Source organism: Kiritimatiellaceae bacterium (assembly GCA_013141415.1).
In the GTDB taxonomy this organism is placed as follows: domain Bacteria; phylum Verrucomicrobiota; class Kiritimatiellia; order Kiritimatiellales; family Tichowtungiaceae; genus Tichowtungia.
In genome coordinates this window covers 1-113,642 of record JABFQY010000001.1, presented here as the reverse complement: position 1 = coordinate 113,642, position 113,642 = coordinate 1, and the positions used below count along the sequence as shown (strand labels likewise).

General features: G+C 54.9%; 112 protein-coding genes and 2 tRNA genes. 41 read left to right on the top strand and 73 right to left on the bottom strand.

Annotated features, from left to right (window positions below; all coding sequences use genetic code 11):
- Positions 1-29 precede the first annotated feature (29 nt).
- From HOO88_00570 to HOO88_00550, 5 genes are read right to left on the bottom strand one after another with little or no spacing between them, the layout of a single operon-like run.
- Positions 30-431 (bottom strand): hypothetical protein, encoded by a 402-nt coding sequence (locus tag HOO88_00570; protein NOU35261.1) that lies wholly within the window; start codon positions 429-431, stop codon positions 30-32.
- Between the two features lies 1 nt (position 432).
- On the bottom strand, positions 433-972 hold the full coding sequence (locus HOO88_00565) for a hypothetical protein (GenBank protein NOU35260.1): 540 nt from the start codon (positions 970-972) through the stop codon (positions 433-435).
- A 22-nt stretch (positions 973-994) separates the two neighbouring features.
- On the bottom strand, positions 995-1,180 hold the full coding sequence (locus HOO88_00560; GenBank protein ID NOU35259.1) for an ATPase: 186 nt from the start codon (positions 1,178-1,180) through the stop codon (positions 995-997).
- 16 nt (positions 1,181-1,196) lie between these two features.
- Positions 1,197-2,195, bottom strand: a complete 999-nt coding sequence (locus HOO88_00555; GenBank protein ID NOU35258.1) for a F0F1 ATP synthase subunit A — start codon at positions 2,193-2,195, stop codon at positions 1,197-1,199.
- 3 nt (positions 2,196-2,198) lie between these two features.
- On the bottom strand, positions 2,199-2,663 hold the full coding sequence (locus HOO88_00550; protein NOU35257.1) for a PTS sugar transporter subunit IIA: 465 nt from the start codon (positions 2,661-2,663) through the stop codon (positions 2,199-2,201).
- A 254-nt stretch (positions 2,664-2,917) separates the two neighbouring features.
- On the opposite strand from HOO88_00550, the gene HOO88_00545 reads away from it, so the two are divergent.
- From HOO88_00545 to polA, 3 genes are all read left to right on the top strand, one after another.
- Positions 2,918-3,364, top strand: a complete 447-nt coding sequence (locus tag HOO88_00545; protein NOU35256.1) for a PTS sugar transporter subunit IIA — start codon at positions 2,918-2,920, stop codon at positions 3,362-3,364.
- A 173-nt stretch (positions 3,365-3,537) separates the two neighbouring features.
- Positions 3,538-5,418, top strand: coding sequence for a potassium transporter Kup (locus tag HOO88_00540; GenBank protein ID NOU35255.1), 1,881 nt, complete (start codon positions 3,538-3,540; stop codon positions 5,416-5,418).
- Between the two features lie 62 nt (positions 5,419-5,480).
- Positions 5,481-8,288, top strand: coding sequence for a DNA polymerase I (gene polA / locus HOO88_00535; protein ID NOU35254.1), 2,808 nt, complete (start codon positions 5,481-5,483; stop codon positions 8,286-8,288).
- Between the two features lie 15 nt (positions 8,289-8,303).
- On the opposite strand, the gene HOO88_00530 is transcribed toward polA, so the two are convergent.
- Positions 8,304-9,182 carry a hypothetical protein gene (locus HOO88_00530; protein NOU35253.1) on the bottom strand — a complete coding sequence of 293 codons (879 nt, stop codon included), beginning with the start codon at positions 9,180-9,182 and terminating at the stop codon, positions 8,304-8,306.
- Between the two features lie 98 nt (positions 9,183-9,280).
- On the opposite strand from HOO88_00530, the gene HOO88_00525 reads away from it, so the two are divergent.
- The 3 genes from HOO88_00525 (at position 9,281) to HOO88_00515 (ending at position 10,920) form a co-directional block, all read left to right on the top strand.
- Positions 9,281-9,955: a hypothetical protein gene (locus HOO88_00525; GenBank protein ID NOU35252.1), complete on the top strand. Its 675-nt coding sequence runs from the start codon at positions 9,281-9,283 to the stop codon at positions 9,953-9,955.
- An 80-nt stretch (positions 9,956-10,035) separates the two neighbouring features.
- The gene (locus HOO88_00520) at positions 10,036-10,239 is read left to right on the top strand and encodes a hypothetical protein (GenBank protein ID NOU35251.1); all 204 of its coding nucleotides are present in this window, start codon (positions 10,036-10,038) and stop codon (positions 10,237-10,239) included.
- Positions 10,240-10,278: 39 nt separating this feature from the next.
- Positions 10,279-10,920: an HAD family phosphatase gene (locus HOO88_00515; protein NOU35250.1), complete on the top strand. Its 642-nt coding sequence runs from the start codon at positions 10,279-10,281 to the stop codon at positions 10,918-10,920.
- A gap of 11 nt (positions 10,921-10,931) precedes the next feature.
- On the opposite strand, the gene HOO88_00510 is transcribed toward HOO88_00515, so the two are convergent.
- The 5 genes from HOO88_00510 to HOO88_00490 all read right to left on the bottom strand — a co-directional run bounded on the left by HOO88_00510 (position 10,932) and on the right by HOO88_00490 (position 15,362).
- A complete protein-coding gene (locus HOO88_00510; GenBank protein NOU35249.1) occupies positions 10,932-11,366 on the bottom strand; it encodes a 3D domain-containing protein in 435 nt (144 codons plus the stop codon).
- A gap of 89 nt (positions 11,367-11,455) precedes the next feature.
- The gene (locus HOO88_00505) at positions 11,456-12,616 is read right to left on the bottom strand and encodes an acyl-CoA dehydrogenase (protein NOU35248.1); all 1,161 of its coding nucleotides are present in this window, start codon (positions 12,614-12,616) and stop codon (positions 11,456-11,458) included.
- A 30-nt stretch (positions 12,617-12,646) separates the two neighbouring features.
- On the bottom strand, positions 12,647-13,567 hold the full coding sequence (gene trxB, locus HOO88_00500) for a thioredoxin-disulfide reductase (protein ID NOU35247.1): 921 nt from the start codon (positions 13,565-13,567) through the stop codon (positions 12,647-12,649).
- Between the two features lie 14 nt (positions 13,568-13,581).
- On the bottom strand, positions 13,582-14,580 hold the full coding sequence (locus HOO88_00495) for an electron transfer flavoprotein subunit alpha/FixB family protein (protein NOU35246.1): 999 nt from the start codon (positions 14,578-14,580) through the stop codon (positions 13,582-13,584).
- Complete coding sequence (locus tag HOO88_00490; GenBank protein ID NOU35245.1) at positions 14,577-15,362, bottom strand: electron transfer flavoprotein subunit beta/FixA family protein; 786 nt, start codon at positions 15,360-15,362, stop codon at positions 14,577-14,579. Before HOO88_00490 ends, HOO88_00495 begins: the two co-directional genes overlap by 4 nt.
- A 154-nt stretch (positions 15,363-15,516) precedes the next feature.
- Here HOO88_00490 and HOO88_00485 point away from each other — a divergent pair, with 154 nt between their 5' ends.
- Positions 15,517-16,137, top strand: a complete 621-nt coding sequence (locus HOO88_00485; protein NOU35244.1) for a hypothetical protein — start codon at positions 15,517-15,519, stop codon at positions 16,135-16,137.
- Positions 16,138-16,151: 14 nt separating this feature from the next.
- Positions 16,152-16,400: a hypothetical protein gene (locus HOO88_00480; protein ID NOU35243.1), complete on the top strand. Its 249-nt coding sequence runs from the start codon at positions 16,152-16,154 to the stop codon at positions 16,398-16,400.
- Positions 16,401-16,488: 88 nt separating this feature from the next.
- Here HOO88_00480 and HOO88_00475 read toward each other — a convergent pair whose 3' ends face one another.
- Together HOO88_00475 and hisC are read right to left on the bottom strand one after the other, a co-directional pair.
- Entirely contained in the window at positions 16,489-16,677 is a 189-nt protein-coding gene (locus tag HOO88_00475) for a hypothetical protein (GenBank protein NOU35242.1), read from the bottom strand.
- A gap of 69 nt (positions 16,678-16,746) precedes the next feature.
- Positions 16,747-17,793 (bottom strand): histidinol-phosphate transaminase, encoded by a 1,047-nt coding sequence (gene hisC, locus HOO88_00470; GenBank protein ID NOU35241.1) that lies wholly within the window; start codon positions 17,791-17,793, stop codon positions 16,747-16,749.
- Positions 17,794-17,960: 167 nt separating this feature from the next.
- Between hisC and HOO88_00465 the strand changes: the two genes are divergently transcribed.
- The 9 genes from HOO88_00465 (at position 17,961) to trxA (ending at position 26,814) form a co-directional block, all read left to right on the top strand.
- Positions 17,961-19,418, top strand: a complete 1,458-nt coding sequence (locus HOO88_00465; GenBank protein NOU35240.1) for a sulfatase — start codon at positions 17,961-17,963, stop codon at positions 19,416-19,418.
- An 11-nt stretch (positions 19,419-19,429) separates the two neighbouring features.
- The gene (locus HOO88_00460) at positions 19,430-20,230 is read left to right on the top strand and encodes a class I SAM-dependent methyltransferase (protein NOU35239.1); all 801 of its coding nucleotides are present in this window, start codon (positions 19,430-19,432) and stop codon (positions 20,228-20,230) included.
- 99 nt (positions 20,231-20,329) lie between these two features.
- Positions 20,330-20,569 (top strand): hypothetical protein, encoded by a 240-nt coding sequence (locus HOO88_00455; protein NOU35238.1) that lies wholly within the window; start codon positions 20,330-20,332, stop codon positions 20,567-20,569.
- A gap of 123 nt (positions 20,570-20,692) precedes the next feature.
- Positions 20,693-23,095, top strand: coding sequence for a DNA translocase FtsK (locus HOO88_00450; GenBank protein NOU35237.1), 2,403 nt, complete (start codon positions 20,693-20,695; stop codon positions 23,093-23,095).
- A gap of 5 nt (positions 23,096-23,100) precedes the next feature.
- On the top strand, positions 23,101-23,706 hold the full coding sequence (locus HOO88_00445) for a hypothetical protein (protein NOU35236.1): 606 nt from the start codon (positions 23,101-23,103) through the stop codon (positions 23,704-23,706).
- On the top strand, positions 23,703-24,266 hold the full coding sequence (gene pgsA / locus HOO88_00440; GenBank protein ID NOU35235.1) for a CDP-diacylglycerol--glycerol-3-phosphate 3-phosphatidyltransferase: 564 nt from the start codon (positions 23,703-23,705) through the stop codon (positions 24,264-24,266). The genes HOO88_00445 and pgsA overlap by 4 nt, the downstream gene beginning before the upstream one ends.
- Before the next feature lie 38 nt (positions 24,267-24,304).
- A complete protein-coding gene (locus HOO88_00435) occupies positions 24,305-25,267 on the top strand; it encodes a hypothetical protein (GenBank protein NOU35234.1) in 963 nt (320 codons plus the stop codon).
- A 68-nt stretch (positions 25,268-25,335) separates the two neighbouring features.
- Positions 25,336-26,436 carry a redox-regulated ATPase YchF gene (gene ychF, locus HOO88_00430; GenBank protein ID NOU35233.1) on the top strand — a complete coding sequence of 367 codons (1,101 nt, stop codon included), beginning with the start codon at positions 25,336-25,338 and terminating at the stop codon, positions 26,434-26,436.
- Positions 26,437-26,499: 63 nt separating this feature from the next.
- The gene (gene trxA, locus HOO88_00425) at positions 26,500-26,814 is read left to right on the top strand and encodes a thioredoxin (GenBank protein ID NOU35232.1); all 315 of its coding nucleotides are present in this window, start codon (positions 26,500-26,502) and stop codon (positions 26,812-26,814) included.
- A gap of 4 nt (positions 26,815-26,818) precedes the next feature.
- Here trxA and HOO88_00420 read toward each other — a convergent pair whose 3' ends face one another.
- The 3 genes from HOO88_00420 to HOO88_00410 all read right to left on the bottom strand — a co-directional run bounded on the left by HOO88_00420 (position 26,819) and on the right by HOO88_00410 (position 29,209).
- Positions 26,819-27,595: an HD domain-containing protein gene (locus tag HOO88_00420; GenBank protein NOU35231.1), complete on the bottom strand. Its 777-nt coding sequence runs from the start codon at positions 27,593-27,595 to the stop codon at positions 26,819-26,821.
- A 5-nt stretch (positions 27,596-27,600) separates the two neighbouring features.
- Positions 27,601-28,146 (bottom strand): DUF2065 family protein, encoded by a 546-nt coding sequence (locus HOO88_00415; GenBank protein ID NOU35230.1) that lies wholly within the window; start codon positions 28,144-28,146, stop codon positions 27,601-27,603.
- A 112-nt stretch (positions 28,147-28,258) separates the two neighbouring features.
- Positions 28,259-29,209 (bottom strand): ketose-bisphosphate aldolase, encoded by a 951-nt coding sequence (locus HOO88_00410; protein ID NOU35229.1) that lies wholly within the window; start codon positions 29,207-29,209, stop codon positions 28,259-28,261.
- A 130-nt stretch (positions 29,210-29,339) separates the two neighbouring features.
- Here HOO88_00410 and HOO88_00405 point away from each other — a divergent pair, with 130 nt between their 5' ends.
- Positions 29,340-29,900 (top strand): hypothetical protein, encoded by a 561-nt coding sequence (locus HOO88_00405; protein ID NOU35228.1) that lies wholly within the window; start codon positions 29,340-29,342, stop codon positions 29,898-29,900.
- Here HOO88_00405 and mutL read toward each other — a convergent pair.
- Both mutL and HOO88_00395 read right to left on the bottom strand, forming a co-directional pair.
- The gene (gene mutL, locus HOO88_00400; GenBank protein NOU35227.1) at positions 29,897-31,666 is read right to left on the bottom strand and encodes a DNA mismatch repair endonuclease MutL; all 1,770 of its coding nucleotides are present in this window, start codon (positions 31,664-31,666) and stop codon (positions 29,897-29,899) included. The genes HOO88_00405 and mutL overlap by 4 nt on opposite strands.
- 37 nt (positions 31,667-31,703) lie before the next feature.
- A complete protein-coding gene (locus HOO88_00395; protein ID NOU35226.1) occupies positions 31,704-33,107 on the bottom strand; it encodes a S8 family serine peptidase in 1,404 nt (467 codons plus the stop codon).
- Between HOO88_00395 and HOO88_00390 the strand changes: the two genes are divergently transcribed.
- Positions 33,106-34,116 (top strand): hypothetical protein, encoded by a 1,011-nt coding sequence (locus HOO88_00390; GenBank protein ID NOU35225.1) that lies wholly within the window; start codon positions 33,106-33,108, stop codon positions 34,114-34,116. The genes HOO88_00395 and HOO88_00390 overlap by 2 nt on opposite strands.
- On the opposite strand, the gene HOO88_00385 is transcribed toward HOO88_00390, so the two are convergent.
- The 4 genes from HOO88_00385 to folP are packed head-to-tail and all read right to left on the bottom strand — an operon-like array spanning position 34,113 to position 37,638.
- On the bottom strand, positions 34,113-34,985 hold the full coding sequence (locus tag HOO88_00385) for a tetratricopeptide repeat protein (GenBank protein ID NOU35224.1): 873 nt from the start codon (positions 34,983-34,985) through the stop codon (positions 34,113-34,115). The genes HOO88_00390 and HOO88_00385 overlap by 4 nt on opposite strands.
- 7 nt (positions 34,986-34,992) lie before the next feature.
- Positions 34,993-35,967, bottom strand: coding sequence for a hypothetical protein (locus tag HOO88_00380; protein NOU35223.1), 975 nt, complete (start codon positions 35,965-35,967; stop codon positions 34,993-34,995).
- On the bottom strand, positions 35,960-36,781 hold the full coding sequence (locus tag HOO88_00375; protein NOU35222.1) for a TIGR00159 family protein: 822 nt from the start codon (positions 36,779-36,781) through the stop codon (positions 35,960-35,962). The genes HOO88_00380 and HOO88_00375 overlap by 8 nt, the downstream gene beginning before the upstream one ends.
- Positions 36,778-37,638 carry a dihydropteroate synthase gene (gene folP, locus HOO88_00370; GenBank protein NOU35221.1) on the bottom strand — a complete coding sequence of 287 codons (861 nt, stop codon included), beginning with the start codon at positions 37,636-37,638 and terminating at the stop codon, positions 36,778-36,780. The genes HOO88_00375 and folP overlap by 4 nt, the downstream gene beginning before the upstream one ends.
- Before the next feature lie 101 nt (positions 37,639-37,739).
- Here folP and HOO88_00365 point away from each other — a divergent pair, with 101 nt between their 5' ends.
- Entirely contained in the window at positions 37,740-38,216 is a 477-nt protein-coding gene (locus HOO88_00365) for a hypothetical protein (protein ID NOU35220.1), read from the top strand.
- A 114-nt stretch (positions 38,217-38,330) separates the two neighbouring features.
- Entirely contained in the window at positions 38,331-41,888 is a 3,558-nt protein-coding gene (locus tag HOO88_00360; protein NOU35219.1) for a DNA polymerase III subunit alpha, read from the top strand.
- Between the two features lie 17 nt (positions 41,889-41,905).
- On the opposite strand, the gene nagB is transcribed toward HOO88_00360, so the two are convergent.
- The 3 genes from nagB to HOO88_00345 are packed head-to-tail and all read right to left on the bottom strand — an operon-like array spanning position 41,906 to position 44,970.
- Positions 41,906-42,688, bottom strand: a complete 783-nt coding sequence (gene nagB / locus HOO88_00355) for a glucosamine-6-phosphate deaminase (protein NOU35218.1) — start codon at positions 42,686-42,688, stop codon at positions 41,906-41,908.
- Between the two features lie 27 nt (positions 42,689-42,715).
- Positions 42,716-43,561, bottom strand: a complete 846-nt coding sequence (locus tag HOO88_00350; GenBank protein NOU35217.1) for a PIG-L family deacetylase — start codon at positions 43,559-43,561, stop codon at positions 42,716-42,718.
- Positions 43,558-44,970, bottom strand: coding sequence for an ROK family protein (locus tag HOO88_00345; GenBank protein ID NOU35216.1), 1,413 nt, complete (start codon positions 44,968-44,970; stop codon positions 43,558-43,560). The genes HOO88_00350 and HOO88_00345 overlap by 4 nt, the downstream gene beginning before the upstream one ends.
- 113 nt (positions 44,971-45,083) lie before the next feature.
- On the opposite strand from HOO88_00345, the gene HOO88_00340 reads away from it, so the two are divergent.
- The 4 genes from HOO88_00340 to HOO88_00325 all read left to right on the top strand — a co-directional run bounded on the left by HOO88_00340 (position 45,084) and on the right by HOO88_00325 (position 47,916).
- Complete coding sequence (locus HOO88_00340) at positions 45,084-45,935, top strand: helix-turn-helix transcriptional regulator (protein NOU35215.1); 852 nt, start codon at positions 45,084-45,086, stop codon at positions 45,933-45,935.
- Between the two features lie 53 nt (positions 45,936-45,988).
- Entirely contained in the window at positions 45,989-46,897 is a 909-nt protein-coding gene (locus HOO88_00335) for a hypothetical protein (protein ID NOU35214.1), read from the top strand.
- Positions 46,894-47,307: a GNAT family N-acetyltransferase gene (locus HOO88_00330; GenBank protein ID NOU35213.1), complete on the top strand. Its 414-nt coding sequence runs from the start codon at positions 46,894-46,896 to the stop codon at positions 47,305-47,307. The genes HOO88_00335 and HOO88_00330 overlap by 4 nt, the downstream gene beginning before the upstream one ends.
- Before the next feature lie 237 nt (positions 47,308-47,544).
- Positions 47,545-47,916, top strand: coding sequence for a pyridoxamine 5'-phosphate oxidase family protein (locus HOO88_00325; protein ID NOU35212.1), 372 nt, complete (start codon positions 47,545-47,547; stop codon positions 47,914-47,916).
- A gap of 26 nt (positions 47,917-47,942) precedes the next feature.
- On the opposite strand, the gene mnmA is transcribed toward HOO88_00325, so the two are convergent.
- The gene (mnmA, locus tag HOO88_00320) at positions 47,943-49,016 is read right to left on the bottom strand and encodes a tRNA 2-thiouridine(34) synthase MnmA (GenBank protein NOU35211.1); all 1,074 of its coding nucleotides are present in this window, start codon (positions 49,014-49,016) and stop codon (positions 47,943-47,945) included.
- A 186-nt stretch (positions 49,017-49,202) separates the two neighbouring features.
- Here mnmA and HOO88_00315 point away from each other — a divergent pair, with 186 nt between their 5' ends.
- Positions 49,203-50,339, top strand: coding sequence for a carbohydrate kinase family protein (locus HOO88_00315; GenBank protein ID NOU35210.1), 1,137 nt, complete (start codon positions 49,203-49,205; stop codon positions 50,337-50,339).
- Between the two features lie 3 nt (positions 50,340-50,342).
- On the opposite strand, the gene HOO88_00310 is transcribed toward HOO88_00315, so the two are convergent.
- The 3 genes from HOO88_00310 to HOO88_00300 all read right to left on the bottom strand — a co-directional run bounded on the left by HOO88_00310 (position 50,343) and on the right by HOO88_00300 (position 50,989).
- A tRNA-Thr gene (locus tag HOO88_00310) sits at positions 50,343-50,417 on the bottom strand.
- 48 nt (positions 50,418-50,465) lie between these two features.
- Positions 50,466-50,720 carry a hypothetical protein gene (locus HOO88_00305; GenBank protein ID NOU35209.1) on the bottom strand — a complete coding sequence of 85 codons (255 nt, stop codon included), beginning with the start codon at positions 50,718-50,720 and terminating at the stop codon, positions 50,466-50,468.
- A gap of 193 nt (positions 50,721-50,913) precedes the next feature.
- Positions 50,914-50,989: transfer RNA gene (locus HOO88_00300), tRNA-Asp, on the bottom strand.
- Between the two features lie 184 nt (positions 50,990-51,173).
- Here HOO88_00300 and HOO88_00295 point away from each other — a divergent pair.
- The 4 genes from HOO88_00295 to rny all read left to right on the top strand — a co-directional run bounded on the left by HOO88_00295 (position 51,174) and on the right by rny (position 57,421).
- On the top strand, positions 51,174-53,888 hold the full coding sequence (locus HOO88_00295) for a hypothetical protein (protein ID NOU35208.1): 2,715 nt from the start codon (positions 51,174-51,176) through the stop codon (positions 53,886-53,888).
- 37 nt (positions 53,889-53,925) lie between these two features.
- Positions 53,926-55,242: a replication-associated recombination protein A gene (locus tag HOO88_00290; GenBank protein NOU35207.1), complete on the top strand. Its 1,317-nt coding sequence runs from the start codon at positions 53,926-53,928 to the stop codon at positions 55,240-55,242.
- Positions 55,239-55,784: a 5-formyltetrahydrofolate cyclo-ligase gene (locus HOO88_00285; GenBank protein NOU35206.1), complete on the top strand. Its 546-nt coding sequence runs from the start codon at positions 55,239-55,241 to the stop codon at positions 55,782-55,784. Before HOO88_00290 ends, HOO88_00285 begins: the two co-directional genes overlap by 4 nt.
- 95 nt (positions 55,785-55,879) lie before the next feature.
- Positions 55,880-57,421 (top strand): ribonuclease Y, encoded by a 1,542-nt coding sequence (gene rny, locus HOO88_00280; protein NOU35205.1) that lies wholly within the window; start codon positions 55,880-55,882, stop codon positions 57,419-57,421.
- A 5-nt stretch (positions 57,422-57,426) separates the two neighbouring features.
- Here the strand turns inward: rny and HOO88_00275 are convergent, their stop codons facing one another.
- The 7 genes from HOO88_00275 to mutY form a co-directional block, all read right to left on the bottom strand.
- Positions 57,427-57,792, bottom strand: coding sequence for a YraN family protein (locus HOO88_00275; GenBank protein ID NOU35204.1), 366 nt, complete (start codon positions 57,790-57,792; stop codon positions 57,427-57,429).
- A gap of 38 nt (positions 57,793-57,830) precedes the next feature.
- The gene (locus HOO88_00270; protein NOU35203.1) at positions 57,831-58,475 is read right to left on the bottom strand and encodes a ribonuclease HII; all 645 of its coding nucleotides are present in this window, start codon (positions 58,473-58,475) and stop codon (positions 57,831-57,833) included.
- A 6-nt stretch (positions 58,476-58,481) separates the two neighbouring features.
- Positions 58,482-58,829, bottom strand: coding sequence for a 50S ribosomal protein L19 (gene rplS, locus HOO88_00265; protein ID NOU35202.1), 348 nt, complete (start codon positions 58,827-58,829; stop codon positions 58,482-58,484).
- 64 nt (positions 58,830-58,893) lie between these two features.
- Positions 58,894-59,592, bottom strand: coding sequence for a tRNA (guanosine(37)-N1)-methyltransferase TrmD (trmD, locus tag HOO88_00260; GenBank protein NOU35201.1), 699 nt, complete (start codon positions 59,590-59,592; stop codon positions 58,894-58,896).
- A gap of 48 nt (positions 59,593-59,640) precedes the next feature.
- On the bottom strand, positions 59,641-59,871 hold the full coding sequence (locus HOO88_00255; protein NOU35200.1) for a KH domain-containing protein: 231 nt from the start codon (positions 59,869-59,871) through the stop codon (positions 59,641-59,643).
- A 2-nt stretch (positions 59,872-59,873) separates the two neighbouring features.
- Positions 59,874-60,182 (bottom strand): 30S ribosomal protein S16, encoded by a 309-nt coding sequence (rpsP, locus tag HOO88_00250; protein NOU35199.1) that lies wholly within the window; start codon positions 60,180-60,182, stop codon positions 59,874-59,876.
- 81 nt (positions 60,183-60,263) lie between these two features.
- The gene (gene mutY, locus HOO88_00245) at positions 60,264-61,397 is read right to left on the bottom strand and encodes an A/G-specific adenine glycosylase (protein NOU35198.1); all 1,134 of its coding nucleotides are present in this window, start codon (positions 61,395-61,397) and stop codon (positions 60,264-60,266) included.
- A 40-nt stretch (positions 61,398-61,437) separates the two neighbouring features.
- On the opposite strand from mutY, the gene HOO88_00240 reads away from it, so the two are divergent.
- The 3 genes from HOO88_00240 to HOO88_00230 are packed head-to-tail and all read left to right on the top strand — an operon-like array spanning position 61,438 to position 63,296.
- Positions 61,438-61,956 (top strand): ferritin, encoded by a 519-nt coding sequence (locus tag HOO88_00240; protein ID NOU35197.1) that lies wholly within the window; start codon positions 61,438-61,440, stop codon positions 61,954-61,956.
- 15 nt (positions 61,957-61,971) lie between these two features.
- Positions 61,972-62,973 (top strand): hypothetical protein, encoded by a 1,002-nt coding sequence (locus HOO88_00235; GenBank protein ID NOU35196.1) that lies wholly within the window; start codon positions 61,972-61,974, stop codon positions 62,971-62,973.
- The gene (locus HOO88_00230; protein NOU35195.1) at positions 62,973-63,296 is read left to right on the top strand and encodes a hypothetical protein; all 324 of its coding nucleotides are present in this window, start codon (positions 62,973-62,975) and stop codon (positions 63,294-63,296) included. Before HOO88_00235 ends, HOO88_00230 begins: the two co-directional genes overlap by 1 nt.
- On the opposite strand, the gene HOO88_00225 is transcribed toward HOO88_00230, so the two are convergent.
- Positions 63,290-64,297 (bottom strand): potassium channel protein, encoded by a 1,008-nt coding sequence (locus tag HOO88_00225; GenBank protein ID NOU35194.1) that lies wholly within the window; start codon positions 64,295-64,297, stop codon positions 63,290-63,292. The two genes, HOO88_00230 and HOO88_00225, sit on opposite strands and share 7 nt — an antisense overlap.
- A 66-nt stretch (positions 64,298-64,363) precedes the next feature.
- Between HOO88_00225 and HOO88_00220 the strand changes: the two genes are divergently transcribed.
- Positions 64,364-65,362 carry an N-acetylmuramoyl-L-alanine amidase gene (locus HOO88_00220; GenBank protein ID NOU35193.1) on the top strand — a complete coding sequence of 333 codons (999 nt, stop codon included), beginning with the start codon at positions 64,364-64,366 and terminating at the stop codon, positions 65,360-65,362.
- Positions 65,363-65,393: 31 nt separating this feature from the next.
- Here the strand turns inward: HOO88_00220 and HOO88_00215 are convergent, their stop codons facing one another.
- Positions 65,394-65,618 carry a hypothetical protein gene (locus HOO88_00215; protein ID NOU35192.1) on the bottom strand — a complete coding sequence of 75 codons (225 nt, stop codon included), beginning with the start codon at positions 65,616-65,618 and terminating at the stop codon, positions 65,394-65,396.
- A gap of 181 nt (positions 65,619-65,799) precedes the next feature.
- On the opposite strand from HOO88_00215, the gene HOO88_00210 reads away from it, so the two are divergent.
- On the top strand, positions 65,800-66,975 hold the full coding sequence (locus HOO88_00210) for a PD-(D/E)XK nuclease family protein (GenBank protein ID NOU35191.1): 1,176 nt from the start codon (positions 65,800-65,802) through the stop codon (positions 66,973-66,975).
- Positions 66,976-67,393: 418 nt separating this feature from the next.
- Here the strand turns inward: HOO88_00210 and HOO88_00205 are convergent, their stop codons facing one another.
- The 3 genes from HOO88_00205 to HOO88_00195 form a co-directional block, all read right to left on the bottom strand.
- Positions 67,394-67,723, bottom strand: coding sequence for a hypothetical protein (locus HOO88_00205; GenBank protein NOU35190.1), 330 nt, complete (start codon positions 67,721-67,723; stop codon positions 67,394-67,396).
- A 57-nt stretch (positions 67,724-67,780) separates the two neighbouring features.
- Positions 67,781-68,299 carry a hypothetical protein gene (locus HOO88_00200; GenBank protein NOU35189.1) on the bottom strand — a complete coding sequence of 173 codons (519 nt, stop codon included), beginning with the start codon at positions 68,297-68,299 and terminating at the stop codon, positions 67,781-67,783.
- A gap of 109 nt (positions 68,300-68,408) precedes the next feature.
- Positions 68,409-69,053 carry a hypothetical protein gene (locus HOO88_00195; GenBank protein NOU35188.1) on the bottom strand — a complete coding sequence of 215 codons (645 nt, stop codon included), beginning with the start codon at positions 69,051-69,053 and terminating at the stop codon, positions 68,409-68,411.
- A gap of 283 nt (positions 69,054-69,336) precedes the next feature.
- Here HOO88_00195 and HOO88_00190 point away from each other — a divergent pair, with 283 nt between their 5' ends.
- A complete protein-coding gene (locus HOO88_00190; GenBank protein NOU35187.1) occupies positions 69,337-70,494 on the top strand; it encodes an ATP-binding protein in 1,158 nt (385 codons plus the stop codon).
- Positions 70,491-71,468: a WYL domain-containing protein gene (locus tag HOO88_00185; protein ID NOU35186.1), complete on the top strand. Its 978-nt coding sequence runs from the start codon at positions 70,491-70,493 to the stop codon at positions 71,466-71,468. Before HOO88_00190 ends, HOO88_00185 begins: the two co-directional genes overlap by 4 nt.
- Before the next feature lie 41 nt (positions 71,469-71,509).
- Here the strand turns inward: HOO88_00185 and HOO88_00180 are convergent, their stop codons facing one another.
- Complete coding sequence (locus HOO88_00180) at positions 71,510-74,743, bottom strand: UvrD-helicase domain-containing protein (GenBank protein NOU35185.1); 3,234 nt, start codon at positions 74,741-74,743, stop codon at positions 71,510-71,512.
- A 264-nt stretch (positions 74,744-75,007) separates the two neighbouring features.
- Here HOO88_00180 and HOO88_00175 point away from each other — a divergent pair, with 264 nt between their 5' ends.
- The 4 genes from HOO88_00175 (at position 75,008) to HOO88_00160 (ending at position 78,427) form a co-directional block, all read left to right on the top strand.
- Positions 75,008-76,234 (top strand): MFS transporter, encoded by a 1,227-nt coding sequence (locus HOO88_00175; protein ID NOU35184.1) that lies wholly within the window; start codon positions 75,008-75,010, stop codon positions 76,232-76,234.
- A gap of 77 nt (positions 76,235-76,311) precedes the next feature.
- Positions 76,312-76,545 (top strand): addiction module protein, encoded by a 234-nt coding sequence (locus HOO88_00170; protein NOU35183.1) that lies wholly within the window; start codon positions 76,312-76,314, stop codon positions 76,543-76,545.
- The gene (locus HOO88_00165) at positions 76,542-76,829 is read left to right on the top strand and encodes a type II toxin-antitoxin system RelE/ParE family toxin (GenBank protein NOU35182.1); all 288 of its coding nucleotides are present in this window, start codon (positions 76,542-76,544) and stop codon (positions 76,827-76,829) included. The genes HOO88_00170 and HOO88_00165 overlap by 4 nt, the downstream gene beginning before the upstream one ends.
- A gap of 32 nt (positions 76,830-76,861) precedes the next feature.
- Positions 76,862-78,427, top strand: coding sequence for a D-aminoacylase (locus tag HOO88_00160; GenBank protein NOU35181.1), 1,566 nt, complete (start codon positions 76,862-76,864; stop codon positions 78,425-78,427).
- 53 nt (positions 78,428-78,480) lie between these two features.
- Here the strand turns inward: HOO88_00160 and HOO88_00155 are convergent, their stop codons facing one another.
- The 31 genes from HOO88_00155 to HOO88_00005 form a co-directional block, all read right to left on the bottom strand.
- Positions 78,481-79,290 carry a prepilin peptidase gene (locus HOO88_00155; GenBank protein ID NOU35180.1) on the bottom strand — a complete coding sequence of 270 codons (810 nt, stop codon included), beginning with the start codon at positions 79,288-79,290 and terminating at the stop codon, positions 78,481-78,483.
- Positions 79,287-80,129, bottom strand: coding sequence for a shikimate dehydrogenase (aroE, locus tag HOO88_00150; protein ID NOU35179.1), 843 nt, complete (start codon positions 80,127-80,129; stop codon positions 79,287-79,289). Before aroE ends, HOO88_00155 begins: the two co-directional genes overlap by 4 nt.
- Positions 80,126-81,811, bottom strand: a complete 1,686-nt coding sequence (locus HOO88_00145) for a 2-isopropylmalate synthase (GenBank protein NOU35178.1) — start codon at positions 81,809-81,811, stop codon at positions 80,126-80,128. Before HOO88_00145 ends, aroE begins: the two co-directional genes overlap by 4 nt.
- Positions 81,812-82,023: 212 nt before the next feature.
- Positions 82,024-82,821: an exosortase-associated EpsI family protein gene (locus HOO88_00140; GenBank protein NOU35177.1), complete on the bottom strand. Its 798-nt coding sequence runs from the start codon at positions 82,819-82,821 to the stop codon at positions 82,024-82,026.
- Complete coding sequence (gene xrt, locus HOO88_00135) at positions 82,791-83,768, bottom strand: exosortase (protein ID NOU35176.1); 978 nt, start codon at positions 83,766-83,768, stop codon at positions 82,791-82,793. The genes HOO88_00140 and xrt overlap by 31 nt, the downstream gene beginning before the upstream one ends.
- A gap of 55 nt (positions 83,769-83,823) precedes the next feature.
- The gene (locus HOO88_00130) at positions 83,824-85,521 is read right to left on the bottom strand and encodes a hypothetical protein (protein ID NOU35175.1); all 1,698 of its coding nucleotides are present in this window, start codon (positions 85,519-85,521) and stop codon (positions 83,824-83,826) included.
- Positions 85,518-86,492, bottom strand: coding sequence for an NAD-dependent epimerase/dehydratase family protein (locus HOO88_00125; GenBank protein ID NOU35174.1), 975 nt, complete (start codon positions 86,490-86,492; stop codon positions 85,518-85,520). The genes HOO88_00130 and HOO88_00125 overlap by 4 nt, the downstream gene beginning before the upstream one ends.
- Complete coding sequence (locus HOO88_00120; protein ID NOU35173.1) at positions 86,489-87,595, bottom strand: glycosyltransferase family 4 protein; 1,107 nt, start codon at positions 87,593-87,595, stop codon at positions 86,489-86,491. The genes HOO88_00125 and HOO88_00120 overlap by 4 nt, the downstream gene beginning before the upstream one ends.
- Positions 87,588-88,499: a glycosyltransferase gene (locus tag HOO88_00115; protein ID NOU35172.1), complete on the bottom strand. Its 912-nt coding sequence runs from the start codon at positions 88,497-88,499 to the stop codon at positions 87,588-87,590. The genes HOO88_00120 and HOO88_00115 overlap by 8 nt, the downstream gene beginning before the upstream one ends.
- The gene (locus HOO88_00110) at positions 88,496-89,008 is read right to left on the bottom strand and encodes a hypothetical protein (protein NOU35171.1); all 513 of its coding nucleotides are present in this window, start codon (positions 89,006-89,008) and stop codon (positions 88,496-88,498) included. The genes HOO88_00115 and HOO88_00110 overlap by 4 nt, the downstream gene beginning before the upstream one ends.
- Before the next feature lie 113 nt (positions 89,009-89,121).
- Complete coding sequence (locus tag HOO88_00105; GenBank protein NOU35170.1) at positions 89,122-89,511, bottom strand: four helix bundle protein; 390 nt, start codon at positions 89,509-89,511, stop codon at positions 89,122-89,124.
- Positions 89,486-90,895, bottom strand: coding sequence for a hypothetical protein (locus HOO88_00100; protein NOU35169.1), 1,410 nt, complete (start codon positions 90,893-90,895; stop codon positions 89,486-89,488). The genes HOO88_00105 and HOO88_00100 overlap by 26 nt, the downstream gene beginning before the upstream one ends.
- Positions 90,896-91,000: 105 nt before the next feature.
- Positions 91,001-91,381 carry a four helix bundle protein gene (locus HOO88_00095; protein NOU35168.1) on the bottom strand — a complete coding sequence of 127 codons (381 nt, stop codon included), beginning with the start codon at positions 91,379-91,381 and terminating at the stop codon, positions 91,001-91,003.
- 149 nt (positions 91,382-91,530) lie between these two features.
- Entirely contained in the window at positions 91,531-92,964 is a 1,434-nt protein-coding gene (locus HOO88_00090) for an exopolysaccharide biosynthesis polyprenyl glycosylphosphotransferase (GenBank protein ID NOU35167.1), read from the bottom strand.
- Positions 92,965-93,044: 80 nt separating this feature from the next.
- A complete protein-coding gene (locus tag HOO88_00085) occupies positions 93,045-94,751 on the bottom strand; it encodes a WecB/TagA/CpsF family glycosyltransferase (protein NOU35166.1) in 1,707 nt (568 codons plus the stop codon).
- Entirely contained in the window at positions 94,741-96,009 is a 1,269-nt protein-coding gene (locus HOO88_00080) for a hypothetical protein (protein ID NOU35165.1), read from the bottom strand. The genes HOO88_00085 and HOO88_00080 overlap by 11 nt, the downstream gene beginning before the upstream one ends.
- Before the next feature lie 71 nt (positions 96,010-96,080).
- Complete coding sequence (locus tag HOO88_00075; protein NOU35164.1) at positions 96,081-97,319, bottom strand: DUF1972 domain-containing protein; 1,239 nt, start codon at positions 97,317-97,319, stop codon at positions 96,081-96,083.
- Between the two features lie 33 nt (positions 97,320-97,352).
- Positions 97,353-98,462, bottom strand: a complete 1,110-nt coding sequence (locus tag HOO88_00070) for a glycosyltransferase (protein ID NOU35163.1) — start codon at positions 98,460-98,462, stop codon at positions 97,353-97,355.
- A 329-nt stretch (positions 98,463-98,791) separates the two neighbouring features.
- Positions 98,792-99,553 (bottom strand): acyltransferase, encoded by a 762-nt coding sequence (locus tag HOO88_00065; GenBank protein NOU35162.1) that lies wholly within the window; start codon positions 99,551-99,553, stop codon positions 98,792-98,794.
- Complete coding sequence (locus HOO88_00060; protein ID NOU35161.1) at positions 99,546-100,838, bottom strand: glycosyltransferase; 1,293 nt, start codon at positions 100,836-100,838, stop codon at positions 99,546-99,548. Before HOO88_00060 ends, HOO88_00065 begins: the two co-directional genes overlap by 8 nt.
- A gap of 33 nt (positions 100,839-100,871) precedes the next feature.
- Entirely contained in the window at positions 100,872-102,335 is a 1,464-nt protein-coding gene (locus HOO88_00055) for a phosphotransferase (GenBank protein NOU35160.1), read from the bottom strand.
- Between the two features lie 37 nt (positions 102,336-102,372).
- Positions 102,373-103,704 (bottom strand): hypothetical protein, encoded by a 1,332-nt coding sequence (locus HOO88_00050; GenBank protein NOU35159.1) that lies wholly within the window; start codon positions 103,702-103,704, stop codon positions 102,373-102,375.
- Positions 103,705-103,770: 66 nt separating this feature from the next.
- The gene (locus HOO88_00045) at positions 103,771-104,640 is read right to left on the bottom strand and encodes a glycosyltransferase (GenBank protein ID NOU35158.1); all 870 of its coding nucleotides are present in this window, start codon (positions 104,638-104,640) and stop codon (positions 103,771-103,773) included.
- 12 nt (positions 104,641-104,652) lie between these two features.
- Positions 104,653-105,111 carry a serine acetyltransferase gene (locus HOO88_00040; GenBank protein NOU35157.1) on the bottom strand — a complete coding sequence of 153 codons (459 nt, stop codon included), beginning with the start codon at positions 105,109-105,111 and terminating at the stop codon, positions 104,653-104,655.
- Positions 105,112-105,146: 35 nt separating this feature from the next.
- The gene (locus tag HOO88_00035; GenBank protein NOU35156.1) at positions 105,147-105,770 is read right to left on the bottom strand and encodes an acyltransferase; all 624 of its coding nucleotides are present in this window, start codon (positions 105,768-105,770) and stop codon (positions 105,147-105,149) included.
- A complete protein-coding gene (locus tag HOO88_00030) occupies positions 105,767-107,347 on the bottom strand; it encodes an O-antigen ligase family protein (GenBank protein ID NOU35155.1) in 1,581 nt (526 codons plus the stop codon). The genes HOO88_00035 and HOO88_00030 overlap by 4 nt, the downstream gene beginning before the upstream one ends.
- A gap of 41 nt (positions 107,348-107,388) precedes the next feature.
- A complete protein-coding gene (locus HOO88_00025) occupies positions 107,389-108,549 on the bottom strand; it encodes a glycosyltransferase (protein ID NOU35154.1) in 1,161 nt (386 codons plus the stop codon).
- A 3-nt stretch (positions 108,550-108,552) separates the two neighbouring features.
- On the bottom strand, positions 108,553-109,749 hold the full coding sequence (locus HOO88_00020) for a glycosyltransferase (GenBank protein NOU35153.1): 1,197 nt from the start codon (positions 109,747-109,749) through the stop codon (positions 108,553-108,555).
- Positions 109,739-111,208, bottom strand: coding sequence for a lipopolysaccharide biosynthesis protein (locus tag HOO88_00015; GenBank protein NOU35152.1), 1,470 nt, complete (start codon positions 111,206-111,208; stop codon positions 109,739-109,741). Before HOO88_00015 ends, HOO88_00020 begins: the two co-directional genes overlap by 11 nt.
- Before the next feature lie 214 nt (positions 111,209-111,422).
- Positions 111,423-112,673 (bottom strand): glycosyltransferase family 4 protein, encoded by a 1,251-nt coding sequence (locus HOO88_00010; protein ID NOU35151.1) that lies wholly within the window; start codon positions 112,671-112,673, stop codon positions 111,423-111,425.
- A 27-nt stretch (positions 112,674-112,700) separates the two neighbouring features.
- Entirely contained in the window at positions 112,701-113,444 is a 744-nt protein-coding gene (locus HOO88_00005; GenBank protein ID NOU35150.1) for a hypothetical protein, read from the bottom strand.
- Positions 113,445-113,642: the final 198 nt, after the last annotated feature.

Here is a 113,642-nt window from a genome sequence, read left to right as displayed (position 1 = left end):
GCGTTAACCAGCCTTTCCGTCCGAAAAATTCATTTTCCCAATAACTTGTCCTGCAATATTTCCAATTGCCGCGCAATGGTCAGATCCGTTACCTGATATCCTTGCTCAACTCTCAACCCGCCGATGACGGCAGGATCAACCGAAAAACTGACCCCGGCTTTCACCGATTCTGTTTTGCGAAACATCCCTGAAAGCTGTTCCTGCTGCGGAGTCGAAAGCCGGGCCGCACTGGTGATGCCGACTCGGTTCGTACGGATGTAAACTTCCAGCCGTTGCACGAAGCACCTCAAAACGGCTTCGGCGTCGCGCCCGTCGCGCTGCTTCACAGCCTGAACCGCCTCCCGGATACGGTTCGCATCGGGAGTGCCGTTGACGGAAACGGATTGCCACAGAAGGCGGGCGTTTCGGCGGTTCTGACGGGTGAGCTTCATATTATTCCTGCGAAGACGCGGCAATCTCATGAATCGCCGACTGCACCAGCCGATCCTGATCGGCGGCGGTCAAATTCATTTGCGCCAGCTTCGCGGTCAGATTCACAACCATCGTTGCGATTTCGGCTTTGAGTTCTGTTTTCAGGCGCGCCTGATCAAGCTGAGCATCCTCGCGCGCTTTCGCCAGCATCTCATTACCGAGCAGTTCGCAGCGGATTTTTTCCTGACTCAGCAGTTCGGCCACGTTGGCTTTGGCTTCGGACACAACTTTTTCGGCATGTTCCTGCGCTTTGTGCAGCACCTCTTTACGCGCCTCCTCGACGGCCTGAAGTTCGCGCCGCGCCCGCTCATTGTTGGCGACCGCCTCATCGGCCTCTCTCTGCCGATCCGCCACCGTTTTCATCACGGTCTTGAATACAAACTTATTCAAAATCCATGCGATGATCAGAAACGCGACGGCCTGAGAGATGAAGTCATACCAGTTGACGCCGAATTTCAGAAGGGGGTTTTCGATGACAGCCAGTATCAACAATGTACTCATGATGCTCCGTCTGCCCTGCGGCCTACTTCAGGAAAATTGCGTAAAACACGCAGGCTTCGGCAAAGGCAATCGCCAGAATCGCCTGTACCATAACTTTCGTGCTCGCTCCGGGGTTCCGACCGACCGCAGAGACCGCGCCATAACCGATCCACCCTACAGCCAACGCGGCACCAGCTGCCGCAATACCGATATGCATTGATGGGTCCATATTTTATCTCCTTTTCTTACTGTTGTTGTGCATCCGAAACAATCTCCTGCTCCGGATGATTCTCTTCGCCCTCGTGACTGCAAATTAACATAACAAAAACAGCACAAAGAAGGGTGAAAACAAAGGCCTGAATCAGCCCGACCAGCACTTCCATCAGATAAAACGGAACCGGCAGCAACCAGCCGAGCGCAGGAATTTTATGTAGCATGGTTTCCAGCATGACTTCTCCGGCAAAAATATTGCCGTACAACCGAAGCGCCAGTGAAAACGGACGGATAATAATAGAAAACACTTCCAGAAATCCGACCGCCAGAAACACAATCGCCATGACAAAGTACATGATGCCCTTCAGCCCGCCCTTGGGCGCAAAAATGTGTTTTAAGATGCCGACCGGCCCGTTTTCTTTCCACGCCCAGATAAACCAGAACAGGAAAAACAATGCGCCCAGTGCCAGCGTCGTGTTGAGATCGGCGTTAACTCCGCGAAACAGCGGTTGAGTCACCTTGAACATATGCTCCGTCGCGTGTCCCCAGCCGATGCTTCCAATGCCTGGAAACAATCCCAGCCAGTTGGAGCAGAGAATAAAAATGAAAAAGGAGCCCAGCAGCCAGAAGGTTTTCCGCGCCAGCTTTTCCCCCATAATGTCCGCCAGAAATCCGTGCAGGAAAATCACCAGCGATTCGACCGCGCCGGTAAACATGGTTTGGTGTCCGACCCGTACCTGTTGACGAAACCTCAGGGAGACACCGATCAAAATAAACGCGGCCAGCCAGCCGGTAAGCATCGAGTTGGTAACCGGCACACTGGCGACAGTGAAAACTACCGGCGCGCTGGCGGGCAGATGTTCTTCGGTCGGTACGTCCGCAGAAACCGGATGCTCCGCGGCGGCTTCCGGTACGCTTGCGACAGACAAATCGGTAATTCCAAACAGAAATGTAATGAGGAGCGCACACATCCAGCGGCCCGCCGGGGTTAACCCGTTACGAAGAGGCCGAATGGATAATCTGTTTTGCATGGTTCAAATGCCCGTGTCCGTCATGATCCTGAAGATGGTCTCCGCATCCTTTGCCGTTAGAATTTTTTTACGGTTGGTTTCCGACTGCAACAGTCGTCCGATTTCCGCCAGACAGCGAACATGAGGACCGGCCTGTGTCACCGAGGAAAGAATCAGTATGATGATTTTTGAAGGCTGGCCGTCGGCACTTTTGAAATCAATGCCCTTCTGCTTTATTCCGACCGCCACCAGCAGCTTGTCAATCGAGGCGGATTTCCCGTGAGGAACAGCGATGCCGTTTTCCAGGCTGGTGCTCATCTTTTGTTCGCGGTCCATCACGACCTGCACAACATCTTCCATATTGCGCAGACGATGCTTTGCGTGAATCAGTCCGACCAGTTCGCGAATGGCCTCATCCCGGCCGGTCGCATTTAACTCCACCCGGATGCAGGCGGGATCCAGTCCGCTCTTTAAAATTTCGTTTGCCATAGCTGTCCTGTCGGAAAAAGCACGGTGTACACGGCGAATTCATGAGCCTTTCGCTGGCTCCATCCTCTCGAAAAAATAAAAAATCACGGTGGGTTTATACCAACAGCTATTGCGCGTCAATTGGTTTCTAATTATAAGTGGGCCATGATTTTACGTTCCATTCAAAACCCTGCCGCTTTTATCCTGATTTTTCATTGACCGTCTGCGGCTGGAGAGCAGAATGAATCGCATCTTTGCATCGGAGAACTCTAAACATGGATCTAAAAAAGATTTTTACAAACGATTCAGTCCTGCCGGAGCTAAAGGCTGATACCAAGCGGGGCATCGTCGAAGAGATGGTCGGCTTCATGGTCGCGGCAGGAAAAATCACTAACCACACCGAGGCGGTAAAAGCCGTTCTGGCCCGCGAAGAAAAAATGTCCACCGGCATGCAGAACGGGATAGCCATTCCTCACGGCAAAACAGATGCGGTCGATCAGCTGGTCGCCGCCATTGGAATTCACCGGACGGGCGTCAGCTTTGCTGCCATGGACGGCAAACCTTCTCGTATTTTCATCCTGACGCTGTCTCCCGAAAACCGCGCCGGACCGCATATTCAGTTTCTCGCAGAAATCAGCAGACGGTTAAGCCGTCCCGAATTGCGCGGAAACCTTTTGAACGCGGCCTCCGCTGACGAAATCCTCGACGTGCTGACGGTTTAAAAAACCTGCCGTCAACAACCATGAAACGGAGGAGCGTTCTGCCTCTCCGGAATCTCGCCGGATCAAGACGAAACGCCTCAGGCGCGGTCGGCTGTCATGAAATTTACATTCCCTTGCACACCGGCTTTTGATACACAGGCTTTCTTTTATCCGCTATTCAGAAAAGCAAAACCATGCAAACAGTCGAAATGAGCCGCCGGAAAAGTGCCAGCCTGATCGTGTGTGCTCTGGGCGTCGTGTTCGGAGACATCGGCACCAGCCCGTTGTACGCCTTGCGCGAATGTTTCCATGGCACCCACGGGCTGGCTCCCACCGCGCCGAATATCCTCGGTGTCCTCTCTCTCGTCATTTGGACCCTGATTCTGATCGTCTGTCTGAAGTATGTAACCTTCGTCCTGCGGGCCGACAACCACGGCGAAGGCGGTATTCTGGCACTGTTCGCTCTCACCCGCGCCGACGAAGCCAATCGCGGAAAACGCCGCACCATTCTGGTCATGACCGGACTTCTGGGCGCCAGCCTGCTCTACGGCGACGGCATCATCACCCCCTGCATCACCGTGCTGGGCGCGGTGGAAGGTCTGAATGTTGCCACGCCGTTTTTCGAACCGTGGATTGTTCCTCTAAGCTTAGTCATTCTGTTCGCCATATTTGCCGTTCAACGCGCAGGGACCGGAAAAGTCGGCGGAGTCTTCGGCCCGGTCATGCTGGTCTGGTTCGTCGCCATCGCCCTGCTCGGGTTGCGCGGCATTATAATGGCACCTGAAGTTCTGGCCGCGCTCTCGCCGTGGCACGGCATCACCTTTCTTCTGCACAGCGGCAAAATCGGCTTCATCGTGATGGGCGCGGTATTCCTGACTGTAACCGGCGCGGAAGCGCTCTACGCCGACCTCGGCCACTTCGGCCCGCGCCCCATCCGGCTGGGCTGGTTCTTCGTCGCATTCCCGGCGCTGGTTCTGAACTACTTCGGACAAGGCGCGCTGATCCTGAAACAGCCGGAAGCTCTGGCGAATCCATTCTACATGCTCGCTCCGGGCTGGGCTCTTTATCCGCTCGTCGCACTGGCCGCCGCCGCTTCCGTCATCGCCTCGCAGGCTCTTATTTCCGGCGCGTTCTCTCTCACGATGCAGGCGATCCAGATGGGCTATCTGCCCCGCATGGAAATCCGCCACACCTCATATGAACAGCGCGGACAGGTTTACCTGCCGACAATCAACAACTTCCTTCTCATCTGCTGCCTCGCACTGGTGCTCGGCTTCCGTTCGTCCAGCAATCTGGCCTCGGCCTACGGCATTGCCGTCACCCTGACCATGATCGCCACCACCGTCCTGTTCTTCATCGTCGCCCGGAAACGCTGGGGCTGGAATGTTCTGGCCGCAGGTACGCTCTGTGCCGGTCTGCTCACGATTGAGATTTTATTCTTTGCCGCCAACGCGCTGAAAATCTGGCGCGGCGGATGGCTCCCGCTGGTGGTCGCTGCCGGCTTTATGGCCGTCATGACCACCTGGCGGACAGGCCGCCGCATTCTCAGCCGTCACATGAAAGAACGGCTGCTTCCGCTGGAAAGCTTCCTTGATGACTTAAGCCTCGGCCACGCCGTACGCGTCCCCGGCACGGCCGTTTATATGTCCGGCAATGTCCTCGGCACGCCGCTGGCCCTGCTCCACAACTTTAAACTCAACCGCTCGGTGCATGAACGCGTCGTCCTGCTCACCATCCTCGTCGCCGAAGAACCGTTCGTGAATCCCGCCGAACGCGTACAGGTTGAAACGCTCACCAACGGGTTCCACCGCGCAACCGCCCGCTACGGGTTCATGGAAAAGGCCGCCATTAACGAAATCTTCGCCTGCTGCCGCGACCTGGGTCTCGACCTCCATCCCAACGCCTGCACCTTCGTCCTCAGCCGCGAAACACTGGTCGTCACATCGGCCAAAGGAATGGCCCAGTGGAGAAAGCGCCTTCTCTCCCTCATGTCCCGTAACGCTCAGTCGGCAACCGCTTTCTTCGGCCTGCCCGCCAACCGCGTCGTCGAAATGGGCATGCAGATCGAACTGTGAGTCCGGCTCCCAATGGTTGGTTAAATTCTTCCAACCTCTGAGAAATTGACTACACTCCCCGCATGAGCAAAAAGTTATTTCTCCTCGACGGCATGGCGCTGGTTTACCGGTCCTACTTCGCCTTCATGCGCAACCCGATGATCAATTCGAAGGGCCGTAATGTTTCCGCCGTCTTCGGTTTCCTGAACACGCTGCTCGAACTGATCGAAAAGCAGAGCCCGACGCACATCGCCGTCGCCTTCGATGTCTCCGGCCCGACGTTCCGACACGATAAGTTTCCCGAATACAAAGCGCAGCGCGAGGAAACGCCGGAAGAAATCCGCGCCGCCGTTCCCTGCATTCAGGAATTTCTCAAAGCGTTCAACATTCCGATCGTCACCGCGCAAGGATTTGAAGCCGACGATCTGATCGGCACGCTCGCCCGGCTTGCCGAAAAGGAAGGCTTCGATACTTACATGGTCACGCCGGACAAAGATTTCACCCAGCTCGTCGACGCGCATACTTTCGTTTACAAGCCCGCCAAAAGCGGACTGCCGCCGGAAATCATGGGCGTTCCCGAAGTGCTCAAATATTGGGAGATCGAACGCATCGATCAGGTCACCGATATTCTCGGCCTCGCGGGCGACGCCGCCGACAATATTCCCGGCGTGCCGGGCGTCGGCCCGAAGACCGCGCAGAAATTGATCGCGCAGTACGGCTCTATCGAGAATTTGCTCAAGCACACAGAAGAGCTGAAGGGCAAGTTAAAGGAAAACCTCGAAGCCAACAAGGAGCGCGCCCTACTCTGCAAATGGCTCGTCACCATCAAAACTGATTCGCCGCTCGACTATTCACCCGATCAACTTATCCGCGGCAAACTCGACGAGGAAAAGCTCGCCGCGCTTTTTTCCGAATTTGAATTCTCCTCTTTCTCCAAACGGCTCTTTGGGAAACCCGCCGCACCGGTTGCACCCGTCGCCTCCTATGCCCCGCCGCCGCCCAAAGGCGGACAAGGCGATCTATTTTCTTTTGCGGCGGCCAAAGCGCCAGCGGCTCCGGCTGAAGAAGCCGCGCCGGCTTATAAAACCATCGACGACGTGAAGCACACCTACCACGCCGTCCAAACTCTGGAAGAGCGCAAGGCGCTGGTTGCCAAGCTGGGTGAAGCGACACGCTTCTGCTTCGACACCGAAACCACCGGACTTGATCCGCGTGAAGCGCGGCTCGTCGGAATTTCCTTTTCCGTTAAACCGCATGAAGCGTGGTTTGTTGTCCTGCCCCCGAGCGATGAAGAACTAACCCGGGCACTGGTGCCCTTCAAGCCGCTTTTCGAAGACGAGGCCATTGAAAAGACCGGCCACAATCTAAAGTTCGATATCGCCATGCTACGTGCCGCCGGAATCGAAGTGCGCGGAAAACTTTTTGATACGATGCTCGCGCATTACCTGCTCGATCCCGACCAACGCCACGCGCTCGACAAGCTGGCCGGAACTCACCTCGGCTACGCGCCGGTTCCGATCACCGCGCTGATCGGCGAAAAAAAGAGTGAGCAGATTTCCATGGCCGACGTAGCGGTCGAAAAGATCGTTGACTACGCCTGCGAAGACGCCGACGTCACCATCCAGCTCCGCCAGATTCTCGAACCGCAGCTTGAGAAACGGAAACTCACCAACGTCTTTGACGCCATTGAGTGTCCGCTGATTCCGGTGCTGGTTGAAATGGAAGCCAACGGCATCGCGCTCGATACCGCCGCGCTCAAAGAAATTTCCGGACGGCTCGCCGGCGAAATCGCCGGTTATGAAAAGAAGGTTTACGAACTGGCCGGTCACGAGTTTAATCTCAACTCGCCGAAGCAGCTCGGCGAAGTGCTCTTCGACGAACTGAAACTGGCCGACAAACCTAAGAAAACCAAAACCGGGCAATACACCACCAACGAAGAAGTGCTCGACCAGCTGGCGACCGAACATGAAATCGCCCGCGTCCTGCTCGACTACCGCGAAGCGACCAAACTCAAAAGCACCTACGTCGATGCGCTGCCGGAATTCATTTCCAAAAAAACCGGCCGCATTCACACCTCGTTCAGTCAGGCCGTCACCACCACTGGACGGCTGGCATCGAGCGACCCGAACATTCAGAACATTCCTGTCCGCACCGAACAGGGACAGGAAATCCGCCGCGCTTTTGTGGCCGGTTCGAAAGATTTCACTTTGCTCGCCGCCGACTATTCACAGATCGAACTGCGCATCATGGCGCACCTCAGCGGCGACCAGCACATGAAAGCCGCTTTTGTCAGCGGCGAAGATATTCACACCGCCACCGCCGCGCGCGTCTTCGGCGTTGCGCTCGCCGACGTTACGTCCGACATGCGCCGCAAAGCCAAGATGGTCAACTTTGGCATCATCTACGGTATCTCCGCCTTCGGCCTCGCCCAGCGGCTGCGCATTCCGCGCAAAGAGGCGGCGGACATTATCGAAAGCTATTTCAAACAATATCCGGCGGTCAAAGCCTGCATGGACGGCATCATCGAAACCGCGCGCAACAAAGGCTACGTCGAAACCATCGCCGGACGGCGTCGCCACATCCGCGACATCAACACTGCCAACGGCACCGTCCGTGCCGCCGCCGAGCGCTACGCCATCAACGCGCCGATCCAAGGCTCCGCCGCCGACATGATTAAAATCGCCATGATCCGCATCCACGACCTGCTGAAACAAAAGAACGCCAAGACCAAACTCCTGCTCCAGGTGCACGACGAACTCGTCTTTGAACTGCACAAAGACGAACACGCCCTCATCGAAGAAATCCGCGAGCTGATGAGTTCCGCTTTGCCGTTATCCGTCCCCGTCGTCGTCGACTGCGGCACCGGCAACAACTGGCTTGAGGCGCATTAGGAGAGGGAGAAAGCTTTAGTTCATTTCCTTCAACAGCCGGTCGAGCATACCGCCGTTGGTGACATACGGCGTCCAAAGTTTATCCGCGTTCTGAATGACAAAGCGGTTGCGCTGTTCAGCGGCAATCAAATCGCCGGAACGATCCGTCATTTCGAGAATCAGCATTCGATTCTCTTCCAATGCGGCCAATACGTCAGGATGCATCGCGCCATCCAGCCCCCATGCAGGACAATAGATGATTCTGGCACGGCGCATGAGCAGCGCTTCTAAAATTTTCTGTTCCGGCGGCGAGTGGAATCCGCCCAGATAAACTTCTGCCTCGGGAATGTGTGCGACAGGCGGCGCATTGCGTGAGCAAAGAACGCCGATCTTCTCCGCGTTCCAAAGCGCTGGATTACCCATACCGCGTAATCCGTTGCCGAAGTTCTGAATGCACTTCCACGGATTCATGCGGATATATCGCCGGATATTTTCGGCGGCTTCGGGCGTGCGGACGATTCGTTCATAATAGTTCCGGTGCCAGATTTTTCCCGGAAACGGCGGGTATAATCCCGCGCGCACCAATTGAATCATTTCATGCACCACCCGCGATTTAAATGCGCCAATCACATCGCCAAGGGAGCGGGCAGGCACGGGGCCAGCCCCTGCGGGAATGCGAATCAATGCATGAAAATGATCGGGCATGATGGCGTACGGGCACCCCTCGTGGGTGCTCCCGGCGGCCGATTCCCATTCCCGCGCGACCATTTCCCGGATTATTTCCGCGGCGAAAATATTTCCCGCATCCCGATGCGCGCACAACGTGACGAAATACAGACCGCCGCCGGCATAATCATGCCCTTTTAACCGGATTGACCGCCGATGATGCTTTGCCGGATCAAAATTCCCTGCCATGAAAATTCTTTATCAGATTTAAAAATTGCCGCCAAGCAAATGTTCGCCCGCGGCTAGTGTTGACACCGGTTCGGCATTCAAACTATGAAATGCCGGTCATGAAACTGTTATTGCTCATCCTGTTCGCGGCACTGGCGCTGTTTTTTTATTACCGGATATTGAAGACTCCGCCAGCGGCATCGGCTTCAGCAATCCGCGTGGCGTGTGTCGGCGACAGCATTACCTATGGCGCGCGGATTTCAAACCGCGAGGCAAAGTGCTATCCGGCGCAGTTAGGCGTGATGCTGGGAACCAATTATTCCGTACGGAATTTCGGCGTGAATGGCGCGACACTTTTGAAGCACGGTGATATTCCGTACTGGCAGACGCGCGCCTTCACGGCGGCGCTGGCTTTCAAGCCGGAGATTGTGGTGATCAATCTCGGTGCCAACGATGCGTCGCCGTACAACTGGATTTATAAATATGAATTTGTGAAAGACTACACGGAGCTGATCCGGAGCTTCCAGACCAACGGATGCAAAACCATCTGGATCTGCTATCCGGCGCCAACGTATCCCGGCCCGTACGACTTCACCGACCCGATTGTCGTCAATGAGATCATTCCGATGATTAACGAGATCGCACGGCAAACCGGCGCAAAGATTATTGATCTGTACCGTCCGCTGAGCGGCAAAGCTGAACTTTTCCCGGATACGGTGCATCCGAACGCCGAAGGGGCGCGGCTGATGGCCGAGGCGGTCTTCACCGCGATTAATCCGCCGCCGGGAAACTGAGCGTAGATGCGACGCCCTCGTCGCATTCTAACAAAATAAAACGCGACGAGGGCGTCGCGTCTACGCTAGACTTCGCCGCTATGAGAAAGAAACCACTGATTCTCGAAGAACTGATCATCTGGCTGCGCGGACGGTTCACGCTGACTGACGAGGAAAAGACGTGGATCCTAATGATCCTCGTCATTTGCTGGGTCGGACTGGCCGCACGCTACTTCTACCTGAAAAACCAGAAGCCGCCGGAACCGGCGATACCAACACAACAAAAAGAAGTCCTTAGACCTTAGACTTTTGACCTTAGACTTTCGACCGGCTATAGTCTTCCCATGATTTCAGCAATAATTTTTGATTTCGACGGCATCATCGTGGATTCCGAGCGGCTTCACTGGGCGGCGTTCGACAAGGTACTGGCACCGCTCGGTAAAACGATTTCTTGGCCCGACTACTTCAAAACCTATATCGGCTTTGATGACCGCGATACCTTCCGCCACGCGTTCCCTGGACTTGGCAAACCCGAGCTGGGCCAATTGATTTCCAAAAAAGCCGCCGCGTTTCAGGACCTACTGGAAAGCGATGGCGCGGCCGCCCTGCCCGGCTCGGTCGATCTGATTAAACACCTGTCGGGAAATATTCCGCTGGCAATCTGCTCCGGCGCGCTCCGCGCCGACATTATCCCAATCCTCGGGAGCCTCGGAATTGAAAATGCGTTCGACATCATCGTCACGGCCGACGATACACACATCAGTAAGCCCGATCCTGCGCCGTATAAACTGGCGATGAAAAAACTCGGCGTAACAAGCGGGCTGGCAATTGAAGACACACCGGCCGGAATCTCCTCCGCCAACGGTGCCGGACTGAAAGTTCTCGCCGTCACCAACAGCTATCCGGCGGAAGCCCTCACGATGGCCGACGCCGTCGTCGCTTCGCTCGAAAGCCTCACGCTCGAAAAGCTGAATGAGTTAATGTAGACGCGGTGTCATCAGTCGCGCGGATACCAGACTTTGACTTTTTTCGTCTGCGCGCCCCAGTTGTCGGCGCAGCGATGCTGACGGAAGTAGAGATCGAGTTCTCGCCGATTGATGCCGCCGCCGACATCTTCGGCGATTCCCCAGCCGTACCCGGGAATATAAAATTTCGTGCCGGGCGGAAAAACTTTCGGATCCACTGCGACAGCTCCCGGCCGAACCATCCCGCCGGAAGCGTTCTGTCCGACAATCTTCACTTTCCCGTTCCGCGAAGGAAGTCCGAACCAGTTGAAGCGCCATCCGCTGCATTTCATGCAGGCACAGTAGCCGGTGGTCTTGACGGTAATGACCGCATCCGGTTTCCGTAGCGGCGGAAAAACCCAATGACAGTTCACCAGCATCAGCAGAATCAGGATGCCTGTCGCCCAGTAAATGATCCGCCGTTTCATGCGGGCACTCTAATCGGAAACGCCCGCCACAAAAACAAAAAAGCCGCCCCGTTTCCGAGGCGGTTTTCGTTTCTAATATTTGGAAGCTTTTAGCGGGCTCTGGAGGCGTACTCTTTGATGAGTGCCGCGCCGATGACGTCGCGCTGAATCTGGTTGGTGCCTTCGTAGATCTGGAGGATCTTGGCGTCGCGCATCATCTTTTCAGCCGGATATTCCTTCATGAAGCCGTAGCCGCCGAGAACCTGCAAGGCGTCGGTGGTGACGGACATGGCGACATCGCCGGCGTAGCATTTGCACATGGCGGAGATTTTCGAGACATCCTTTTCTCCGCCGTCAATGGTGTTACAGGCGACGTAGGTGATGGCGCGGGCGGTTTCAACTTTCATGGCCATGTCGGCGAGCATCCACTGCAAGCCCTGGTTGGCGATGATCGGTTTGCCGAACTGATGACGGACGCGGGCGTAGTCAACGGCCATGTCGAGCGCACCCTGAGCCAGACCGACACCCTGTGCGGCAATGCCGGGCCGGGAAATGTCGAACGTCTTCATGGCGAGCAGGAAGCCCATGCCTTCTTTGGCGATGAGATTTTCCGCCGGGACTTCGCAGTCCTGGAAGATCAGCTCGCGGGTGGCGGAAGCGCGGATGCCGAGCTTGTCTTCTTTTTTACCGAAGGTGAAACCGGGCGTGCCTTTTTCAACAATAAAGCAGGAAACGCCGCGGGCGCCTTTGGCTTTATTGGTGACAGCCAGAATGGTGTAGGTGTCGGCTTCGCCGCCGTTGGTGATCCACTGCTTGGTGCCGTTGAGGATATATTTGTCACCCTTCTTGACAGCCGTGGTGGCGATACCACCTGCGTCGGAACCGGCGTTCGGTTCAGTCAAACCGAAGGCGGCCCATTTTTCGCCGCTGGCGAGCGGGGAAAGATATTTTTTCTTCTGCTCTTCGGAACCGCCGATGATGATCGGGTCGGCGCCGAGGGCGTTGGCGGCGTAGGAAACGGAAACGCCGATGCAATATTTGCTGAGGGTTTCGACGGCGACGCAGAAACCGAGGTGGCCGACGCCCATGCCTCCGTATGCTTCGTCGATGTAAAGGCCCATCATGTCCATCTGCGCCAGCTCTTTGAGCAGGTCGGTGGGGAAAATGCCTTTTTCGTCGAGCTCGGCGCGTACCGGCACGATGCGTTCTTTACCGAATTCGTCGAGCATGGCCCGGATTTCAAGCTGCTCTTCGGTCAGTCCATAATTGATTTCGCCCATACTGTTCTCCTTGGTTGATTCTTATTCCATGCTTCCTAAATAACGCTCTGCTTCCAGCGCAGACATACAGCCCGAACCGGCCGCGGAAACCGCCTGACGATAAACCGGATCCTGCACGTCGCCCGCCGCAAATACACCGTCGATGTTGGTGCGGGTGTTTTTTGTGATCAGATAACCGGCATGATCCATATCGAGCTGTCCGGCGAACGCTTTCGTGTTCGGCTTATGACCGATGGCAACAAACAATCCGGTGACGGACAGTTCGGAAAGCGCGCCGGTTTTGACGTTACGGATTTTCAATCCGGTTACTTCGTTTTTGGAAACATCGAGCACCTCTTCGACCACGGAATCCCAAACCACTTCGATTTTCGGATGCGCAAGCAGACGGTCGACCATAATTTTAGAAGCGCGGAACTGGTCGCGACGGTGAATGACGGTAACCTTCGATGCGAAGTGAGTCAGGAATAGCGCGTCTTCCATGGCGGTGTCGCCGCCGCCGACCACGGCGACCGGTACGTTGCGGTAAAATGCGCCATCGCAGACGGCGCAACCGGAAACGCCGCGGCCCATCAGCTTTTGTTCAGACTCGATGCCGAGATACTGCGCGCTCGCGCCGGTGGCGATGATAATGGTTTTGGCTTCAATCTTTTCGCCGTCACTCAGCGTAATTGTATGGGGCAGGCAGGTCAGACAGGAAGAAACCACTTCGCCGGGTTTAAACCGCGCGCCGAAACGCTCAGCCTGCTTGCGGGTGAGATCCATCAGTTCCGAACCGGAAATCCCTTCCGGAAAGCCGGGATAGTTTTCAATCTCGGTCGTCGTCGTGAGCTGACCGCCGGGCTGAAAGCCTTCGATCACCAGCGGATTTAGGTTGGCGCGCGCCGTGTAAATCGCGGCGGTATAACCGGCAGGCCCCGTTCCGATGATGACGATATTTTCCAAAGTCTGGAACCTTCCTAGCTTCTCAGCGCGTTAATCTGCCTGGTAAATTCCGGCACGATTTTGTGCAGGTCGCCGACCAGGCCGAAGTCGGCCACGTCGAAAATCGGCGCGTCCGGGTCTTTATTGATGGCGATAATCAAATCCGCGCTCTGCATACCGGCCAGATGCTGAATGGCACCGGAAATACCGCAGGCGATGTAAACCAGCGGGCAAACCGTTTTACCGGTCTGGCCGACCTGATGATGGTGGGAAATCCAGCCGGCATCGACGGTCGCGCGCGAAGCGCCGACTGCGCCGCCGAGAGCGTTCGCCAGTCCTTCGATTACCTTAAAGTTTTCGGGCGAGCCGACGCCGCGTCCGCCGGAAACGATATATTCGGCGGCTTTGAGGTCAACGGTGTTCACTTCTTCCACAACGCTCTCGATACGCTTCATGCGCTCTTTGACGCCGGAAAGATCGATTTTCACAGCGACGATTTCGCCGGTTTCATTTTCGCTGACGCGCTCTTTTTTGAACACGTTGGAACGGACGGTGGACATCTGCGGGCGGTGATCCGGGCAGATGATGGTGGCCATAATGTTGCCGCCGAAAGCCGGGCGCGTCTGAAGCAGGCACTGGCGTTCGGTGTCAAAGTCGAGCTCGGTGCAGTCGGCAGTGAGTCCGGCCCAGCCCATAACGGCGACGGTCGGGGCGAGACTGCGTCCGATGGTGCTGGCGCCGTAGAGAACGATCTCCGGATTCTGCGCCTTGATCAGGTCGGCCATGACTTTGGAGAAATAGTCGTTCTGGTAGGTTTCCAGTCTGGGGTCTTCGACGTTGTAGATTTTCTTCGCGCCGTAGTTGAACAGCTCCTGCTGCATCGGCTTGCCGTTGGCGGAGGCGAGCACCGCGCAAAGGGTGAAGCCCGATTTGGCCGCCAGCTTGCGCCCTTCGGAGAGCAGTTCGAAAACCACGCCAGCCAGCTTGCCGTTTTCCTGTTCCGCGTAAACCCAGATTTCCTTGTTGGTGCTCATAGGACTTTCTTCTCCCGCAATTTGAAAATGAGTTCTTTGACCATGTCCGCAGGCTCGCCGGAAAGGATTTCCTTATTGAGCTTCACCGGCGGCGCAAAAACCTTATTCACCTTGGTCGGCGAACCGGCCAGACCGATTTTGCCTTCTTCGGGCTGAAGCTGTTCAACGCCCCAAACCGGAATCTCGGCTTTTTTGGCAGCCATCTTTTTCTTCAGCGACGGCATTCGCAGCGAATTGGCTTCTTTAACGACCGTCAGCGCGGCCGGTTTTTCAACATCCCAGACGTTGTAACCGTGGTCGGTCACTTGCTGAACGCGGAAGCCGTTGTCGATCACTTCGCAGGATTTGGCGTAGGTGATCATCGGTACGCCGTAGAAGTGCGCCACGCCGGGACCGACCTGCGCGGTATCGCCATCGATCGCCTGCTTGCCGAAGAGAATCAGATCAACCGGCTCGGTCAGCTTCTTGAGCGCCAGCGTGATTGTATAGGAGGTGGCCCAGGTGTCGGCACCGCCGAACTTGCGGTCGGAAATCAGAATCGCTTCGTCCGCGCCGTGCGAAAGCGCCGTGCGCAACGCTTCTTCAGCCTGCGGCGGACCCATGGAAATGACGGTGATTTTCCCGCCGTGCTTGTCCTTGAGCTGAAGCGCCATTTCCAGCGCGTTTTCGTCAAAGGGATTAATGATGCTCGGCACTCCGGCGCGGTTGAGACGGTTCGTCTCGCGGTCGATTGTGACCTTATCCGAGTCCGGCACCTGCTTGATACAAACCACAATATGCATAGCCATTCCTTTCCGTGGGAAAAATAGGCATCGGTTATAAGGATACAGCCCCGCTATCTCAAGCCGAAACACCCGATTTATCGGTTGCCGCCCTTCCGCGAATGCTTTATTTTGACGGCTCCTGAATATCTGGAACCGCTGGAAAAGTTACACTATGAAAAAAATACTGTTTTTCACCGTCTTCACCGGCGCAACCGTTCTCCTGACCGGCTGCTCCACCACCAAACCCGCCCGCACTCCGGCACCTGAACCGGTCGTGACATCCGCGCTACCGGAACAAACCAATGCGCCATCCGTTCAATCTCCGCTTCCCGGCGAAATGCAAACGCTGGCAGTCGGAATGGTTGAAGCCGGAGGACTGGCGGCGGTCGGAATCGGCGAATCCAAGAGCCTCGAACTGGCGCTCAATAAAGCCAAGGTGAGCGGGCGCAGAGAACTGGCCCGGATGCTGACCGCCCGTTTCGACGTACTTGAGAAAGCCTTCTCCGCAGAAACCAACATACCGTTCGAATCGTTGATCCTGTCCGGATTCAACACCGCCGAAAAAGCGATCATCGGCCAGCAGATCGCCGGCAGCGTGGCGCAGACGCTGAAATATGAAACCACCGGCGACACCTTCACCGCCTACGCCATCATGGTCATCGACCCTAAAGTAATCGCCGACCAGCTCTCCAAAGAAAAAGACCTCTATACCCGCCTCCAGACCACCCAAGCCTTCGGCGCGCTGGATAAAGAGATCAAATCCTTCGCCGCTCTCAAAGCCGCACAGAAATAACTAAAGATATCTATATGAAAAAAATACTTCTGTTTATCGTGGTCGCTATGACCGGCATTGCCGCGAGCGCTGGCAACAACAGCTGGACTAAAGAAGCATGGCTCGCCCACAAAAAAGACGAGTGTGAAAAAGCTGGCAAACCCTACAATGAAGCGATGTATGCCGCAGGGTTTGAACGACGAGATGTAAATAAAGACGGCATCATGACCATCGAAGAGCTGAGGCCCCAGTCAACCGTACCACCCCCCGCCGAGAAAAAATAAGTCCGGCTTAATTGCCGGTTATTACAAAAACCTCCGCCGTCATGGCGGGGGTTTTTTCATATAAATAAAGAACCCGGATTTTAAACCTTCAGCAGTCGCGGCAAAACGCGGCGGCGGAACGGTCGTAAAGAGCTTCGCCATTTTTCGAAAAGAAACAGCCGGGAATCTGTCCTTTGGCACGGTGATGCGCCACGCATTCGCAGCAAAGTCCCTTTTTCGCGCAACCGGCAGTGCAGGTGCAGTCCGCCAGATTCTTTTCTTTGTTCGGACAGGTCATTTTCAACTCCTTTAGTCCGCCCTCACGGCGGGCGGCTACAGCGTTGTAGCCGCGACCCGAGGTCGCGGACTACTTACCGAGAATTTCTTCCAGATTTTCAATCAGGGTCATGATCTGCTCGTTCGTGCCGACCGTAATGCGCAGGCAGTCTTTGGTGCGCGGGCCGTCAAACCAGCGGACAAAGATGTTGCGGTTGCGCAATTCTTCGAAAATTTTCTTCGCGGGAAGGTTTGGCGGCTTCGCCCAGACAAAGTTGGTTTCCGACGGATAAACCTTAAAGCCCAGCGCCTTCAGTTCGTCGGTGAGGAGTCCGCGCGTTCCTTTGACGGCGGCGGTAATCGCCGCCATGGTTTCTTCGTCGAGCAGCGCAACGCGCGCCAGCTCCTGAGTCAGGCGGCTGACGTTGTAGGAATCTTTGATTTTGTGCAACGCGTCGATCAGCGGTTTCGCGCCGACGCAATAGCCGAAGCGGATGCCAGCCAGCGCGTAGGATTTAGAAAGCGTCCGCGCCACGATCACGTTGTCGTATTTCGTCGCAAACTCCATGCAACTTTCGCGGGCGAAGTCCACGTAGGCTTCGTCGATCACCACCACGCCGGGGAAATTTTTGATGAACGCCTCAACCTTGGCTTTCGGAAACAGCATGCCGGTCGGCGCGTTGGGGTTGGTCAAAAAGAAAACCGACGCTTCGTAGCCTTTCGGCATCTTCCACTCAAAGTTTTCGTCCAGCGCCACCGGCTTCACGGCAATTTCTTCAATCTGCGCCAGCACCGGATAAAGCGAATAGGACGGATCAAAATAGCCGACTGAGCCGTCGCGCTCGCAGAATGCGCGGATGCAAAGGGCCAGAATTTCGTCCGATCCGTTTCCGGCAAAGGTATTCGCAAGGCCGACTTCGTGCTTTTCGGCAATCACTTTACGAACTTCGGCACAAAGCGGATCGGGATATTTCGCCAGCTCAACAACGTCGATCTCGTTGAGGATGTCGCGGACTTCCGGCGAGCAGAGCCACGGATTTTCGTTCGTGTTCAGCTTGATAACGCCCTCGCCCTTCGGCTGTTCCCCCGGAACATAGCCGCTCATCGCTTCTACAGATTTTCGAATCAAATTTTTCATATCGCTTCCGGTGTCTGGAATTTTCAGGCGGGCAGTGCAACGCATTTCGTGCGCAAAGTCAACGTCCGGATGGGCGGCCGCCGCAGGCGGCAGGAAGCCGGGCTCGAAATAAAATTGAACTGCCGATGGAAAATCGTACGCTCCATCCCCGAAACCGGTGATTAATTATGACAGCAAAGAAAACACGCCCGAATATTCTGTTTGCCCTCGCGGATGATGCGTCGCACTTCAGCGTCTATGGCCATCGCTTTGTCAAAACGCCGCACTTCGACCGAGTCGCAAAAGAAGGCGTTCTTTTAACCGGCATGTTCACCACCAATCCGAAAAGCGCGCCGTCGCGGGCCTCAATGCTCACCGGCATGCACACCTGGCAGCTCAAAGAGGCCTGCACACACTGGTGCGTTTTCCCGGGTGCCGAAGAGTTCGCGGTCTATCCGGATCTGCTGGAAGAAGCCGGATATCTCGTCGGCTTCACCGGTAAAGGCTGGGGGCCGGGCGACTGGAAGCGCAGAGGCCGCCCGCGGAATCCGGCTGGAACGGAATATAATGAACGCACCCTGACTCCGCCGGAAGGCTCCCTGATTGCCAACTGCGACTATACAGCCAACTTCCAGGATTTTCTGGATAAACGCACCGACGGTCAGCCGTTCTGTTTCTGGTACGGCGGAAGAGAACCGCACCGGCACTACAATCCGGGCGAAGGAATGCGTCATGGGAAAAAGATGGAAGAGGTTGACACGGTTCCGCCGTACTGGCCCGACGAAGACGTTGTCCGGAAGGACATGCTCGACTACGCCTTCGAAACCGAATGGTTTGATAAACATCTGGGAACCATGCTGAAAATCCTCGAAGATCGCGGCGAACTCGAGAACACGCTGGTGATCGTTACGTCCGACAACGGCTGTCCTTTCCCGCGCGTCAAAGGGCAAATGTACGATGACGATTTCCGCATGCCTTTCGCCGCCATGTGGCCGGGAACGATTGCCGCCGGACGCACCGTGAACGATCTGGCCAGCTTCATTGATCTGGCCCCGACGTTTCTGGAACTGGCTGGAATTGCTGTTCCGCCCAAACTGCCGGGCAAATCTCTGACCGATATTTTCTACAGCAAGGCCGACGGCACGGTGACCGCTGAACGCAACCGCGCTTACATGGGCCGCGAACGCCACGACATGGGCCGCGAAAACGATGTCGGTTATCCGGTACGCTGCGTCCGTACTTCGCAATATCTCTACATACGGAATTTTGCGCCCGACCGCTGGCCGGCAGGCAATCCGGAAACCGGTTTCACCGACTACGACAGCTCGCCGGTGAAAGACTGCATTCTTGAACAGCATGAACACGGGAAAGATTTTTACTACAACCCCTCCTTCGCGAAACGTCCGGCGGAAGAGTTGTATGATATTCCCAACGATCCCTACTGCATGAAAAATCTGGCCGCCGACCCGGCGTTCGCCGCAACAAAAGCCGAACTCTGGAATGATCTGCAGGCCAAACTGAAAGAAACCGGCGACCCGCGCATTTCCGGTGAAGGCGACATTTTCGAGACCTACGAGTACACCGGTGGCACAACACACTCCTGGAAAAATTACGTCAACGGCACCTGGAAGAAGCAGGACTATTAAAAAGCGGGCGAATGCAATTTAACGGCAACAGTGATCAAAGCAGCGCGCGCTACTGGGACGACCTCGCGGCGCTCTACCAAAAAGAGACACGCATCTCGACAGACGATTTTCATTACGGTCCGCTCTTGCCGGGCGACTCCGTTCTCCGCCTTTTACCTGATGTCCGCAGCCTGCGGTCTCTCGAGATAGGTTGCGGTGCAGGACAGAATTCCATCTTTCTGGCCAAACAAGGTGCCGACTGTCTTGCCATCGATATTTCGGAAAAACAACTGGCATGCGGGCGCAAACTCGCCGCCAAGGAAAAGGTCGCCGTCGATTTCCGGTGCGTTTCAATGGACGCGATGGGTGATTTGGGCCGATTTGATCTAATCCACTCGACTTACGCCCTTCCGTTCTCCGCCGATCCGCAAAAAGTAATTGCCGACGCCGCCGCGATGCTTAAGCCCGGCGGAACGTTTCTGCTGATAACCGGTCATCCGCTGTACGCCGGCGAGTGGCTCGACATCGGCGACGGCGAAGACGGCGTTTTTCTGCCGGACTATTTCCACCCCGAACCGGATGTCCGCATGTCACTCGACGATCAAACGATGAGCGCCGCCCGCTACTGGCCGGTTTCAACCGTCACCGAATGGCTTCACGCCGCCGGACTGACCATTGACCGGTTGCTGGAACCTGCGCCGATGCCGATTTCAGAAATGAGCGAGGCTGAAATCCGTGCGAAAGTTCCGTATGAAAGCGACGACTGGCGCGCGCTTTACCCTCAGCTGGCCCGCGTTCCCGTAGTGCTGATTACGAAGTGCTCCCTCTTATAGTTTTGACTTTAGGCTGAATTCGCGTCATCTTTGTCCCGCATGATGGGCTCCGATGGAGGGGTTCTTGTTTAGGGTCAAATATATCAAGGGGAGAGCAAAATGAAGAAATTACTTCTGTTTATCGCAATCGCTATGATCGGTGTTGTCGCAAGCGCGGCCGACCAGACTAAAGAACAATTCCTTGCCGAGAGAAAAGCCGCCGTCGAAAAGGCTGGCAAACCTTTCAATGAAAAAACGGCAGCAGCAGCCTTTGACAAAAAAGATATAAACAAGGACGGCGTTCTGTCCGCTGAAGAACTGAAGCCGAAGCCGGCAGCACCGAAAAAAGACGCAAAATAAACCAAACGTTGATTTGGTTGCCTCAAAAGCCCCGCCTTCCCGGCGGGGTTTTTTCATATATAAGCCTCAGATAAATATAATTTCGGTATTCAAAATCAAATTTCTGCGGCTATACTCGCCGAAATGGCAAAACAATCTGAAACAGTCCGTTCTCCGAAGCGCGAAGCGATCGGTGTCATTCTTCTGGCGCTCTGTCTGCTCAGCTTCCTTTGTGTGTTTTCATTCAACGCCGAGGATATCGGCTTCCTGCATGACCCGCCGGCATCACCGCCGCACAATCTGGTCGGCCCGCTGGGCGCGTGGTTTGCGTTCATCGGATTTCTGCTTTTCGGCGTCGGCGGCTATCTGGTGCCGTTCGTTCTTCTGACGGGCGGACTGATGATGACATTCCGCTCCTACGAACGCGGATGGCCGGTCTGGGCCTGGCTAACTGCCGGACTGGTTTCTCTTTCGAGCTTCTTTGAATATCAGCCCGTTCTTTGGAAAGGACTGAAGGAGCTTCTCAACGTGGGCAGTCCCGGCGGGCTGGTCGGACAGCTTCTGGCAATCCGTACACTGGGTCGGCTGATCAACCACACCGGTGCCGGAATTATTTTCATCACGGTTTTCATTCTCGCAATTCTTCAGCTGACCGGCATGCATCCTTTCACTCCGTTCATTTTCCTTTGGGGAAAAATTAAAGAACTCCGCGCCCGCCGCAAAGAGGCGCGCGCCGCCACACCGAAACCAAGATTCAGCCGCGAGGCAAAACCTGCGGAGGAAAAAGAGAAGAAACCTCTTCTGAAACTGAAGCCCGCGCCAGACGCCAGCGAACTGTTTACGCCGCCTGCCGCCCCGGCACCGAAAGCGGAAGCCAAGCCGGATAAAGCAGATCCGCCGAAACCTGCCAAAGCGAAACCGGTCGCTCCGCCACCTGCCGACGAGCTGGCTAATGTTTCTGTGAATATCGCGCCGGGCCGCGACGAATCGGGCTATCAACTCCCGCCGCTTACCATTCTCGACGAGCTGCCTTCGCTGGAGGCTCGCACGTCCACCGAAAACACAGAGGAAAAGGCTAAGATTCTTCAGGCGACTCTCGAGGAATTCCGCGTGGATGGAACCGTCACGCACGTCGAAACCGGCCCGACGGTTACGTCCTACGAAATCACTCCGGCTCCCGGCGTGCGGGTTGAAGCCATCGCCGGCCTTGAAAAAAATATTGCGCTGGCGCTCCGCGCTCAAAGCATCCGCATTCAGGCGCCGATTCCCGGAAAAGGCGCTGTCGGCATCGAAGTGCCAAACACGAAAGGCACGTCGGTTTATCTCCGCGAGCTGGTCGAAAGCCCCGCTTTCCATAACCCGGAAATCGCATTGCCGCTCGCACTCGGCAAAGACGTCAGCGGCCGTATGGTCGTCGGCGACCTTTCCGCCATGCCGCATATGCTGATCGCCGGGGCCACCGGCGCAGGCAAAACGGTCTGTATGAATTCACTGCTGACCGGCCTGCTCCTGTCACGCACGCCGGAACAGCTCCGGTTGATTCTGATCGACCCGAAGACGTTTGAATTTCAGGCTTATGAAAACCTCAAGCACCTCGTCGTACCGATTATCACCGACGCCAAAAAGGTGACGCTCGGTCTGCGCTGGGCTATTAAGGAAATGGAAAAGCGCTACGCCCTCTTCAAAAAAGTGAAGGTGCGCGATATCAAAGGCTTCAACACCCGACCGATCGAAAAACAGACCGACCTGTTCGGTGCCGCCATTGAAGAAGATCCCGACCAGCCGAAAGATCTGGTTCCGGCCAAGCTGCCCTATATCGTAATCGTGGTGGACGAACTGGCCGAATTGATGAGCGTCGCCCAGCAGGAAATCGAGCCGTGCATCGTGCGTCTCGCTCAGCTTTCCCGCGCCGCCGGCATTCATATGATTCTCGCCACACAGCGTCCGTCCGTCAACGTCATCACCGGCACGATTAAGGCCAACATTCCGGGCCGTATCGCTTTTCAGGTCGCACAAGGCAACGACAGCCGCACGATTCTTGATACCGTCGGCGCAGAAAAACTGCTCGGCAAAGGCGATATGCTCTACCTGCCGCCGGGCAAAAATAAACCGGTTCGCCTGCAGGGGACCTGGACCAGCGACGGTGAAATGCACCGCGTCACCGACTTTATCCGCACTCAAGGCTCGCCGGAGTTCATCACGGAGATCAAGCAGAAGATCGAAAGTACCCGGCCGGAACTTCCGGAGATGAACGAAAGCGATGACCTTCTCGAAGCCGCCATGGAAGTACTCCGCAGCACCAAGCGCGCTTCAACCTCCTCACTCCAGCGCCGCCTGAAAATCGGCTATAACCGCGCCGCAAGCCTGATGGATATGCTTGAAGAAAAAGGTGTCATCGGTCCGCCGACGGAAACCGGCCCGCGCGATATTTTGATCGACCTCGATGGCGAAATCCCCGAACACAGCGGTCATGGCGAACCTCTTTCCGAAGCGGAAGCTTCTCAGGAATTTAACGGTGACGACGAGGAGCATAAACCGGAGGAATAACCGCCATGGCAACACTCGGACAAAAGTTAAAGGCCGCGCGCGAGGCAAAAGGTGTCAGTGAACACGATGCCGGCATCGCGACGAAGATCCTAACCAAGATGATTGCCGCCATGGAGGCCGACGACTTCTCTCTCATGGCCGCGCCGACTTATGCCAAGGGGTTTATCCGGATTTACGCCGGATATCTCGGACTGAACCCGGATCCGCTCATTGAAGAATACATCACACGGCATGCCCCAAAACCGAAGCCGCTGATTGATGAAGAAAGCCAGCTCGAAAAAAACAGACAACGCTCTTCTGCATTTTCGTTCAAACTCAAATGGCTTCCCGCAAAACTCAATCCGCTGGTGTGGCTAAGCGCCCCCTTCAAAAAGTTTTTGCCGGGCCTGAAGCCTTATGTGGCAAAAGATATCCGCGCACTCGCCATCGGAATTGCGGGGCTGATCATATTGATTATTCTGATCGTCAGCGTCTCCAGCTGTGTACGCCGCCATCTTGCGGCAAAGCCCGCCGTGCCCGTTGTACAAACTAAAGCGGCCCGCAAACTCCTCGATGAACCCCTGCCCGATCTTTACCTTGTCGAGCCCGGTAAAATTGAAAGTTCACGATGAAACTGCCCAACATCCTCACCACCAGCCGTTTTGTTCTGGCCGCCGTTTTTATGGTGTGTCTAAGCGCCTCTTTCCCCGGCGCGCCGATTGCCGCCGTGTTCTTTTTCGGCATTGCTGCACTCACCGACGCACTCGACGGGCACCTCGCCCGCAAAGTGTACGGCTGCTCCGCCTTCGGGACGCTGATGGATCCGCTGGCCGACAAAGTCCTCACCGCCGCCGCCTTCATCGGCTTCGTTGAGCTCGGAATTATGCCGGCATGGATGGTCACGCTCATCCTTTCCCGCGAAATGATGGTGACCGGCCTGCGCCTGCTGGCCATCGATAAAGGCCTCGTCCTCGCCGCCAGCGTCTGGGGAAAACAGAAAACCATTTGGCAAATGGTTTATATCAGCACCGTGCTGCTGGCTCTTGCCGCCAACTCGATTGTTTCGTGGAGTTTTCTGGAAAGCGATTCATTCCAGCTGATCATGCTGTGGATGGCCGGAGTGGTCACTGCGCTGACCGTCTGGAGCGGCATTGTTTACTTCCGCGAAAACCGGTCGCTCTTCAGTAATTGAATTGAAAAAGCGAACCAGCCCTGTAACCTCTCCACCCTATGTCATCCGTACGCGAAGAAAGCTGGCAGATCAAACGACGTTCCGACCTCTGCGCCGGAACCCATGAGCCGTTTTCCGATAAAGAAGAGATCATGACCCGTCTGCTTTTTCAGGACGGCGAATACGTCCGCGAAGACTACCGCCTCGCCTGGTGGAATGAAACCCAACCCGACCACGGCCTCAGCGCGTGGAAAAGCATTTTCCGCATTCCGCCGCCGCCGACTGAAGTAATGAAAAAAGAGAACGCGGAAACGCTTCTGCGCAACATGGTCGCCAAGGAAGACGCCGATGACACCAACGCCATCTACATTCTCGCCGTCATGCTTGAGCGCAAAAAGATTCTGATCGAAAAGGATGTTCAGGTTCGCGCCGACCAAACCAAGGTTCGCGTTTACGAACACAAGACGACCGGCGAAACATTTCTGGTTGTTGATCCTGAACTGAAACTTGCCGAAATCGAAAAGGTGCAGGAAGCGGTCGTCGGCCTGCTTGGCGGCAAACCGCCGAAAACCGAAACGGTCTATCACTTCGAGGCGATACTGCATGCGCTGATCGAAAAACACGAAAAGCTCCTCTTCCCGAAACGGCCAATCGGCGGTGACGAAGGCATTAAGCAAAAACTGGCCGCCTCCTTCTTCGCGCTGCTGGCCGGAAAAAAGAACCCTTACTGGGAAGAATCGAGCAAGGTGTTCAACCGCTTCGAGGATTCCGAAGTCTGGAGTCCCGTTATCGCGGGCTACCGCGATCTGATCGAACGCATTCCTCAGGAAGTCCGTTTTCTTGGAATGGAAAAACCGGCAGTCACCAAACAGCTCGAAGCGCTGGCCATCAAAGAGCCGAAAGAGATCAGCGAACAGGAAGTCCTCGCCGCCTTCGCTTCGGATGCTCCGCGCGTCACCGAACTGCGCGAAAAAGTTCTCGAAGCTGTTCGCGCTGCCACGGCCTACGTTTCCGCGCAATAAACGCTCTGTTTTTTGTGGTCATGGCGTGCTTTTGCGGCTAACTTCCACGGCTTTTACGGAGTAAATCTATGAGTTTGAGCATTGGTATTCTGGGTCTGCCGAACGTCGGAAAGTCGACAATTTTCAACGCGCTGACGCGCGCGCAAAACGCGGAGGCCGCCAACTATCCTTTCTGCACGATTGAGCCGAACAAGGCGATTGTTCCGGTTCCCGATCCGCGCGTAAATAAACTGGCAACGCTGGCCAACCCGAAAAAGGTGGTTTATGCCACGGTCGATTTCGTCGATATCGCCGGTCTGGTGAAAGGCGCGAGCCGCGGCGAAGGTCTCGGCAATAAATTTCTGGCCAACGTCCGCGAGACCGACGCCCTGCTCCATGTCATCCGCTGCTTTGAAGATGAAAATGTGGTGCATGTGGACGGTTCTGTCGATCCGCTGCGCGATATCGAAGTGATCGAAACCGAGCTGATTCTGTCCGATTACCAAACCGTGGAGGCCCGCGTCCAGCGGATGGAAAAACTGGCCCGCAACGATAAGAAGCTGGCAGAGCAACTGGCGGCAGTAAAACGCCTGATGGCCCATCTCGGCGAAGGCAAACCGGCGGTCAGTTTTCCGGAGCATGATACCGATGACATCAAGGCGTTTCTGAAAGAGTCGCCGTTGCTGACCGATAAGAAAATCATCTACTGCGCCAACGTGGACGAGGCCGGTATGGCCGAAGACAACGAGTGGGTGAAAGCCGTCCGCGCCTACGCCGACTCCAAGGGCGCCGACACCGTGAAAATCTGCGCGAAGATGGAAGAGGATTTGATCGGCATGGACGAAGCCGAAGCGGCGGAATTTCTCAAGGAGTACAACGTAACCGAAAGCGGCCTCGACCAGATTGCCCGTACCGGTTACCACACGCTCGGACTCATCAGCTACCTCACCGCCGGGCCGAAGGAAGTTCATGCGTGGACGATTCACCGCGGCTGGAAAGCCCCGGCGTCGGCAGGCGTGATTCATACTGACTTTGAGCGCGGCTTCATTCGCGCGCAGGTGATTTCCTATAACGACTACATCACCTACGGCGGCGAAACCGGCTGCCGCGAAAAGGGGCTGATGCGCACCGAAGGCAAAGATTACGTCGTGCAGGACGGCGACGTCATCGAATTCCTCTTCAATGTCTAACTCCCCACTTGTTCCGGCGATACCCAACCTGTATAGTCGGAATTGTAAAAAAGGAGAACTCCCATGTCTGATCAGGTAAAAGAACTTAACGCCGCTAATTTCACAAACACCGTTGCTTCCGGAACCGTACTGGTCGATTTCTGGGCTCCGTGGTGCGGCCCATGCAAAATGCAGGCCCCGATTCTCGATAAAGTTTCTGCCAAAGTCGGCGACAAAGCCGTCATTGCCAAAGTGAATGTGGATGAAAGTCCGGCGCTGGCCGCACAGTTCGGCGTACGCTCCATTCCGACGCTGATCCTTTTCAAAAACGGACAGAAAGTCCGCGACTTCATCGGCGTCCAGCAGGAAGCCGCGCTCGTCGAAATCCTGACGGCGTAAAGCGTCAAACCTTGCCGAGAAATTCAGAGGTTTTGTCAAAGCAGCGCAATAAGCGGTCGTTTTTGACCGGCATCACATCAATGAACTTGTCGAGAATGCCGCGCTCGCGAACCAGCCGTTTGGTTGACGCGTAGCTCAGGTCGTGGATCCAGCTGAGCTGAAGAACAAAACGGTCGGACATGCTTTTCATACAGCGGTAATCGATTTTTTCTCCGCGCTCGAACTGCTCCAGTACCGCCGGGGTCGGCGGGCTGTTGAAATCAATATTCATGATGATTTCCGGATGATCGTGGATATGTCCGGTTTTAATGGAATCCCAGCAGATAAAAAAGATATCGAGCCGGTCGGCGTCGCGGATCAGCCGCAAATGTTTTTCCTCGTGCGCAGTCAGCGAAGACGGCAAATCCTTTTTGTTGTGGTACTGCACGGAATGTAAAATCAGGGCTCGAGGTTCGGCGGCAACGCCTTCGAGCAGGTTTTCTTTTCCCAAGGTCTGGACGCCCAGCTCGCCATGATCCACGGTGTCGGCGTCGGAAAATGAGCGGTACTGTTTAAACTGCGGAAAGCGCGCGACGTCGTGAAAAAGTCCAACCGCTTCCGCCAAACAAACTTCTTCTTCCGGCCAGTTCATGCCGGTGGCGATGGTGCGGGCATCGGCGGCGACGCGAATGGTATGTTCCAGTTTGAGTTGATGCATCGGATGGAGCTGGCCATCCGTGCGGTAACGGTCAACGTAGATTCTAAAACGGCCGGTCAGCTGGCTGAGAAGTTCCGGAGTCATAGCGTTCAGTAAACCAGCAGAGCCAAAGCGATCAGTCCGAGGCCGACCGCCGCTTTAATCGCGCCGGTGATCCGTACCGCGTTATCGCCGGAGCCGGTAAGCTTGACGGCAATCCGGCGGAACCACCACGGCGAAAGCAGGAAGGTAAGTCCGAGCAGAATCCAGAGATAGGCAAAGGTCGTGACAATCAGCCGCCAGTCCGACGGATGCCAGCGCGCGGCATCCAGCACCGGCCCGGCGACCAGCAGCAGAAATCCGCCGAGGGCACGAGGAGAAAGCAGCTCGTCGAGATATTTGACGCACAGGAAAATCGCAATCGGCGTCATCCAGTAGAGGTGAACTTTCCAGGCATCGAACATGCCGAGGTGCATCAGCGAAAGTTCATAAGCGGCCCAGATCAGATCGATGGCAGCCAGAATGCGCCCCGGCCATACGCTGCGCGGGAAAGCCGCCACGCCAGCGCGGATTCGTGCCGGCGACAGCAGAGAAATTGTTCCGCCGGTCAGAGCCAGCAGACCGATCAATAAGGCGGCGATAGAAAGTTCAGACATCCGGATTCTCCCAAAAGTTAAACGGCGGGCAGTTTGCCCGATCCCGTTCATTCCTGAAAACAAAAAACGCCCCGGAAATTCCGGGGCGTTTTCGCAACAGTCATGAGACTGTTTATTTTTTGAGGCTGGCGCGAATGCTGTCGAGCTGTCCGGCGCTGCCAAGAACGGTGTTCTTGTGGGCGATGTACTTGGCGTATTCGGCCATGAACACTTTACCCGGGGGACGCAGGTCGAAGTTTTCAGGATTCTTCATGAACTCTTCACGGTGAACGCGGCACCAGACCAAGCGACCATCGGTGTCGATGTTGATCTTGGTTACGCCGAGTTTTGCGGCAGGTAGGAATTGCTTTTCGTCGACGCCTTTAGCACCAGCCATCTTGCCGCCAGCGGCGTTGATGCGGGCGACTTCGTCCTGCGGAACCGAGCTGGAACCGTGCATGACGAGCGGGAAGCCCGGCAGACGTTTCTGAATTTCTTCGAGAACGTCAAAGTGCAGACCCTGCGAGCCGCTGAATTTGAACGCGCCGTGCGAGGTGCCGATGGCGCAGGCCAGCGAGTCAACGCCGGAGCGCTGAACAAATTCTTTCGCCTGTTCAGGATTGGTCAGTTTGGCGTCGGCTTCGCTGACGGAAACGTGTTCTTCGACGCCGCCGAGCTGGCCGAGTTCGGCTTCAACCACAAGGCCTTTAGCGTGAGCGGCATCTGCGACGCGCTTGCAGATGGCGATGTTTTCGTCGAACGACTCATGGCTGGCGTCAATCATGACGGAGCTGTAGAAACCGCTTTCGATACAGTCCATACAGGTTTTTTCGTCGCCGTGGTCGAGATGCACCGCGAAGATGGCATCCGGGAAAATTTCATCCGCCGCGCGCAGCATGGCTTCGAGCATGCGTTTGTCGGTGTAGGAACGGGCGCCTTTGGAAAGCTGCACGATAAACGGAGCTTTGCTTTCCATACAGCCGCGGAACAGACCCATTACCTGTTCGGCGTTGTTGATGTTATAAGCGCCGATGGCGTATTTGCCATAGGCATGCTTGAACAGTTCTTTTGTCGTTACGATCATTGGTTTCTCCTCGTTGGTATGTTCCGGTTAAATTGAGGGCGCATTGTAACGAAGGAGCCTCCGATTGCCACCCTAAACTGCGGGTTTTTCAGGGATTGCCGCAGTAAAGCCAGCCTGTTATCTTACGCGCATGAGCGCCGACCCGTTCCATCTTAACCGGCCCGTTCACCTCGCCCGCCGCGATGTGTTTTATGGAAAAGCCGTTGAGCGCGTCCGGAGGCTTTCATTACAGAAACTGCCTGCCGAGCAGAGTCAAACCGCCGAACAGGCGCTTTATCTGCTCCGCGAAGCCCGCCGCCATGCCGAAGCGGCGAACCGCTCGGAAAAAACATCCGTACAAAGCCGGCTGTTTGTGGGTTTTATGGACACCGTGGTTGATAATACCCAGTCCATTGGCCGCATGCTCCGCCGCCAGATCGGCGTGAATGCCGCCGACAATCCGCTTGATCAGTTCCTGAACTCCGGCGATACCGGCGCAAAAATGAGCGGACACTACCGCCGCTGTGCAGCGCACATTCTTAAAGGTCTGCTTCTGATTCTGCAGCAGGCGGAAAAACCGTTTCGGGAACTTCAGCAGACCAGCCTTGCAAAAATGACCGTCATTGATAAAGCCCGTTACGAAAAAGCGTACCGCCATTTCGACGAACAGGCCGACGGCGAGGCGGAAAAAGCCGCCGAGTTTCCGGATTAAGACCGTCCGAACTTGCGGTTGAGTTCGGTGAAGCTGGTGAAAATCAACGTTGGACGTCCATGCGGACAGGTGTACGGCATTTCCGTTTTCGCCAAATCTTCCACCAGCCGTTCAATCGCCGCAGTCGAAAGCGGGTCTTTCGCTTTAACCGACGTACGGCAGGCGGCCTGTGCCACCGTTTCGCGCAAAGCCTCGCGCGTCGCCCGCGATGTCGCACCGGTTTTTTCCATCGCCCGCGCAATACCGCTGAGAATCACAATCGGCGAGCCGCTCTGCAGGTGAACCGGAAGCGCATCGACGATAAAGGTATCCTGTCCGAAGTCCGAAATTCCGAATCCCATTTCGTCGAGAACCGGCAAATGACGGCGCAGTGCTTCGGCATCCGCTGGCATCAGTTCAATTGCCTCCGGTGTCAGCAGTCCCTGCCGCAGCGGCTTTCCGGCGGTGAGATCGTGCATGAATTTTTCAAACAGCACCCGCTCATGCGCCGCCTGCGGATCCATCAGCACAATGCCCTCTTCCGTTTCGAGCACGGCATACATTCCTCCTGCCTGCCCCAGCACGCGGCACCATTTCCAGGGGGAAGAGGAGCTTGAGGACGGAGGACGGACGACGGAGGACAGAGGGTTGGTATTCCTGCTTGGATTCTCCGTCTTCTGTTCTCTGTCTTCTGTCCTCTGATTTTTAATATCCAGTTCATGCTGCTTATGAACTGCCGGCGCGGGGCGCGGGGCCTCAAACTTGAATGCCGGTTCGCGCCGTTCGGCTTCCGGCGCTTCCAGTGCCAGCGCTTTCTGCACCGCCGCGATCACTGCATCGCGTACCACAGCAGGATGCCGGAAGCGCACTTCCTTTTTTGCCGGATGCACATTTACGTCCACCAGCGCAGGCGGCACGGTGATAAAAATAAACGCCGATGGATACCGTCCGCGTGCCAGCACAGCGTGATAGGCTTCGTTCAGCGCATGATAAATCACCGGCGCGGAAGCCGGGCGGCCATTGATGAAGACATACTGATCGGAACGATCCGATCTTCCGGTCTGCGGCAGTCCGGCAAAGCCGGAAATTTTCACCTCATCCGTCGCGAAATCGAGCTGGCGCAGATGGCTTAGAAACGACGAGCTGTATAGCGCGGTGATGCGGTCGGCCAACGATGAGCCGCCGGGCAGATTATAGACTTCGCGCCCGTCGGAATTGAACGTGAGTCCGGTTTCCGGATGCGCCAGCGCATAGACCGCAAAAAGCTGGCGGATTTGCGCCAGCTCGGTCGCTTCGGTGCGCAGAAATTTGCGCCGCGCCGGGACGTTGAAAAAAAGATTACGGATCTCAAACCGTGTGCCGGGCGGACAGCCGGCATCGAGCACGTCCTGAAGCTTTCCGCCGCTGATCAGGATTTGTGTACCGCTGAGTTCTGCGGCGGGCCGCGTAATCAGCGTAAAGCGTGACACGGCGGCGATGGACGAAAGCGCCTCGCCGCGGAACCCAAGAGTTGAAACCGCTTCCACTTCTTCGGCGGTGCGGATTTTACTGGTCGCGTGGCGCTCAATGGAAAGCAACGCGTCGTCGCGGTTCATGCCGGAGCCGTTATCGGAAACGGCAATCAGCTGACTTCCGCCCTGTACGACCTCTACATCCACCTGCGTCGCACCGGCATCGATCGCATTTTCGACCAGCTCCTTCATCACCGAAGCGGGCCGCTCGATCACCTCTCCCGCCGCGATCTTATTGATCACATGATCCGGAAGCATCTGGATGTGCTGATTCATCGACAGAACATTAACTGCGTTTCCAAAGTTTGGAAACTTATTTGGCGAGGAGCTGTTTAACGGCGGATTCGGTGAGCAAGCCGGTCGGCCCGGCGGCTTTTTTAAGCGCGGCGACGGTATCGACGGCGGAGACGCCGGGATGATTTTTCATGTAGAGCGCGGCAATGTGTGAAACGCAGGCGGTGGCGACGGAGGTTCCTTGCGATCCGCCGGCCGATCCGGGCGCAATCAAATCAACAAAGTCGCCGCGGTTGGAATAGTCGGCGAGTTTGTCGCCGTTCGACGCGGCGACACCGGTGACACCGGGATAGGCCGCCGGATACATTGGCCGGCCGGTGTTTTCATTGCCGACGGCGGCAAACACCGGATGGCCTTGCGAGATCGCGTACTCCACGGCGGATTCAACAAACCGGCTCGGCGTTTCAGAACCCCAGCTGAGACTGATCGGGCCGGAGCTGTTTTTTACGGCGTAGGTCATGGCGTTCATCAGGGTGAAGGAGTCAGCCAGACCGTCGTCGGCAAAGGCTTTGACTGCGACAACAGAAACGCCTTCGCCGACCGGAGTGTTGTATGGATCAAGCAGTCCGGCGGCGAGCCGCGCCATGAGTGTGCCGTGGCCGACGGCATCCGTGATGAGTTTCAAATCGGGTCGGGTTGCGTCGAAAGCGCTGATGACGGCGCGGTTCAGGTTGTCGTCGGGCGCAAGGCCGGAGTCGAGAACCGCAACGGCAATCGGGCCGCCGCCGGAAGGCGCGTTCCACTGCGCCGGAATGCCCGGCGCCCCGCCTTCTGCGGGCAGAAGTTTGGGCAGGTCATAAACATAGTTAGGTTCGGCAAGCGCGATAGTTGGTTCGTTGCCAAGCTGAGCGACGAGATCAAGGACATTGGCCCCTTCGGGCAAAAGAATGCGGTAGATGCCTAAGTCTGTATTGGCGGAGATAACCGTGCCGCCGGTGCGGGCAAGAAAGGCGCGCAGATTTTCGATGGAAGCGCCCGCACCAAACCCAACCAGAATTTCGCGGGCCATGAAGCGGAATTTCCCGTCAAAAGAAGTTTCGATCCGCCGCTGACCGCGCAGCGGCTGCACCGATCCGGCGAACCCTTTGCGGAATACGCGGATGCCGGTAAGACGGGTCTGGTCGCCGAGCGGGCCGGATTCGCGCCGCCAATCCAGCAAGTAATCATACGGCGAAAGGAGTTCGCCAAGAACGATTTCGATGTCGGCGGCGCGGCAGGAACCGGAAATGTTTTTCTGTGCCGCAGGGTCAATCTGTACGTCGATACCCGCAACGGCGAACCGTTCGAGAAGTTGCGGGAGCGGCTCATCCTGAGCGGTGAGCCAAAGACGGTTCTGGTCGAGCCGGAATTCCAGAACTGCGGCCTTTGGACAAAGCGTGCAGATCAAAAAGGTTAACAGAACCATCGGCAGAACAGTACGCATGAACGGCAAGGTAGCAGGAACGCGGCAGGATGGCAATCGGCTCGCCGGTGGTGCGGTTGACGAGACGGGCAATGAGGCGTATTATTTAATGGTTATGAAGCCTCTGATTTACAAACTTTTAGCTTTGGTGCTCGTGCTGGCCGGAGCCGGTATCCCGGTTGCGGCGGAAGATCTGGACGCGGCGCTTGCGGCACAGAAAAAAAAGGCGCAGAGACGGGTTTATTCGGACAGCGCGCTGGTGGAGGATCACAATCTCTCTGTACCGAAAACTGAGACGGAAGAGGATCGGCAGCTCGATAAAAAGCTGAAGGAAATGGAGGATAAGGCGAACGTTGCAGTCTCTTTGCCAAATCCGGACTCACCTCACCGTACGGCCCCCGCACCGGTTCGTTCCGTCAAAGATAAAAACTGGCTGGCTACGGCGGTAATGGGTGACAGCACTTCGTTCGTTTCGCAAGCCGAGTCAACAGACGACGACTGGATCGCCCGGGAAGCGGCTCGCCAAAAAACCAAGGATGACACAGCGAAAGAAGATGCGCTGGTTCAGAAGCTTCTGCACGAGAAAACACAGTCGCGACCGCAAAACACTACGCCGGAACTGGAGCGCCTGAAGCAATACCAGCTTGACCCGAAAAAGTTTAATGCCGGCAAAGAGCCAACGCCGGCAGGTCCTTCATACATGCTTCCGCAAAGCGGAACGCCCGATCCGATGGCGGCAATCCGCCCGACACCGAAAAAGGAGAATCCGCCACCGCTGTTTTCTCCGCAAGCCGCGAAGGCTCCCCTGCCGGCGGCTCAAACTCCGCTCAACCCGCTCCGGAATCCGCTGAACAGCCCGATGGTCGGCTCGCCATCACGCAGTGTTTCGCCCGGGGTTTCATCCAGACCGATCGAATCGGAGATGCCGTTGACTCCGTTGCAAATGATCAAGAAGTCGTCGCCGATCAATCGGCAAGATCCGTTCGCGATCGATCCTATGCCGAAACTTAAAACCAGCATCTGGGATTAGGGCCGGGCATCCGGATCAAGCTTCAAAAGCATTTTATACGACTCTGCCGCACGTCGGATTTTGGCGCGCTGTGTTTCATACGAGCTGATTTCTTCTTTTGTCGCACTCTTTTGCGATCGGAGAATCTCCATGGCGCACTCAGAGGCCCGCAGGGCTTTGTCGTATTCGCCAGACACGTAATAGGCTTCCGCAAGGGTGTTCCACAAGTCTGAGGAATAAGGAGCGATCAGGATGGCTTCGCGTGCGTGGCGGAGCGCCAACTTCCCGTTTTTTATCTTGCCGCCAGTGGCGTAAATCCAGGACAGGTTATTATGGAGCATCGGATTATCCGGAAAGGCTTTTGACAGCCTCGTTAACAGCATAACCGACTCCTCATAGCGCTCCATCTGAACATAAAGCATACTCAGCCGGAAAAAAAGATCTGGATTGCCGGGATCCGTTTGCAGCGCGCGCACATAGGCCTGCTCGGCCTGTTTGTATTCTCCCTCGCTGGCATATTGTACGCCGGCATCCATTAAAAAAGAAACCCGGGAGGCTTTTACCTGATCCGTCTGAGGTTCTGTTGCGATCTGCACCTCGGCATTCGTTGTCTCTGTATATCCACCGGTGATCAGCGGGCCGGAACTCTGCGCAGAACCCGGCGCAGCCAGCTGGGCCTGCGTGGAAGCAACCTCTCCATACGCATCGGCAGCCAGCGGTGTGGGCCCTTGCAGAACGCCCTTTGCCGCCGCCGACCCGGCGCTTACCCCGGCGTTAGTTTTCGCTTCATACACGCGGATTGCCAATGGTGAAGGCCCCTGCGGCGCGTTTTGCGCCGTTGCGGAAGCCGCCAGTAGAATTGCCGTTAAAATCAGTAGAAGGTGTTGCATAAGTTTTTCACATTTTCCTGACGGTCACCTGCACCGTCGCCGGTTCAATTTTTTCAATCTGCAGATCGGACGGCAGGTCAACCCTCACCGGAACTTCATAGTTTGCCGGGTCGGTCAGTTCCGTACAATCAATGTATGTATAAACATCGCGCGCATTCAACTCGGCAATCCGTTGCGGGCTTCCGCGCAGCGTCACCGCCACTTTTTCGGGCCGGATTTTCACCGCCCGGGCATCATCCGAAGCCAGCATCGGGCGCACAGGACTGTTCTCGATCCGCCGGGACGCCACCCGTTCAACCAGCGACACCTCCGCCGCAACGCGCTCCGGATAAACCGTCCACGGCTGACCGTTCGAGGCAATCTCCACATGTGTTTTGAATGAGCCGTGACATCCGTCGAGACTGACTGGAACCGTCCGCACCTGATCCATATCTCTCAGCAGCCGTTCGGCTCCGCGCACCTTAACCGAAGCAGGCGAACAGACCGCCTGTTCCATTTGAACGCCTTTCGGCAAGTCGCCTTCCAGCACAACTTTCACCGGCAGCACCCGTTCCGCTTCGCGGTCAATGGTAACCGTTACGTCAGGCGGATCAAACTGAACCGCATGCGCCCGTGATGGCGCCTTCACATAACGCGGCGAAATTTTGACGGTTTGACGCAACCGGGCGGTATCTCCTGAGAGATCGATTTTCACCGCCACCTGATCGCTGCTGATAAAACGAATATCATCGCGCGAACCGCGGAACCGGATGTTAACTGTATCGGCCGATTGATCAAAAACCGCCCGGCCTTCCCCCGCCGTGACAGTGATCGGAACGTTCGCCACCATCACCTCGAAACTGGTGTTTTCGCGAACAGCCTGCCAAACCGCGAACGCCAGCAAAAGACAGAACAGCTTCATCAGCCAGTTGCGGCTCATCATCTGCCGGATGCGGGCCGGGCGGAACGAATGAATCAACCCTCTTGCGGCCTGCTTAATCATTCGAGGCCTCCTCGAACATAAATCCAGCCTGCCCGCCGTCTTCGCCGAACCCGTTGGCCTCGCGGCTAAGAAACGAAGTCAGCATCCGGCGCAGACGCGGCCCGTCGAAGCCGCGCTCAAGGCGTCCGTTATACGCCACCGAAATGATTCCGGTCTCTTCCGAAACCACGATCACCATCGTGTCGGTTTCCTCCGTCAGGCCGATGGCCGCGCGGTGACGCGTGCCGAGATCGCTGGTCAGATCATCGGTCTGCGTCAGCGGAAAAACGCAGCCCGCCGCCGCAATGCGGTCTTCGCTGATGATGACGCCGCCGTCGTGCAGTGATGTTCCGGGATAAAAAATGGAAGTCAGCAGCTCTACACTCACCTCGCTGTTCATGGCGGTGCCTGTGTTTTGAATCGTCTTGGTTTCTACTTCGCGTTCGATCGCAATCAGCGCGCCGGTTCTTCGGGAAGCCAGCAGAAGGACGGCGTCCGTTACCGGATCGGCCAGCGCGCCGCGGGCCTTGCCGACCATAAACTTACCCTGCCGCCCAAGCCGTGCCAGAGCGCGGCGGATTTCCGGCTGGAAAATCACGATCATCGCAAGCGCCAGATAAACCATCAGCTTCTGCAGCAGCCAGTTGAGAATCAGCAGATTGGTGAATTTGGTAATCACCATCAGGAAGCCGAAAATGATGGCCAGCCCGGTCAGAATGGCGGCGCCGCGCGTGCCGCGGAAAAACTTCACCAGAAAATAGAAAGCGGCTGCGAGAATCAGAATCTCGACCACTCCGGTCAGCCCGGGATTTTCTATGCTGTGCAGCCAGTTCATTTGCGTTTTTCCTGAGCACGCAGTCTATCCATAAGCCTCGCGGCATCGCAAGATTCCTTTACATCATGCACCCGCAAAATATGCGCGCCGTGCAAAATTGAAAAGCCCGCCACCGCCAGCGACCCGGCCAGCCGGTCATCTGGATTTTTGCCGGTCAAACGTCCAATAAACCCCTTGCGGCTCGCGCCGATCAGCACCGGACAGCCCGAAGCCGCCAGCGCCGGAATCCCGTTCAGCAGCGCCAGATTATGCTCATCCGTCTTCCCAAAGCCAATCCCCGGATCGAGCGCAATCTGTTCCGGTGCAATCCCCCGCGAAACGGCGAACGCCGTCCGTTCTTCGAGAAAGTTCCGGACATCGAAAACTACATCGTCGTAGCGCGGATCGTTTTGCATCGTTTCCGGTGTCCCGAGCATGTGCATCAGAACCAGCCCCGCGCCGGACTCGGCCGCGACAGCCGCCATACCGGAATCGGACAGCGCCGAAATATCGTTGATAATGTCGGCACCGGCGGCGACAGCCGCACGGGCAACTTCGGCTTTGCGCGTATCGATCGAAATCAGCGCGTCCGTTTTCTCGCGCAGTTTTTTAATCACCGGAACCGTCCGCGCAATTTCTTCCAGCGCTTGAACCGGCGTGGCTCCCGGACGGGTCGATTCGCCGCCGATATCAATGATGTCGGCGCCCTCTTCGACCATTTGCAGTCCGCGCACCACAGCCTTTTCTAAAGCCAGAAACTTTCCGCCGTCCGAAAACGAATCCGGCGTCGCGTTCAGAATGCCCATAATCAGCGTTCTCTGCCCGCAGACGACCTCCCGTCCGCGACACCGCCATATGATTTTACCGTTTCCAGACATTGGAAAAATCGTAGGCCTTTTTGCCGCTGATTGGAACCCGTTTATTCGCCTGACAAACCTGCGCCCCCGGCTTACTGTCGGATAACCTCAGGAGGAATCTTATGTTTACACCGGAACATCTGCATGTTGCCTTGAATCACGTCGCGCTGATCGGGCTGGCCGTCGCTATCATTCCGCTGGCCATCGCCCTGTTCCGCAAAGATCGCGGCGCACTGCTTTCCGGTTTGCTGATCGTCCTGATTTACGGACTCAGCATTCCGGTTGTCATGGAAACCGGCGACGGAGCAACAGCGCGGCTGATGTCCGGCGACGCCGGAGTTCAGCTGGACGGCGTTTCGATGACGTTCCTGAAAGAACACGAAGAGCGGGCCGATGTTGCCTCCGCTTCTGTTTACGTCGCTTTGTCATTCGCAGTAATTGGATTGCTGACCATGCGGTTTGCGCCGAAACATCAGTACAACGTTGCGGCGCTGGTGCTGGTCGCCTGCATCGTCTGTACCGCCCTGCTGGTCTGGACCGCCGAAGCGGGCGGACAAATCCGCCATCCCGAATTCCGCTCGGCGCCCGCCATGCCGTAAAATTTTTCCTGTCGTTTTTGCAAGGGTTGGAAGGGTTTAAGGGAAAAGTTCCGGCGGTTGGAAACTTCGGTCTTTTTCCGGCGGGCGGGATCGGTAATATGGGCGCCCTGACCCATGAAAACCATACCGTTCTGCCATCTTCATTTTCACACGGAATACAGCCTGCTCGACAGCTCGTGCAAGGTGGCGGATGCCGTGGCGACGGCCAAGGAGCTGGGTCAGGAGCATCTGGCGATTACCGACCACGGCGTACTCTACGGCGTGATCGATTTCTACAAGCAGGCGCAGAAGGCGGGCATTAAGCCGATCATCGGCTGCGAGGTGTACATTGCCCGCAACGGCATGGACGAGAAGACATCGCAAGCCGACAACCTGCACCTCGTTCTGCTGGCGGAGGACAACGAAGGCTACAACAATCTGATGCATCTGGTTTCGTTCGGCCATCTGGAAGGATTTTATTACAAGCCACGCATCGATAAGAAACTTCTGCGGCAGTACAGCAAAGGACTGATCGGTCTGTCGGCCTGTCTAAAAGGCGAAATTGCAGAAGCCTGCGCCGAAGGTGCCGTTGATAAGGCCGTGGCGCTGGCGAAGGAATATTCTGAAATTCTCGGGCCGAACAATTTCTTTCTGGAAATTCAGGATCACGGCATTCCGGAACAGAAAACGGCCAATCGGCATATCGTCGAAGTGGCAAAGCGCACCGGCCTGCCGCTGGTGGCGACCAACGACGTGCATTACATCAAGAAGGAACACCGCGACGCGCACGACGTTCTGATCTGTCTCCAGCACGGCAATCTGGTGAGCGATCCGAACCGGATGAGTTATTCCGGCAGCGAGTTTTACATGAAGAGCGGCGCGGAGATGGAGCGGCTTTTCCCGAACCAGCCGGAAGCACTGGCCAATACCGTTGAAATCGCCCGCCGCTGCAACGTCGAGCTGGTCGATAAAAACAAGCCGCTCCACTTTCCGACGTTCGCAGTTCCGCCGGAATATAAGAGCCAGAAGGATTACCTGATGGCCATCGGCAAAGCCGGATTGAAAACGCTTTATCCGATCGACGACTTTGACAATCCGAAAACTGATATCGAAAAACAGGTATCCGAACGGTTCAACTATGAAGTCGGCATCATCGAGAAGACCGGCTTCATCAACTATTTCCTCGTCGTGCAGGACTTCATTGCCTACGCGAAAAGTCAGAACATTCCGGTCGGGCCGGGCCGCGGTTCCGGCGCAGGCAGTATGCTGGCCTACGCGCTGGGCATCACCGCGCTCGATCCGCTGCACTACAATCTGATTTTCGAGCGCTTCCTCAATCCCGACCGTATTTCGCCGCCGGACTTTGATATCGACTTCTGTCAGGCGCGCCGCAGCGAGGTGATCGAATACGTCAAAGACAAGTACGGCCGCGAAAACGTCGCGCAGATTATCACCTTCGGAACGCTCGGCGCCAAAACCGTCATCCGCGACATCGGCCGCGTACTGGCTCTGCCGCTTCAGGAGTGCGACAAGCTCGCCAAGATGGTTCCGGAAACGCCCGGCGCGACACTGGCCAAGGCGCTGGAGGAAAATCCCGATTTCAAACGCGCGACCAAGCAGGATCCGGTAGCGCAGGAAATCATGAAGTACGCGCTGATTCTGGAAGGCCTGCCGCGCCATACCGGCACGCACGCCGCCGGTGTCGTTATCGGCGAAAAGCCGCTGATCGATATTCTTCCGCTCTCGCGGGATAAAGACAAACAGGTGATCACCCAGTTTGAAATGAAGCCGATGGAAGACATCGGCCTGCTGAAGATGGACTTTCTCGGGCTGAAAACGCTGACGGTTATTCAGGAGGCGGTTGAATATATCCGCACCAACCACGGCGTCACGCTGGACATCAACAAACTTCCGCTCGACGACAGAAAAACCTACGACCTGCTCAACCGCGGCGACACGATCGGTGTATTTCAGGTTGAAAGTGCGGGGATGCGCGACACGCTGCGCAAGATCGGCCTCGACCGCGTCGAAGACCTGATCGCCATGATCGCGCTCTACCGTCCGGGTCCGATGCAATTCATCGACGAATTTATCAACCGCAAGCACGGCAAGGTGAAAATTCAGTATGACCATCCGCTGCTCGAACCGGTGCTGAAAGAAACCTACGGCATTATCGTCTATCAGGAACAGATTCAGCAGGCGGCCAACAAGCTGGCCGGCTTCTCGCTCGGCGAAGGCGACATTCTGCGCCGCGCGATGGGGAAAAAAGATAAAGCCGTCATGGCGACCCAGCGCGAAAATTTTATCGCGGGCTGTAAAAAGACCAACGATATTGACCGCAAGCTGGGCGAAAAACTCTGGGACATGATCGAGAAGTTCGCGGAGTACGGTTTCAATAAATCGCACAGCGCGGCATACGGCATCATTTCCTACCAGACGGCGTGGCTGAAGGCCAACTACCCCGAAGAATTCATGGCCGCCCTGCTTTCAAGTGAAATGGGCACGCCCGACAAGCTGGCTTTCCTGCTGGCCGAGGCGCGCGAAATGGGACTCAACGTCCGCGCACCGAGCGTCAACGAAGGGCTGGCACGGTTCCGTCCCGAAAAAGGGACGGTTCACTTCGGTCTGGCAGGCGTGAAAAATGTCGGCGCCGGTGCGGTTGAATCGCTGGTGAAAGAACGTGAAACCAAAGGCCCGTACACTGGTTTGATGAATTTCTGTTCTCGCATGGATTCGCGCGAAGTGAACCGCAAGACGCTGGAAAGTTTGATCAAATGCGGAGCTTTCGACTTTTGCCATAAGCCGCGCAGCCGTCTGTTCGCCGGTATCGAAATGGCGATGGGCCGTGCGCAAAGCGCACAGAAAGATAAGCTGAGCGGCCAGCGCTCGCTTTTTGATATGTTCAGCGGCAGCGGCCCCGCACAGGACAGCGATGACGATCTGCCTGCCATCGAGCCGTGGCCCGACAGCGAAATGCTTTCGGCGGAAAAAGAACTGATCGGCTTTTACATTTCCGGCCATCCGCTCTCTGTGCACGAATGGACGCTGAAAACCTTCGCGCTTCAGAAAATCGGTGAACTCGCCGACGTGCTGGTCGCCGCCGGAACCGATGAGCCAAAGGCATTCGTGCGCGTCGGCGGACTGGTGGACAAATACAAAAAAGTTTTCACCAAACCGAAATCGCCGGACGACAGCCCGAAACCGTACGCCCGCTTCCGGCTCGAAGGACTCGAAGCCGCCGTCAATGCCGTCGTCTGGTCCAGCGAGTTTCCGCAATTTGAAAAACTGCTCGAAGACGGCGCACCGCTGATGGCGACCGGAAAGATCACCCGCGACTTCCGCGATGAATTGGAAATTCAGGTGTCGGAACTTTTTCCGCTGGCCTCCGCGCCCGGGCTGTTCGCCGAGAAGGTCAGCCTGCATCTGCCGGAAACGGCGCTGAGTCAGGAAAAGCTTCAGGCCATCAAAAAAATCGCGGCGACACATCCCGGCCCAACGCCGCTGAATATTTGCGTACTGCTCGATTCCGGCGAAAAGATTTTTATTAAAGCGGACCGTGCTTCACAGGTGACCGCCTCGCCGGAACTGGTGCAGAATCTCGAACACCTGCTCGGCGAAGACGCCGTTTATGTCGGCGCGCGCTCCCAGCCGTTCCTGCGCGAACCGCCCCGGCGCAGATGGCCGAAGAAATAATTCCTAACCGGCTCACCTCAATAGCACTGCCATTCCGGTTTATTACCGTACACCCATTTATAGTAGTCGGCCTTCTTCAGTTTGGATGCGGCGGCTTCGTCGAGAATAATCCGCGCGTCGCGATGAAACTGAAGAATCGTTGCCGGAACCATCGCGGACACCGGCCCTTCCACCAGCGCCGCCACGGCGTCGGCTTTGTTTTCGCCAAAGGCCAGCAGCAGACAGGTGCGGGCTTCCATGATGGATCCGAGCCCCATCGTGATGACATGGCGCGGCACTTCCTCGCCCGGCTTAAAGAAACGCCGGTTATCTTTCACGGTCTGCTCATCCAGCGTCTTGATGCGGGTGTGCGAGGCGAACGACGAGGTCGGCTCGTTAAAGCCAAGGTGACCGTCCGAGCCGATTCCCAGCACCTGAAGATCGATTCCGCCCGCATCGCGGATCGACTTTTCGTACGCCGCACAATATTCGGCGAGATTTTTTGTCAGGCCGTCGGGAATATGGATATTCGTTTCCGGCACGTTGATTCCGTCGAACAGATTTCCCTTCATGAAGCGGTGGTATGAAGCGTGGTGATCAGCCGAAAGTCCGACATATTCATCGAGGTTGAACGTCGTGACCTTGCTGAAATCGAGCCCTTGCTCTTTGTGCCACCGGATCATTTCACGATAGAGCTGAACCGGCGTACTGCCGGTTGCCAGCCCAAGCACAGCCGCCGGTTTATACCGCACCAGCTTCGCCACGATCCGTCCGCCGACCGCGCTGCCCTCTTCCGCCGTTTTCTGAATAATGATTTCCATATGTTCCTTTCCGACGCGTTACATGTGCTAACCGATCTTCGCCAAAAAATCCTTAATCATAACCGTCTTTCCGGTTACGCGGGATTCCTCGGCGACATTTTCTCCGCACGGCAGATTCCGCCCGCCTTCGTAAAAATCTTTCTGCGCGCCACGTGTCCATCTGGACACATGATACAGCGTCGCAAACGTAAACTCCGGCGCATCGCCGCCCTGTGTGCCGACCAGCTCGCTGCCGCGCCGCACATTGTCCTGCATCCACGCCGGAAGCGACAGGTGATACGGATTACGCTTCACTTCCTCGGCATGGAAGGAGGTGGCGGCGATCAGATCGGCGACGGTTTGTGCGTCCGCTTCCACCATCAGATTCGGATGTTCCATGGCGCTCCAGAATTCGGTCTCCACCACCGTGCAGGAAAAATCATCCTCCATCTGCCGGAGCGCATCCATCACGAGAACGTGCGTGGAAATGTGCCGGACGTTCTGATCTTTGGCGTGCGGCATAAAAATAATTTCCGGACGGAACTTTTTCAGAATGCGCACCGCATCGACGACACCCAGCGGCTGAAAATTTTCCGCTCCATGAAAAACCGTCCAGCCGAGATAGGCGCAGGCGTCGGTCAGCTCTTTGGCGCGGCCCGCGCGGCGTTCGACCTTGCTGCCGAACGTGACCGGAATATTGATGATCTGTTTTCCGGCTTCGCGCATCAGGCGCAGCGGAAGCAGACCGGTAATGCACTCGTCGTCCGGGTGCGGAGAAAAAAGCAGAACCTTCGACGTCGATTTGACCGGTTCCGTTTTGCCGGACGCGGAAATCGGTTTGGCATCGGCAACACCGGCTTTGATGCTCTCAACAAAATGCAGATATGGATTCACTTCCGGCCTCCGATCTCTGGAAGACTGGCGGCCGCGACCGCCTGGCCGTGCCGCTTCTCTTTTTCATTCGGTGTAACAATTTCAATCCGTTGATCCAATCCGTTGAAGACGGCGGAGAGCACTTCGTTGGCTTTGGCGATGATGATGCCGCCTCCAATGCCGCTGGTGACGCGGCCAAGCAGCAGCACGTTCCGGATTTCGTAGAACCCGGCGTAGTGCGCAATGGCGTATCCAAGACAGGTGCCGATCGTGGAGTAAATTTTTTCCGCCCGCGCGTCGCCCATCGCCATCAGCTTTTGCACTTCGACCAGCTGTTCCGGAAACGGCATCCCGGCGGGAAAAGAAAGTCCGGCGCGCGGCGCGAGCCGGGCAACGGCCTGCTGCGAAAAATACTGCACGCCGCAACCGAGATCGCCCGACCACTCATCGGCGGGCGCATCGGTGCGGTAATCAACCGGCGCGAACGCGAGTTCATTAAGCCAGGAGGTGATGCCGCCGTCCGGCGTCACATAACCGGCCGCCAGACTGGTGCCCATTGAAATGCCGAGCACTGCGTTTTCGTTCATCGCCATCGATCCGGCCAGCGCGGTGACTTCGCCGTCGTTGACTACCTCGAACGGAATACCGCCCCAGCGTTCCTTGAGATCGAAAAATATGCGACGGATTTTTGATTCGAAGTCGGACGATGAAATTCCGCGGAACAGCGAAGCCGCGCGGACTTCGTTATTCACATACACTCCCGCCGCACTGCCGCCAATGGCATCAACTCGCGGCAGGTGCAATGCGGCGCGCTGAAGCGTGTCGCTAATGCCTTCGATGTGATAATCCGGGTCGCTTTCGAAATAGGGATTCCATTCGACCTCTTCGGAAAAAACCACCTTGCCGTCGATCAGCGCGGCGCACTTGCGGTCGGAGCCGCCGAGGTCGAAGCCGATGCGGCATCCGTCGAAATGACGCCCCAGCGCCGCCATCTGTTCGTTGGGTTCCGGAAGTTCATCCGCGGAGCAGGCCAGAATTTTCAGCGGCTGGAGATAGACCTTCCCGCCGAAAAATTCGCAATCGAAATGCCGCGCGCCGTTCGGCGAATAAAGAGCCGCGAGTTTTCCGGCGATGGCCGGACAGCCGGAAATCAGAACTTGGCTGCCGCCGCGCTGCCACAGCAGAAATTTTAAAATGCGTTCGAGGTAGCGCAGGGTGAGAGATTCATTTTCCGCCGAAAGCGGCAGGATGCGGGTGTTGAATACCGAACAGGTTTTATCGGGACAAACCAGCGCCAGCGTCACCTCAACCGGCGCCACCGAAAAATTCACACGCTCCTGATAGACCCGGTTCCATAAAACCGCCGGGACGAAATCGGGATCGAGTTCCGGCTTAACTGGTACATCAACGTTCATTAGGGATTTCCTCATTGGCGCGGTAAGGATGGCTCACCGGCGAAAGAGCATAAACATTAATAATTTACCAATATCATCTGTTTTTTAACGATATTGACTTTTCAGCCCGCGACGGCAATCCTGCCGGAATGAACAACGCGCTACTGCAAATACCGGATCCGGCCGATTATTTCAAAGGCGCCGGACACCATCCGCTCCCGGTTCCCGCCAATGTGCTGCTGTTTGTACGGACGACAAAAAACAAACTCCAGGAGGAGGCTCTGCAGAGCCGCTCCCACCACCGCTTCGTGCTCATCTTTAATCTGGCGACCGAAGGCCGTGTGCACATCGACCATCTGGAGCTGCACGTTAAACCCGGACAGTCGCTGCTCATTCTGCCCTACCAGTTCCACCACTTCAGCCTGCTGGCTTCCGCAAAACTAAAATGGCTTTTCTGCACCTTTGAACTGACACCACACACCTTTCTGGAGCCGCTGCGGAACCGCGTGGTGGATACCGGCGAACCGACGCAGCAGTCGCTGAAAAATCTGCTCGAAGAATGGCACCGGCCGGCCTCGGAACTACAGGCCGGGAAACTGCAAACCGACCTGCTTCATCTCCTGCTTTCGCTGAAACAAGACCGTCAGCGCTCCGGCAGCGATCTGCCGCCTGAGCCGGAAGACAATCTACTGAGAACCGTTAATCGCTTAATGGCAGAGTGGCGAGGACGAACCGTTGCGACAACCGATCTGGCCCAGACGTTAAACCTGTCGGAGTCGCGATTGCGTGTGCTGTTCAAAGAGGCCGCTGGAATTCCGCTCGGGCAATACATGCAGAATTACCGGATCAACCGCGCGATGGCTCTGCTGCGCACGACGGACTTCTCGATCGCCGACATCGCCGCCGAAGCAGGCTTCGGCTCGCCGCAAGCCTTCAGCCGCATATTCAAGGAAAAGACAAACGATACTCCGCGCGCCTATCGGCAGGGCGGACAGCCGTGACCATATCGGTTTCGGGCTTTTCCATTCTGTTGCAATCCGTTAGTTTCCGCCCAATGAAACACCGCCCGAAACATATCGCCGAATACATTCTGCTGCGCGGCCTGCTCGCCGTCGTGAACATTCTGCCGCTGCGCGCGGCGCTGGCGGTCGGCTGGCTGATCGCCGCGTTCTTCTTTCACGTCCTGCGCTTTCGCCGCGAAAAAGCGGAGTCGCGCCTGAAGCAGGTCTTCGGCGACCGCTTCACCGCCAAAGAGCGGCGGCGTATCGCGTGGCTTTCCTTCCGCAACATCAGCTTCAACGCCGTTGAAGCCGCACGTTTTAAAAAGCTGACGATGGAGCAACTGAAAAAAACGGCGCTGTATCCCGGCATCGTCGCGATGCAGGAAACTTACCGGAAAAACGGCGCATTCATTTTCGCCACAGCGCACATGGGCAACTGGGATCTCGGCGGCGTCGCCTGCAAACTGGCGGGCATACCGGTTTTTTCCATCGCGCGCCGGCAGAAAAATCCGCTCACCGACGACCTGCTCAACCGGATGCGCAACGCCACCGGCATGGACGTCGTGCTGAACGACTCCACCGTACTGAAAAATGTTGTCCGCCGCCTGAAAGCCGGTGAAGTGCTGGCGATTCTTCCCGACGTACGTTCCGCCACCGAAGCGCTCTCGATTGATTTCCTCGGCGGCCAAGCCAACCTCGGCGCCGGCGCCGCGCTCTTCGCGCAAATGGCGCACTGCCCGATTTATCCGGTCGCGTTGCTCCGCCGCGGCTGGACGCACCACGAATACAAAGTGTTCGACCCGATCTTCCCCGACCCGTCGCTCGACAAAAAAGAGGACTGGCAGCGGATGATGCAAAAACTCGTTTCCATTTTTGACGCCGAAATCCACGCCCACCCCGAACAATACTTCTGGTTCAACAAACGCTGGGTGCTGGATCCGCTGAACAAGGGTGCAAAATGAATATCCGTTACGAGTCGTCCCGCCAAATCACTCCGGCAGAATTTGTGGATTTGCTGGTTCGGTCAACACTCGCCGAGCGGCGTCCCGTTGACGATCTCGCGTGTATCACCGCGATGCTGCGCCATGGAAACCTCCTGTGCACTGCATGGGACGGCGACAAGCTGGTGGGCGTCGCGCGCTCCGTCACCGACTTTGAGTACTGCTGCTATCTGTCGGATCTCGCCGTCGATCAGGCCTACCAGCACGCAGGCATCGGCAAAGAACTGATTGCGCTGACGAAAAAACGGCTGGGAAAGAATGCTAAAATCATCCTGCTGGCCGCGCCCAAAGCGGAAAAATATTATCCAAAAATCGGATTCACGGCGCACAACTCCGCCTGGATTTCCGCCGCAGGGAACAACTCCAACTGATTGCTTAATCCGCCCGCCGCCGAGGAGTTCGTCGCCGTCATAGACGACCACCGCTTGAACGAAAGCGCAACAACGCGACTTCTTCTGTAGGTGGGCTCGCTGAGCCCGCCCTGAATTACCGGGGTCGCCGACCCCGGCTACAAAATCAACTTCCCGTTTCCGGCTAAACTTGTTCGGCATTTGCGGTGATTGCTGTTATGACCGTGTTGTGAAAACAAATAAAAGGAGCACGCTATGGTGATTCCCGAAAAACTTCAGGAAATAATGCAGAAGGATGGCGTTGTGGCTATCGCGACTTTGGGAGCAGACGGGCCTCATATGGTCAATACCTGGAACAGCTACCTCCGAATCTCACAAGACGGCAGATTGTTTATCCCCGCAGGCTACATGCATAAAACGGAAGCGAATATTACCCATAACCCGAATGTGCTGATTACATTGGCCAGCAGTAAGGTTCAGGGGTTACACGGGCCGGGAGCCGGATTCCTGATCAAAGGAAAGGCAAAGTTCATAACATCCGGACCCGACTTTGACGTAATGAAGGAGCCGTTTAGCTGGTTGCGCGCCACCCTGGCCGTTACCATTGACTCGGCGACTCAAACCTGGTGAGACAAACAGAACTGTTTAGCAAATCATCACCCCGCTATTCTCTTAATCCACCCGCCGCCGAGGAGTTCGTCGCCGTCATAAACGACTGCGGCCTGTCCGGGGGTCAGCGCAAATTGCGGTTCGGAAAAACAAACTTTAAATTCGGTATCACTGATTTTTTCGAGCGTCGCCGGTGCGCCGCGGTGGCCGTAGCGCGGCTGGACAATAAACAAGGCCGGCGAGACGCCGGCGGTACATTGAGGAAATTCACCGGAAATCCAGTGCGCGTCCCGAACGAAACATTCCGACTGCATCGCTCCTTCGCGCGGCGAGAGGATGATTTCGTTTTTATCCGCATCAATCCGGCTGACGTAAACGCGTTCGCCGACAGCAACGCCGGTTCCGCCGCGCTGTCCGACGGTAAAGCGGTGGACGCCGTCGTGTTCCGCCAGCTGTTTGCCTTGGTCGTCGAGTACGCGGCCCTTCTTCTTAACTTCCGGCATACGCGCTTCGACAAACTCCGGATACATTCCCTCTTCGACAAAGCAGAGATCCTGACTTTCGCCGCGCGGTACAATCGGCAGATTATGGTCGGCCGACCATTTTTTCACTTCCTCTTTCGTCCAGCCGCCGAGCGGGAAAACGGTATGCGCGAGCTGTTTCTGCGAGAGACGGTGCAGGAAGTAGGACTGGTCTTTGGTGCGGTCCACAGCGCGCAGCAGGTGAAACGCGCCGTCGCGTTCTTCGAGGCGGGCGTAGTGGCCGGTCGCCAGCACATCGCAGTCGAGCTGGACGGCGCGGTCGAGCAGAAAACCGAATTTGATGAATTGATTGCAGGCTATACACGGCGACGGCGTGCGGCCAGCCGCGTATTCGCTGACAAACGGCGCGACCACTTTTTCTTCGAAGCGATCCTGCGCGTTGACGACATAGTGCCGGATGCCGAGCGCCGCGCAGACTTTCTGAGCACGGGTGACATCTTCGAGCGAACAGCAGCGCGATCCGTCTTTCCACATGTGGGCGGTCAGGCCGATCACTTCGTACCCCTGCTCGACAAGCAGAGCCGCCGCCACAGAACTGTCCGTGCCGCCACTCATTCCAACTGCCGCGCGCTTCTTCATATCCTGCGGGTTGTAATGAATGCAGGCCGGAAAAGCCAGAGTTTATAATGCCGAGTCGGCGCAAACTCCGGCTGGACATCGCACCATTCCGTTGCTGTACTCCGCGGAATCATAAAAGGAAATTGGGTCTCGCTAACAAAAAAGGTGAGGACCCCCTCACCTCCACGCGGCAGATTGGGTGTGCGTATGAAAAAAAATGAAGTCGATGTGATCGTCGCCGGACATCTTTGCCTGGACATTATTCCGGCGTTCCCGGCTGAAAAGCGTCCGCTGTCCGATCTCCACGCGCCGGGTCGTCTGACTAATGTCGGCGGAGCCGTCTGCGCCACCGGCGGCGCAGTATCCAATACCGGCCTCGCCCTGCACCGCTACGGGCTGAACACCCGGCTCGTCGGGAAAATCGGCAACGACACCTTCGGCCGCGCCATTCTCGACGTCATCCGCGCTCGCGATCCGGGACTGACGCAATCCATCGTCGTTGCGCCGGGCGAAGCAAGCTCATACACCATCGTCATCAATCCGCCCGGTATCGACCGGATGTTTCTGCACTGCCCCGGTGCCAATGATGCGTTCTGCGCTGACGATGTTGATTTTCCAATGATCGGGACCGGCAGACTTTTCCATTTCGGCTATCCGCCGCTGATGCGTCGTATGTTTTTAGACTGCGGTGCAGAAACGGCAAAGCTGTTTTGCAACGCCAAGGCGAACGGTCTGACAACCTCTCTGGATATGGCCCGGCCGGACTCCGGCGCGGAATCAGGCCGCGTCGACTGGCGCGCTCTGCTCCGCAATATTCTGCCGCACGTCGATATTTTCCTGCCCAGCGTGGACGAACTGCTCTATATGCTCGACCGCCCGCGCTTTGCAAAATTTGAAGCCGCGCTCGAGGCCGGTGAACCGCTTGGCGGACTCCGACAAACGGATCTGCGCGCTCTGTCGGACGAACTGATTGCGATGGGCACCGGAATGGTCGTTATGAAACTCGGCGCATACGGTCTCTATCTTCGCAGTTCCGCCAATTCCGCACGGTTGTTAAAGTTTGGAAACGGCGCGCCAGCCAATCCGGCCCAATGGATTGACCGCGAGCTTTATCATCCCTGCTTTGAGAAGCAAGTAGTCGGCACAACCGGCGCGGGGGACTGCGCTATCGCGGGCTTTCTTGCCGGACTGCTTTACGGCCAAAACCCCGAAGCCGTCATGGACTCCGCCACTGGAAGCGGCGCGTGCAACGTCGAGGCCGCAGATGCAATCAGTGGAATTCCGACCTGGGATGCGCTGCAGAAACGGATTTCCAAAGGGTGGAAAACCGAGCCCGGACTTTAGAACTGGAGCCGGCGGAGGGATTTGAACCCCCGACCAGCTGATTACAAATCAGCTGCTCTACCACTGAGCTACGCCGGCATCAAAAAGAGGCGGGATTATGCGAAAAGTTCCGGCGAAGTCAAACCCTCAGCCGCGTTTATAACCGGGGCGATGGTGCCACAGGTGGCGGAAACCGTACCGCGAAAAGGATACCATCACCAGAAGAAGGGCAAGAACCAGCGTAACAATCAGAGTAAAGAGTCCTCGATGGGCTCCAGCGCGATAGACGTCTTCCGTAAAAAAATAAGCGGAAAGCAGCCCGCCGACAACCAATACAAACACGGCCGCTATCAGCAGTCCGCGATACGGCCGCAACTTGAACATCGGAACTCTGTCTCCCATTGAAATCACTGTCCGTTTGCCTCCCGCTCAATTTTCCGGATACAATTTCTGCATTTGTGGTAAATAAAGCAATAGTTATTCCTAAACGAGCAGGTTTTTTGAATTCGACAAAAAGCCCGCCTGAAATGCCAAAATTTTATTCGCGAAAAACTTCCTCTGAAAAACCGTTCTCAGATTTGGAATCGGTTAGAAGTGGCGGGAGCGACGGGACTCGAACCCGCAACATCCAGCGTGACAGGCTGGCACTCTAACCATTGAGCTACGCCCCCGCAAGAAAGAGACAAGGAGGATAGTCGGCGAACTTCTTATTTCAAGCGCAAACTGGGATAAGTTCGCAGGGCGGAGCAAAGCCGTTCTGGCGCGCGGAAAAAACATATTGATTAAGCCCGGCTGTTCCGCCACCTTACGAACCTTCCCGACGCAGAAATTTCGGGCCATAACCAAAGGGATTTTATGGATCGCGCTTCGCATCCGGCTTCGTTTATCTGGGATGAGCCAACTGGAAACGGCCGCAACCTTTTCCGACGCTTCCTGCTTAACTTCACATTGAGTTCCCCGGCGACCTCAGCCACCCTGAATCTTTTTGCCGACTCGCGTTACCGGTTAATCGTCAACGGAGCCTTCATCGGTGCGGGGCCGGCTCGGTTTGCGCCGGGTCATCCCGAATATGATTCCTACGACATCGCCGCGCACCTGCATCCCGGAAGCAATACCATTTGCGTGGAAGCAACTTCTTACGGAGCCAGTTCCTTTCAAACCTCACGCGAAAGCGCTGGCGGGTTCATTGCCTGGGGCGAAGCGGTCGCCGGCGAAACAATTAGTTTTGCCACCCCCGGCGCGTGGAGCGTTCAGGTAATGGACGCATGGGATGCTCAGGCTCCTACTTTCAGTTTTGCGATCGGCCCGGCGGAAATTCTGGACACACGAAAACTGGACGCAAACAAACCCCGCACTCCGGTGAAAATTGCCAATCAGAACCGGTGGGGAACCCTGATGCCGCGCAGCGTTCCGTGCTCGACCTTCGCAGCGCTCATGCCGGATAAAAAGGCGATCTTCGATCTGGCCCGGGATGAATCCATTATCGGATTCCGCCAGATGTATCCGGACCGTTGTTCAAAAAACTCCGCCAAGCGCTGTGTTCTCTATGCCGCATGGATTCACGCCCCGCGCGAGCAAATGACAGATATTGGAATTTTCTGGGGAAAGCATTACCTCAACGGAACTCCGCTGGTATATCGGGCGGAACCCCTGCGCGGAAACCGGCAGAACACCACGCTCCACCTCAAAGCGGGCTGGAACCTGCTGTACGGAGAAATTGAGCAGCTCGAAGAGGTCTGGGGGTTGCTGCTTGGAATTCCTCGGCAGGCCGGACTCACAATCCGATCCGAGCCGGAGGTCCACTGTACAACCGGGCTGCTTTATTCCGAACTTACCCCGCCCGAAAACACACCGTCCGCGAATAATGCGGTGCCGTTCGACCATGAAAGCCTCCGGTCTTCGGGTATCGTTTGGAATACCGTACCGGCTGACAGCGAGCCGCAGCTTCCGGCCCGCCTCCGGGCCTGGGATATTGTCGCCGGAACATCAGAAGAAACCGCCCCGATGCAAACCGGGGCCCGCGCATGGGTCTATGAATTCAAAAAAGAATTCGACGGCTACATCACCGTGGAGGTTGAAGCGCCCGCCGGAACTGTTCTGGACGTGGGCGTGGACGACTGGCTCCGCAAAGACGGGCTCATCCGCCTCTATGGTTCCAATCCTTTCGTCAATGCCGTCGACCGCTATATTCTGCGCGGCGGCCGTCAGAAAATTCAAAGCTTCCATGTGCGCGGCGGGCATTTTCTTCAGCTTACACTCTCCCTGCCTGACGGCGAAACCGGAACGGCGCACATTCACGACGCTCATATACTAAGCGCAAACTGCCATTTCCCGAATCTCGGGAGCTTTGAGTGCTCCGAGCCCGTTCTCAACTGGGCCTATGCAACAGCATTCCGCACCCTGCAGGTTTCCACCGAGGATTCCTATGCCGACTGCCCGTGGCGTGAACGCGGAACCTACCTTGGCGACGGGTACGTCAACATCCACATGCATGAGATGGTCAATGCGGACCGGCGGATTCCAAATCGCTTTCTCCGGCTGTTTGCATATTCCCAGCTTGGAAACGGGCAAATGCCCGCTTCGGCACCTTCATGGACGGTTTCTTGTCTCTCAGATTTCACCCTGATCTGGATTCTTTGTCTGCACGACTACTGGAAACTCACGCAAGATGCCGCGCTCGTCGAAACGTTGTGGCCCGCACTCGAAAACATTCTAAGCAGTCCCGAATGGATTGCCGACGAAACCGGCCTCTGGGGATCAGACCATCTGAATGTTTTCATCGACTGGGGTGTGCTTCGCGAAGAACGGCTCGGGCGGGCCAATGCCGTACTGAACGCCTTTCGCATCCGCGCACTGGAGTGTGCCGCTGTAATGGCCGGTGTGATCGGAAAAACAAATCGCGCCGAAGCGTTGCGCGAGGAACTGTCTGCGGTACGCACTGCTTTTGAAAAACACCTCTGGATTGATTCAGAAGATCGGTTTGCCCCTTATCTGAACGCGGACGGATCGCAGGCAAAAACCACGGCACTGCACGCGAACATTCTGGCAACGCTCTATCGCATCGGCAGCGAAAAGCAGCAGGATGCCGCCTGCCGATATATTGAAAAGCGCCTTAAACGCAACGCAGCCGACGCGCAGATAAACGGTCAGTTTTCCGGTCACGCGGAATATTACTTTCTCTTCTATGCAATTGAGATGCTCTATCAGCGGGGTCGCATCGGCACAGCGGAACAGGTCATCCGTGACCATTACCGGCCCATGATGAAAGCGGATTCCGGTACGCTGTGGGAATGCCTGTGCCGGGGGGTTCAGGAAGTCGGCAGCCGCTGCCACTCGTGGGGCGGAGAACCTCTCATCAGCGCCATGCGGCATACGCTGGGCGTTCAACTGCCCGACCCGAAAAATCCGAACAAGGTTCTCATCGCTCCGCAAGCCGACACCATTGACTGGGCCAGAGGAACCTATCCTCATCCAAAAGGCAGTATTCATGTGGAGTGGAAGCGGGTCGAAGGGAAAATCGAACTGAACTACACCGCCCCGGAAGGCGTCGAAGTCCTCTGTGCGCCATAGCTTGTAAAGCGGCGGCGGATGACTAAACTCCTCTCGTATGGAACTTTTCGAGGGAACCCCGTCTGTTAATCCAAAACCCGGCGCAGGCACCGCGCCGCTGGCGGCGCGGATGCGTCCGCGAACTCTCGACGAAATCGCCGGGCAGGATCACATCCTCGGCGCGAGCAAACTCCTACGCCGCGCAATTGAGGCCGACCGCATCTCGAGCGTCATTCTCTACGGCCCGCCCGGCTGCGGCAAAACTTCGCTGGCCGAAGTGATTGCGCTCGTCACCGACCGCCGTTTCGAGCGCACCAGCGGCGTACTGGCTAATGTCGCCATTCTGCGCAAGTTGCTCGAACAGGCCGCTGGATGGAAAAAAATTCACCGGCAGGACACAATTCTTTTTATCGACGAAATCCACCGCTTCAACAAATCGCAGCAGGACGTGCTCCTGCCCTACGTCGAGAGCGGCGACATTATTCTGATCGGCGCGACGACGCATAATCCATTCTTTTTCATCAACACACCGCTCAACTCACGCTCACAGATTTTCCAGCTCAACCCGCTGAGCGAAGAGGCCATCAAGACCGTGCTGAAGCGCGCGATGGAACATCCGGCAGGACTGAACGGACTGGTGACTGCTGACGACGACGCGCTGGAGCATCTGGCGACCGTTTGCGAAGGCGACGCCCGCCGCGCGCTGAACGCGCTCGAAATCGCCGCACTGACCACGCCGCCCGGCAAGGACGGTGTCGTTCATTTGACGCGCCATGAAACCGAAGAGTCGGTTCAGAAAAAAGCGGTGTCATACGATCACGACGAAGACGAACACTACGACACCATTTCGGCTTTCATCAAAAGCGTGCGCGGCTCCGATGCGAACGCGGCGATCTACTGGCTGGCAAAAATGGTCTACGCCGGCGAAGACCCGCGCTTCATCGCCCGCCGACTGGTGATTCTGGCCTCTGAAGATATCGGCAACGCCGATCCGCGCGGACTGTCAGTGGCAATAGCGGCCATGCAGGCGGTCGATTTTGTCGGCATGCCGGAAGCGCGCATTATTCTGGCGCAGGCGACAACCTATCTGGCCTGTGCGCCGAAAAGCAACGCCAGCTATCTCGCCATTGATGCGGCACTGGCCGATGTGGAAAGCGGCCGCACGCTGCCGGTGCCGGACCATCTGAAAAACGCGCCGCATCCCGGCAAAGGCGATGTGCAGTACCAATACGCTCACGACGGTACGGATCATTTTGTTGATCAGGAATATGTGCCGACCGACCGGGTTTATTACGCCCCGACCGACCAGGGCTATGAAGAAACCATCCGGAAGCGGCTGGAGCACTGGGCCTCCATGCGGAAAAAGAAAAAATGACGAAAGCGGAAATACGCGCGAAAATTGCCGAGCGGAAAAAAAGTTTTCGGAATCTGGACGCTTTAAGCGCCGGAGCCGTGGAAAATCTCCAATCGCTGAAAATCTTCCGTTCTGCGCGAACCGTCGGAGCCTACATGCCGCTTCCGGATGAGGTGAACATCGCTCCTCTCTTCCGGTGTTTGGAAAAAATATTTTTCGTTCCGGCGTTCGATCCGGAGTCCGGCCTTTACCGGATGGCGCGGCTTACGGCAGAATTAAAAACAGGGCGTTTCGGTATTCTGGAACCGGCGGCTCCGGTTTTCGCGGAGGAAAACGAACTTGACCTGATTATTGTGCCGGGCGTGGCATTTGACCGCGCAGGCCGCCGGATCGGGCGCGGCGGCGGGTTTTATGACCGTTTACTGCCGCAGTACCGCACTGTACGTGCCGGCGTTTGTTTCGACTTCCAGTATTTAGAAACTGTTCCGGCAGAGGAACATGATGTCCGGGCGAACTGGCTGATAACAGAAAAGCGGATTCTTGAAATTGCGATGAACAGTTAGACAAGCGGAGTTGTCGGAGCTATTCTCAATTCACGAAAACAAAACTCTGAAAAGAAAGTGCGTCTATGGACAGTTTAGAAATCTGGTGGGGCGGAATGCAGGATTTCGTACTCAGTATCGGGTTCGTCATTCTCGGCTTCTTTTTTCACGCTTATCTAACCCGCACCAATGCGGTGGCTGCCAGTCATCGGGGCGCAGTCATTCTGGAAGAGGCAAAAAAACAGGCCGAAGCGATTAAACACGAAGCGGATGTAAACGCCCGCGAAGAAGTGCTCAAGGCGCGCGAGCGGGCCGAAAGGGAGCAGGAAACCAAACGGCAAAGTATCATTGCGCTGGAAGACCGCGTTGTCGCCCGTGAAAAAGATATTTCCAGAAAACTCGAACTGCTTGAGGCCAAGGATCGTGCGCTGACCGAAAAAATCGATAAGGCGGAGCGGCAGAATGAGGACCTCAAGGCTCAGCAGGCCGAGCTGAAAAGCCGGATTGAAGAAGAAACCCGGCGCGTTCAGGAGGCGGGAAATCTTTCCAGAGAAGATGCGCGCAAATTAATCATGGAGCAGATGGAAAAAGAGCTGGAATCGGAAATCAGCGGGCTGATCCGGCATCAGCAGAAAACCGTTTATGAGCAGGTTCGGGCTGAAGCCCGCGATCTGATCTGTACAGCCATTGAGCGCTACGCCGGTGAACACGTCAGTAATATCACCGTAACACAGGTGGCAATTCCCTCTGAAGACATGAAGGGCCGCCTGATCGGCAAAGAAGGCCGCAACTTCAAATCGTTTGAAATGGAATCAGGCGTCAATCTGATTGTCGATGAAACGCCCGGCATGGTTCAGCTTTCCAGCTTTGATCCGGTGCGCCGCGAAGTGGCGCGTGTCGCGCTCGAAAAACTGATCGCCGACGGACGAATCCATCCGGCCAGCATCGAGGAAACGGTTAAAAAGACCCGCACGGAAGTTGACGAAATTATCCGGCAGGCAGGCGAAGACGCCCTCTATAAACTCGGCATCTCCGGCGTCGCGCCGGAGCTGGTTAAAATTCTTGGACGTCTGAAATACCGCACCAGCTATAAACAAAACGTGCTCGACCACTCCATTGAAATGGCCTCGCTGATGGCCATGATGGCCGCCGATCTCGGCCTGGATGTCGACCTCGCCAGACGCGTCGGCATTTTTCATGACCTCGGAAAAGCCGTTGACCACGAAGTCGAAGGCTCTCACGCCGTCATCGGCGCCAACCTGCTCCGCAAATACGGCGAGGCGCCGCTGATCTATAACGCTGTCGCCGCGCATCATGACGACGTCGAAAAGAACAGCGTCTATGCTGTGCTGGCCTCCGCCGCCGACGCCATGACTGCCGCCCGGCCCGGTGCGCGCATGGACACCACCGACCTCTACTTCCAGCGTCTCGATAAGCTCGAAAAAATCGCAACCTCATTCAAAGGCGTCGACAAGTGCTACGCCATTCAGGCGGGACGTGAACTGCGTGTGATCGTGGAGGGTGACAAGGTGGATGATGCCCGCGCGCTGATTCTGGCGCGGGAAATCGCCAACCGCATCCAAACCGAAGTCAAATATCCCGGCCAAGTCAAAGTGACGGTCATCCGCGAAACCCGCGCCATCGAATACGCCAAATAATTTAGTCACCACCAGATGCGATACCCGCCTTCAAGCGTGAAGGCGTTTTGAATGTGACGGATTTCCGGCTTGTCGCCAATCACCTCGACTACATCGAAGCGAATGTACGGTGGACGTAATTTTCGGTTTTTCAGAAAGTGAATCGCGGCACGCGATAACTTCTTCCGTTTAGCTCGATTGACTGCCGCCACTGGCCGGCCGAAGTCTTCGTTCGCGCGGGTTTTAACCTCTACAAAAATCAGCGTGTCGCCCTGCTTGGCAATCAGGTCGATCTCGTCGTACCCCACCCGCACATTCCGGGCGATGATTTTCAATCCGGCTTTTTTCAGAAACTTTTCCGCCTGCGCCTCGCCGATCCGCCCCGTGCGCAAATGCGCGGCTTCTTTTCTGAACCATCGGAACAACCAGTTCACAGCTCCAATTCTCCCTGGCCGAAATCAGAGACCGGTCGAAACGTTTTGCGATGATGGGGGCACGGGCCGTGACAGCGGATGGCGGCTAGATGTTCCTTGGTGCCGTAGCCTTTATGTTTGGCAAAACCGTATTCTGGAAATCTGGCATCGAGCTCAACCATCAGGCGGTCGCGAGTGACTTTAGCGATAACGCTGGCGGCGGCGATTGAGAGGCTTTGTGCATCGCCTTTAACGATGCTTTGCGATTTACAACAGAGTCCGCGAACCGGACGGCCATCAACCAGCGCCAGATCAGGTCGCGGGCTGATCTGCGCAACGGCTTCGGCCATGGCTTTCCATGTCGCCTGCAGAATATTGATGTCATCAATAATTTCCGGCCCGATAACAGCACAACCGATGCGGGCAAAGCTGCAACCTTGAAGCCGCTCAAAAAAATGTTCACGCCGCTTCTCAGAAAGTGCTTTGGAGTCGGTGAGTCCGGAGAAAATTTCTGCGCCGCCGTTTTCGAGCGGGCCGCGTTCAAAAGCGACTGCGGCGGCCACGACCGGGCCGGCCAGTGGACCGCGCCCGGCTTCGTCAATTCCGGCAATAAAAAAGAGGCCTGAATTCCAGGCCTCTTTTTCATAGCGGAGCATGTCCATTGAACCCTACGCGCGGCGTTCTTTGATGCGCGCTTTTTTGCCGGAAATGTCACGGAGATAGTAAAGTTTCGCACGGCGGGTCTTGCCGCTGCGCACCACTTCAATCTTCGCGATGTTCGGGCTTTGCAACGGGAATACGCGTTCGATGCCTTCGCCGAAAGCGACACGGCGAACAACAAATGTTTCGGAAACGCCGGAGCCTTCACGGGCGATGACCGTGCCGGTGTACACCTGAATGCGTTCCTTGGTGCCTTCTTTAATTTTTACATGCACGTCAACGGTATCACCGATATTGAAAGCGGGAATTTCCTTGGTGCACTGCTCTTTGCCTATATTTGCGACTACCGGGTTCATAATTGTTCTCTTTCTTCCAGATTCCAAAAGTGAGCGTCGAATAATACCCAACTGCGTCTTTCGGTCAAGCGCCATCTCCGTTTTCTGCCGGACGGCAGGTCCGCAGGTCGGGGCGGCGTTCCTCAGTCCGTTTTTCAGACTGCTGGCGCCGCCATTTTGCAATGGCGGCGTGGTCGCCGGAAACCAGTTCTTCGGGCACAACCATGCCGCGGAATTCGGCCGGCCGGGTGTACTGCGGATATTCCAGAAGCGGTTCACTGAATGATTCCTGCTCGGCGGAACCCTCCCCGCCCAGCACGCCGGGAATCAGCCGCACGACCGCGTCGATTACAACCGCCGCAGGCAATACACCGTTGGTCAGCACATAATCACCAATGGAAATTTCTTCGTCGATGAGCGCCGCGCGGATCCGCTCGTCTATTCCTTCGTAATGACCGCAGACAAAAATCAGGTGTTCTTCGGTCGAAAGTTTCTGCGCCCGCTTCTGGGCAAACGGCTTCCCTTGCGGGCACATCAGAATGACGCGGGATTTTTCCGTACGAATGGATTCGACCGCTTTAAAAATCGGTTCGGGCTTCATGACCATGCCGGGGCCGCCGCCGAACGGACGTTCGTCGGTCGTGCGATGTTTGTCTTCGGCGAAGTCACGGAGGTTGATGAACCGAAAGCTGACGTGGCCTGCCTTGGCGGCACGCTTCATCATGCTCTGGCCGAGGAAGCCGTCGAGCATTTCCGGGAAAAGAGCTATCACGTCGATCTGCATAACAAAAAAAGCGGCCTCTCGGCCGCCTTTGTACCACGGTGCGGTTTTTTATTCCACAACTTCGAGCATTGCGCGGCGACCGTCACGGGCGGCGATTGCGCCGAGAAGTGTACGCATGGCGCCAACGGTTTTTCCGCTGCGACCAATCACTTTGCCGACATCTTTTTCGTGACAGCGCAGTTCATAGACGACGCTTTTTTCGCCTTTGACTTCAGTGATCTTGACATGGCGGGGGTGGTCAACCAGAGCGGCGACCATCTGCTTTACGAGCTTCTTCATGTTTAAGCCTCCTGCTGTTCGGAGGCGGCCTTAGCGGCGGCAGCCGGAGCTGCGCCAACAGGAACACCTTCGCCGGCTTCGGCCCGCTTCAAAAGGTTCGCGGCGGTGTTGGAAAGCTGCGCGCCAGTGCCAATCCAGTGTTTGACGCGTTCAACATTGACGCTGAAATTGTCTTTCTTCTGCTTGGGATCGTACCAGCCGAGAATTTCGAGGAAGCGACCGGTGGTCGCGAAGCGGGAATCAGCCACCACAATGCGGTAAAACGGCTTTTTGATGGTGCCCATTCGACGTAAACGTATTTTTGTTGCCATATTTCTGTAATCTCCAGTCCAAGTTGCGGACTCCTGTCCGCGGAAAAAGAGGAACCTGTCTATATGATTCACCCCCCGGCATCAACCTTTTTTCCGTTTTTTTAACCCCGCCGGACGGCCCTGCAGTTTTTCGACAACCTGCAAATCGGCTTTGGACCAGGCAAAGTTCCCAAGGTCAGGAACCTTTACCCAGTCGTAATCGGCGCAATGGATCGGGCGCGGACGCCCCGAAATAATTTTGGCGCGGTGCACATGCATCGTCATGGTGAAGTGGCTGTAGGCGTGTTTCACTGTCATAAGATGTTCTCCGACAGCGGTTTTGATGCCAAGCTCCTCTGACAGTTCGCGGGCGACGCACTCCTGAATCGTCTCGTCCGGCTCCTGCTTGCCGCCGGGAAACTCCCAAAGTCCGCCGAGCATATCGTCCTGTTTGCGCTGGGCAATCAGCACCTCGCCTTTGCGGTTGGCGGCAACCGCCGCGCCAACGACGATGTGCGGAACTTTTTTCTTTTTCCTCATTACAGGAAACTTATCCGGGGCACCTCCGGCAAAGGCGGCGCAACTTTTCGACAGTGGACACTCCGGGCATTTCGGATTCTTCGGCAGACAAACCAGTGCGCCAAGCTCCATCATGGCTTCGTTAAATTGTCCCGCCCGGCCCTTCACCAGCAGACCGTCGGCCCAGACTTGCATCTGTTTTTTGCCCGCCGTCGAACGCGTGTCGCCGCCAAAGACGAAAAGGCGACTCAGAACGCGAACGACGTTTCCATCGACAACCGCCGCGTCCTCATTAAAGGCCAAACTGGAAATCGCCGCCGCCGTGTAAGCGCCTATGCCCGGCAACTTCTTCAGGTCGGCAACCGAAGACGGAATCTTTCCGCCAAATTCATCCGAAATAATTTTTGCGGCGGCGTGCAAATTGCGGGCTCGGCTGTAGTAGCCCAGCCCTTCCCAGCATTTTAGAACGTCGCTTTGCGGCGCACAGGCCAGCGCCTTCCACGACGGAAAGGCCTTCATCCAGCGGCGATAGTACGGAATTACGGTATCAACCCGCGTCTGCTGAAGCATGATCTCCGATACCCAGACACGGTACGGCGTACGGTTGCGGCGCCACGGCAGATCGCGGGCGTTTGTTTCAAACCATGGCAGAAGGCACAACTTAACCGCCTTTTGAAGGCTGGCTATTTTCGGGGGTTGTGATTTGACTGCCTGCATAGTTGGGCTAGAATTCCTGCAAACAAGGGGAGATTCAATCATGATCACAAAAAAGATGGAAAAGGCGCTGAACGCGCAGATTAATAAGGAATTTTACTCCGCTTATCTTTACCTCGCTATGTCGGCCTATTGCAACAAAGTCAACATGCCGGGGTGCGAACACTGGTTCCGCATCCAATACGACGAAGAAGTCATCCACATGACCAAAATGTTCGACTACGTCATGCAGCACGGCGGTGAAGCCCGGTTGCTGAAAATCGACGAGCCGCCTGCCGATTTCGGCTCGATCCTCGGCGCTTTCGAAGCCAGCCAGAAACACGAGCGGTTTGTGACGGAGTCGATTAACGAACTGCTGAACATCGCGGTGGAAGAGAAAGACCACGCCACACAGGTCTTTCTGCAGTGGTTCATCACCGAACAGGTCGAAGAAGAAGCCAACGCGAAAGAAATCGTTGATCGTCTGAGAATGATCGGCGACAACGGCGCGGCCTTGATGATGATTGATGACAAGCTCAGCCTGCGGCTGCCGCCCGCGCCTGCCGCCGCCGCACAGGCTTAAGAAGAGGACTCGACTATGTTCAAACAACTGGTTCTGGCGATTGTTTTTATTCTGTCCGCCTTTTCACTGCCTGCCCAGGCCGGTCAGGAGAATACCATCACGATGCTGGTGGTGCCGCGCGACGTAATTCCGATTCAGGTCGGACAGGATATTTCCCGCCGCTATCCGGTTCTGCTGGTGAGCTACCAGCTTACGCGCGGCAGTTTGAAGCTCCATGCATGGAACGGTGACGACTGGGTTGCCGTTCCGGTCGGGGACTATACCAGCGGAACCTTCTTCGCCAACCGGCCGAAACACGCTGTCATTGTTGAAAACGAACGGGTTCGCGCCCCGGATGTATTAATTCCGAACAGCACATGGTGTGAAGGCGCCAGCCGCCTGACATCCACCGATCCGCGCGTGATGCTCCATTTACTCGGCCTTCATTTCGACTTCTCTTTCAGTAATTGGGATCAGCTTGCGAAGCGTTACGGCTATTCGATTGAGCAGATTAATCCGACGATGAAAAATGTTCACTGGTGGAACTACCGTCGCAACGCGCAGCTTGAAGCAACTGCTCAGCGCGAGTTCTCAACTGATCTGAATAAATGGCAGGACGTCAGAACGCTTCCGCCGCCGCCCGTTACCCCTGCGGCCGAGGCGGAAAAACTTCCCGTCATCAAACCCGCCGCACCGAAGCCGATCGAGTCCGGCACAACTGTAACACCCAAAGCCCCGGCCATTGTGCCTGCACCGGTTGTCGAACCGGCACCAAAAGCTCCGGTAAAGGTTGTGCCCGCGCCTGTTATTGAGCCTGCCCCAAAGACGCCGCTCCCTGCGCCGGCCCCCATTTGCGAGCCGACACCCGCGGCTCCGGCTGTTGAAGCAGAAAAAGCGCTCGCTCCTGTTGTGAGCGAAACGGCAACCAACACTCCGGTGCCAGCGATCGAAGCCGACCCCTTTGCAACAGAAGAAATTCCGGCTGCTGAAATTGTCGTTCCGCAACCGCTGAAAAAACCCTGGTGGAAACTATTCTAATGAATAAACCTCTTATCCTGCTGACGGTTCTTGTACTGGCCGGGTGCTCCTCCACGCCCAAGCCGGCGGACTATCCCGTTTCTCCGATGATGGCTACCGCGTATGCCGAAGGAGCCATGACAATCACCTGGAAAGCGGAAAGCAACCAGACCTACACCGTGTATTACACAGACGTTCCGTACGGAACGAAGCCGGACTGGAAGACCCTGCCGCAGGCAACCAATCTGCGCGGGGCCGGGAAGCAGGTAACAATCAGCGACAAGGTCGCGCCCGACTCGCTCCGGCGCTATCTTCTTCTGCGCGGCGATCAGAAACCTTACTGACCGGATGCGGGGCGCGGTTTCTTAATCGCCAGCAGGACATCGCCTGACTCAATCCGCAGTTGCGGATCCGGATCGAACAGCGTCTCGCCGCTCAGCCGTTTAACAGCAAACACCATACATCCGAGAGTCTGGCGGACTCGCGACTCCGCCAGCGTCTTGCGAACCAGATTGCTCTTTTCATCCACGAGGATTTCACAAACTTCCAGTTCAAGATTTTCACGCTGGGTCACCAGTTCGATCATATCCACCGCCGACGGGCGGGTCAGCAACTGAACAATCCGCGAGGCGCCGGTTGAAAACGGCGACACCACCTGATTGGCTCCTGCCTTGATCAGCTTGCGGCCGTTGTCAGAATCCTGAACCCGCGCAATGATATGCAGATCGCGGTTCATGCTGCGGGCGTTAATCGTCAGAAAGAGATTGTCCGCATCTTTCGGCAGCGAGGCCACCAGCGACTCGGCCCGGGCAACGCCAGCGGCTTCCAGTTGATCCTCCTCCGCCGGGTCGCCCTGGATATAGAGCACACCTTCTTCTTCCAGAACCTTGATCCGCGCCGGATCGTTTTCGATCACCACAAACGGTTTGTTCATTTTTTTCAAATCGCGGGCGATATAGTCGCCGGTGCGCCCGAAGCCGCAAATGATGATGTGCCGATTGAGCTTTTCAATTTGCTTATCCATTTTATTTCTCCCGAAAAGATTTTTCAGCCCGCGCAGAATGAAATATTCAAACATCGAAGTCAGCGACAGCGCGACGGAAGTCACCCCGAAAAAAATCAGCAGGATCGTGAAAATTCTGCCGTTATGTGAAAGGGCGTGCACCTCCCCGAACCCGACGGTCGAAACGGTAATGACCGTCATATAGAGGCTTTCGTCCAGCGGCCAGCCCTCGATCAAATGATACCCGGCGGTGCCGCCAACCAAAACCGACAGAACCAGCAAAAGATAAAGCCCCAGTCGAAGCGTACGGGACTGGTCAAAATGATATATGCCTCGCTTCATGAGTTCTTCCGTGGTAACTGTTTCGCAGACTATACAAATGAACTCTTGTGCTTAAAAGGTTATTTCATGCGCCCGAACAAAACTGCTCTGCTGTTCGTCATCGGTCTGGCCGCCGTTCTTACAGCCGCAAGCGCCTTCGCCGGCGTCCGCACCGTCACCTCCCGTGGAAAAAGCTATGTCACCCTGTCCGGCATGGCGAACTACTACGGCATGTCCGTCACCCAGCCCGCCAAAACCCGCATCCGGATGCAGAACAAATACAACAAGATCGAATTTGAAACCGACTCCCGCAGCGTCTGGATCAACGGAACCCTTATCGCACTTAACGAACCGGTTCGCAAAGTCGGCTGGTCATGGGCCGTCGATACAACCGACTTTAACAAAACAATCGAACCGGTGTCTCGCCCGTCGGAATTCCTCAAAACAGCCGGAACCCGTACCGTGGTTCTGGATCCCGGACACGGTGGCGACGACAAAGGCGCCAGCAGCCCGCGCAACCTTCAGGAAAAGGCCGTCACACTCGACGTTGCTAAACGGGTTAAAGCAAAACTCGAATCCCGCGGAATCAACGTGGAACTCACCCGCGAAGCAGACCGCAATCTGGAACTCGACGCACGCTGCCGGAAAGCCGGCGCACTCCGGGCCGACCTTCTCGTCAGCATCCACGCAAACTCCGCCGGAAAAAACCGCAACGTCCGCGGAGCTGAAACATTTGTTCTCGCCCTGCCCGGACGCTACAGCAGCAACTCCTACGGCGGCGGAAAACTTCCCACTGCCACCAACACAGGAAACCGGTACGACGCAGCCAACATGATTCTAAGCTACCGCATTCAGCAAAACCTCATCAAAGCCACCGGACAGGAAGACCGCGGCATCAAACGCGCCCGCTTTGAAGTTCTGCGTGACGCACCTTGTCCGGCAACCCTTGTCGAAATGGCCTTCCTCAGCAATCCTAAGGACGAATCAATCGTGATGGATCCCGCCGGACGTGACCGGATCGCTCGCGGCATCGCCGACGGCATCGCCGCCTACCTCTCCGACGTCTCCCGCGCAAAAGCGAAATAATCCGCCGCCCGCCTAAAAAGAACGGCTCACTTTACCGCCGTGATTTTCTTTGTGCCTTCTTTGCTTCACGCTGGGCCTTCAATTCCAGTTTTACCGCCACGCTATAGCAGGCTTGCAACGGCATTCTGAAAGTTTGGCGGCAACCTTTTAGGCGGAAGCCGATAACATCCCCCGGCTCAAGGCTGACGATAATATTCCGTCCAGCGTCTCGCGTTCGGGTGGTCTCTCTAATAACTGTTTTTCTCAGCGGAATCATAAACACATCCTTTTGTGAATAATTGTTCCGCTACAAATACTAGACGAAGCAGGACATAGGACGTCCCAGCAGAATATAATCGAACTTCGTTTTTCAAAAATGGCAGGCCGCAGACTGACACCGATTAACTTCCATGGTACAAAAGCAGGCGTAAACGAACCCTGAACGGAAAGATAAACAAATGGCCTCCCCTAATTTAGAAGTACTTTTGCAAAAAATTCACCACATGATTGACGTCCAAGAAAAAATCGCGGCGAAGACCGGGGAGAATTTTAATGTATTTAAAATATTAGGCATGGAGGCTCTCGAGGTCAGAACTCATTCTTCGTTTTTGCGGGAGTTGCTTGACCCCAAAGGAGAGCACGGCATGGGGTCTGTTTTCTTAAAGTTATTCCTTAGCTATCTTTCGGATAAGAATGAGCAGGCCGCTGGCTTTGACAGTCCATCTGCAACCGTGATAGCGGAGAAGCCCATTGGGCCGATCAACAAAACAAACACTCGCGGCGGCAGGATCGACCTGTTTTTGGAAGATAAAAATCACCGCCGCATTTTCATCGAAAATAAGATCTATGCTGGAGACCAGCCCAACCAACTTTTGCGCTACCATGGAGAAGATAATCAAGCGATCTTAGTATATTTGACATTGCACGGAACTGAGCCATCTTCGGAAAGTACCGGAGGAAACGATTTTTCGTTTAAACTGATGTCGTATAAGAAAGAGATTTTTCAATGGCTGGAAAACTGCAGAAAAGAGGCCGTTACGCACCCCGTTGTACGGGAAGCTTTGACGCAATACATCGAACTAATTCGCCATTTAACCAACCAGACAACGAAGGAATACATGATGGAAGATATTGAAAAACTATTAATAGAGAATCCTGAATACAGCGTTGCGATTAATGCGGCACAAAACACATTAGATTCTATTAGAAAGAAGACAGAAGAAAATTTCTGGAGATTATTTGATAAAGCGTTTTCAAAAGAGCCAGTCCAACTCGCCGCTAATTTTTCTATTCGGTTCGAAGCCGACGAAGACAGTGATGGTTTTTTTATTGGGTATAGATTGTTTGAGGGGGAGGCGAACAAAAGTGGATCTGAAACGGCAGATCATTATTTCCAAGCGTTAAAGGAAATTAATTCTGAATTCAGAAAAAATGGCAACTGGCTTGGCTGGTACAATCCAACAGCATTTGCTGGGAAAACGAGGTTTGCAGGTCTCGACCTCAAAACTGTCCTTAATCTGTATTCAAATAAGAATACTGAACTGGAAATTTTTATTCGGCGTATAGTCGAGCAAGATCAACAAATCAGAACTACTTTTGCGGCCTGGCAAAAACAAGATTCACTCAAAGAGTAACGGCGTCATCCCTGCGCACGCCAGCAGGCATTAACCCTGCCTCGCGCGTTTTGACACACAAAGCAGGGATATGCTTACCTTTGCCGTTTCCTTTCGGTAAAATCGCTTATTTTTCTTCAAACCTAGTGCAGTCGTCATAAGTACCGCCGGTAGACTTCGCTTTATACGAAGCCATGCTGGACAAATTACCATGACAATGAAAAGGCCAGTTTGTCGCTTGTGTTTCAAAATGCTTACATTGGCGACATAAAGACGGGCATGGTATGTATTTCATCCACATATCACTAAGATACCCGGTAATCCTTAGCTCTTCGGCCATAGTATTTCCTCCGTAGTTTAGTCTCTTTTCGGAGATTTTATTTCACACCCGAAACGTCCTCTTGGTTCGCCTTCATCGAATATCCTCGGTGTGCTGATTTCAAAGCCGGTTAAGAATCTCGGCTTTCTTTACCTCATACTCCTGCTCCGTTATGAGCAGGCTCTCACGCAGGGCTTTAAGTTCATTCAGCCTCTCTTGTGCCGATTGTTTTTTGCCACCAGTTAGAAACTCTTTGACCTTTTTTGTTTTCTCAGGATTCAACCGCGCTAAAAACCACAACTTAATACCGTTCTCGATCACTGCCTGCTGTTGGCGATCATTTAAATTATCAAATGCAGTTGCGGCTGAATCGAACAATATAGCCCGCGTCAGACCCTTCTTTAGTCCGCTCATAAACCGGCCTTTAGTAGGTTCTTTTTGAGAACTCATAACACCTCCGTCACGTATGCCGCCTTATGTACTCCGTTGCAAGCTGACAGGCGAGTATTAATCTTTCAAATCAAGCAAAGAACCGGCGATGACGCGGATGTTGCCCACCTCGTTCAAGCCGGGCGGCAGACGAGGATCCTGCTGGAGCCGCCGGAGTGATTCATGCGTCAGATTTTCGGGACGGTATTCGACCAGCACGTCGCCGCAGTAGAGCATCAAGTCAAAATCCAGAAGTTCTTTCTCAACCGCCGCCGCTTCTTTCCGAAGTTTGGAGGCCGTTTCTTTTTCGCCGTCCTTCTCTGCCTTCCGGATTTCATTTAACAGAGTTCTAAGTCTTCCGACCCCTTCCCTTTGCGGCCTCTGCGTCTTTGCGAGGAAACCCTCCTCTTCCAGCATTTCAGGAAACTCCATGACGATCTTTTTCAAATCCGTCGTGAGGTCACACTGTCCCGAGCGCGGCCCGAAGCGCGAAAAGACCGGCTTAAGCCCCAGCTCCGGATAATCCTTTTTCAGCGCCTTGAGCAACGCCTGCCCGCGCTCCACGGCTTTCAAAAATTGTTCTCTGTTTAAGTTCATGCCTCCGATTTTACACAGCCGGTCGGACATTTAGCGTCCTAGAGGTTGATTTATTGCACCGGAAAACCTGCTTACGGGAACACGGGAGGAGAAAATGCCGGACGAATAGTTACTTGATCTCGACCGGCGCTTCCCGGACAGACTCTATTTCTCTGTTGGACAAGTATCCTTTTACAGCTTGGACAAATTTTGCACGCCCATACCTGCCCCCGTCACGATTCCACCATGCACAAGCCGGGTGAGCTGTATGAACGATAGGGCACGCTAACTCAACGTGCTGAACTACGGAGTAGTAAGCTTTTGATGAGGCACAAATTATTAGCTTCGGATTTAGCTCAGTCGTGATCTCAATCAGGTTTTCTTTAGCAACTCCGATATCAATCTCTTCTAAAATTAATGAATTCCCGTTGAGTGCCGGACGAAGAAAGCAGTTTGCCAGTGTGCAGTGATCCAGCATGTTGTGGATATCTGAGAAGCCAGCGTCCCTTAGAACCGATTCCAAAGTCCTGTATATTGCACACCCCTGATTCTTCCAGCGTCCGTCCGGAAGCTTATTATTCCTGAATATATCCGCATAATTAACATACTGACGTTCGTAGTCGTCCAGTAAGGTCACGCCTTTCGAATACCACTCGTTTGCACCAATTTCGCAGTCGCGATCTTCGATGTAGAAACTTTCGTTCAAAATTAGCAATTCATGAGAAAGAGGCTCAGAGCCGCGATAAGGAGCAAGGTCTTTTAGATAGGGGTTCATTTGTTTTGTCCAACCGTGTTATTAAACGAACGAAGTTTCTGTGTCAGGAAGCTACTCATGCCAAGCGGTAGATGGGAAGCCGTAAATTCTGATGGAGTCTGCTGAGCAAACTGTTCTCTGTTTAAGTTCATGCCTCCGATTTTACACAGCCGGTCGGACACCTAGCGTCTGGGGAAAGGATGAATGATGAGCTATGAATGATGGAACGGCTTCAGATTGCAGGCAGGAGAAACGGGATATTATACGGATTTGACTTTAAACTTCCAAAGCGTATAAACAGCCCATGATTAAACGAACGATTCAGAATGAATTGGCCCGGCTGGCTAAAGAGTATCCGGTGGTTACCATCTCCGGTCCGCGCCAGTCCGGAAAAACGACGCTGGCGCAGATGCAGTTTCCGAAGCACTGCTATTGCAATCTGGAGCATCCGGAAACGCGCAGGCTGGCAGAGAAAGATCCTAATGCTTTTTTCAAACAATATCCCGCGCCTGTGATTATTGACGAAGTTCAGCGCGTGCCGGAGCTGCTTTCTTACATTCAGGTGCTGGCGGATGCGACAAAGAAACGCGGTCAGTACATTCTGACCGGCAGTCACCAGCTTGCCTTGCGTGAAGCGGTCTCTCAATCTCTGGCCGGACGAACCGCCTTACTGGAACTGCTCCCGCTCTCCATTGAGGAGCTTTCGTCTGCGGGGATCGAGCTGTCGCGGGATGAATACATTTTTCGGGGGTTTTATCCGCGCATCTACTCGGAGCAGAGCGACCCGCAAACCCTCTATCGGAACTATTTGAGGACGTATGTGGAGCGGGATGTCCGCCAGATTCTGAACATTAAGGATTTAAACCTGTTCGAGCAGTTTATTCACCTGCTGGCTGGACGCACCGGTCAGGTGCTCAACCTGCATTCTCTCGGTAATGATATCGGAGTGTCCGGAAAAACACTGAAAGAGTGGCTGTCGGTTCTGGAGGCCTCGTTCATCGTCTTCCGCCTTCCGCCCTATTTTGAGAACTTCGGCAAACGGATTATAAAGTCACCCAAACTGTATTTTACCGACACCGGATTTCTGTGCTACCTGCTGGGCATAGAAAATACCGGACAAATCATGCGCGATCCGGCTTTCGGCAGACTCTTTGAAAATCTAGTGGTGATCGAAGCGTTAAAAACACGCTGCAATCAGGGTAAAATGCCCAACCTCTATTTCTTCCGGGACAACAACCGGCACGAAGTGGATCTGATCTACAGCAAGGGCCGGAAACTCTTCCCCATCGAAATCAAAGCCTCCATGACGTGGAACGCGGACTTCCTGCGCGGCATCAGTCATTTTCAACAAACGGTTCCCTCCGCAGGAAAAGGCGCCGTGATTTACAGCGGAGAAATGCAGCCCGACATGGAGTCCGCTTCGGTACTGAACTTCAAGCGAACCGCGGAGCTATTCCAATGAAACGATCAAAGACACAGGCGGAACGGCTGCTCGATCTCGACCGGCGGCTGCGCAACGGCGAATCTCCCAACTGCACGTCGTTCGCCGCAGAGTGGGAAATCTCCACCAAGACCGCCCAGCGCGATTTCGACTTTCTGCGCGACCGCATGGGCGCTCCGCTGGAATATGACGCCTTAAAGCGCGGCTATTTCTACAGCGAGCCGACTTTCATGATGCCCGCCGTGCAGTTGAACGAGGGCGAACTGGTTGCTTTGCTGATCGGCTCCAAAGCTCTCGAACAGTTTCAGGGGACGCCGATGGCGGAAAAGCTGACCGCCGTGTTCGATAAACTCTCCGCCCTGCTCCCCGACAACATTACCGTGCGTCCGGAAGAGCTGTTCACCCGGTTCAGCTTTACCGCCCCGCCTGCGATGCCGATTTCTTCCAAGGTTTGGACTGCGGTTGTTCAGGCATTGGAAACCCGGCAGATGATTGAAATCCAGTACCGCAACTGGAGCGGAGAAAAAACCGCCCGCGTGGCTCCGGTGCATCTGGCCAATCTGCAAGGCGACTGGTATCTCTTTGTTCAGTACGACGGGTTCGACAACTTCCGGCAGCTCGCCCTTGCCCGTATCCAAACCGTCAAACTGCTCAGCAAGAAAGCGGATATCGTTGGCTCGTTCGATCCTAAGAAAGAACTGTCCAACACCTTCTCCCGCTTTGCCGGAGACAATAAAGCGTTTCAGGTGACGGTACAATTTCACTCCGAAATTGCGGTGAGCGTTCTGGAACGCCAGTGGCATCCGGAACAAAAGGTGAAGAATCTGAAGGGTGGCGGCGTGGAAATCAGTTTTGAAGCCAAAGGCGACATTGAAATCAAACGCTGGGTCATGGCCTATGGCCGCTACGCAAAAGTCAAAAGCCCAAAATGGCTGAAAGACGACATCGCCGAAGAAGTCCGCGCCATGCTGGGAAACGCAGGCTCTCGAAAGTAGGACGGGCTTCCAGCCTGTCTAAGACCGCCAAGATGGCTGTCCTACGTTGAGAATGGCGCAAGCTTAACCGACTCGCCAATCAGCACCAGCGCCGCTGAAACCGTCGCGCCGGAATAGAGTTTTTGAACCGCTTCTTTGTAGGCGGCCAGTTGCGGAGCATAAATCTCCAAGGCCGATTCCGGCGAGTCATCGGTAAACTTGTAATCGAAAATTTTGAACTGATTGGAAAACTTCGCGAGCAGATCGATTGTTCCGTCCAGAATCACATCGCCGCGCTTCAGCACAAACGGATGCTCTGCAAACAGAGCGGTTGCGCCGGCTGTTTCCGTTCGTAAAATCTCGCGCGCCGCTTCAAGTTGCGGAATCAGCAAATCCATTTCCACTTCGCCGAACTCCGCGCTGAACAGCGCTACCAGTTCCGGAATATTTCCGGCCCAGTTATTTTTCGTCAGGTCTTCCAATACCGCATGACCGAGAGAGCCGTATACGGCGGGATTGATGATTGATGATTGGCGATTGGCGATTGATGAATTTCTCTCACAAAGTGAAGTTACCGTCTTTCGCTCAATTCCCACTGGAATCCTGAGCGAAACACAAACGGCTCCTGACTCCTGATTCCTGACTCCTGAAGGCGGCGCGGCTATCACTGGGATATCTAAAAATGCCAAACGGCGCAGTATGTTCGCAGACGCGCCGCTCAAAAAACCCTCTGCCAACTTCCGCCAGCCTTTCGGATCTTTTGTTCCGGCGCCGGAAAGAACAACGAGGTCGCGGGCGCGGGTCATCGCCACATAAAACACATTCGTCAGTTCGACATCGCGCACCTCTTTATCGGCCTCGCGCGCCGCGTCCCAGCCCGGCGATTTCACTTCGTCTCCGGCAAGGCCGGAAATTTTCATCTCCAGCTGACCTTCCGGAGAAAACATCGCGAAGCCCGGCTCGGTATTTTCGCCAAAGCTGATATCCGGCACAAAACAGACCCGTTTCGTCAGCCCTTTCGCGCTGTGTACCGTCATCAGCGTCACCGAGTTCTGTTCTGGATCGGGCAGCAGCGCTTCCGCCGCTCCGCTGCGCGGCGGCGTCTGAATATATTTTTCAAACCGCCGCACCACATCCGGCAGAAGAACCTGCCCGCCGCGTTCGGCGGCGCGAATCCAGTCGAGCGCCTTTTTAAAATTCGCCAGCCGCTGTTCACCGCCCGGCAGTCCGGCTAGCTGTGCATCGAACGCTGTTTCGCGGACGATTTCGCGCACCAGCTGCGCCGCCAGTTTCCCGCCGGTCTGGGCGCGGTAGCGCAAGAGCCGTTCTGCCGCCGCTGATGTCGTATCACTGAAGCTTGTAGGACGCGCTTCCCGTATCCGGGAGCGTGTGTCGTCCTGTCCGCACGAAGAACACAAGCTCTCTGAATACAGAGACTCGAACGAAGAGAGAGAGGCCTCGTTATTGCGAGGCAGTGACTGCAAGGAACGGCAACCTTGTCCTACAACTGGGGCTGTCGCAAAAAACTGTTTGCGAAGGATTTCGTGGCTGAACGTTTCACCGTCCCAGCCGAGTTTAACGATTTCATCGTCCGGCACACTGGCGAACGGTGAACGCAAAAATCCAATCAGCGCCAGATCGTTCGTCGGCTCGCAAAGCACTTGCAGAAACAAAAGCAGATCACGAACTTCCTGCTGTTCAAAGAGAGCGCGGCCTTTGCCGCCGCTGGTATATGGAATCCCAGCATCGCGCAGCGCTTCCTCCAGCACCGACTGATGCGTCGAGCGTTTCAGCAAAATCAGGATATCGCCGTAATTGAACGGTTCGCCTTTGGAAAAAGTTTTACCGTTGTATCCAAACCTTGGACGCCATTCCGCGCCGCCATCCACCAGCAGACGGATACGGCTCGCGACCGCCGTCATTTCGTCATCGGTTGTGCTTTCGTCGCCGTCCTGCATCAAAAATTCAACGCAAGGCCCTTCTCCGTCTGTCACAGCGCCAATCTCTTCACAGGGCTCCAGTGCGTCATAAGAATCGTAGAGCGACCCGAAAAGTTTATTGACCGCATCAATCACACGGTCTTTGCTTCGCCTGCTCTTCTTTAGCGGAACCGGTTTAAATCCGCCGTGCGTAGCCATTTTTTTTCCCAGCATCGGCATGACATCGGGATCGGCACTGCGCCAGGCATAAATCGACTGTTTACGGTCGCCGCAGATCACCAGATGCGCCTCTTTACCCCAAAGCGCTTCTATGACATCGCACTGCACCCGCGAGGTGTCCTGCACTTCATCTACGATAATCCAGTCAAACAGATTCTTGAGCTGTCCCCTCCGGAGCAGATCGCGCGCCAGCAAAAGCTGATCGCCGAAATCCACCGCATCGCGCGACCGCTTCGCTTCGGTAAAGCCGCACGAACAGGCCGACAAGCACCGTGCAAAGGCGCGGAACTGACTAATATTCTGTTCGTAAAAATATCCCGTCAGAAACCGTTCTTTCAGTTCCGCCAGTTCATCGGAAATTTCTTTCATCCCCTTACCGGTAAATTTGGTCAGCGATTCGATCAAAGGAATTCGCCGGGTGAGGTCACCCGGCCTACAGATTTCTTCCAGACATTGGAGCGCGGTTGTGGCTTTAGCTGGCAGGCCGCGATCCGCTTCAATCGAGCGAAGCTGTTCATAGAGTTTGCGGAAATCTTTTTCACCAACCGTGCGTTCCGGCGGCGGAAGCATCGCTTCGGCGTTATTCAGATTGAGTCCGCGGCTGGCGGATTTTTCGAGCAGCGAGCGGATGGTGTTGATCAGACTGTACTGATTATCCAGCGAACCAAGAATCGAAACACCGGAACAGAATTCGCGGAAGTCCGCGTCGCCCTCCAGGTTTTGAAAAATTTCCGCCTTCAACACCTCGTCGAGCAACGCGTCGCGTTCTTCGTCTTCCAAGGTCTGGAAAGCCGGGGAGAGCCCGAGTTCCAGCGCATGCTCGCGAAGCAGCCCGGCACAAAAGGCATGGATAGTAGAAATGCCGGCGGCAGGCAGTGAACGCAAAACCCGCCGTGCACGGTCGGCCTGCTCATCATCGCCGCTCTTTTCGGCGGCGAGCATTTTTTCCGCGACGCGACAGCGCAGTTCGGCGGCGGCGTTGTCGGTGAAGGTCATCAGAAGAATCCGGCGCGGATCGATCGCCTGCCGTCCGGCAGGCAGGTGTTCATGATCTTTTCCCAGCACCAGCGCGGTATAGAGTTCGGTGACCTGCCAGGTCTTGCCCGTTCCCGCCGATGCGTTGAAAATCATGTTCATGCAGCGGATTATGGGGAGAAAAACGGAAGATTGGAATGTTGGATTGATGGATTGTTGGGTGGAAGGACGGCTGCCACACCGCCCCAAGGTAAAGCCGGAACTTAGGGCATATTTGCCCGTAGAACCGGCTTCTGTCAGCGCGAAGCAGCCGGATCCACGGCTTCGCCTGAGTTCCGGCTGTACCGACATCCCTATAGTCACGGAGCGCGCCCCTCCAAAGAGGAGAGTTGACAGGCCTGAACCACGTTTTCACACTCAGCGCAAATGAAAGCTTCCTCAGACAAGCGCAGTATGACCGGCCTGCTCGGTATGATCATTCTCGTCGGCATGGGCGAACACATGGCCGAGCGCTTTCTGCCGCTCTATCTCCAGCAACTGGCGCAGGCTTCGACCGCCGTGCTGGCTATCGGACTGCTGGCAGGCATGGACGATCTGCTTTCTGCGCTCTACTCTTTTCCCGGCGGCTACCTGAGCGACCGGCTCGGCACCAAGCGTGCACTGCTTTTCTTCAACGCGCTCTCGATGATCGGCTACCTGTGCGTCATTTTCATCCACGCATGGTGGGCGGTACTGCTCGGCGCGGCGTTCTTCATTTCATGGTCGGCGATTTCACTGCCAGCCACCATGGATCTGCTGGCCAAGATCGTACCGAAACACCGGCGCACGATGGGCGTGTCGGTGCTGGCGCTGGTACGGCGCGTTCCGAAAATGCTGGGGCCGGTTGTCGGCGGCGCGTGCATCGCCGTCTGGGGCGTCGAACACGGCGTGCGCGCCGCTTTCATCGCGGCGCTGGCGCTCGCACTCGTCGCTTCCGTACTTCAGCAGACAATGATCACCGACGACTCGCAAGACGCCAAAGAAGCCGAAGCCAATCCGTTGAAGCTGTGGAAAGAAATGCCGATCGGTCTGCGCAACCTGCTTCTGTCGGATATTCTCATCCGCTTCTGCGAACGGATTCCCGACGCCTTCGTCGTCATCTGGGTCACGCGCACCATTCTGCATCCGGTCTCTGAACTCACCTTCGGCTGGCTCTCCGCCGTCGAAAACATCACCGCCGTGCTGGTGTATGTTCCCGTCGCTTACATGGCCGACCGCTTCGGCAAAAAACCATTCGTCCTGATCACCTTCGCCTTCTTCACCTGCTTCCCGCTGGCGCTGATGCACGCGACCTCACTCTGGCCGCTGGTGGCGGTATTCATACTGCGCGGACTCAAGGAATTCGGCGAACCGACCCGCAAAGCGCTCATCATGGATCTCGCGCCGGAAGGCCGCAAAGCCGCCATGTTCGGACTCTACTATCTGGTGCGCGACGTCATCGTCGCCTTCGCCGCCTTCGGCGGCGCCCTGCTCTGGCGCGTCTCGCCGGAACTCAACTTAATGGTAGCCTTCGGTTTCGGCGTACTCGGCACCCTCTGGTTCGCCTGGCGCGGAACGTCTGTCTCTCCCACGAAATTCGACCTGCTGATTAAGAACGGAACCGTGCTGGACTGAGCGGGCATGGATGGCATTCAGAAAAGAAAATTGAAAAATCCGGCGATACCGGTTAGCTTACCGGCGTGAGGTGAAAAATGACGGCATTGGCTGAAAAAATCTATAATGAGGTACTCGACCTCCCGACTGACGAGCGGCTTTCCCTGCTGGATAAACTGCTACACGTTATAACCATCCCCGCCCCAGCAGACATTGAAAAAGCCTGGCTGAACGAATCGCATAAACGGTTGGCTGCCATTCGTTCCGGCAAGACAAAAACCAGTTCCGGGGAATCCGTATTTCAGGAAATCAAAGAGAGATTCCAGAAATGAGATTCGAGTTCGCTCAGGCCGCCCGGGAAGAACTCATCGCCAGCATTGAATATTACGAGCTCCAGCAAACCGGTCTCGGCTTAGCCTTTGCAGAGCAGGTGTACGCAACTATCGAGCAAATCATCGAGTTTCCCGCCGGATGGACACCGCTGGACGACACGTTCCATCGCTGCCTCGTTAAACAGTTTCCTTACGCATTAATCTACACGGTTCTGGATCAGGTTTTGATCATTACCTCGGTAATGAATCTGCACCGGAAACCTGATTATTGGCGGAACAGATAACCGCCGGATATCATCCCGCAAAAACTTTCTAAATGAACTTCGACCTGCTGATTAAGAATGGAAGCGTACTGGATGGAACCGGTGCGGAAGAAATTCGTGCCGATATCGGAATTTCCGGTGAGCGGATTGCGGCGGTCGGCGATCTGTCGAAAGCCGAAGCGAAGCAAACCATCGACGCGACCGGCAAGATCGTCTGCCCCGGATTTATTGATGTTCATTCCCACTCGGACGCCTATCTGCTGATTGATCCGCGCGCGTCGAGCAAGGTGTTTCAGGGCGTCACCACCGAAGTGTGCGGCAACTGCGGCGCGTCAGCCGCGCCGCGCCTCGGCGACGCGAAACTGCCGTCCGACTGGCAGGATAAGCCGTTCCCCGGAACGTGGAGCACAGTTTCCGAGTACCGGAAACTTTTCGATCAGGCGAAGCCCGCCGTGAACGAAGCGCTGCTGATCGGCCATAACACCCTGCATCGCGGCGTCAGCGGCTATGAGCCGCGCGGCGCGACGCCCGATGAACTGAAGGCGATGTGCAAAGCGCTGGAACAGGCACTCGACGAAGGCGGATGCGGTCTGAGTACCGGACTGATTTATCCGCCCGCTTCCGCCGTACCGTCTGACGAAATCATCGCGCTGGCAAAGGTCTGCGCCGGGCGCAATAAAATCTACACCTCGCACATGCGCAGCGAAGGCAAGCAGTTGATCGAAGCGATTGATGAAGCGCTGATGATCGGCCGGAACTCCGGCGCGCGGATTCAGATTTCCCATTTGAAAACTTCCGGGCAAGCCAACTGGCATAAGCTTGACGCCGCGTTGGCTAAAATTGAAGCGGCCCGTGCCGAAGGGATTCAGGTCGCCGCTGATCGGTATCCGTACACTGCGGCCAGCACCGATCTCGATATTATTCTGCCCGACTGGGCGCTCTACGACGGTAAAGCCGCCGTGCTGGCGCGGCTGGCGGATTCCGCCACGCGCAAAAAAATCCGCGCCGAAATTCTCGAAGGACGCGGCGAGTTCGGTTTCAACACGGTGATGATCGGCTCAGTAGAAAATCCGGCGCTTCACGCGCTGAAGGGAATGAAGGTGGATGAAGCCGCCAAACTGCTCGGCATGGAGCCGGTCGACGCGCTGCTGCATATTATCGAGAAGGATGAACTGCGCACCGGCGGAATTTTCTTCGGCATGTGCGAAGAGAATATGTGGAAGATTCTGGCGCAGCCGTGGGTGATGATCGGCTGCGATGCGTCATTGCGCGCGCCGGACGGAATTCTGAGCAAGGATCATCCGCATCCACGGGCTTACGGCAGTTTCACCAAACTCCTGCGCGCTTCGCTCGACGGACAAACGGTTCCGCTTCCCGAAATGATTCGTAAGATGACGTCGCTGGCGGCGGAACATTTCCGGCTGAACGGTCGCGGCGTTTTGAAAAAAGGCAACTTCGCTGACGTCGTGGTTTTTGATCCGGCGAAAATTAAAGAGAATACGACTTACGCCAAACCGCACCAGCTTTCCGAAGGGGTCGAGACGCTGGTCGTTAACGGAACGCTGACGATCGAAAACGGTTCGCTGACCGGCAAGCGAAGCGGACAGTTTCTGGACTGATTTTCACCACAGAGAACACAGAGGAACACTGAGGCTGGGAAACAGCGTTTCGCCTACAGCCCCATGAAGGCGAGATAGGCATGCCAGAGGCGGTAGCCGCCGAGAATCCAGGAAAACGCCGCCAGCGCGATGTACGGGCCGTACGGAATTTCGCTCTTGATGCCTTTGCGCTGCAACGCGATGAGGCTGATGCCCGCGATAGAGCCGATGAAGGCAGAAACGAATACGATGTAGATGACGGCTTCCCAGCCGAAGAGCGCGCCGAGAGCGCCCATCAGTTTAACATCGCCGAAGCCCATCGCTTCTTTCTTGAGCGCGGCCGTGCCGATTTCGCGAACCATCCAAAGCGAACCGAAGCCGGCGGCGAGGCCGATCAATGAGTCCTTGAGTCCTTCCCCCCAGGTCGTTGCGTCCTGCAACGGAGGGAACAGTGTGCTAAGGATCGGAAAAAGAATCATGCCGCCAATTGTCAGACGATCCGGAAGAATCATGTGTTCGAGGTCGATGAAGGTGCCCATCAGCAGTCCGAAGACGGCGAGCGCGTAGATGGGAGTGAACCAGCTGAAGCCGTAGATGAGCCAGAGCGTGATAAAAAAGAAGGCGGTGAGCAGTTCGATGATCGGATAAACCACAGAGATCGGCAGTTTGCAGGTGCGGCATTTGGCACCGAGCAGAAACCAGCTGAGAACCGGAATATTGTCGTACCACTTGATGCGTGTCTTGCAGTTCGGGCAGGCGGACGGCGGGAAGACAACCGATTTTTCCTGCGGGATGCGGCAGACACAGACGTTGAGAAAACTGCCGAGACAAAGGCCCAAAATGAACACCACGCCCATCCAGTAAATCGTCCAGAATTCTGTCATGAGTACACCGCCTTTTCTAATGCTTTACGCATTGCTCCGATATCAGGTTCGATTCCGGTCCAGATAGTAAACGCCTTCGCCCCCTGATGCAACAGCATGCCGAGACCGTTGGCCGTCTGCGCGCCTGCGGCTTTGGCCGTGCTGAGAAACGCGGTTTCGGGATACATGTAGATTAAATCGAAGGCGCGCTGTCCGGCGCGAAAGGCTTCCGGCGGCAAGAGCGACGGATCCTCTTTTTTCATGCCGACCGGTGAAGCCTGTATGACCAAATCGGCTTCGCGGCACAGCTGAATCTTACTCGCTTCGCTCGCAAACCAAACGGCGACTTGCGGGGCCGCCATTTTGATTTCTTCCATCAGATTCTGCATTCTCAACAAATCAACATCGCAAAGTGTAATGGTTTTTGCACCGTTGAGCGCGGCCATGAGAGCCGCGGCGCGCCCCGCTCCGCCGCACCCGAGGACAAAAACGTTGTCGCCTGCGACTGTTTTCCCGAACGCTTCTTCGAGCGCTTTGAGAAACCCGCAGCCGTCGGTGTTGTGGCCGATCATTCCGCTCGATGCGAACTCGACGGTGTTAACCGCACCGAGAATCCGCGCGCTGTCCGCCAAATGTTTAAGCCCTTTGAAGGCAGCTTCCTTGAGCGGAATGGTGAGGTTGACTCCGGCATAGCCTTCGGAAGGAAGCTGCGCCAGCCGCGCCATCAGTTCGCCGGGCGGAACGTCGAGCTTGCCGTATTCATATTTTCCGTTCAGCCCAAGCGCCTTGATGGAGGCGTTGTGCATAACGGGCGACAGCGTGTGGCCGATGGGGTGTCCGAGGACTGCCAGTTTTTTCATTTCTGTTTTTTCCCCGCGATGCGATTCAGTCCGGCGATGATGGCTTTGACGGCGGCCTGATCGATGTTGGAATCGGAGCCGACGCCGAAGACGATTCCGTTGCCCTCCAGCTTCAGCGGCACATAGGCCAGCGCCTGAGCATCCGCGCCTTTACCGACAGCCTGTTCGTGGTAGTCCGCCACCGTGAAGTCAATGCCGACGATGTTGCGAACGGCATGAACAAAAGCGGAGATCGGGCCGTTGCCGTCGGCGACGGCGATCTTTTCCACGCCATTAACGCGGACGCGGACTTCGCCATGGATGAAGGTCGGATCCTTATCGTCAGGGCGCGGCCAGTAACCGACCAGTTCATAGGGACCCGCCGGATTGACGAATTTTTCGCGGAAGACGTTATGAACTTCTTCCGCCGAAATTTCGCGTCCGGCCGCTTCGCTGTAGGTCTGCACTTCTTCGCGCAATTCGGGCTGCATGGTTTTCGGGATTTGAATGCCGTAATCCTGCTCCAGCACCCAGGCGATGCCGCCTTTGCCGGACTGCGAATTGATGCGAATCAGCTTCTCGAAGTTGCGGCCCAAGTCGGCGGGATCGACATGCAGGTACGGCACTTTCCACTTCATGCCGAATGCTTTGGCCGCCTCTTCCAAACGATGCATGCCTTTATTAATGGCATCCTGATGTGAACCGGAAAATGCCGTGAAGGCATATTCGCCGGCATAAGGCTGGCGGTAATACACCGCCATGCCGGTCAGCCGTTCGACGGTTGCAGCGATTTCGTTCAGGCTGGAAAAGTTCAGCCCGGTATCAAGGCCGCGCGAGAACAGGTTGTTGGCCACGGTAACCAGATCGACGTTGCCGGTGCGCTCGCCGTGTCCGAACAGCGTTCCTTCGACGCGGTCGCCGCCAGCCAGCAGCGCCAGCTCGGTGGCGGCTACGGCCATCCCCTGATCGTTGTGGGCGTGCAGTGAAATTTTTACGCAGTCGCGATGCGGAAAGTTTTTGATAAACCATTCGATCATGTCGGCGTAGTGGTTGGGCGGACGGCGCTCAACCGTAGCGGGCAGATTCAGGATCAACGGTTTTTCCGGAGTCGCTTTACCCCAGGCATCGTAAACGGCTTTGCACATTTCCAGGCAGAACGGCAGGTCGGTGTCGGTGAATTCTTCGGGAGAGAATTCATAGCGGATATCGCTCTCCGGCATAGCGTCGGCCAGCGTACGGATCCGGCGGGTGGCTTCAACCGCCGACTTCATCGTGCCCTTCTGATCGGTTCCGAAGACATGCTTCATGTGCAGATCAGACGTGGCGATGTACGCGTGAATGATTCCCTTCTTGACGCCCTTGAACGCTTCGAAGGTGCGATCGATCAAATGCGGACGGCACTGGGTCAGCCCCATAATGAACACATCGCCCGGAATATGCTTCTTTTCAATCAGGCAACGGAAGAAATCGAAGTCATCCTGACTGGCGGACGGAAAGCCCGCTTCGATTTCTTTAAAGCCGATCCGGCACAGCATCTGGAAGTATTCCAGCTTCTGATCGGGATCCATAGGATTTGGCAGCGCCTGATTGCCGTCGCGCAAATCCACAGAGCACCAGGCGGGGCTGGCAGACAGCGTCCGTGAGGGCCATTGCCGATCCGGCATTTCGAACGGCGCGGGGGCTTTGTATTTCGGTGTTTTCATTGTTCTTTCCTTTACTGTTTTTTCTCTGTTAAACCCATCATGAAAATAAAAAAACCTCTCCGGGCTGCGGAGAGGTTCGGCAAAATTTTGTTGGAGGGTCAGATCAACAAGCGCAGAACTCCCGCAGGGTTTCCCCGGCGAGTAGAAGGAGTTCAAGGCTGTTGAATTGGTTTGTCATTGCGCCGGGAGAGTAGGCGGCGGGCCTGAATTTGTCAACTTCCGCCCTGTTTGTTGATCAGCAGATGCGGGTAGAGTTTCTGAATGAAATCGACGACCTCTTGTTTGTAGGCATCTGACTTTTCATCGCCGCGATCGCCTGCCACCGCAATGTAGGCCCATTTATGAGACCGGCTGTGTACAACACGGTCCCAGGCGAGCCAAAGCATACGCATGTAGTGGCTGGGCGTTTCGCGGTTCTGACCGACGAACCAGTAGGCGTAATAGCCGTAATATGCTTTCCGTTCTCCGTTGGCACCGCGATAGTTGCGGATGGTTTCAAGCACGGCGACTTTAAGCGGCTCGCGTCCTTCCAGCGGGACTTCGATGATTCCCGGCATGACGACGTTCCAGAAATGCTGGTTGACAATGGAGCTGCCCTGCCCGACCAGGCATCGTTCGGGGCGGTGAATACTGTCGCGTTCGCGGCCGGAAAGCACAACGGAGACAAACATCTGCGCCGCGGCATCATTGGTGTAAATGGATTTCACAAACTGCGTGTCTTTTGCCAGCGCCTCATATTCGGCCAGACTCATGGTAAAAAGTTTTTCGCCGGTTACCGGATCAATGTTCGGCAAATCCAGTTCGCTGGCGCGGTACTGCTTGGGGTTTTCGGGGTTGTGGGAATAGCGCAATTCGTCGCCGACCCACCCGCCGTCCAGTGCGGAGGGCAGCTTCATACTGACCCCGGCCCGGTCATTGAGCGTCACGTCCACCGTGAACGCCAGCGCCAGCGCCGAGATAAGCATCAACCCGATGAGCACTAGGTGCGGTTTAAAAGCGTTGATTTCCATTTTGCAAACACCTCGCTGAATTTAAGGTTCAACAGCCCGCCGATGGCGACCATCATGGTGATCGCCGCAGTAAAAAGAATGTAGCCGGAATAGTCATGGTAGATCCCCAGCGCCAGTTTTCCGCCAAACGCCTCAGCCACAATGGCCACGGTGACAATGCGGGCGATGTTACCGATAACCGCCAGAGGAATGGAGGCCATGAAAAGAATCCATTTGCGCGGGATGGTGCGCTGGGTGAAGTAGGCATAAACCGCCGTCAGCGCCGTCATGGCAAGCAGTGAGCGCAACCCGCTGCACGGGTCGGCGACGTCGAACTCAAATCCACCGGCAACGGTTGATCGAATGGCGGTTCCCGTCTGCTCCGCACTGATCCCCAGACCGTTCAGCATGGCCGCCGCCAGACTGGTTGAAAACATGCGCAGAGGAAACGCCATAACGTCCATGAAGTTCAGCGGTATGCAAAAAGCCAGATAAGAGCAGGGAAAAATCAGCTTCTTCGCCAGTTCCCAGCCGAAGAGATAGAACGGAACGCCCCAGATCAGCAGAACAAGGCTGACCAGTGAAAAGTGGGTTTGCTGCATCTTGGCGCCGAGCCAATGCAGACACAGCGCGAAAATCACAACGGCCAGTCCGCGTGAATCGGTGTGCATATCGACCGAAAAGATTTCTTTCCGCTTGTACCAGATTACGCCGAGACTGACGAAAGGGATGAAATAGCCGTGCGAGTAGTCGGCACCGAAAGAAATCGTGTCGCTCCAGCGGGAAAACATCCACTGGAACGCGGAACGGCTGCCGACGCCTTCAACCGTATTCCCCAGCATGTGGAACAGCATGAACATCAGGCCGATGATCACGGAAACCAGTCCGATCCGAACCAGTTCGGGGGTGCTTAAAGCGCCGAGGCGCCAGCGCTCGCTCCAGACCTTGATCGATGATTGATTCTGCATAAAAATCCTTAATCAGCCTCAGAGTGTACTGCATTGGCCCGCAAATTAACAGGCTTTATTGCCCGGAGCCGAACGCCCGCAGAGACATCCACCTTGGCAGCGCGGCTTCTGCACAATGGATTCCGTCTGAAACAGAACTCTTGCTGTCAGATGAATAATAGAGTCCGGTGGCGGCATCTCTTTCACTGTTCGCAAACGGAAGCGCGGAAAAACAAACCGTTTGCTTTGTCTCATCCGGCAAAATTCCTGCGTTCAAAATGCGATACTCGTTTCCGGCAAAGAGCCGGGTCAGCAAACGGGTCTGGTTTCCCCACTGGTCGTCGCCGACACCGAACCGGAGAACTCCGATCCCGCCGGATACCGGAGAAACAAATAGCGCCGGAAGCGTCAGAACCTGCTGTTGCGCGTTCAATGGAGTTTTCGGATCGGCGCGCATCAGACTCCGGCTGTCCGCATAGAACGGACGGTCATGTAGCTGTTCATACGGAAGACAGCGTGCAAATCCGCCGCGCAATGAGGCCTCCAGCATGAAATATCCGTACATCGGGGTGTAGAGCACATCGATGGTTTTTTCCGGAGAGAAATCAAACTGCGCAGAATGCACCGCGGACCAGACCATCTGGTTGTGATCAACCGGCTGTTCGACCGCATGACGTAACTTCAGCAGAAACGGAACGGTTCCGCCCATCGGATAAAACCCGTCGCCGCTCGGAAACAGTGTCGGCTGTGTAACGGTCAGTTGCGGACGAGTCAGGGCGGGCAGCCGCACACCAAGAAACATCGGCAACAGAGCAATCAGGACGAAACAGGTTTTGAGCATCCGGTTATTCCACGCCGGGAACCGTCCGGAAACCGCCAGCAGAAGAACCGCCTCACAGCCGCGCCAGAAATAGCGCGGCGCATGCAGTTGCGGAATAAAAAACAGAACGGGCAGGAGAAACGCGGCCAGCCCGGCAAGCCCGTACAGTTTTTCCAATCCGCGTTTTTCTGCCGACGGCGCAATCAGCCGAAAAGAATATAAAGCGAAAAGCAGCCCGGCGGCACCGAAACCGAAAACCGCGTACCCGGCAACCATCTTTAAATTAAAAATCGGGTCAATCGATGCGCCAGCCTCTGGGCAAAGTATCCGGCCCGCACCCAAAGCAAGCACACCTGCCGCGCAAAGTTTCAGGTGTCTGGAAAAATCCGCCAGAGATTTTCCGGCTACCGGGAACGGCGTGATCAGCCAGAGAAGCAGAGGAAGCAGAAGAATTGCGTCGGCCCGCGAACCGACCGCCAGAAAGAAAAAGATTCCAGCCAGCCAGCTGCCGCGCTGTTTTTCCTGCAAAAGAAATGCCGCGCTCAGCAACAAAAAGGCCGACGACAAAACGGAGCTGTTTACATAAAGCGTGTTCAGCAGAACCGCTGGCGCCGTTAGAAAACACAGCAGCACCAGCGGCTCCAGCGTGCGGCGGAAGCGCACAACAAAGGCCGCCAGCGCCGACCAGAACAGGATCGCCAGGCTAATGTTCGTGATAACAATCGGCGAAACGGTGTCGGGAAAAATTTTAAGAATGGCGGCGCAGGTCCAATAGAGAACATAGGTTTTGTCATACTGATAGTAGGCGGAAGAATCCTGCATCCGTCCGTGCGCCAAATCATATGCGCCGGCAAGGATGGTTGCTTGATCGTTTTTGCGCATCAGGTCGCCGGTACACCAGAGCGAGAATGCGGCGACTGCCAGCAGGATCAGAATGTTGATCGACTTTTTCATCCGCCGTAATATGCAAGCGCTTTGGCGATTCCTTCTCTGAAGCTGACGGTATGTGTGAACCCGAAGCTCCGCTGGCGTGTTGTGTCGCCGCCCCGGGCAAATACGCCTTCCGGTTTATCCGAGGTTCCTTTGATCCGCGGCTTAAAGCCGCAAAGTTCCGCGGCGATCTGCGCAAATTCGATGAAGGAGGTATAGATGCCGGTGGAAAGATTCAGCGCGGAAGCGTCGTTGATTTTATCCATCGTGGATAGAATTCCTTCCACACAGTCGTCAATGTAAATGAAATCGCGCATCTGGCGTCCGCTGCCCCAAACCGTGATTTCCGGAGCGGAGCGGTTCGCCAGCACCCGCTTACAGATTCCGGGGAACGGATAGGAATTGTCCTGATCTTCGCCGTAGCCGGAAAACGGACGATAGCAAACGGACTTCAGCCCGTGTTTTTCAAAGGCCAACTGCGCCAGATATTCATTGGTCAGCTTGGCCCAGCCATAGGTCATATCCGGCATGCCGATGCGGTTTTCAAAGGTAATCATTTCTTCGCGGAGAAGTTCGTAATGATCCGGGCGCTGAAGTTCGATCGGATATGCCGCGCTGGAACTAAAGACGACGTTCTTCGCAGGACGAGCCTTGACCGCCCACTGCCAGTACTGCGCGTCGATTGAAAGGTCATCCGCAACGGCGAGCGGATTATTTTCGATCATCTCCCGTCCGCCAACCATTGCGGCGAGGTGGAACGCATAATCAAAATCCGTGTCGCTGTTTGTTCGGAACCAGTCGCGGCAATCCTGATTGTAAAAGTGGAAATTTTGAAAATCCAGCGGACTGAAAAGCGGCCAGCTTCCCGGCGCAATTCCGCCGCTGAGCGGGGCAATCGGATCCACACAATGGACTTCATGGCCCGCCTTGAGCAGTCGCGCAATTAAATGCCGCCCGACAAATCCGCATCCGCCTGTTACCAGTGATTTTTTCATGTGAGCACCTCGTCAAAAACCTGTTTCATGTTCCGGACAAAACAATCCGCCGTAAAGTGCCGTCGGTAATGCTCCAGTCCGGCCCGGCCCATTTGCGCCCGCATGGCGCCGTCTTGAGCGAGACGTTGCAGCGCATCAGCAAACCCTTTTGTGTCGCGTGCAGGACAGAGGAATCCGGTTTCGCCGTTGAGTACCACATCTTTCGGCCCCTGCCAATCGGAGGCAACCACAGGCAGTCCGTAAGCCATCGCTTCCAACTGTACGATACCGAACGTTTCCCACGGATAGAATGTCGGAAAGAAAAACACATCGGCCCAGCTGTAAAGCGACCAAAGCTCTGCGCCGGTTTTTTGTCCCGTCGTCAACACCTCGGCCTCCAGCCCGTATTCTTTGCGCATCCGGTTGAATCGGTCTCTTTCCCGATCTGTATACCACAACCCTGCCGTCCGGATTTCAAAAGAAACGCCGCGCCGTTTTAATTCTTTCGCCGTTTCCAGCAAGTCAAACAGGCCTTTCGATTCAGTGTGAATGCCGACATGGAGAATTTTTAGATTGCCGATTGCCGATTGCCGATTTCTTGCCGACACGGGAATATTGATTCCGTTCGGAACAACCACAACCCGGCGAGCTTCGAAAAACTTACCGTCATGCGGACAGGAGCGGCCGAGCTCGATCGCAACATCCGCCTTTCCATAAGCCTTGCAAGCCGGTCTTTTCAGCCAGCGGTGTTGCAGAACAAACTCAGAAACTCCGCCGGAATGAAAATGCAACACGGTTTTCGCCGCGAGGGGGCGCACCGCAAGCAGATAAATGATGTCGCGCAGAACCGGAATCCAATTCGGGGATGCGGGCGGATAATAAAGGACGGCACCGGGGTGTTGTTGCAGCGCCCGCCGCGTTTCACGAATCAGGTGAAACAGGTGCGTGATTTTGGACATCCTAAACTTTCCGGCCGATACAACAGAATCACTGTAGCCCATCCGGATATGCAGCAGATCAAACTCATCCCGAAGGCCATCTATCATCTGCCGAATCATCTTCGCCTGCCCGTTATATGGCGGCGGAGTCTGCCCGACGATGATGAGTTTACGACGGCTATTCATTACCGTCCCACCTGAACTTACAGCTCGCGGCCCTCGCACGAATCAGCCGACGGCGATCCAAATCTTCCGTGTACAATTCGTACTCCAGCGGCAAGGCCTGCGCATATCCGCCGCGCAGAAATTTTTCAAGGTATCGGAAGGCGTTCCACGCCGGACGGCCCATGCGATACAGCGGTGGCGAAAGGCGGCGAAAAGCTTTCAGCTCCTCTATGCCGGCTTGCTGGCGACTCAGGTTTTCCCCGCTCATGGTGCAAGCGGACAGATATTTTTTAATCTGCCCGAACCGGAATCCGGATTTCAGTACGCGCAGAATAAAATCGCAGTCGCTGACCGCTTTCCACGAAGAATCAAACCGGAGGCCTGAATCAAAAATTCCGGAACGGAAAAACATGGACGCACTGTGTGCATAAAGATGATCTGCGAGAATGTACGCTCGGCGCAACGGCGGGTTTTTACGGCAAGTCAACAGTCCGCCGTCCGGGCTAACCAGCAAAACATCTCCATACGCTGCGTCCGCGTCCGGGTGTTCTGTAAAATACTGAGCCACTTTCTCCAGCGTGCCGGGCAAGTATTGCTCGTCGCAGTTGAGCCAAGCGACGATTTCATCGTCGCAGTTGCCAGTTGTCTGTTGCCAGTTGTCGGGCAAATTCTCATCACCCTGTTTTTGCAGGGCAAGAGTTACGCCTTTGTTGAGCGCGTCGTACATTCCCTTGTCCGGCTCGCTGATAAACGTCAAGCGGTAGCGATCCGCAACAGTATTCAGCCACTCGACGGTTCCGTCTGTTGAGCCGCCGTCGATTACGATGTGTTCCACCTCGACGCCCTGCTGGTCGGCGACGGATGCAATACAGCGCTTGAGATACGGCAGCTGGTTGAGGGCAGGTGTTATGATCGAAAACTTCATTTTTTACCGCCGGCAGAGCCGGTCTTTGACTTGATCCACGCGATGTTCCGCTTCACGGTCGCATTGGAGTTGTCCAACTTCTGTGCGTACTCGAACGCGCTTAGTGCCTCGTCATAGAGTCCGGCTTTACGCAGTTCGATGCCGAGCTTACGCCAGTAAAAATCGTTGAAGCGTTTGTAGCGCGCGACCTGCCGCAAATAATCCAGCCCCTTGTCCCGATTGCCGAGAAACAGTTCGACGCGCCCCAAGCCGTAAATTACTTCGTCTTTTTTTGCGTTTGTCCGGTAGGCAGCCGCATAGGCCGCCTGCTCCTTGAGCGCCCATTCGTGTTTGAGAGCCGGATCGAGTTCATAATACCGATCATGATAATAAACCTGTCCGAGGCCCATTTGCGCCCGCCAGTTTTGCGCATCGATTTGTTCCGCCGTTTTAAAAAGCGTTTCGGCCCGCCGGAAGTTCAACTCCAGCAGAACTTGGTCGGCGCGTGCGCGGATCCAGGCCGAACTCATGACCTGCGCGGACCAGACTGCTGCGAGAAGGATGAAGACCGAGAACAGAAGACGGAAGACGGAATGGAGAACCGAAGACCGACGACAGAAGACTGACGGTGAAAAACGATTTTTCATCGATGCCCCTTGGGAATCCATTGATCTGGGTGTTGCATCATATTGCCAAGCTTGCGCCCGATGATTTTGCACTTCTCAACCAGCGCATTAAACTCCAACTCTGAAATATATTTGCACAAGAAAGCTGATCGCAACCAATGCCGCGTTTCATTCTGCTCTCCGTCTGAATCACTCAGCTTGCTTACAAAATGGGCAGGGTACTGTCGCTTACCCCACGCTTCGCTAATGTTTGCCCCAATGGATCGGGAAGACCTTCGAATCTGATCCGTTAGTGAATACTTTTCTTCAGCCGGAAACGCTTTTGTCAGCGCAAATATCTCCTGCTGCAACTCCAGAGCTAATTGATAAACTTCCAAATCCTCAAACGACTCTATTCTGTCTCCCATGATCCCCCTCACTTCCGTCCTCTGTCTTCCTCCCCCCGACCTCCGTCCTCTGTCTTCCGTTTTCCGCCCTCCGTCCTCCAGTCTGCATGATGGGAGCGACCGCACAGCCAGCCAGCAGGGCCAGCATGATCGCATTCGGAAAAATGCGGAGTTCGAAATCGAAAAATCCGTGTACGGCCGTGCCAGTCAGTGCGCCAAGCAGGGCAATGACCGGTAAGGCGTGGTAGGAACGATCTGATGTTTTTACGAAGCGGATCGCGGTCGCCGACAAACTGATCAGCGCCCAAAGAGCCAGCGCACCGCCAACCAATCCGTATTCTGCGGTCAGTTCGAGGTATTCGTTGTGTGCATGAACCGTTTCGATACGAACAGCCTGACACCGCTGACGGTAATCTTCATACGTCAGTTCGTAATTCCCCGGGCCGAATCCGAAGACCGGCCGAGTTTTGATCATCTCAATCGTATCGAGCCATGTCTGCGGACGGAAATCGATGGCCGCCACGCGCTCCCAATCTCCGGCCGCCGCCAGCGATAAAACATTCACAACCGGCTGCATGCGGGTACGGAACATCGCGGAGCCCGTCCAGAGTCCGCCAAGAGTCGCCGCGACGAGCAAGGGGACGATCAGAATCGAGACCATAACGGCGCGGCGGCTTTTGCGCAGAATCAGAAAGAGCACGGTTGCGCCCAGCGCCGCCACGCTGCCGAGAAGTCCCGCGCGCGACTGCGTTTGGTAGATCAGCAATGCAAACAGCGCCAGAGCGTAGGCAAAGCAAATACGCCAGAACCAGCCGAACTGCGGAATAAAAAGAAAAACCAGACAGAATGGGAGCCACATCTGGAAGAGATGGGCGATATGGTTGGGACATTGATAGGTTCCGCCCAGACGGCCTGACTCCCAATACGTCGTGTAACGCTCCATGCCAAAAATCAAGTTAGGCGCGATGCGGTGCTGCACCAGACTGTAGAGTGCGACAAAAACCAGCAAAACAAAAACGGTTGTCCAGACGGCTCGTCGGTAAGAAAAGCGGGAAAGAATATTTGCGGCAAGCCAGTAAACGGCCAGATAGCCTCCGAATTCGAGCGAGCTGATTTTGGCTTCATACGGAAGCACCGAAAAAGGAATCAGAGCCAGGCTGTAGAGCCAGAAGAGGAGAAGCATGATCCCGCCGGGCGGGATCATGCTTCCAGAGGCCGGAGGTCGGAGGTCGGAGGTCGGACGACGGAAGACTGAGGACAGAATCCATGCGGCAAGTGCGATATAGACCAAGACAAGAAGTGGTGCACAAAGCGTCGCCTTGTCCTCCCATATGCCGTAGAGAGCGGCGGAGAGGGTCGCGGCGATGAGAAGGGTCGCTACGGTTAGTTTTTCAATTTTGGACATAGCAGAAGGGGTGTGGGTGTAGGGGAGTGTGGGCGTGTGGGCGTACGGGAGCGGCGGAGTGCGGGAGTAGACTCATTAACTCCCATACATCATTACACCCCCACTTCACTGTCGGCACCAACCGGCGGCACCATCAATCATTGTAATAAGCTGAGCGATCACATGCTCATATCGTTGGTCAAAATCTTGATACACAATCTGTTCCATGTATTTAGCTTTCAGCGCGAAATCGAGCCAGCATTGCATTTCTGCCGCTTCAGTTTCTGCATCACTTAGTTTGGAAATAAAGGCCGCTTTATAACGCCGTTTGCGCCAAGCCTCGGAAATATTTGCGGGAACGGAGCGAGATGCGCGTCGCATTTGATCTGCTAGAACAAACCGTTCTTCAGGAGGAAGCGTCTTTGCGAACTCGTGGATTCCCAGCGCGAGCGCCAACGACTCCTGATACACGTCTAAATCCCGAAAACTTTTCGCGAACTCACCCATATCTAAAACCTTCCCTAGAGTATCGGGGCAAGGGTGTAGCGGAGTAACAGAGTGTAAAAAAATTCAAACTCCGACATGTCCATACATGATCACGCCCATACTCCCTTACCCCACGACTCCCATACATTTATTAGCGATGTAGCGCATCGCTAATAAGCCCCGCTCCCGAACAAAACAACGCGCACAGTGCGGGCAATGATGATTACATCCAGCCAGATGGACCAGTTGGTTACATAAAACGTGTCCCACTTATCCATGCCCGCCGTTCCGGAGTCGCTGCGCCCTGAAACCTGCCAGAGGCCGGTAATGCCGGGTCGGACACGAACACGCAGCCGCTGTGTACGCAACTGTAATTCATCGTGATGATATTTCGGCAGCGGTCTGGGGCCGACCAGCGCCATGGTGCCGATCAGAACGCACCATAGTTGCGGAAGCTCATCCAGAGACGTTTTCCGCAGAAACTGTCCGATAAAAGTAATCCGGGGGTCTTCTTTGAGCTTATAGTGCTGATCCCATTCGGCCTTAAGCACCGGATCCTGCGCCAGCTTACGCTTAAGCACATTTTCAGCATCCGGCACCATTGTGCGCAATTTATAGGTTTTAAACAGAACGTTGTTTCGTCCGATCCGTTCCTGTGCATAAACCGGAGCGCTAAAATCTTTCAGCCATACCAGCAGCATGAAGAACAGGCAGAGCGGCCCCCATAATGGAAGTGTAAGAACGACCAGCGACCGTTCTATAACTGTCTTAGAAACCGAAGGGATCGGATCGAGCAGATTGCGGCGGATTTCGAGGGCGAGAATGCCCTGCAAATCGCACGGCTTAACCCAGAGGGACGGCGCATCTTTCAGATCCGGAACCAGCAGGATGGTGTTGTAGGTTTGAAGCGGGCCTTCCAGCAGATTAATCAAATTATGCCGACTCATTTCCGGCAGTGCCACAATGGCCACCGGCATCCGCCGTGTTGTGTTTTGAAGAGTTCCCAGAACCGGCAGTCCGCCAACGATATCCCCCTGACGGAAATCATCGCTCAGCACCGCCTTGGGAATAAATCCGAGCGTGCGATCCTGCCGCAGTGCTTCGGCAACGATCGGAACCGTTGCCCGGGTGCCGTAAATAACAGCCGGAACGCCCCACAGATTCAGCGCGGCCAGCATTTTTTTTGTTAGAAACCGGCCGAGCGGGATCATGACAGAAGCAAAAGCATAGGCGGCAAAAAACGAAATCCGGCTGAGTCCAATGTCATTTTGTAGAAATATTATGACAAGCGCCGCAGCAAACAGTGTTAGCAACAGAAGCTGTGTGCGGCGCAACTCTTCCACGGCCCCCAGCCCCCAGCCGGGAACCAGATGTGTCATCCATGCGCCCACCCACCAGGCAGGAATCAGCAGAAAGATCGGCTCCATTTCAACCGGAACGCCGCGAATATAGAAAAGCAACCCCCCGCCGGCAAGCATCGCCAGGAAAAGCATCAGGCCGTCCGAAACACTCAGCGCAAGTGCGTCCGTCAGCCGACGCTTCAGAAACGGATTTACCCCGCGAGAATCCGGGTCAATGGTTATTCCTTCAGTGTATGAATTCATAAATTGCTAAAAAACTCCCTGTCTTACTGCCGTTGCGTCCAGCGGAACAGCTTCCCTTGTGTCATAAAAAACACAAAAAGTCACTCCGTTGTTCGCCTTTTCACCTGCTGCCCGCCGGTCAACATCGGATATTTTCTCAGATGGAGAATTTGCAAAGTCACTTTAAAAACAAAGCCGGGATTGTCCGGTAGATAGCGCTTCCAAAGTCGCGGTTGTTTGATGGCCCGATGCAGCCACTGGAAGCCCGAATACTTCGCCCAATCCGGGGCATCTTCCTGAACGCCAGCGTTCACGTCAAAGGCGTAGCCGACCGGACAGATGATCTTGCAGTCCAGCTTATCGCGCATCTGATCCATAAAGTAGAGTTGTTTGGGCGTGCTGATACCGATCCAGAAAATATCCGGCTTGGCCTTCGCCACTTGCGCAATCAGGTCAGCTTCTTCCTCTGGCGTCAGCGGACGAAACGGCGGACAGTAAATTCCGGCGACCCGGATGCCGGGATGTTTTCGCTCTAACTCCGTCTTCAGTTTTTCAACAATTCCCGGGGCCGCACCGTAAAAAAAGTGTTTCCATCCGCCTTCAATCAGCCCTTCCGGCGTAACTCGGCCCTTGGACGCCGAATAGGCGCAAACATCGCGCAACAGGTCGGGGCCGTAAACCCGTTCGATATTCTGATAACCAAATAGCTTGCCCAACCAGACCAGCGGCATGCCGTCCGGCGTATTCAGCACCGACTCGTTCAGGATACGCTGCATTTCCGGATTGCGCCGGGCTTCCATGATTCCCGCGACTCCGAGCGCGCTCGTCATCGCAGGAAGACGGGCTTTTAGCCCGGATGACTGATGACAGACAACCGATGACAGACCTTCACTTTCTGTCCTCCGTCCTCCGTCCTCCGTCCTCTCGCCTTCAATGATTCGTTCGAATAATTGAAGACAGTCCTCCATATTCACCGCATCAACGCCAACCCCAAGAACATTAAACCGCCGAGATCCTTTTGCGCGATGCTCTGCCAGCCGAAGATAAAAAAAGTGTATCGGCACAAAAAGCAGAAGTCCGGCCAGAATTCCGAAACAGCTGTCCAGAACACTGCCCCCGGTCACCATACGGGTCGGTGAAAGCACCTGAAGCAGCTCCATCTGAACGGCGAAAACAGCACCGGTAAGGAAGAGGAGCGCGAAGCGATTCGCGTAAGCGGTTTTCGCGCCAGTTGTTAGGTTGTTAAGTTGTTGAGTTGTTGGGGGTTCCTTATCAACTTCCATTTGACAACCATCAACCCTCCGCTTGCGCGGGAACGGCTCGATCGGAAACAGATAACAAACGGCCAGCGCAAATCCGAGCAGACCGAATAAAATCATCTTCCCGTGACGAAACGGGTCGAGGTTTCTGAGCGACGTTCCATAATCAAGCAACTGTTGCTTCGGGCTATAGGTCTCAAAAATATTTCCTGTGTAGAGCGCATTCCACGTCGATTCAAACTTCTGAACTATCTCCTCGGAAGCCATACGCGGATAACAGGCGACGTCCTCTTTAGGCATCAGCGCACCAATCAGAATCAGAACAGAGAGGGCCATCACGGCAAACCCGCCGATCTGCTTAAACAGCTCTGCGCGGACTAAATAATCGAATGCCATCACACACCAGATAAGGCCGATTCCCCATGCGCCCCAAGCCGGAAGAACCATATCGAACAGCATCCGAACCAGAAGCAGACCGATAAGCATTGCCGAAAAGATAAGTAGCGGCAGTGCATTAAGTACCCGATTTATGACTTTATTATTTTTCATGGTGAAGGCCGGCAGTGCCATCCTGTATTTCCGTGACTCCAACTGTATCTTTTTGTTTTAACATCCGCATCCAGGCGCCCCATCCACAGAACCCGGCCATCAGCAGTAGCGGTTCAAACGGAAGCCGGTAACGATAGCGGGAAATAAAAAAAGCATGTCCGAACGCGTTCGCCAGCATCAGTACTGCAATAAACAACGGCCAGCGCTTTTCCTTCGGCCACCGGCGTACGCATCCTGTTACACATACAACCAACACAAACACCGAGCTCAACCGCTGAATCCAGACCGATCCCGCGCCAGCCTGAGCCTGCTCCGTATTCAGCGTTCCGTTGTCCCACCGAAACCAGTTCAAAAATTTAAGCCCCCAGAGTTTTGCCGCAGCGAGCCTGTTCTCTTCCACCCACTTCATTGCATACGTCCAATGAACCGCTTCAAACTTCCTGCCTGTTTGTGCGGCCCGCAGATCCGCAATCATCTCATCTGAACAGCCGACCTTTGTTCCGGTGTTCATTCCGGCCTCTTTATTGAACCCGGTGTAAAATTGCTGCCCTGCTGTCGCCGTAAACGGAATAAAGGCTTTTTCGACAAATGCATTGCGAATCAGCCATGGAGAGACTGTGATCAGCCCGCCAACGAAAAGTGCCGCGGCACCTTTCAACAGCAGAGCGGCTGGGCGATCATGTTTCGAGGCGCGGCCTTCCACCGTACCCCGTACTCCGTAAAACGTCAGCACAGCGGGAACCGCATAAATATGTGTAGGAACAAACAGCGCCCCTAGGCCGATCAACATTCCATCCGTGATCATGCCGCAAAAAGAGAGGCGCTCCCGGCGGGCTAAATTCCAGACAAGAAGGCCGATGCAAAGGAGCTGGCCGTTCTGGGGATAGTTGGTCAGGCTTGCGAATAGAACGGCGGGATGAAAGCCGGCAAATAACGCCGTCAGCAACGCCGGCCACCGGCTGTTCGACAAACGGATCGCCGCCCGCGTTAAAAAAACAATTCCAAACCAGCTTAACAGCGCGTTAACAATTTTTATGGAGATGGCGGTGAGAGGAAAAAGAAACCCCCATCCGGCAAGGGTAAACGGCAGTGCGGGCGCCTTGCAGATTGCAAAACGCTGCACCCCGTCCCCTGCCATAACATATCCCTTGCCCGCCAGCAGATTCTGCGCAATCTCTGCGTACCAGTGTTCGTCCGGGAAACGAAATCCGGGATACAACGGAATCAGACAAAACCGGATCGCCAGCGCCGCGAACAAAATTATCCAAATGCAAATATTTATGCATCGAGTGTTCATCAGCCCTGTTCGGCAAGTATTCATCCCGGAAGCTATCCGTGTATCGCCTTTAAAAAGTCATCGTATTGAATGGCCGGTCGGCCTTCTTTAAGACGAAGAAACAGATCTTCATAAAAGGCGGTAACCCATTCCCAGTTGTAGTAGCTCTCGATGCGGGAGGTTACCCTCTCCCTGTAACCCTGCACCTTGTCGCCGTTTTCAACCAGTTCCTGCATGACCTCGACCAACGAATCTTCCAGCCGTTCTTTATCAAAAAAACAGCCGCAGTCACCAATAACCTCCATATTGACAATGGAGTTGCGCACCAGCACGCAGTTACCGAAGCCCATCTGATCCAGCAGTGCAGGCCGCGTTCCGTCGATGCCAGCCGGCTGCACATAGAAATACGCGTTTGCACTCAGCTGCGCATAATCATCTCCGAAAGCATACCCGGTGAAAATAATCCGCTCATCGCCGGCGGCCAGTTCGTACAGAGACTTTTTGAAGCCGTCGGCATACGGCGCATCGCCGACCACCACCAGTTTCTTTTCTGTCTTCAACCGTCTGAACGCCCGAATCAGCAGATCAATCGCGTTTTCAGGAACAAACCGCCCGACATAAAAAATATATTCTTCGGGACGAAGATTATATTTTTTTAAGGCATTAGGCATTAGGCTTTGGGCATTAGGTCTGTCACTACGTTCCTCAAACTTCTGTCCTCTGTCCTCTGACTTCTGCGCAAAATCCGGAATAAATCGCAGATTTTTCCGGATATTTGCGCCGTACGGAACAAATATAGTTTCGTGATTATATAACTCGCGATAGCGGGTCAGGATTCCCTTCGCGTCGGCTATCACGGCGTTAGCCGCTTTACAGGCGACACCTTCACACCACTTTTGATAGGTCTTCGCGAAACCAGACCACTTCCCACGCGCCCAGTCCTCGCCGTCCACATTGATCAGCGTCTTCGCTCCGGCCAGCCGGGGAATCCAGACCAGCGGACTGTTGCCGACGATGCAGTAATAAACAACGTCGTAACGGCAAAAAAGAGCGTGGAGCGTGGAAAGCGCCGTATGAACGATTGTGTCCAGATGTTTTGTCGGAATCGACGGCAAAGAAACAATCCGTACTCCCTTATATTCCTTCTTCACGTCCTTAATAAAATGAGAACGGTTATAGACCGTCACCTCATGACCGCGCTCCGCCAGACGAACAGCAAACTGTTCATAGAACTGCTCAAACCCGCTGTATCGTGCGGGAATACCTCTGGAACCGATTAATGCAATTTTCATACAACTTTTATATGGGTTATTCGATGTTGGTTGTCAGGCATTAACGCCGGATACCGCGGTCATAAGTTTTTTATAATACGGCCCGAACCCGAACTCCCGCTCAAACCGCTGACGTCCGGCCCGGCCCATCTTGCTGCGCAACGGCTCATCCGCCAATAATTTCGAAATGGCATCGGCCATAGCGTCGGGGTCGTTCGGCGGAATCAAAATTCCGGTTTCACCGTCGCCGATCTGTTCCGGTGTGCCTCCGATATTTGTGCCCACAACCGGCTTAGCGAACGCCATAGATTCAATCGTTGTTCCGCCGAACGGTTCCGGCGTGGCCGAGGCCATCACTGAAACATCCAGGGCGGCGTAGGCGGCTTTGATATCTTTAACCTCGCCGGTGAAAACAATTAAGTTACGAATCCCAAGATCATCAATCAGCCTGTTCAAGTTGTCCAAATGGTACTCGTTCCCGGGATAACAGGCTCCGATCATTAAAAAACGAACCTCGGGCCATTTGTCTTTCAGGCGGGCAATTGCTTTTACAAAAACATCCTGCCCTTTGCGCTGAAGAATAATCCGGCCGACAAGTCCGACCAGTAACCGGTTATTCAAATCAAACTTGTCTTTAAATCCTGCAATCCGTTCGGCCGGAACCGGATCAAATTCATCGAGCGGAAATCCGTCATGCACCGCCACGACTTTATTCCCGATTTTTCCCTTGGGAAACTGGGCGGCAATGGCATCAGACACGCAAATAATTTTCCCGGAGTATTTCAAAAGAAACTGCCGGTATAGTTTCCAGAAGAAGCCAAACCCGGCATAGCTCTCGCGAACATGACAGACATGCGGAATTCCGAGCTGTTTAGCGACAATCCCACCCGTCACAGACTGTGAAGTGTTTGAATATATGACACCCACGTCGTACTTGCGGCATATCGCCTTAAACGCCGAAACCGACCGCATGCATTCGACTATGAAGCGGCAAAAGGAAACAGGTGACTTGAAATACTTTTTCCGGATTGTCGGGTCGAGCGGAACGATCTCGACCGACACACCAATTTCCCTGAGAGCAGGAACTAAGGGCCCGTCTTCCGGTAGCACGACACAAACGGCATGTCCGTCAAGGATCTGCCGGAACGCCGTTCGCAGCAACATTCGCCCGGCACCATATAAATCCGATGTGCACTGGATATATAAAAATTTCATTTTGCTCAGAAGATGGAGGTGGTGGTTTTTGACTTTAAGCGCCTTTTTTAACAGCGGCGGAGTTCTTCGCGCGATGATAATCGCCGCGCGAAAGCCGTTTTTCCAGCCAACAGTAAAACACGATGAAGAGATAGCGGTTGCCCATCTCTTTGATCTTCAGCTTCGATTCACCTGCCTTGCGGTTGGTCTATAGTGTTCCGGAAGGAGAGTCCCATGAGCCGAGAACCGTACAAGACCTACGGCCGGGAGTTTAAGATCGAGGCGGTGCGTCTAACAGATCAGTCCGATAGGCCGGTCACCCAGATTGCCCGCGAGCCCGAATCCGTTGGGTGGAGCGTTGTTGACACCCGGCTTCTGATCACTCTCGCCGGAACTCCGGCAACAATTGAATAAGGTGGAACGTCTTTGGTAACCACCGCTCCGGTCGCCACAATGGAGCCTCGTCCGATCCGAACATTGGAAAGCACTGAGCAATTGGCACCCAGCCAGCAGTCATCTTCGATAATAATCGTGCCGCGAGACACACCCTGCTCTTTCATCGGCACATCCGTGCGCTCAAAATTATGGTTTTCAGCCAACAGGTTGACCCGCGGTCCCATCATCACATTATCGCCAAGTTCGATATAGCCAGAACAGCCGATATAGGAATAGGCCCCTATGTTGGAATGATCCCCCATTTTCAACCCTTCCCCGGCCTCATCCACCAGCACATTGGTCGGACGGATGGTTGCGAAACGGCCCATGGTACAGCGGTTTCCGAAAACTACTCCACGTTTTGATAAGCCAACGATTTCGCATCCTTCTTCCAGACTTAACGAGCGCCCGGCGCGAATGCAGCGGGGATAAAGCAAACGAACCTTTTTCTCGCACAGAACCAGTCCGGAAGTTTTTCCCAGCCGCAGGCGCACCAAAATGCCGCGCAGCAACCGGCACCCCAGCAGCCAGGCAAATCCAAGCCACTCCCGGGCCGTCCAGTCATTAAGTGTTTCGACATTCATTCCCTTGCGGGACGCGAAGAACCTGGCTATTTGTTTACGCATTTGACCCTCCGCTTTTCGACTGGTCTGCAATCTGCCGGTAAATGACCGAATAATGCTCGCACTTGTTTTCCCAGATATATCTAGCCGCGACTTCCCGCCGTCCGGCTTCACCCATCCGTCGAAGAAGGGTACGGTCGGCTGCCAGCTTTTTCATTGCCTGAGCCAACCGCTCAATCGTTTCTTCGTATCCGGCAGGCTCAACCCGGATGCCGGTTGCATCTGTTACCTGCGCGCCGGGACCGCCAAGATTCAGGCAAATAACCGCCTTGCCCATCGCCATAGCCTCCGGGCAGACCCATCCGCCGGAGTCATGCAGACTGGGATGTACCAGCACATGGGCGGAAGAGAGAATACGCAACCCCTCCTCCCGTTTCACCCATCCCTTAAAGGAAACCTTTTTCGTAATTCCGAGTTCCTCTGCCAGCAGCTCGATCCGTTTTCGTTCCGGCCCGTCACCAATGAACCAGTACTTCGCATTTTCTATACCGGCTCTCGCAAATGCACGCAGTCCCATCTCGAATCCCTTTAAAGCCAGCAGCCTTCCGGAACTCACAAACACCATCGGATTGGATTCCGGACTTCCCGGCACACAAGCCAGCCGGTCGAATTCATCGCGGCGAAGACCGGATTCCGGGTAGATTTCCACCCGCCGGGCTTTCAGTTTTTGGATTTTCCGAGCGGACTCCTTGGTTGTGGACAGAACGAATGAGGCACCGGCGATACTGGCGCGGACAAAAGGATCAAGCGGCACAAAGGTCCGAACCAGACGGCGCACCTTTTCATAAATCAACGGCCTCAAGGCGAAGCGGTTTTCAAATTTCATCGGCGCGAATTCCCCCCCGCCGACCGGACCGATCAGGTAAGGGATTCCAAGCATTGGGAAACTGGTCGGCATCCAGTAACGCACATACGTGACGTGATGACCGACATCAAAGACGCCGGCATATTTATTTTTCAACATACGCCCCGAAAAAATCTGCCATAAGTAATAATAGAGCTGGGCACCGCGCAGGCCGCGTTTCCACCACATGGCCCATTTGGGGAGATCGTAGTAAATAAACTGAACCGTGCTGCCGGCGGGAAGCCCTTTTTCGATCACGCCTCGGTTGTTAGCACGGGTGATAACGTGAACGTCGTGCAACCTGGACATCTGCAAAGCCATATTCCAGCCGACACCGGCTTCGGATCCTTTTCCGGGTTCACAGGCATATGCCGAAATCAGGACGCGAAGGCGTTTTGATTTCGGCGGGTTATTAGTTATTTGAGATTGGCTATTAGTGGGCATGAGAAATCCAGACAAGGGGTTAAACGGAAGGTGCTAGGTCTTTCTGCCTCTGGCAGATCCGCCTGCGGCAGAAAAGTTAACTATTGAAAGACGGAATTGCTGAAGCGGCTTGCCGGAAAGGCCACCGCGTTCTCCGGCCAACCAGGCATCCAATGCAGCAAGCTTTATCAGAGAACTGATGACGGAAGACGGATGACTGGGAACAGAAAACGGCTCAGTTGATGGTTGATAGTTGGTCGTTGTTGGGCAGTCCCTATCAACTGACAACTGGGAACTAAGAACATCCCGAGCATAAGCGGATGCCTGCGCGGCGGACCAGTGGTGCATGAAATAGGCCGTTTGCAGAATGTAATAAATAAAATCAAAATGAGGGAATCCTTCGGTCGTTCCTTCTTCCCAGTCAATCGCGCATAGTTCGGACGACTGATGACTGACAACAGACGATAGGCTGCCATCCTCCACCTTCAGTCTTCTGCCCTCGGAGATGCGCAACACGTTCCACGGTGTGAAATCACCATGTTGAATGACTAGCGGCCAGCGCTGCTCCCGCAGAGGCTCCAGCAAGCTGTCCAGTTGTTCGTTGATGGTTGATGGCTGGCGGGGGTCGCTTGCCACTTGCCACCCGCCACCCGCCACTTCTTTACGTATCCTCATAATAGCGGGATGGTCGTCCACACCAAATGTGACATCGGATATCCGGAGCCTTTCTAAATATTCCCTGACTGCCGACAGCTGATAACTGTCAACCGATGCAGGAAGCTTCGCTTCCGGCATCTTTCCGTCCACTGCGCTCATGGCAAAACAGGAGTAGGGTTCAGATTTCTCCACTCCCTGGAAACAGGGGCCGCATCCCGCAGGCAGTGACTGCAGAATCTCAGCCTCAGTTTCAATGCGCTGGCGCGCAAGAGGCTTTTCTCCGAATTTAACAAATCCGACCATCTTGCCGCCTTGATCCACCAGCTTGGCAACGAGCTTTTGCTTGGGATCAGAAGCTGCGCCGGCCACCAAGACCACCCGATCAGTTTGGGGAAACCAGTTGCGAAGCAGATCGGTCAGCTGCCCCCGTCGATCAGCACAGTCAACATATTCGTCTGCCGCAAGGATTCCGGTGGAAATGAAATAATCCGAAAACAGTGAATAGGCGATGGCCGACTGTTTGAAGCTGGGAAATGTGTGATTTAAGAACTTTGCCAGCCTGTACTTTGTACCGCCTGCATCTTTTCTGCTCTGCCGCAAAAACAGCCTCGGGAAAAAGGCCGCAGCTGTCCGGACAACCAGCTTCACAAGTCTGGCTCGAAAACGAAATGCCGGATAGAAAGCGGCACTGTCGCGCCAGCGCTGCCGCAGTGAGCGCGAAACGATCAGAATGCGCGGCGCAGCCCATGACGGCAAAGCCAGCACCTCATCACCTTTGTCGAAAAACAAAAACCAGCTTGTTTTTTGGGCGCTCATTTTTAGTCGCAAAGATGCTCGAAATGTCGGGAGATCGGTTCGCATGCCGTTTCAGTGCCGACAACTCAGTTGAAATCGGCGGTTACTTCTTTATTCTTTTTGCCGCCCGCTCTGAAAGTTGCTTCAAAACAACCGACTCCACTTCATCCACCACCTGATTCAGTGGCCGGTTGGTATCGATCACGTGGCCATAAGGCAACTGACAGGCAACCTTTTCATAAGCCAGCCGTTGCCGCTCCGTTTCCTCCGCTGAGACTTCTTGCTTCCGGGCCTGGATCACTTCCGTCGGGGCCGTCAGACAAAAAACCAGATCAGGTTTCGGCATAAAGCGGTACATGAACCAGGCCCACTTTTCCGATACATTCATCCGGTAGCGCTTCGAATCGACCATAAAATCGTAGTAGTAGCGGTCAATCATCACCAGCATATTGCGAAACAGGCGGGGTCGAACCCGCAACAGCCAGGCGGGAGGAATCTCGAGACTGTGCGCCAGAAAATAGAGAATATTCACCACCGGATTTCTTGCGGGCTTCCCGTGCGGATCGGTGCAGGGGATGCCAAAAGGAACGGCGGCATCTGCCATCTTTTTCATCAGGCGCGGTTTCCAATGAAGATGGTGCACATATTCTTCATAAAAGGTTCCGGCCAGACGTTTTTTCAGCGCCGTTCCGACGCTCGTCTTTCCGCAACCGTCGGGGCCCATCAGCACAATCGACAGGCCGGGAGTCCGCACCCAGCGGGCAATCAGTCGTCCCGCATCGCGGCAGATCTCCCCGGCGGTCTGCAAGGGTCTTTGACAGACAGATCTCAAAATCAAGATCCCCCTGATACGATGAACCTGCTTTTCTATCGCACCAAATTCCTTGCGCTCCACCTGCTGCCAAATTCGCAGTCCCAGCGGCCCCAGAACCATTTGAAGGCCGCGCTTTGTTTCTTCCGCCCGGGCAAGAAATACATCCCGGACCGGAAGTTTATATTTTTCCTTAACATACCCGCCGAAAACAAGCCGGGTCAGCAGATTCAAAATAGACTCATCCGCCGGAGACGGAATAGACATCCCGTTATACCGGATCGAACGATCCAGAACCTTCTCAGGCCGGAGCAGGTCGAATCCGCGCCATTTCAAATCGCGGAATAAATCCACATGGAACTGTTCTTTCGTCAGCGGATCATGAAAGAAAAGAGAGACCGGTGAAAACTCGGCCCGGTTGTGGAGAATCCCGCCTCGTTCATTCATCACCCGGATTAAAATCTGTTCCGCCACGCGAATCCGGACCGGATCAACCAGAAGGTCGAGGTCATTCCCTGTATCCGCCGGGAGTTTTTCGTAATTCCGCAAAACGACATATTTTATCCCTGCCGCCTCCCATGCACTGAAGAGCGCAGGAACCCATTTTTCTGATCTGCATGCCATATCTTTTCTTCGACTTTTTACACCGTCAGCGTCACGACAAGGAGCACGCTGTCAACGCCCCGTTATTTAAGAACGAATCCGGTCCTTCATCCGTATCCAGCCGGACTTCAACCGGTATAATTGCCGCAGACCGCCCAAAACAACCCGGGGCATCGGTCCCCAGAGAAGTCTGGCTCCGTATTTTTGCTGAACCTGAAGGCGCTCCTGCCTTCTTCGCTCCGCCAGCCGGACGCTCACATTATCGCCGGTCAGACGAAACGCTCCGAGCACGCACGGAAGATACTCAAATACATAGCCCAGCTTCCACAGCCGGGCATAAAATTCAAAATCCATCGTCACCCGGTAGCTGTCATCCAGAAAAATGCCCTCATTGAATATTTTCCCGTTATAAAACGTCGCAACAGAAACAATGTAACATCCGTAATAAATAAATATATTCCGGTCCGGCCGATGAGTCGGGCGCACCCGCAGAGGACTTCCATCCTCCCGTGTAAACATGGCCTGCCCGTACAACAATCCGGTTTCAGGTTTTTTGTCGAAAAAGTCCGAGACCGCCTGCAGGGTTCCTGGATAATAAAACTCATCTGCGTTCAGCCAGGCGCGGATTTCGCCGCTCGCCATGCGGAATCCCTTATTGATCGCATCGGTCTGTCCCTTGTCTTTCCCGCTGATCCATCTGAATGAATATTTCCCGTCCGGACTGACCGCCGAGCCTTCCATCGCCCGTTCGTCTGCCGGATCGGCCGCCATCCTCTGTCCGCAGTTTACCGCTCCCGTCCATTCCCGGAGAATATTCAGGGACTCATCGGTACTTCCGCCATCGAGCACAATATGCTCCACAGCGGGGCCGTTCTGGTCTCTCACACTGCGAATCGCCTCCAACAGGTATTTTCCACAATTCAGATTCGGTGTGATGATGGAGATTTTTTTGTTCATTCGTTACGCCAATTACAATGTTGAACCGATGACTGTTGCCGGGACCCCGCCAACGATCGAATGAGGAGGGACATCCTTCACGACAACAGCATTTGCGGCAACGATCGACCATTCCCCTACCCGGACATTTCCCAATATTTTTGCACCGGCTCCAACATACACGCCCTCTTCCAGAATCGGGAACTGATCTTCGCACGTTTCATCGCCAAGGTGAGGGTTCTTCCCGCCGAGAGTCACCTGCTGCATAAGGACTACATTATTGCCCAATCTGACGTACCGCCCCACGATAATGCCATAGGGGTGGGGCAGAAAAAGTTTTTCGGGAAGCGGGCAATAGATCTCTGTTCCGAAGATGACCTCCAAGGGACGGAACAGGATTTTGATCCCGTGCTTTTTCAAGAAAAAATAAAACAGCACCAACCGGGTGTTTCCAACCCATTTATTTCTGGGATACCTGTCATTTCTGTTCATACGATCGTCCAATCCGTGCCTGCCGGCGCCTCTGCTCACTTAACCATCCCGATTTTCCTGGCGGGATTGCCCGCCCAAATTTCCCCGTTCCCGACATTTTTTGTAACAACAGATCCCGCGCCAATAACCGCGTTATCGCCGATACTGACGCCTTTAAGAACCATGGCGTTGGTTCCAATAAAAACATTGTTCCCGATCGTAACCGGTCTGGACTGAACCAGCTTTGCGTCCTCACTGGTTCGCCACGCAGATGGATTCAATGAGTGAAAGTCGTGATCAAATATCCGGACGTTTCCGCCCATTATGGTGTTGCTGCCGATGGTTATTCTGGAACGGGAAGATATCACCACCGATGAAGCCCCGCTGCAGGATCCAATTTCAATAACCCCGTCGCCCAGAGTTTCTATCAATACGGGATTATTCAATCCCACTCTGTTTGTGCGGTGACTTGCATTGAGGTACATACTTTCCCCGATCACGATGGATCCCGCTGCCCGTGCTTTGAAATAGCAAGGGCCGCTTGTTTTGAGTCCCTTCCCCGGAGAACAGCCCTGCCACCATAGAGAAATCCGGCTGCACAGAGTTGAACTGCCGAAATCCAGCTTGATCCAAAGCAGATCCCATGCGGAGTAAAGTTTATTTCTAAGTGTTCGTTTCATACTGTCGTTTTCGGATTGTTAGTCAGGCGGTAAGGGTCGGGCGATGGATGCCGGGTGCCGTTAGGGTGACCCGTCTTTTGTAAAGACCTCCATCCGGATCTGATCTCCGTCCTTGTCTGGCTGTTTTTAGACGCTCCCTTCACCTGCTCGCTGATTACCTCAAGGATAGCGGCTAGCAACGCCATCTGAATAACGTCTCCAGAATAGCCGAAAACCGCCAGAAAAAAGATGAAATATGAAATCAGCACGGAATAGAAAACGGCATAGGCGGATCCCATAAATGGCGAATGGTTCCAGGTAAGCCTCCGGCCATAGCGGATAATGGCTGTCACCATAAACCCAAACACCAGAAAAGCGCCTGGCGCCCCCAAGTCAACCAAGGCCCAAAGCGGGCCGTTATGATAGCTGTGCGTGGCGATAAAAAACTCATGCTTCGTAGTTGTATCGGATGCCAAAGTATACGCGCCATAGGCTTCTTTCAGGTTAAATCCCGACCCGCGACCGATCAACAGATATTCCGGAATCATCGGCAGCGCCTTGCGCCACATCTCAATGCGCCAGTCAGATGTATTCTGCGCGTCTCCTCTGGCAACACCCCCTACTGTAATTCCCGGCAGAACGCTCAGTGACCGCTGGAATCCAAGCGGCAGAAACTGGGCAAAAGCATAAATTGAAGCCAGCAAACAAAGGCCCGCAACGGCCCCCTTCAGCTTCACTGCCTGAGGAATTTTCCGCCATCGTATCACTGCATAAATTGCCACCAGCAACCCCATCTTAACGATTACAACGCGATGGCCGGACATTCCCGCCAGCACAAAGGAGCCCGCTCCCACTCCGAGCACTTTCCAGGAAACTTTAAGATTCCGATCGAACAGCAGCAGAGCGAAGTAGCTAAGCACGGTCGCCGGCATATGCAGAGATTGAACCCGCTTAATCCCAGCCCCGATCGCAGACGGATCAAACTGCGTCGATTTTTCAATTTCAATAAACGCCCCGAGTGCAGACAACGCCGGAATATAAAGGGCGAGCAACGTAATCGTTGTAGGCAGAAGCGCTAAACCGAAATAAAGCATAATCGCCCGGGAAAGCCATTTCTCACCGACTTTCACTTGTCTGGAGTAAAAGAAAAATAGGAGCCCGACCATCAACTGAATGTATTGCATCCCGCCCCAGTTGGCGCTTCCCAAAAACTTCAGCCCCCAGCCGCGATACGAAGCAAGACACACCAATAAAAGAACCAGCGCCCCCGCCATTCGTTGGGGCGAACCCAGAGTCCTCAATTTGGTTCCGTGAGAAATACGGTCCAGCAGTGAAAGCCCGATAAAGCCAGCACTGGCAAGAAGAGGGGCGGCGAGCTTTGTCGCAGCGCCCGGAATTACCAGCCCGCTATTGGAGAGCATTACCGCCACCAGCCACCATTTACCTGGGGAATGCGCCAAGGTCAGAAGCGGAATCAAAGCGGCCGCTACACCGGCATGAATAAACTGTCCCTTGCTGACGAAATAAAGGATCGCCCCAAAAAAAACCAAAACAAAGCCCCAGATGGTTAACATCTGGCTGTTGGGAGGATTATTCATAGGTATCTTTGGATTGATTGTTTGGAGTCCGTCATTAAGCTTTAATGCGTAGCATTCGCCGCGCTTTCCCAATACTTATCTGTATAGCACGCCATCAGCTGTGCCCAGACTGTTTCGCGGCTCAAGTCGTGCCGCACCTGCCCGATGCACTGCTTCATCCGTCCAGGACCATCCCACGGCCGACCAGCCAGCACGTTCCGCAAACTCTCGGTTAGCGCCGGAATATCGCCGGTTGGAGCCAATGACCCATATTGATAATGCCCGATCAATTCCTGCGGCCCGGAATTATTATAGCAGACCGGCCAAAGTCCCATGGATAAAGCCTCTTTCAACGCTGTCGGACCGGTATCCATGTACGTTGGCAGAAGGAAAACCGGGCTTTCCTGAAACAGCTTTATAATTTCTACCGGATTCAACGTGCCGCACATTTTGACGCGCGCTTCAACCCCAAGCTCCCGTATCAGGTCGCGGACTTCCTGTTCGTACTCGATCTTGCCCCGTCCAATGCAAATCAGATTCCAATCATTGGACGAAGCACCGGCGAATGCGCGAACGGCATCTTTAATGCCTTTCCGATCCGTTAACGCGCCAAGAAAAACAATCTGGGGTTTCTTTTTCTGTCCGGCATCAATCTGCAGGAAGTCATCCCGTAAAGGATGGGGGATAACGCCAACCCCGCCCCGGGTATATTTTTTGGTCTCCTGTGCCGAATATTCACTTTCAGCCAGCAGACGGGGTGCTTTCCGTAACGTGATCCGCTCATTCAAAATACTAAACCATAACATCAGAGATTTCTGCATATGCGGATAATAGTCAGAAAGGATGCCCTGAATTTCAACGATACTCCGGTTCGGCGTCAGCCGTAATGCCGCCGAGCTGAATCCGGCTTCGGTGCCCCATCCCTGCACCCAATCCGGGCTGATCTTTTCATATACGCGCCGAAACCCCGGCAGCCAGGTCTGGAAGAATGTATAGGCCGCTCCGCGGACATACGGGAACAGATGAAATGTCACGCCTCTATATTCGACCTCAAGCGGCGCGGAGATGTTCTTCGCCGGACAGGCAATATGCAACTCCACTCCCTCCGGCGGAGGCAGATGACCCATTACCCAGGACCAGGCGGCATACGCCCCAACGTTTTTGCCGTCAAGCGCCACTGTTTGCACTTCCTGCGGCACACCACATAACCAGAGAACCTTCATTGTTTATCGATTCCTTGCAGTCGACAGTAACACGTCAATTTGCCGGATAACGGCTCCAGAAGAAATACGTTCCCGCCAGATATGAGCAATCGCTGCCGCATCGCGCTCGCCGAACTTCCAGGCATCCAGCTCAGCCAACACCGCATCGGCCAGCGCGTCCGGATTGTTTTCAGCCAGCCGCCCCGAAAAATTCCCGTCGATAAAATAAGGCAGCGATGGCAAACAGGGCGACTTGGGCGCAACAATAGAGCAGCCACACAAAAGCGCCTCGCCGGAGGCGATATGGAAACTCTCATACCGCGAAGTACAAAGTGATATCTGCGCCCGGCTCATCTGCTCGCACAATTCATCGTGCTCAAGCCGTTCATAACCAACTACCCGGTTTTTAGCTTCCGGCACATTGGCCGCGATCTCCGCTGCGCACCGGCCGGAATCTTTCCCAGCAATTACAAACCGGACGGTCGAATTTTTCGCCAGCACTTTTGCCGCAACTTCAATCAAGACATCAGGACGTTTTTGAACAAAATCATCCCACCTGCCCACAGCGACCACCTGTTCCTGTTTTGCAGAGCTGGCGTAGTGCATGGTTTGATCAATCGGATGGGGAACAAAGTGAACCTTTTTGGCGATATCGTTCCGGCCGAGAAACCGGGCATATTTTCGAACCCTCTCTGCGGCGATCGGCGAAACCACTCCGATGGCATCTGCGCAATCCATGTGCCGCAACCGGGAAAAATGTTTATGAAGTCCGATACACTGCCAGCCCAGCCGGCAAAGAGTGTTCATTGTCCCGAACAATACGCCCCGTTTCTGCCGTTGAACAGCCCACATCATCCGGACATAAGCGACCGACTCAACAAACGGGCTGATTAACCCTTCCATATCCATGTTCAAGTAGAGCTTTAATCCACTCGCACGGATTGCTTCGGCAATTGATGTATATCGAGGATGTGCCCAGGAATACAGAATGACGGCGTCAACCCCCTGCTCCCGCCAGAATCCGGGGTCACTTAACCGGCCATAAGGTGCGCGTAAGACATCCGGCTCATCGTCCCAAACCGGCTCAGGCATCACGACCTTAGCGCTGGCTCCCAGCGCTTGCAGTGCGCGGCAACACAACCCTGAATCCCGGCTGAAAAAAGTTTTTTCATCCCCGCGAAACGCCACCGGGGTACAGGTGATCCAGTTTTTATAATTCACTTTTTGATTCCGTCTTTTCGGTGAATATTATGTATAAAAACAGACCAAGCGTGATTGCTCCGGTAATTCCGCAAAGCATAAACTTTATCCACAATGCTGCCACGTTGAGCCTGATCCAAAGCATAAGTAAAGTCATAAAGAGCGCCCAGAAAAACGGTTTCACAAGAACCCTGAATTGCGAGGAGACGGTTATCAGACTCTTCATGCCAACGACTCTCATATGAAGCAGGCAAGACACCCCGCAACCGAGAATCAACCCTGCAAACATTCCGGGGAGTCCTGCAACCAATCCGATGGAGACAAAAACTACCTGCAGAATCGCATAAATAATATTTTGCCGGAACAATTCAGCAACAGCCCCCTTGGCTCTCAGCGCCTCCTGATTAATCAGAAAGAAAAGATACAACCCGCTCATTACACATCCGGCCCGAAAATACCAAATCGAAGGCAGCCACTTCGCCCCCAGAACAACCTCTATGATTTCCGGGGCACAGACCGCCAATCCCGTCAACAAAAGAGAACAAAAAGGAATGACCACCTGAAGAAAGTCCAAATACACACTCCTGAATTCATCGTCCCGGTGTTGCAGTTTGGACAATAGCGTCAAATTGGTTCTAAAAAAAATACATTGAACGAATGTCGCCGCATTCCCGGGAATGAACCGTCCGCGGTCATAAAACCCCAATGGAGTCATGCCCACATACCGAGCCCCCAGTGCATTGATTAATTGTTCAGAAAATCCACGGATTGTTTGAGAAACCATGAGCGGGAGCCCGAAAGAATAGAGATCTTTGACCGCACGCCATGCGGGCAAACCGGACGGTCTCCAGAACTCAATCCTCCACAAGGCGACGGCTCTCGTCAGTGAAAAAACCAACTGCTGACCCAATATAGCCCAGACTCCTGCGCCGGCAAAAGCCAGAATAAGCCCCGCAATACTTCCCGCCAGCACGGAAATAACGACTACTAAAGAAAACTTCTTAAACTGCAGTTCCCGAATCAACCTCGAGTCCTGAACTCGCCCAGCGTTCATCAAGAACACCACCACAGCCATAACCATCACAACAGGCTGCAGCTTAGGGTCGCCATAGAACAGGGCGATTGCTTGGGAAAAAACAACCAGCAGTCCACAGGTCAACAGCGACATCCCGGCGTTACACCAGAAAAAGGCAAGATAGTCCTCTTCCAGAATTTCTTTCTTCTGCACAATACGCGATCCGATTCCGCCGTCAATCAGCTGTTGCGCCACTGCAAAAAAAATAGAAACCGACGCGATCAGCCCAAAAGCTTCCGGATCCAGCATACGAGCCAGCACCAAACTGACAACCATGGTCAGTCCGCGCTGAAGGAGTTGTTCAGCGGCACCCCACAGCCACCCCTTACGAGCTTTCAGATTAAAATGTCCAGATGAAGGCTCGGAAGTCGCGTTCAAGAGATCTGATGTTTTTATATGGCTCATGACAACTTTCGTTGCGTTTAACAACACTTGAGATGTTGTCGTAGAATGAGTAACAGAAACACGACCAACCGGGTTCTTGAGACTCGGCGCCAGTTGATCGCGAAATGCTGCGAAACGGAAAGTCTGTTTGAGACCGGAGAAATAAAAGTTGCCGAGCCGTACTTTGGGGCCCGGCGGAGTATTTCTCCACGAAAGAGCCCCTATAATTTAAGGCTCATGCTTCCACGCCCTCTACGCTCATCGGGCTGCGCCCCTCGATGATCGCCCTTGCTATGGCTGCACAGCGCGCTCCGTACGAATCGAAGCTACGCCCCTGCATTTTCATAAATGCTCGCTCCCCCGCAACACGGACGGCATCCGGATTCGCACGACACCACACAAGTCGCTCAGCGAGCTGATCCGTATTGCGCGCCGGAATCACCCACCCCTCGGCCCCGTCCGAACACACATCTGTTAGTCCCGTCTCTTCCGTGATAATCAAGGGAAGCCCTGACGCCATAGCCTCCAGACCGGACCGGACAAACCCTTCCAAAAGTGATGGCAATACGTAAACATCAGAGCCAGCGTAGATATCCATGAGCTGCCGATGTTTTACGGGGCCGATGAACCTGATATTGTCCGGCATTTTTGGACAAATCCGTTCCCATGGAAGAGCCCCCCCGCCGCAAATCAACAGCTCCGCATCTTCAAGGGACGCCTGCTCCCAGGCTTTAATTAAATATTGTATCCCCTTGCGCGGGGTAATATGTGCTGTACATACAAAGGTCATCGTTCTCCGGTCATGCTTCCGGTTTTTAAAGGCCTCTTCCCACCGACGGCTGTCAACACCGGTATGGTTCACAAATATTTTCTCTGAAGGAACCCCTCTTCCCACCAGAGTTTTTTTTACAAAACGACTGCCCACATTAAACCAATCGGCATACGCATACTCTTCCTCCGCCTTTTGGGTCCACCTACGAATGTGTTTCTCGTGAAACTCCAAACCTAGTGCCTCATATTCGGGTTTAAGGTCTTCACAAAACCGGCGCATGTGGGCTATCGGATTATCCAATACGACAGGGATCCCTTTCTTTTTGGCTCTTCGGATAAGAAGTGTGTTCATTTCAACATACGCCCAAACAAGTCTCGAATTAAGCCGCCGTGTCCCTGAGAAAAGATCAAAGAGATTCATGCTTAGATGCAACAGCCATTCTCTACGCAATACAAAAGCGTAAAGCATGCGCGCTATGAATGAGAACCAGGAAAAAGACCGCTTTGTCACTTCTCCGCGGCGAGGCGGGACATGATGATCTCCGACCCAATGGACGGATAACCCGGCGGACTCAAAACCCCGCCATTGCTCCGGGCTCCGAAAGACATTCCAAACCGCCAACAGAACATCATATTGGCCTCCCCTCCTGCGTTTTCGCGGGCCGTCGGCCTTTTCCAAAAAAATCACTTTTAAAAATCGGGCAGCCAAGTTCATAAGTCCAATCGAACCTCCATACGGAAATCACAGGATGTTAAGCTTATTTCCAAGCAAAGTATCGTACGTTTCAGGCACAAAGACATCCAGGCCGCCGCCATGATGCAACGTGATTTCTCCGTAATATAAGGCGCCGTCAACATCGTAGAAATCCACTCGAACATATTTGAAATGCCGAGCGATTTCAGACCCGACTTCCACCATTCGCTGGAATGTAGGCGGAGGCGGGATATCTTCACCGCGCACATCAGCATTTTTTTTCGCCGCATTCACCCAGGAAAAATGGAGCGGGTTCCACGTCGCATCATAGATGTTCCGCGTATTTTCCCCTTCGCGATCAATCGAACAGTAGACGAACTCCAGTTTCCCGTTAAAAAAATTGAGCTTGTAATCGTTCGGGAGCTTCCCGTCGCGCGTTAGAAGCAGTTTTTCGATCATGATGCATGGCTTGATGTTCTTGTATTGCCACTGATTGGATAAATAATAATAGTTGGTGTGCATCCACTTCTTGCAGTTGTTCCGTAACTGCGCAAAGTCGATTTTGTTTTTATCACGGACAATCTGGTACCAGCCGCTACCGCTATTGGATTTGATGACGCAAGGACAATCCGGAATGTTCTCGTATTTTATGTCCCTCCAGTCCGTTGTTCGGTATAAGAGAGGAATCAATCCCTCTTCGCCAAAGTTCTCGGCGAAATACTCCCGGACGGCATATTTGTCGGCGCAAGTTGTATGGAAATCTTGTCGGTCATACAGCATTAACCAAATCATTTTTTCGTTTAACGTGACCGGTGCATCCAGATTCAGCGGTCGACCAAATATCCGTTGGAAGTTTTTTCTCAGTGGTCGGTCGCCGGGAAAAATCATTCGCGGCAAAACACCGTATAGGAAAATCCGGAATTTGATATACGGCACTGAATTTTTCACTTTATCCATTATGTATGACATATCAGCTCCTTAAGATTGTAG

What these genes read in the sequence shown, in the direction of transcription:
- HOO88_00290 (NOU35207.1), top strand. Translation starts at nt 53,926, where the DNA reads ATGGAACTTTTCGAGGGAACCCCGTCTGTTAATCCAAAACCCGGCGCA.
- HOO88_00205 (NOU35190.1), bottom strand. Translation starts at nt 67,723, where the DNA reads ATGAGTTCTCAAAAAGAACCTACTAAAGGCCGGTTTATGAGCGGACTA.
- HOO88_00160 (NOU35181.1), top strand. Translation starts at nt 76,862, where the DNA reads ATGAACTTCGACCTGCTGATTAAGAATGGAAGCGTACTGGATGGAACC.
- HOO88_00395 (NOU35226.1), bottom strand. Translation starts at nt 33,107, where the DNA reads ATGCGTACTGTTCTGCCGATGGTTCTGTTAACCTTTTTGATCTGCACG.
- HOO88_00050 (NOU35159.1), bottom strand. Translation starts at nt 103,704, where the DNA reads ATGGCATGCAGATCAGAAAAATGGGTTCCTGCGCTCTTCAGTGCATGG.
- HOO88_00510 (NOU35249.1), bottom strand. Translation starts at nt 11,366, where the DNA reads ATGAAACGGCGGATCATTTACTGGGCGACAGGCATCCTGATTCTGCTG.
- HOO88_00220 (NOU35193.1), top strand. Translation starts at nt 64,364, where the DNA reads ATGCGCCCGAACAAAACTGCTCTGCTGTTCGTCATCGGTCTGGCCGCC.
- rpsP (NOU35199.1), bottom strand. Translation starts at nt 60,182, where the DNA reads ATGGCAACAAAAATACGTTTACGTCGAATGGGCACCATCAAAAAGCCG.
- HOO88_00560 (NOU35259.1), bottom strand. Translation starts at nt 1,180, where the DNA reads ATGGACCCATCAATGCATATCGGTATTGCGGCAGCTGGTGCCGCGTTG.
- HOO88_00065 (NOU35162.1), bottom strand. Translation starts at nt 99,553, where the DNA reads ATGCGTAAACAAATAGCCAGGTTCTTCGCGTCCCGCAAGGGAATGAAT.
- HOO88_00435 (NOU35234.1), top strand. Translation starts at nt 24,305, where the DNA reads ATGTCATCCGTACGCGAAGAAAGCTGGCAGATCAAACGACGTTCCGAC.
- HOO88_00170 (NOU35183.1), top strand. Translation starts at nt 76,312, where the DNA reads ATGACGGCATTGGCTGAAAAAATCTATAATGAGGTACTCGACCTCCCG.
- HOO88_00305 (NOU35209.1), bottom strand. Translation starts at nt 50,720, where the DNA reads ATGGGAGACAGAGTTCCGATGTTCAAGTTGCGGCCGTATCGCGGACTG.
- HOO88_00555 (NOU35258.1), bottom strand. Translation starts at nt 2,195, where the DNA reads ATGCAAAACAGATTATCCATTCGGCCTCTTCGTAACGGGTTAACCCCG.
- HOO88_00365 (NOU35220.1), top strand. Translation starts at nt 37,740, where the DNA reads ATGTTTACACCGGAACATCTGCATGTTGCCTTGAATCACGTCGCGCTG.
- HOO88_00420 (NOU35231.1), bottom strand. Translation starts at nt 27,595, where the DNA reads ATGACTCCGGAACTTCTCAGCCAGCTGACCGGCCGTTTTAGAATCTAC.
- mutY (NOU35198.1), bottom strand. Translation starts at nt 61,397, where the DNA reads ATGCAGGCAGTCAAATCACAACCCCCGAAAATAGCCAGCCTTCAAAAG.
- HOO88_00105 (NOU35170.1), bottom strand. Translation starts at nt 89,511, where the DNA reads ATGGGAGACAGAATAGAGTCGTTTGAGGATTTGGAAGTTTATCAATTA.
- HOO88_00475 (NOU35242.1), bottom strand. Translation starts at nt 16,677, where the DNA reads ATGACCTGTCCGAACAAAGAAAAGAATCTGGCGGACTGCACCTGCACT.
- HOO88_00530 (NOU35253.1), bottom strand. Translation starts at nt 9,182, where the DNA reads ATGGCAGGGAATTTTGATCCGGCAAAGCATCATCGGCGGTCAATCCGG.
- HOO88_00230 (NOU35195.1), top strand. Translation starts at nt 62,973, where the DNA reads ATGAATAAACCTCTTATCCTGCTGACGGTTCTTGTACTGGCCGGGTGC.
- HOO88_00010 (NOU35151.1), bottom strand. Translation starts at nt 112,673, where the DNA reads ATGAACTTGGCTGCCCGATTTTTAAAAGTGATTTTTTTGGAAAAGGCC.
- HOO88_00190 (NOU35187.1), top strand. Translation starts at nt 69,337, where the DNA reads ATGATTAAACGAACGATTCAGAATGAATTGGCCCGGCTGGCTAAAGAG.
- HOO88_00085 (NOU35166.1), bottom strand. Translation starts at nt 94,751, where the DNA reads ATGAAAAATAATAAAGTCATAAATCGGGTACTTAATGCACTGCCGCTA.
- rny (NOU35205.1), top strand. Translation starts at nt 55,880, where the DNA reads ATGCAGGATTTCGTACTCAGTATCGGGTTCGTCATTCTCGGCTTCTTT.
- HOO88_00525 (NOU35252.1), top strand. Translation starts at nt 9,281, where the DNA reads ATGAAACTGTTATTGCTCATCCTGTTCGCGGCACTGGCGCTGTTTTTT.
- HOO88_00285 (NOU35206.1), top strand. Translation starts at nt 55,239, where the DNA reads ATGACGAAAGCGGAAATACGCGCGAAAATTGCCGAGCGGAAAAAAAGT.
- HOO88_00360 (NOU35219.1), top strand. Translation starts at nt 38,331, where the DNA reads ATGAAAACCATACCGTTCTGCCATCTTCATTTTCACACGGAATACAGC.
- HOO88_00240 (NOU35197.1), top strand. Translation starts at nt 61,438, where the DNA reads ATGATCACAAAAAAGATGGAAAAGGCGCTGAACGCGCAGATTAATAAG.
- HOO88_00120 (NOU35173.1), bottom strand. Translation starts at nt 87,595, where the DNA reads ATGAATAGCCGTCGTAAACTCATCATCGTCGGGCAGACTCCGCCGCCA.
- HOO88_00125 (NOU35174.1), bottom strand. Translation starts at nt 86,492, where the DNA reads ATGAAAAAATCACTGGTAACAGGCGGATGCGGATTTGTCGGGCGGCAT.
- ychF (NOU35233.1), top strand. Translation starts at nt 25,336, where the DNA reads ATGAGTTTGAGCATTGGTATTCTGGGTCTGCCGAACGTCGGAAAGTCG.
- HOO88_00045 (NOU35158.1), bottom strand. Translation starts at nt 104,640, where the DNA reads ATGAACAAAAAAATCTCCATCATCACACCGAATCTGAATTGTGGAAAA.
- HOO88_00465 (NOU35240.1), top strand. Translation starts at nt 17,961, where the DNA reads ATGACAGCAAAGAAAACACGCCCGAATATTCTGTTTGCCCTCGCGGAT.
- nagB (NOU35218.1), bottom strand. Translation starts at nt 42,688, where the DNA reads ATGGAAATCATTATTCAGAAAACGGCGGAAGAGGGCAGCGCGGTCGGC.
- HOO88_00375 (NOU35222.1), bottom strand. Translation starts at nt 36,781, where the DNA reads ATGAACTGGCTGCACAGCATAGAAAATCCCGGGCTGACCGGAGTGGTC.
- HOO88_00200 (NOU35189.1), bottom strand. Translation starts at nt 68,299, where the DNA reads ATGAACTTAAACAGAGAACAATTTTTGAAAGCCGTGGAGCGCGGGCAG.
- HOO88_00040 (NOU35157.1), bottom strand. Translation starts at nt 105,111, where the DNA reads ATGAACAGAAATGACAGGTATCCCAGAAATAAATGGGTTGGAAACACC.
- HOO88_00405 (NOU35228.1), top strand. Translation starts at nt 29,340, where the DNA reads ATGAGCGCCGACCCGTTCCATCTTAACCGGCCCGTTCACCTCGCCCGC.
- aroE (NOU35179.1), bottom strand. Translation starts at nt 80,129, where the DNA reads ATGAAAAAACTGGCAGTCCTCGGACACCCCATCGGCCACACGCTGTCG.
- HOO88_00545 (NOU35256.1), top strand. Translation starts at nt 2,918, where the DNA reads ATGGATCTAAAAAAGATTTTTACAAACGATTCAGTCCTGCCGGAGCTA.
- folP (NOU35221.1), bottom strand. Translation starts at nt 37,638, where the DNA reads ATGTCTGGAAACGGTAAAATCATATGGCGGTGTCGCGGACGGGAGGTC.
- HOO88_00490 (NOU35245.1), bottom strand. Translation starts at nt 15,362, where the DNA reads ATGCATATTGTGGTTTGTATCAAGCAGGTGCCGGACTCGGATAAGGTC.
- trxA (NOU35232.1), top strand. Translation starts at nt 26,500, where the DNA reads ATGTCTGATCAGGTAAAAGAACTTAACGCCGCTAATTTCACAAACACC.
- HOO88_00070 (NOU35163.1), bottom strand. Translation starts at nt 98,462, where the DNA reads ATGTTGCTGCGAACGGCGTTCCGGCAGATCCTTGACGGACATGCCGTT.
- HOO88_00495 (NOU35246.1), bottom strand. Translation starts at nt 14,580, where the DNA reads ATGAGCACCAACAAGGAAATCTGGGTTTACGCGGAACAGGAAAACGGC.
- HOO88_00195 (NOU35188.1), bottom strand. Translation starts at nt 69,053, where the DNA reads ATGAACCCCTATCTAAAAGACCTTGCTCCTTATCGCGGCTCTGAGCCT.
- mnmA (NOU35211.1), bottom strand. Translation starts at nt 49,016, where the DNA reads ATGAAGAAGCGCGCGGCAGTTGGAATGAGTGGCGGCACGGACAGTTCT.
- HOO88_00095 (NOU35168.1), bottom strand. Translation starts at nt 91,381, where the DNA reads ATGGGTGAGTTCGCGAAAAGTTTTCGGGATTTAGACGTGTATCAGGAG.
- HOO88_00345 (NOU35216.1), bottom strand. Translation starts at nt 44,970, where the DNA reads ATGAGGAAATCCCTAATGAACGTTGATGTACCAGTTAAGCCGGAACTC.
- HOO88_00100 (NOU35169.1), bottom strand. Translation starts at nt 90,895, where the DNA reads ATGTCCAAAATTGAAAAACTAACCGTAGCGACCCTTCTCATCGCCGCG.
- HOO88_00015 (NOU35152.1), bottom strand. Translation starts at nt 111,208, where the DNA reads ATGAGCCATATAAAAACATCAGATCTCTTGAACGCGACTTCCGAGCCT.
- HOO88_00565 (NOU35260.1), bottom strand. Translation starts at nt 972, where the DNA reads ATGAGTACATTGTTGATACTGGCTGTCATCGAAAACCCCCTTCTGAAA.
- HOO88_00005 (NOU35150.1), bottom strand. Translation starts at nt 113,444, where the DNA reads ATGATTTGGTTAATGCTGTATGACCGACAAGATTTCCATACAACTTGC.
- HOO88_00270 (NOU35203.1), bottom strand. Translation starts at nt 58,475, where the DNA reads ATGGACATGCTCCGCTATGAAAAAGAGGCCTGGAATTCAGGCCTCTTT.
- HOO88_00485 (NOU35244.1), top strand. Translation starts at nt 15,517, where the DNA reads ATGAAAAAAATACTGTTTTTCACCGTCTTCACCGGCGCAACCGTTCTC.
- HOO88_00115 (NOU35172.1), bottom strand. Translation starts at nt 88,499, where the DNA reads ATGAAGTTTTCGATCATAACACCTGCCCTCAACCAGCTGCCGTATCTC.
- HOO88_00540 (NOU35255.1), top strand. Translation starts at nt 3,538, where the DNA reads ATGCAAACAGTCGAAATGAGCCGCCGGAAAAGTGCCAGCCTGATCGTG.
- HOO88_00235 (NOU35196.1), top strand. Translation starts at nt 61,972, where the DNA reads ATGTTCAAACAACTGGTTCTGGCGATTGTTTTTATTCTGTCCGCCTTT.
- HOO88_00295 (NOU35208.1), top strand. Translation starts at nt 51,174, where the DNA reads ATGGATCGCGCTTCGCATCCGGCTTCGTTTATCTGGGATGAGCCAACT.
- HOO88_00185 (NOU35186.1), top strand. Translation starts at nt 70,491, where the DNA reads ATGAAACGATCAAAGACACAGGCGGAACGGCTGCTCGATCTCGACCGG.
- HOO88_00550 (NOU35257.1), bottom strand. Translation starts at nt 2,663, where the DNA reads ATGGCAAACGAAATTTTAAAGAGCGGACTGGATCCCGCCTGCATCCGG.
- HOO88_00225 (NOU35194.1), bottom strand. Translation starts at nt 64,297, where the DNA reads ATGAAGCGAGGCATATATCATTTTGACCAGTCCCGTACGCTTCGACTG.
- rplS (NOU35202.1), bottom strand. Translation starts at nt 58,829, where the DNA reads ATGAACCCGGTAGTCGCAAATATAGGCAAAGAGCAGTGCACCAAGGAA.
- trmD (NOU35201.1), bottom strand. Translation starts at nt 59,592, where the DNA reads ATGCAGATCGACGTGATAGCTCTTTTCCCGGAAATGCTCGACGGCTTC.
- HOO88_00210 (NOU35191.1), top strand. Translation starts at nt 65,800, where the DNA reads ATGGCCTCCCCTAATTTAGAAGTACTTTTGCAAAAAATTCACCACATG.
- HOO88_00215 (NOU35192.1), bottom strand. Translation starts at nt 65,618, where the DNA reads ATGATTCCGCTGAGAAAAACAGTTATTAGAGAGACCACCCGAACGCGA.
- HOO88_00390 (NOU35225.1), top strand. Translation starts at nt 33,106, where the DNA reads ATGAACGGCAAGGTAGCAGGAACGCGGCAGGATGGCAATCGGCTCGCC.
- HOO88_00155 (NOU35180.1), bottom strand. Translation starts at nt 79,290, where the DNA reads ATGACAGAATTCTGGACGATTTACTGGATGGGCGTGGTGTTCATTTTG.
- HOO88_00140 (NOU35177.1), bottom strand. Translation starts at nt 82,821, where the DNA reads ATGGAAATCAACGCTTTTAAACCGCACCTAGTGCTCATCGGGTTGATG.
- HOO88_00075 (NOU35164.1), bottom strand. Translation starts at nt 97,319, where the DNA reads ATGAAAATTGCATTAATCGGTTCCAGAGGTATTCCCGCACGATACAGC.
- HOO88_00180 (NOU35185.1), bottom strand. Translation starts at nt 74,743, where the DNA reads ATGAACATGATTTTCAACGCATCGGCGGGAACGGGCAAGACCTGGCAG.
- HOO88_00410 (NOU35229.1), bottom strand. Translation starts at nt 29,209, where the DNA reads ATGATCGTAACGACAAAAGAACTGTTCAAGCATGCCTATGGCAAATAC.
- HOO88_00570 (NOU35261.1), bottom strand. Translation starts at nt 431, where the DNA reads ATGAAGCTCACCCGTCAGAACCGCCGAAACGCCCGCCTTCTGTGGCAA.
- mutL (NOU35227.1), bottom strand. Translation starts at nt 31,666, where the DNA reads ATGAATCAGCACATCCAGATGCTTCCGGATCATGTGATCAATAAGATC.
- HOO88_00315 (NOU35210.1), top strand. Translation starts at nt 49,203, where the DNA reads ATGAAAAAAAATGAAGTCGATGTGATCGTCGCCGGACATCTTTGCCTG.
- HOO88_00415 (NOU35230.1), bottom strand. Translation starts at nt 28,146, where the DNA reads ATGTCTGAACTTTCTATCGCCGCCTTATTGATCGGTCTGCTGGCTCTG.
- HOO88_00380 (NOU35223.1), bottom strand. Translation starts at nt 35,967, where the DNA reads ATGATTAAGCAGGCCGCAAGAGGGTTGATTCATTCGTTCCGCCCGGCC.
- HOO88_00455 (NOU35238.1), top strand. Translation starts at nt 20,330, where the DNA reads ATGAAGAAATTACTTCTGTTTATCGCAATCGCTATGATCGGTGTTGTC.
- HOO88_00445 (NOU35236.1), top strand. Translation starts at nt 23,101, where the DNA reads ATGGCAACACTCGGACAAAAGTTAAAGGCCGCGCGCGAGGCAAAAGGT.
- hisC (NOU35241.1), bottom strand. Translation starts at nt 17,793, where the DNA reads ATGAAAAATTTGATTCGAAAATCTGTAGAAGCGATGAGCGGCTATGTT.
- HOO88_00090 (NOU35167.1), bottom strand. Translation starts at nt 92,964, where the DNA reads ATGAATTCATACACTGAAGGAATAACCATTGACCCGGATTCTCGCGGG.
- HOO88_00025 (NOU35154.1), bottom strand. Translation starts at nt 108,549, where the DNA reads ATGAAGGTTCTCTGGTTATGTGGTGTGCCGCAGGAAGTGCAAACAGTG.
- HOO88_00335 (NOU35214.1), top strand. Translation starts at nt 45,989, where the DNA reads ATGAAACACCGCCCGAAACATATCGCCGAATACATTCTGCTGCGCGGC.
- polA (NOU35254.1), top strand. Translation starts at nt 5,481, where the DNA reads ATGAGCAAAAAGTTATTTCTCCTCGACGGCATGGCGCTGGTTTACCGG.
- pgsA (NOU35235.1), top strand. Translation starts at nt 23,703, where the DNA reads ATGAAACTGCCCAACATCCTCACCACCAGCCGTTTTGTTCTGGCCGCC.
- HOO88_00060 (NOU35161.1), bottom strand. Translation starts at nt 100,838, where the DNA reads ATGCCCACTAATAGCCAATCTCAAATAACTAATAACCCGCCGAAATCA.
- HOO88_00515 (NOU35250.1), top strand. Translation starts at nt 10,279, where the DNA reads ATGATTTCAGCAATAATTTTTGATTTCGACGGCATCATCGTGGATTCC.
- HOO88_00340 (NOU35215.1), top strand. Translation starts at nt 45,084, where the DNA reads ATGAACAACGCGCTACTGCAAATACCGGATCCGGCCGATTATTTCAAA.
- HOO88_00175 (NOU35184.1), top strand. Translation starts at nt 75,008, where the DNA reads ATGAAAGCTTCCTCAGACAAGCGCAGTATGACCGGCCTGCTCGGTATG.
- HOO88_00165 (NOU35182.1), top strand. Translation starts at nt 76,542, where the DNA reads ATGAGATTCGAGTTCGCTCAGGCCGCCCGGGAAGAACTCATCGCCAGC.
- HOO88_00030 (NOU35155.1), bottom strand. Translation starts at nt 107,347, where the DNA reads ATGAATAATCCTCCCAACAGCCAGATGTTAACCATCTGGGGCTTTGTT.
- HOO88_00520 (NOU35251.1), top strand. Translation starts at nt 10,036, where the DNA reads ATGAGAAAGAAACCACTGATTCTCGAAGAACTGATCATCTGGCTGCGC.
- HOO88_00130 (NOU35175.1), bottom strand. Translation starts at nt 85,521, where the DNA reads ATGAAAAAGTCGATCAACATTCTGATCCTGCTGGCAGTCGCCGCATTC.
- HOO88_00385 (NOU35224.1), bottom strand. Translation starts at nt 34,985, where the DNA reads ATGCAACACCTTCTACTGATTTTAACGGCAATTCTACTGGCGGCTTCC.
- HOO88_00110 (NOU35171.1), bottom strand. Translation starts at nt 89,008, where the DNA reads ATGAGTTCGGCCTGGATCCGCGCACGCGCCGACCAAGTTCTGCTGGAG.
- HOO88_00450 (NOU35237.1), top strand. Translation starts at nt 20,693, where the DNA reads ATGGCAAAACAATCTGAAACAGTCCGTTCTCCGAAGCGCGAAGCGATC.
- HOO88_00460 (NOU35239.1), top strand. Translation starts at nt 19,430, where the DNA reads ATGCAATTTAACGGCAACAGTGATCAAAGCAGCGCGCGCTACTGGGAC.
- HOO88_00330 (NOU35213.1), top strand. Translation starts at nt 46,894, where the DNA reads ATGAATATCCGTTACGAGTCGTCCCGCCAAATCACTCCGGCAGAATTT.
- HOO88_00035 (NOU35156.1), bottom strand. Translation starts at nt 105,770, where the DNA reads ATGAAACGAACACTTAGAAATAAACTTTACTCCGCATGGGATCTGCTT.
- HOO88_00480 (NOU35243.1), top strand. Translation starts at nt 16,152, where the DNA reads ATGAAAAAAATACTTCTGTTTATCGTGGTCGCTATGACCGGCATTGCC.
- HOO88_00255 (NOU35200.1), bottom strand. Translation starts at nt 59,871, where the DNA reads ATGAAGAAGCTCGTAAAGCAGATGGTCGCCGCTCTGGTTGACCACCCC.
- HOO88_00145 (NOU35178.1), bottom strand. Translation starts at nt 81,811, where the DNA reads ATGAAAACACCGAAATACAAAGCCCCCGCGCCGTTCGAAATGCCGGAT.
- HOO88_00055 (NOU35160.1), bottom strand. Translation starts at nt 102,335, where the DNA reads ATGCGAACCGATCTCCCGACATTTCGAGCATCTTTGCGACTAAAAATG.
- xrt (NOU35176.1), bottom strand. Translation starts at nt 83,768, where the DNA reads ATGCAGAATCAATCATCGATCAAGGTCTGGAGCGAGCGCTGGCGCCTC.